At 71.0% G+C, this 103,509-nt stretch carries 83 protein-coding genes; 35 read left to right on the forward strand and 48 right to left on the reverse strand.

Going from position 1 to position 103,509, the window contains the following annotated elements:
• Nucleotides 1-387: 387 nt before the first annotated feature.
• Nucleotides 388-1,371 (reverse strand): UDP-glucose 4-epimerase GalE, encoded by a 984-nt coding sequence (galE, locus tag ACIBEJ_RS16760; protein ID WP_397183621.1) that lies wholly within the window; start codon nucleotides 1,369-1,371, stop codon nucleotides 388-390.
• Nucleotides 1,372-1,511: 140 nt separating this feature from the next.
• Here galE and ACIBEJ_RS16765 point away from each other — a divergent pair, with 140 nt between their 5' ends.
• Nucleotides 1,512-2,396 carry a L,D-transpeptidase gene (locus ACIBEJ_RS16765; protein ID WP_397183622.1) on the forward strand — a complete coding sequence of 295 codons (885 nt, stop codon included), beginning with the start codon at nucleotides 1,512-1,514 and terminating at the stop codon, nucleotides 2,394-2,396.
• A 260-nt stretch (nucleotides 2,397-2,656) separates the two neighbouring features.
• Here the strand turns inward: ACIBEJ_RS16765 and ACIBEJ_RS16770 are convergent, their stop codons facing one another.
• Nucleotides 2,657-3,034: a DUF4267 domain-containing protein gene (locus tag ACIBEJ_RS16770; protein ID WP_397183623.1), complete on the reverse strand. Its 378-nt coding sequence runs from the start codon at nucleotides 3,032-3,034 to the stop codon at nucleotides 2,657-2,659.
• Nucleotides 3,035-3,137: 103 nt separating this feature from the next.
• On the opposite strand from ACIBEJ_RS16770, the gene ACIBEJ_RS16775 reads away from it, so the two are divergent.
• Nucleotides 3,138-3,704, forward strand: a complete 567-nt coding sequence (locus ACIBEJ_RS16775; RefSeq protein WP_397183624.1) for a TetR/AcrR family transcriptional regulator — start codon at nucleotides 3,138-3,140, stop codon at nucleotides 3,702-3,704.
• 19 nt (nucleotides 3,705-3,723) lie between these two features.
• Here ACIBEJ_RS16775 and ACIBEJ_RS16780 read toward each other — a convergent pair whose 3' ends face one another.
• Complete coding sequence (locus tag ACIBEJ_RS16780; RefSeq protein WP_397183625.1) at nucleotides 3,724-4,224, reverse strand: hypothetical protein; 501 nt, start codon at nucleotides 4,222-4,224, stop codon at nucleotides 3,724-3,726.
• Nucleotides 4,225-4,473: 249 nt separating this feature from the next.
• Between ACIBEJ_RS16780 and ACIBEJ_RS16785 the strand changes: the two genes are divergently transcribed.
• Nucleotides 4,474-5,046, forward strand: coding sequence for a DUF6461 domain-containing protein (locus tag ACIBEJ_RS16785; protein WP_397183626.1), 573 nt, complete (start codon nucleotides 4,474-4,476; stop codon nucleotides 5,044-5,046).
• A gap of 300 nt (nucleotides 5,047-5,346) precedes the next feature.
• On the opposite strand, the gene pcrA is transcribed toward ACIBEJ_RS16785, so the two are convergent.
• Nucleotides 5,347-7,563 (reverse strand): DNA helicase PcrA, encoded by a 2,217-nt coding sequence (pcrA, locus tag ACIBEJ_RS16790; RefSeq protein WP_397184317.1) that lies wholly within the window; start codon nucleotides 7,561-7,563, stop codon nucleotides 5,347-5,349.
• 125 nt (nucleotides 7,564-7,688) lie between these two features.
• Here pcrA and ACIBEJ_RS16795 point away from each other — a divergent pair, with 125 nt between their 5' ends.
• Complete coding sequence (locus ACIBEJ_RS16795) at nucleotides 7,689-8,408, forward strand: PIG-L deacetylase family protein (protein ID WP_397183627.1); 720 nt, start codon at nucleotides 7,689-7,691, stop codon at nucleotides 8,406-8,408.
• A gap of 385 nt (nucleotides 8,409-8,793) precedes the next feature.
• Here ACIBEJ_RS16795 and ACIBEJ_RS16800 read toward each other — a convergent pair whose 3' ends face one another.
• From ACIBEJ_RS16800 to ACIBEJ_RS16815, 4 genes are read right to left on the reverse strand one after another with little or no spacing between them, the layout of a single operon-like run.
• A complete protein-coding gene (locus ACIBEJ_RS16800; RefSeq protein ID WP_397183628.1) occupies nucleotides 8,794-9,507 on the reverse strand; it encodes a lysostaphin resistance A-like protein in 714 nt (237 codons plus the stop codon).
• Between the two features lie 9 nt (nucleotides 9,508-9,516).
• A complete protein-coding gene (locus ACIBEJ_RS16805) occupies nucleotides 9,517-9,774 on the reverse strand; it encodes a WhiB family transcriptional regulator (RefSeq protein ID WP_397183629.1) in 258 nt (85 codons plus the stop codon).
• 56 nt (nucleotides 9,775-9,830) lie between these two features.
• The gene (locus ACIBEJ_RS16810; RefSeq protein ID WP_397183630.1) at nucleotides 9,831-10,469 is read right to left on the reverse strand and encodes a neutral zinc metallopeptidase; all 639 of its coding nucleotides are present in this window, start codon (nucleotides 10,467-10,469) and stop codon (nucleotides 9,831-9,833) included.
• Between the two features lie 5 nt (nucleotides 10,470-10,474).
• Nucleotides 10,475-12,934 carry a BTAD domain-containing putative transcriptional regulator gene (locus ACIBEJ_RS16815; RefSeq protein ID WP_397183631.1) on the reverse strand — a complete coding sequence of 820 codons (2,460 nt, stop codon included), beginning with the start codon at nucleotides 12,932-12,934 and terminating at the stop codon, nucleotides 10,475-10,477.
• 134 nt (nucleotides 12,935-13,068) lie between these two features.
• On the opposite strand from ACIBEJ_RS16815, the gene ACIBEJ_RS16820 reads away from it, so the two are divergent.
• Nucleotides 13,069-14,019, forward strand: coding sequence for a helix-turn-helix domain-containing protein (locus ACIBEJ_RS16820; protein WP_397183632.1), 951 nt, complete (start codon nucleotides 13,069-13,071; stop codon nucleotides 14,017-14,019).
• Here the strand turns inward: ACIBEJ_RS16820 and ACIBEJ_RS16825 are convergent.
• Nucleotides 14,016-15,386, reverse strand: coding sequence for a glutamate--cysteine ligase (locus tag ACIBEJ_RS16825; RefSeq protein ID WP_397183633.1), 1,371 nt, complete (start codon nucleotides 15,384-15,386; stop codon nucleotides 14,016-14,018). The genes ACIBEJ_RS16820 and ACIBEJ_RS16825 overlap by 4 nt on opposite strands.
• Nucleotides 15,387-15,600: 214 nt before the next feature.
• Here ACIBEJ_RS16825 and ACIBEJ_RS16830 point away from each other — a divergent pair, with 214 nt between their 5' ends.
• Nucleotides 15,601-16,602, forward strand: coding sequence for a phosphotransferase (locus ACIBEJ_RS16830; protein ID WP_397183634.1), 1,002 nt, complete (start codon nucleotides 15,601-15,603; stop codon nucleotides 16,600-16,602).
• Nucleotides 16,603-16,720: 118 nt separating this feature from the next.
• Here ACIBEJ_RS16830 and ACIBEJ_RS16835 read toward each other — a convergent pair whose 3' ends face one another.
• Nucleotides 16,721-17,353, reverse strand: coding sequence for a response regulator (locus ACIBEJ_RS16835; protein ID WP_397183635.1), 633 nt, complete (start codon nucleotides 17,351-17,353; stop codon nucleotides 16,721-16,723).
• Entirely contained in the window at nucleotides 17,346-18,560 is a 1,215-nt protein-coding gene (locus tag ACIBEJ_RS16840; RefSeq protein WP_397183636.1) for a PspC domain-containing protein, read from the reverse strand. The genes ACIBEJ_RS16835 and ACIBEJ_RS16840 overlap by 8 nt, the downstream gene beginning before the upstream one ends.
• 114 nt (nucleotides 18,561-18,674) lie before the next feature.
• Between ACIBEJ_RS16840 and ACIBEJ_RS16845 the strand changes: the two genes are divergently transcribed.
• The 8 genes from ACIBEJ_RS16845 (at nucleotide 18,675) to ACIBEJ_RS16880 (ending at nucleotide 28,894) form a co-directional block, all read left to right on the forward strand.
• On the forward strand, nucleotides 18,675-20,390 hold the full coding sequence (locus tag ACIBEJ_RS16845) for a PspC domain-containing protein (protein ID WP_397183637.1): 1,716 nt from the start codon (nucleotides 18,675-18,677) through the stop codon (nucleotides 20,388-20,390).
• A complete protein-coding gene (locus ACIBEJ_RS16850) occupies nucleotides 20,380-20,583 on the forward strand; it encodes a hypothetical protein (protein WP_397183638.1) in 204 nt (67 codons plus the stop codon). The genes ACIBEJ_RS16845 and ACIBEJ_RS16850 overlap by 11 nt, the downstream gene beginning before the upstream one ends.
• Nucleotides 20,584-20,652: 69 nt before the next feature.
• Entirely contained in the window at nucleotides 20,653-21,129 is a 477-nt protein-coding gene (locus ACIBEJ_RS16855) for a (2Fe-2S)-binding protein (RefSeq protein ID WP_397183639.1), read from the forward strand.
• Nucleotides 21,126-23,441, forward strand: coding sequence for a xanthine dehydrogenase family protein molybdopterin-binding subunit (locus ACIBEJ_RS16860; protein ID WP_397183640.1), 2,316 nt, complete (start codon nucleotides 21,126-21,128; stop codon nucleotides 23,439-23,441). The genes ACIBEJ_RS16855 and ACIBEJ_RS16860 overlap by 4 nt, the downstream gene beginning before the upstream one ends.
• On the forward strand, nucleotides 23,438-24,292 hold the full coding sequence (locus ACIBEJ_RS16865; protein ID WP_397183641.1) for an FAD binding domain-containing protein: 855 nt from the start codon (nucleotides 23,438-23,440) through the stop codon (nucleotides 24,290-24,292). Before ACIBEJ_RS16860 ends, ACIBEJ_RS16865 begins: the two co-directional genes overlap by 4 nt.
• A 67-nt stretch (nucleotides 24,293-24,359) precedes the next feature.
• A complete protein-coding gene (locus ACIBEJ_RS16870; RefSeq protein ID WP_397183642.1) occupies nucleotides 24,360-25,064 on the forward strand; it encodes an SRPBCC family protein in 705 nt (234 codons plus the stop codon).
• A gap of 102 nt (nucleotides 25,065-25,166) precedes the next feature.
• Nucleotides 25,167-27,836: a CDP-glycerol glycerophosphotransferase family protein gene (locus ACIBEJ_RS16875; protein WP_397183643.1), complete on the forward strand. Its 2,670-nt coding sequence runs from the start codon at nucleotides 25,167-25,169 to the stop codon at nucleotides 27,834-27,836.
• A complete protein-coding gene (locus tag ACIBEJ_RS16880; protein WP_397183644.1) occupies nucleotides 27,833-28,894 on the forward strand; it encodes a glycosyltransferase in 1,062 nt (353 codons plus the stop codon). Before ACIBEJ_RS16875 ends, ACIBEJ_RS16880 begins: the two co-directional genes overlap by 4 nt.
• A gap of 262 nt (nucleotides 28,895-29,156) precedes the next feature.
• Here ACIBEJ_RS16880 and ACIBEJ_RS16885 read toward each other — a convergent pair whose 3' ends face one another.
• The 10 genes from ACIBEJ_RS16885 to ACIBEJ_RS16930 all read right to left on the reverse strand — a co-directional run bounded on the left by ACIBEJ_RS16885 (nucleotide 29,157) and on the right by ACIBEJ_RS16930 (nucleotide 46,498).
• Complete coding sequence (locus ACIBEJ_RS16885) at nucleotides 29,157-30,200, reverse strand: sulfotransferase family protein (protein WP_397183645.1); 1,044 nt, start codon at nucleotides 30,198-30,200, stop codon at nucleotides 29,157-29,159.
• A gap of 21 nt (nucleotides 30,201-30,221) precedes the next feature.
• Nucleotides 30,222-31,031: a CDP-alcohol phosphatidyltransferase family protein gene (locus ACIBEJ_RS16890; protein ID WP_397183646.1), complete on the reverse strand. Its 810-nt coding sequence runs from the start codon at nucleotides 31,029-31,031 to the stop codon at nucleotides 30,222-30,224.
• A 35-nt stretch (nucleotides 31,032-31,066) separates the two neighbouring features.
• Complete coding sequence (locus ACIBEJ_RS16895; RefSeq protein ID WP_397183647.1) at nucleotides 31,067-34,525, reverse strand: CDP-glycerol glycerophosphotransferase family protein; 3,459 nt, start codon at nucleotides 34,523-34,525, stop codon at nucleotides 31,067-31,069.
• A 72-nt stretch (nucleotides 34,526-34,597) separates the two neighbouring features.
• Nucleotides 34,598-38,044 carry a CDP-glycerol glycerophosphotransferase family protein gene (locus ACIBEJ_RS16900; RefSeq protein ID WP_397183648.1) on the reverse strand — a complete coding sequence of 1,149 codons (3,447 nt, stop codon included), beginning with the start codon at nucleotides 38,042-38,044 and terminating at the stop codon, nucleotides 34,598-34,600.
• Between the two features lie 81 nt (nucleotides 38,045-38,125).
• Entirely contained in the window at nucleotides 38,126-41,497 is a 3,372-nt protein-coding gene (locus ACIBEJ_RS16905) for a CDP-glycerol glycerophosphotransferase family protein (RefSeq protein ID WP_397183649.1), read from the reverse strand.
• Nucleotides 41,498-41,597: 100 nt separating this feature from the next.
• Entirely contained in the window at nucleotides 41,598-43,058 is a 1,461-nt protein-coding gene (locus ACIBEJ_RS16910) for a hypothetical protein (RefSeq protein ID WP_397183650.1), read from the reverse strand.
• Complete coding sequence (locus ACIBEJ_RS16915) at nucleotides 43,021-43,446, reverse strand: GtrA family protein (protein WP_397183651.1); 426 nt, start codon at nucleotides 43,444-43,446, stop codon at nucleotides 43,021-43,023. Before ACIBEJ_RS16915 ends, ACIBEJ_RS16910 begins: the two co-directional genes overlap by 38 nt.
• Nucleotides 43,447-43,448: 2 nt before the next feature.
• Nucleotides 43,449-43,787, reverse strand: a complete 339-nt coding sequence (locus tag ACIBEJ_RS16920) for a DUF2304 domain-containing protein (protein ID WP_397183652.1) — start codon at nucleotides 43,785-43,787, stop codon at nucleotides 43,449-43,451.
• Nucleotides 43,784-44,521, reverse strand: a complete 738-nt coding sequence (locus ACIBEJ_RS16925) for a glycosyltransferase family 2 protein (protein ID WP_397183653.1) — start codon at nucleotides 44,519-44,521, stop codon at nucleotides 43,784-43,786. Before ACIBEJ_RS16925 ends, ACIBEJ_RS16920 begins: the two co-directional genes overlap by 4 nt.
• Nucleotides 44,522-44,536: 15 nt before the next feature.
• Nucleotides 44,537-46,498 (reverse strand): arabinofuranosyltransferase, encoded by a 1,962-nt coding sequence (locus tag ACIBEJ_RS16930; RefSeq protein ID WP_397183654.1) that lies wholly within the window; start codon nucleotides 46,496-46,498, stop codon nucleotides 44,537-44,539.
• A 168-nt stretch (nucleotides 46,499-46,666) separates the two neighbouring features.
• Here ACIBEJ_RS16930 and ACIBEJ_RS16935 point away from each other — a divergent pair, with 168 nt between their 5' ends.
• On the forward strand, nucleotides 46,667-47,353 hold the full coding sequence (locus ACIBEJ_RS16935; protein ID WP_397183655.1) for a polysaccharide deacetylase family protein: 687 nt from the start codon (nucleotides 46,667-46,669) through the stop codon (nucleotides 47,351-47,353).
• A 50-nt stretch (nucleotides 47,354-47,403) separates the two neighbouring features.
• On the forward strand, nucleotides 47,404-48,771 hold the full coding sequence (locus ACIBEJ_RS16940) for a hypothetical protein (protein ID WP_397183656.1): 1,368 nt from the start codon (nucleotides 47,404-47,406) through the stop codon (nucleotides 48,769-48,771).
• On the opposite strand, the gene ACIBEJ_RS16945 is transcribed toward ACIBEJ_RS16940, so the two are convergent.
• Nucleotides 48,696-49,166, reverse strand: a complete 471-nt coding sequence (locus tag ACIBEJ_RS16945) for a winged helix-turn-helix transcriptional regulator (protein WP_397183657.1) — start codon at nucleotides 49,164-49,166, stop codon at nucleotides 48,696-48,698. The two genes, ACIBEJ_RS16940 and ACIBEJ_RS16945, sit on opposite strands and share 76 nt — an antisense overlap.
• 78 nt (nucleotides 49,167-49,244) lie before the next feature.
• Between ACIBEJ_RS16945 and ACIBEJ_RS16950 the strand changes: the two genes are divergently transcribed.
• Nucleotides 49,245-50,627, forward strand: coding sequence for an MFS transporter (locus ACIBEJ_RS16950; RefSeq protein WP_397183658.1), 1,383 nt, complete (start codon nucleotides 49,245-49,247; stop codon nucleotides 50,625-50,627).
• Here ACIBEJ_RS16950 and ACIBEJ_RS16955 read toward each other — a convergent pair.
• A complete protein-coding gene (locus ACIBEJ_RS16955) occupies nucleotides 50,599-51,036 on the reverse strand; it encodes a MarR family winged helix-turn-helix transcriptional regulator (protein WP_397183659.1) in 438 nt (145 codons plus the stop codon). The two genes, ACIBEJ_RS16950 and ACIBEJ_RS16955, sit on opposite strands and share 29 nt — an antisense overlap.
• Nucleotides 51,037-51,118: 82 nt before the next feature.
• Between ACIBEJ_RS16955 and ACIBEJ_RS16960 the strand changes: the two genes are divergently transcribed.
• Nucleotides 51,119-51,973 carry a haloalkane dehalogenase gene (locus ACIBEJ_RS16960; RefSeq protein WP_397183660.1) on the forward strand — a complete coding sequence of 285 codons (855 nt, stop codon included), beginning with the start codon at nucleotides 51,119-51,121 and terminating at the stop codon, nucleotides 51,971-51,973.
• Nucleotides 51,974-52,137: 164 nt separating this feature from the next.
• Here the strand turns inward: ACIBEJ_RS16960 and ACIBEJ_RS16965 are convergent, their stop codons facing one another.
• The 4 genes from ACIBEJ_RS16965 to ACIBEJ_RS16980 all read right to left on the reverse strand — a co-directional run bounded on the left by ACIBEJ_RS16965 (nucleotide 52,138) and on the right by ACIBEJ_RS16980 (nucleotide 55,971).
• On the reverse strand, nucleotides 52,138-53,373 hold the full coding sequence (locus tag ACIBEJ_RS16965; protein WP_397183661.1) for an SGNH/GDSL hydrolase family protein: 1,236 nt from the start codon (nucleotides 53,371-53,373) through the stop codon (nucleotides 52,138-52,140).
• Nucleotides 53,374-53,650: 277 nt separating this feature from the next.
• Entirely contained in the window at nucleotides 53,651-54,316 is a 666-nt protein-coding gene (locus ACIBEJ_RS16970) for a response regulator (protein WP_397183662.1), read from the reverse strand.
• A complete protein-coding gene (locus ACIBEJ_RS16975; RefSeq protein WP_397183663.1) occupies nucleotides 54,313-55,461 on the reverse strand; it encodes a sensor histidine kinase in 1,149 nt (382 codons plus the stop codon). Before ACIBEJ_RS16975 ends, ACIBEJ_RS16970 begins: the two co-directional genes overlap by 4 nt.
• Nucleotides 55,462-55,557: 96 nt before the next feature.
• Nucleotides 55,558-55,971: a hypothetical protein gene (locus ACIBEJ_RS16980; RefSeq protein WP_397183664.1), complete on the reverse strand. Its 414-nt coding sequence runs from the start codon at nucleotides 55,969-55,971 to the stop codon at nucleotides 55,558-55,560.
• 306 nt (nucleotides 55,972-56,277) lie between these two features.
• On the opposite strand from ACIBEJ_RS16980, the gene ACIBEJ_RS16985 reads away from it, so the two are divergent.
• Nucleotides 56,278-56,808, forward strand: a complete 531-nt coding sequence (locus tag ACIBEJ_RS16985) for a DUF6879 family protein (protein ID WP_397183665.1) — start codon at nucleotides 56,278-56,280, stop codon at nucleotides 56,806-56,808.
• A gap of 352 nt (nucleotides 56,809-57,160) precedes the next feature.
• Here the strand turns inward: ACIBEJ_RS16985 and guaA are convergent, their stop codons facing one another.
• From guaA to ACIBEJ_RS17005, 4 genes are read right to left on the reverse strand one after another with little or no spacing between them, the layout of a single operon-like run.
• On the reverse strand, nucleotides 57,161-58,708 hold the full coding sequence (gene guaA / locus ACIBEJ_RS16990; RefSeq protein WP_397183666.1) for a glutamine-hydrolyzing GMP synthase: 1,548 nt from the start codon (nucleotides 58,706-58,708) through the stop codon (nucleotides 57,161-57,163).
• A 53-nt stretch (nucleotides 58,709-58,761) separates the two neighbouring features.
• Complete coding sequence (locus ACIBEJ_RS16995; RefSeq protein WP_397183667.1) at nucleotides 58,762-59,592, reverse strand: SDR family NAD(P)-dependent oxidoreductase; 831 nt, start codon at nucleotides 59,590-59,592, stop codon at nucleotides 58,762-58,764.
• A gap of 39 nt (nucleotides 59,593-59,631) precedes the next feature.
• A complete protein-coding gene (locus ACIBEJ_RS17000) occupies nucleotides 59,632-60,372 on the reverse strand; it encodes an N-acetyltransferase (RefSeq protein ID WP_397183668.1) in 741 nt (246 codons plus the stop codon).
• A gap of 11 nt (nucleotides 60,373-60,383) precedes the next feature.
• Nucleotides 60,384-60,872 (reverse strand): Lrp/AsnC family transcriptional regulator, encoded by a 489-nt coding sequence (locus tag ACIBEJ_RS17005; RefSeq protein WP_397183669.1) that lies wholly within the window; start codon nucleotides 60,870-60,872, stop codon nucleotides 60,384-60,386.
• A gap of 49 nt (nucleotides 60,873-60,921) precedes the next feature.
• On the opposite strand from ACIBEJ_RS17005, the gene ACIBEJ_RS17010 reads away from it, so the two are divergent.
• Nucleotides 60,922-62,286, forward strand: coding sequence for a pyridoxal phosphate-dependent decarboxylase family protein (locus tag ACIBEJ_RS17010; RefSeq protein WP_397183670.1), 1,365 nt, complete (start codon nucleotides 60,922-60,924; stop codon nucleotides 62,284-62,286).
• Between the two features lie 345 nt (nucleotides 62,287-62,631).
• Here ACIBEJ_RS17010 and ACIBEJ_RS17015 read toward each other — a convergent pair whose 3' ends face one another.
• Entirely contained in the window at nucleotides 62,632-63,330 is a 699-nt protein-coding gene (locus tag ACIBEJ_RS17015; RefSeq protein ID WP_397183671.1) for an alpha/beta fold hydrolase, read from the reverse strand.
• Nucleotides 63,331-63,398: 68 nt separating this feature from the next.
• On the opposite strand from ACIBEJ_RS17015, the gene ACIBEJ_RS17020 reads away from it, so the two are divergent.
• The 3 genes from ACIBEJ_RS17020 (at nucleotide 63,399) to ACIBEJ_RS17030 (ending at nucleotide 67,254) form a co-directional block, all read left to right on the forward strand.
• Nucleotides 63,399-64,388: a LacI family DNA-binding transcriptional regulator gene (locus tag ACIBEJ_RS17020; RefSeq protein WP_397183672.1), complete on the forward strand. Its 990-nt coding sequence runs from the start codon at nucleotides 63,399-63,401 to the stop codon at nucleotides 64,386-64,388.
• Nucleotides 64,389-64,486: 98 nt separating this feature from the next.
• A complete protein-coding gene (locus ACIBEJ_RS17025) occupies nucleotides 64,487-65,740 on the forward strand; it encodes an MFS transporter (RefSeq protein WP_397183673.1) in 1,254 nt (417 codons plus the stop codon).
• A 23-nt stretch (nucleotides 65,741-65,763) separates the two neighbouring features.
• The gene (locus ACIBEJ_RS17030; protein ID WP_397183674.1) at nucleotides 65,764-67,254 is read left to right on the forward strand and encodes a DUF885 family protein; all 1,491 of its coding nucleotides are present in this window, start codon (nucleotides 65,764-65,766) and stop codon (nucleotides 67,252-67,254) included.
• Here ACIBEJ_RS17030 and ACIBEJ_RS17035 read toward each other — a convergent pair.
• Nucleotides 67,238-68,929, reverse strand: coding sequence for an FAD-dependent oxidoreductase (locus ACIBEJ_RS17035; RefSeq protein ID WP_397183675.1), 1,692 nt, complete (start codon nucleotides 68,927-68,929; stop codon nucleotides 67,238-67,240). The two genes, ACIBEJ_RS17030 and ACIBEJ_RS17035, sit on opposite strands and share 17 nt — an antisense overlap.
• Nucleotides 68,926-70,416, reverse strand: coding sequence for a succinic semialdehyde dehydrogenase (locus ACIBEJ_RS17040; RefSeq protein ID WP_397183676.1), 1,491 nt, complete (start codon nucleotides 70,414-70,416; stop codon nucleotides 68,926-68,928). Before ACIBEJ_RS17040 ends, ACIBEJ_RS17035 begins: the two co-directional genes overlap by 4 nt.
• A 75-nt stretch (nucleotides 70,417-70,491) precedes the next feature.
• Here ACIBEJ_RS17040 and ACIBEJ_RS17045 point away from each other — a divergent pair, with 75 nt between their 5' ends.
• The 3 genes from ACIBEJ_RS17045 (at nucleotide 70,492) to ACIBEJ_RS17055 (ending at nucleotide 76,036) form a co-directional block, all read left to right on the forward strand.
• On the forward strand, nucleotides 70,492-72,648 hold the full coding sequence (locus ACIBEJ_RS17045) for a protein kinase (protein WP_397183677.1): 2,157 nt from the start codon (nucleotides 70,492-70,494) through the stop codon (nucleotides 72,646-72,648).
• 32 nt (nucleotides 72,649-72,680) lie between these two features.
• Nucleotides 72,681-74,786, forward strand: a complete 2,106-nt coding sequence (locus tag ACIBEJ_RS17050) for a beta-propeller domain-containing protein (protein ID WP_397183678.1) — start codon at nucleotides 72,681-72,683, stop codon at nucleotides 74,784-74,786.
• Between the two features lie 65 nt (nucleotides 74,787-74,851).
• The gene (locus ACIBEJ_RS17055) at nucleotides 74,852-76,036 is read left to right on the forward strand and encodes an AAA family ATPase (protein ID WP_397183679.1); all 1,185 of its coding nucleotides are present in this window, start codon (nucleotides 74,852-74,854) and stop codon (nucleotides 76,034-76,036) included.
• Nucleotides 76,037-76,081: 45 nt separating this feature from the next.
• On the opposite strand, the gene ACIBEJ_RS17060 is transcribed toward ACIBEJ_RS17055, so the two are convergent.
• Together ACIBEJ_RS17060 and ACIBEJ_RS17065 are read right to left on the reverse strand one after the other, a co-directional pair.
• Nucleotides 76,082-78,946 carry a M36 family metallopeptidase gene (locus tag ACIBEJ_RS17060; protein ID WP_397183680.1) on the reverse strand — a complete coding sequence of 955 codons (2,865 nt, stop codon included), beginning with the start codon at nucleotides 78,944-78,946 and terminating at the stop codon, nucleotides 76,082-76,084.
• 98 nt (nucleotides 78,947-79,044) lie between these two features.
• Nucleotides 79,045-80,766 (reverse strand): glycerol-3-phosphate dehydrogenase/oxidase, encoded by a 1,722-nt coding sequence (locus ACIBEJ_RS17065; RefSeq protein WP_397183681.1) that lies wholly within the window; start codon nucleotides 80,764-80,766, stop codon nucleotides 79,045-79,047.
• 118 nt (nucleotides 80,767-80,884) lie between these two features.
• Here ACIBEJ_RS17065 and ACIBEJ_RS17070 point away from each other — a divergent pair, with 118 nt between their 5' ends.
• Nucleotides 80,885-81,844, forward strand: a complete 960-nt coding sequence (locus ACIBEJ_RS17070; RefSeq protein WP_397183682.1) for an alpha/beta fold hydrolase — start codon at nucleotides 80,885-80,887, stop codon at nucleotides 81,842-81,844.
• Here ACIBEJ_RS17070 and ACIBEJ_RS17075 read toward each other — a convergent pair.
• The 4 genes from ACIBEJ_RS17075 to ACIBEJ_RS17090 all read right to left on the reverse strand — a co-directional run bounded on the left by ACIBEJ_RS17075 (nucleotide 81,828) and on the right by ACIBEJ_RS17090 (nucleotide 85,920).
• A complete protein-coding gene (locus ACIBEJ_RS17075; RefSeq protein WP_397183683.1) occupies nucleotides 81,828-82,658 on the reverse strand; it encodes a ketose-bisphosphate aldolase in 831 nt (276 codons plus the stop codon). The genes ACIBEJ_RS17070 and ACIBEJ_RS17075 overlap by 17 nt on opposite strands.
• A 282-nt stretch (nucleotides 82,659-82,940) precedes the next feature.
• Nucleotides 82,941-83,903 (reverse strand): 1-phosphofructokinase family hexose kinase, encoded by a 963-nt coding sequence (locus ACIBEJ_RS17080; RefSeq protein ID WP_397183684.1) that lies wholly within the window; start codon nucleotides 83,901-83,903, stop codon nucleotides 82,941-82,943.
• Complete coding sequence (gene nagA, locus ACIBEJ_RS17085; RefSeq protein WP_397183685.1) at nucleotides 83,903-85,048, reverse strand: N-acetylglucosamine-6-phosphate deacetylase; 1,146 nt, start codon at nucleotides 85,046-85,048, stop codon at nucleotides 83,903-83,905. Before nagA ends, ACIBEJ_RS17080 begins: the two co-directional genes overlap by 1 nt.
• On the reverse strand, nucleotides 85,045-85,920 hold the full coding sequence (locus ACIBEJ_RS17090) for an SIS domain-containing protein (protein ID WP_397183686.1): 876 nt from the start codon (nucleotides 85,918-85,920) through the stop codon (nucleotides 85,045-85,047). Before ACIBEJ_RS17090 ends, nagA begins: the two co-directional genes overlap by 4 nt.
• Nucleotides 85,921-86,050: 130 nt before the next feature.
• Between ACIBEJ_RS17090 and ACIBEJ_RS17095 the strand changes: the two genes are divergently transcribed.
• The gene (locus ACIBEJ_RS17095) at nucleotides 86,051-86,821 is read left to right on the forward strand and encodes a DeoR/GlpR family DNA-binding transcription regulator (RefSeq protein ID WP_397183687.1); all 771 of its coding nucleotides are present in this window, start codon (nucleotides 86,051-86,053) and stop codon (nucleotides 86,819-86,821) included.
• A 277-nt stretch (nucleotides 86,822-87,098) separates the two neighbouring features.
• On the opposite strand, the gene ACIBEJ_RS17100 is transcribed toward ACIBEJ_RS17095, so the two are convergent.
• Both ACIBEJ_RS17100 and ACIBEJ_RS17105 read right to left on the reverse strand, forming a co-directional pair.
• Nucleotides 87,099-87,482 carry a hypothetical protein gene (locus tag ACIBEJ_RS17100; protein ID WP_397183688.1) on the reverse strand — a complete coding sequence of 128 codons (384 nt, stop codon included), beginning with the start codon at nucleotides 87,480-87,482 and terminating at the stop codon, nucleotides 87,099-87,101.
• 69 nt (nucleotides 87,483-87,551) lie between these two features.
• Nucleotides 87,552-88,124, reverse strand: coding sequence for a TetR/AcrR family transcriptional regulator (locus tag ACIBEJ_RS17105; protein ID WP_397183689.1), 573 nt, complete (start codon nucleotides 88,122-88,124; stop codon nucleotides 87,552-87,554).
• Nucleotides 88,125-88,194: 70 nt separating this feature from the next.
• Here ACIBEJ_RS17105 and ACIBEJ_RS17110 point away from each other — a divergent pair, with 70 nt between their 5' ends.
• Entirely contained in the window at nucleotides 88,195-88,770 is a 576-nt protein-coding gene (locus tag ACIBEJ_RS17110) for a dihydrofolate reductase family protein (RefSeq protein WP_397183690.1), read from the forward strand.
• A 176-nt stretch (nucleotides 88,771-88,946) separates the two neighbouring features.
• Here ACIBEJ_RS17110 and ACIBEJ_RS17115 read toward each other — a convergent pair whose 3' ends face one another.
• Together ACIBEJ_RS17115 and guaB are read right to left on the reverse strand one after the other, a co-directional pair.
• Complete coding sequence (locus ACIBEJ_RS17115) at nucleotides 88,947-90,065, reverse strand: GuaB3 family IMP dehydrogenase-related protein (RefSeq protein WP_397183691.1); 1,119 nt, start codon at nucleotides 90,063-90,065, stop codon at nucleotides 88,947-88,949.
• Between the two features lie 3 nt (nucleotides 90,066-90,068).
• Nucleotides 90,069-91,550 carry an IMP dehydrogenase gene (guaB, locus tag ACIBEJ_RS17120; RefSeq protein ID WP_397183692.1) on the reverse strand — a complete coding sequence of 494 codons (1,482 nt, stop codon included), beginning with the start codon at nucleotides 91,548-91,550 and terminating at the stop codon, nucleotides 90,069-90,071.
• Between the two features lie 542 nt (nucleotides 91,551-92,092).
• Between guaB and ACIBEJ_RS17125 the strand changes: the two genes are divergently transcribed.
• Nucleotides 92,093-93,103, forward strand: a complete 1,011-nt coding sequence (locus tag ACIBEJ_RS17125) for a LuxR C-terminal-related transcriptional regulator (RefSeq protein WP_397183693.1) — start codon at nucleotides 92,093-92,095, stop codon at nucleotides 93,101-93,103.
• Nucleotides 93,104-93,643: 540 nt separating this feature from the next.
• Entirely contained in the window at nucleotides 93,644-94,021 is a 378-nt protein-coding gene (locus ACIBEJ_RS17130) for a DUF5319 domain-containing protein (protein WP_397183694.1), read from the forward strand.
• Nucleotides 94,022-94,409: 388 nt separating this feature from the next.
• On the opposite strand, the gene ACIBEJ_RS17135 is transcribed toward ACIBEJ_RS17130, so the two are convergent.
• The 4 genes from ACIBEJ_RS17135 to ACIBEJ_RS17150 form a co-directional block, all read right to left on the reverse strand.
• A complete protein-coding gene (locus ACIBEJ_RS17135) occupies nucleotides 94,410-95,045 on the reverse strand; it encodes a sigma-70 family RNA polymerase sigma factor (RefSeq protein ID WP_397183695.1) in 636 nt (211 codons plus the stop codon).
• A 712-nt stretch (nucleotides 95,046-95,757) separates the two neighbouring features.
• A complete protein-coding gene (groL, locus tag ACIBEJ_RS17140) occupies nucleotides 95,758-97,380 on the reverse strand; it encodes a chaperonin GroEL (protein ID WP_397183696.1) in 1,623 nt (540 codons plus the stop codon).
• An 81-nt stretch (nucleotides 97,381-97,461) separates the two neighbouring features.
• The gene (gene groES, locus ACIBEJ_RS17145; RefSeq protein WP_214633886.1) at nucleotides 97,462-97,776 is read right to left on the reverse strand and encodes a co-chaperone GroES; all 315 of its coding nucleotides are present in this window, start codon (nucleotides 97,774-97,776) and stop codon (nucleotides 97,462-97,464) included.
• 158 nt (nucleotides 97,777-97,934) lie between these two features.
• Nucleotides 97,935-98,885 (reverse strand): NAD-dependent epimerase/dehydratase family protein, encoded by a 951-nt coding sequence (locus ACIBEJ_RS17150; protein WP_397183697.1) that lies wholly within the window; start codon nucleotides 98,883-98,885, stop codon nucleotides 97,935-97,937.
• A gap of 103 nt (nucleotides 98,886-98,988) precedes the next feature.
• Between ACIBEJ_RS17150 and ACIBEJ_RS17155 the strand changes: the two genes are divergently transcribed.
• The 4 genes from ACIBEJ_RS17155 to ACIBEJ_RS17170 all read left to right on the forward strand — a co-directional run bounded on the left by ACIBEJ_RS17155 (nucleotide 98,989) and on the right by ACIBEJ_RS17170 (nucleotide 103,146).
• Nucleotides 98,989-99,504, forward strand: coding sequence for a MarR family winged helix-turn-helix transcriptional regulator (locus tag ACIBEJ_RS17155; RefSeq protein WP_397183698.1), 516 nt, complete (start codon nucleotides 98,989-98,991; stop codon nucleotides 99,502-99,504).
• 67 nt (nucleotides 99,505-99,571) lie between these two features.
• Nucleotides 99,572-100,174 carry a Uma2 family endonuclease gene (locus ACIBEJ_RS17160; RefSeq protein WP_397183699.1) on the forward strand — a complete coding sequence of 201 codons (603 nt, stop codon included), beginning with the start codon at nucleotides 99,572-99,574 and terminating at the stop codon, nucleotides 100,172-100,174.
• A 24-nt stretch (nucleotides 100,175-100,198) separates the two neighbouring features.
• Nucleotides 100,199-101,371 carry a methyltransferase domain-containing protein gene (locus ACIBEJ_RS17165; RefSeq protein WP_397183700.1) on the forward strand — a complete coding sequence of 391 codons (1,173 nt, stop codon included), beginning with the start codon at nucleotides 100,199-100,201 and terminating at the stop codon, nucleotides 101,369-101,371.
• 173 nt (nucleotides 101,372-101,544) lie between these two features.
• On the forward strand, nucleotides 101,545-103,146 hold the full coding sequence (locus ACIBEJ_RS17170) for a hypothetical protein (protein WP_397183701.1): 1,602 nt from the start codon (nucleotides 101,545-101,547) through the stop codon (nucleotides 103,144-103,146).
• Nucleotides 103,147-103,509: the final 363 nt, after the last annotated feature.

Below are 103,509 nucleotides of genomic sequence, written 5' to 3' on the forward strand. Positions count from 1 at the left end.
CTCCGTCACGGCCCTCTCCGTCACGGCCCTCTCCGTCACGGCCCTCTCCGTCACGGCCCTCTCCGTCACGGCCCTCTCCGTCACGGCCCTCTCCGTCACGGCCCTCTCCGTTACGGCGCTTTCTTCGTTACGGCAGGCCACGCCCACCGCGCCCCGCCGTACCGACTTGGCGGCCTCAAGCGCCGGCCGGCAGTCTGACGTGGTCCCCGCCGCAACGCCGCCCCCTTGACCAGCCGACGGCGTCCACCCCATGATCCCCGGCGGCCCCGCTGACCGGCCTCTCCCCCGCGGCTCCTTGTCCGGCCCTCACCCGGCCGCCCGGCAACTCCCTGACGGGCGCCCACCTCACGGTCGCTGACCGGCGCTCGCCCCGCGGTTCTTCGGCCGTCAGGGCAGGCGGGTGTCTCGGAGGTCTGCCCACTGCAAGGAGTGGCGGATGCCTTCGGTCAGGGTGTGTTCGGCGCGCCAGTCCAGGAGTTCGGCGGCCCGTGTGCTGCGGGTGTAGGCGCCGGCCACGTCGCCTGGCCTTGAGTCGGTTACCAGGACCTCGACGGGCCGGTCCACCACGGTGTTGAACGCGTCCACCAGTTCCAGCACCGTCGTGCCCTCGCCGGTGCCCAGGTTGATGACGTGGGCGCGGGAGATCACGCTGTCGAAGCGCTGCAGGGCGGCCACGTGGGCAGTGGCCAGGTCCCAGACGTGGATGTAGTCGCGGATGCCGGAGCCGTCGCGGGTCGGCCAGCCGGTGCCGGTGACGCGGAACGGCTCCCCCAGCTCGTACGCCTCGATCATCTTGCCCAGCGCGTGGCTCGGGCGGCGCAACTGCAGGCCGGTGCGCATCTTCGGGTCGGCGCCGATCGGGTTGAAGTAGCGCAGCGACAGCACGTCGATCGGCTGGGTGGCGGCGATGTCGGCGAACATCGCCTCGCAGTGCGCCTTGGTACGGGCGTAGGGGCTCTGCGGGTCGAGGCCGGACTCCTCGTCCACGGTGAAGTCGTCGCCCGCCTTGTAGATCGAGGCGGACGAGCTGAAGATCAGGCGGCGGCAGCCGTTCCTGATCAGGTGGTCTGTGAAGTCGAGGCTCTTGGCGACGTTCGCGCGGTAGTAGCCGACCGGGTCGGACACCGAGTCGGGCACCACGATCAGCGCGGCGCAGTGGACGACCGCCTCGATGTCCGGATGGTCGGCGAAGATCCGGTCGATGAGCGCGCCGTCGGCGATGTCGCCCTCGTAGAAGTCCCGCCCCTCGGCGAACTCCCTGCGCCCGGTCACCAGGCTGTCCAGAATGACGGGCGTGATGCCCGCGTCCTGGCACGCCGAGGCGATCGTGCTGCCGATGTATCCCGCTCCACCGCTGATGAGTACTCGCACAGTCCGCACCCTACCCATCCCGGCACAAACGGCGGATCCAAAGCCGTTGCAAGATCGTTACCCGGATCGGACGCACCAATCCCGCCGGTCACTTGTCTTACTTCTGGAACGCACCACCCTCATGTCCCGGAGTACCCCAAGTGAGATTGATTGTCGCTGTGGCGCTGGCCTGCGGCCTGCTGGCCGTACCCTCTGTCGCGCACGCGAAGCCCGCCGCGAAGAAGCTCGACATCGCCGACATCACCCCGATGGGGCAGGACAAGGAGAAGGTCGGCGTCGGCTTCCCGATCATCGTGACGTTCGACCGCGACGTCCGGGACAAGGCCGCGGTCGAGGCGCTGCTGCAGGTCCAATCGGAGCGGCCGGTGGACGGCGCGTGGCGCTGGGTGTCGGCGCGCAAGGTCATCTACCGTACGAAGTTCTACTGGAAGCCGCACCAGAAGGTCACGTTCACCGCCCAGCTCAGCAAGCTGCCCGGCAACGAGACCGTCAAGGACGTCACCCGCCGCTTCGCCGTGGGCACCGCCAACATCTCCGTCGTCGACACCCGCAAGCACGTCATGCGCGTGACCCGCGACGGCAAGCTCGCCAAGAAGATCCCGATCAGCGCGGGCAAGGGCGGCCTGGTCAAGAACGGCGTCGACGTCTACCTGACCTCCAGCGGCATCCACCTCGCCATGAACAAGAAGCCCGTCGAGACCATGACCTCGTCGTGGCTGGGCGTCACCGATCCCAAGGACCCGCGCTACTACAAGGAGGAGATCCCCTGGGCGGTCCGGATCTCCGACAGCGGCGAGTACGTCCACCAGAGTGCCGGCTACTACCAGTACCTCGGCCGCAGCAACCAGAGCCATGGCTGCGTGCGGGCCACTCCGGCGGGCGCCAAGTGGTTCTACGGCATCGCCCAGCGTGGTGACGTCATCAAGATCACTGGAACGAAGCGCAAGCTGGACTGGAACAACGGCTGGAGCTACTGGCAGCTCAACTGGACCGAATGGAAAAAAGGCAGCGCCCTGACCCGCTGACCGGCGGCGGGTTGACCGGCGGTCGGTGGCCTTACCAGGCGCTGACCAACGAGCGCCCGCCCAAGTCGTCGACCGGCGGCCACCCGGGTCGCCGACCCGCTACCACCGGCCGCACCACTCGCCTCCCCACGACCGGCGGCCACCCGAGTCGCTGACCCGCCACCACCGGCCGTACCGCTCCCATCCCCGACGACCGGCGGCCACCCGAGTCGCTGACCGGCGGCCGACGGCACGGCGGGTCGTTGACCGGCGGACGGTGGTCATGCGAGGAGGAGCAGCAGGCTGATCACCAGCATCACCGCCGCCGTGGCGGCGTGGACGCCGTAGGCGACCGCCTTGGGGCCGCCGCTGCGCAGCACGATCACCGCGTCGCCGACGGGAATGACGGTGGCGGCCAGCAGGGCCCAGCCCAGTAGGTGCGCAGTCCCTCCTGCCAGCACGGCGAGGATGACGATCCCCGCGGAGACGTCCCGCACGCTCTTGACGGCCAGCCAGGCGCGGAAGGTCGGGCTCTCGGTCGGCGTATCGGGGATGCCGAACCCGGCGGCGTCCTGCGGCGCCCAGAGGGCACGGGCGCCCATGAGGATGACGGCCGCGCCGACGAGTCCGGCGAGCACGGTGGCAATGGTGGTGAGCATGATCATGTCCTTTCACAGTGTCCACAACAGCTAGCGGCGCTAGATTTCGTGTCGACGATAGACCTACCGGCGACAGAATGTCTAGCGTTGCTAGAATGCCGTAATGACCGCCACCCAGGAGCGCCGTGAACGCGAACGCGCCCAACGCCACCAACTGATCATCACGGCCGCCCGCGAACTCGCCGAGGCCGAAGGCTGGGACGCCGTAACCACCCGAAGGCTCGCCGAACGCGTCGAGTACAGCCAGCCCGTGCTCTACAGCCACTTCCGCGGCAAGGACGCCATCGTGCGCGCCGTGGCGATCGACGGCTTCGACGAACTCGCCACCCACCTGCGCCACGCCCGCCAGTCAGCCGCGGAGCCACGCCAAGCCCTGCACGCCGTCTGCCACGCCTACCTGGACTTCGCCACCAACCGCCCCGCCCTCTACCAGGCGATGTTCGTCATGCCGATCGACGTGAAGTTCGCACACGCCGAAACCCCGCCCCCACTACGCGCCGGCTTCGCCGAATTCGTGAACTGCTTCCCCCCGGACAACACGCGTCGCGAACTGTTCGCCGAGGTCGTCTGGAGCGCGTTGCACGGCATGGCCGTCCTGTCAGACACCGGCCGCATCCCCCCAGACATCCAGGACCAGCGACTCAACCTCCTCGTCACCCGGTTCTCCTAGAGCCTCCGTTAGTGGGACTTCATTTGCGTACGCACTCCGTGCCACCGACGAAAAGGGGAACCGCCGCCGCACCCGTGCCCGCACAGGTCCATCCGCCACCAACCAGGCCGTGGATCTCGTAGGGCGGCGGAATCGCCCCATTGGCAGGGGCACCACCAGACGCGGCGCAACGCCGCACACCGCGCACTTCGGAGCCGATGGCATAGGCCGTGTCGCACAGGTAGCCGGGGACGACGGCACGGGCGTCGGCCTGAACGTCCGTGGCGGAGGCGCGGGCGGAGCCCCAAGCGGAGGCGCGGGCGGAGCCCGAGGTGGAGGCGCGGGCGGAGCCCCAAGCGGAGGCGTCAGCGGAGCCCGAGGTGGAGGCGTGAGCGTCGGCAAAGATGGCGGTGTTGTCGGCAGGGGCGGGGGCGTCGTCGGCGTAGGCGGGGGCGATTGACGCGACCACAACGAGCAGGGCGGCCGCGGCACCCAGACTTCGGCCCAGAAGTGGCGCGTGGTTGGCCTGCGGAACTCGCATGAGGTTCGTCTCCTCAACGTCGAGAGGGCAACCCTGGAGGCAAGTGGCTCCATGGCGAGCCCTCCCATCGTGACCTCCACCGAAGCCCACGTCGAGCCACTCCGGCCGTTGGCGCTCAGCGATCGTGGAAGTTTGGCCCCTCGTCAGCATGAGGTCAGTTCAGCGGCTCACTCCTGAGCGGCCCGCCTCGATCATCGCGTGAATCCGAATCAGGCCGTTCTTCCCTATGATTCACGAGGGAGTTGAGATATGTCTGTCTATTTGGCGTACCGCGAGCTCATCGGGACATTATTCGAGGTGCCTGCCTGTCTCACGTGGGTGCGCGGCAACGATGTCGACGGCGTCGTGCGCGCCTTCGGCGGGCGACCGGATCAAGTCAGCGAAGGACCTTATGAAGAGGTGTACGAGGCCTATTTGATGGCGCCGGACGAGGGAGTCGTTCTCATATCACCGGTGGAGGACTGGCTTCTTACCGTTGAACTGACGAGATACCGGGGAGCGGGGCGGGATACCCTGCGCGGCCTGTCAGCGGGTGGCGAAGCCGTGGCTCTGGCGTGGACCATCGAGCTCGACGCGATGTTCACGTATGGCATTGACGGGCGGCTCGAGGTTTCCTTCGATCCGGTTCGCCAGATGACTGAGGCTTACGAAGCCGAGTATGTGGAGTGGTCCAGCAGATATGGCATCACCCGAGCGCATTGGCGGGAGGATTGGCGGGCTGCCGCGTTCACCATCGCGGAGGCCATAACGGGCGTCCGCGTGGACCAGGCGTGGAAGGATGGGCCACACCTCGTCTTGACCGACGAAAAAGCAGAATCCTGAAGAATGGCCTCCATTACGGCCGCGTCCGGGGCAGCGAAAACTACTCTCCGGCCATCCACGGATAGCCGCTCTCTCCGGGAGCCGCGGTTCATGCGCTCCGGGCGCCCCATGGCGGTCGCCCCACCACGACGACTGGCCCAGCCCCTTTAGGCGCGTAGCGCCCCATGGGCCCCTGTCCGGCCCACGCTCGGGGGTCCGGGGGTCGGAAGACCCCCGGCAAGGGGGTGTGGGGAGCTGGGCTCCCCCACACCGACCGGCCCGGAGCGCAGCGAAGGCCCATGCCCTCAGGCCCTCAGGCTCTTAGAGCTTTTCGAGGGGGGCGTAGGCCAGCAGCAACGTCTTCTCGCCGCCGCTGCCGAAGTCGATCTTGACCTTGGTACGCTCGGCCACCCCGTCCACCGACACGACCGTGCCCAGTCCGAAGGCGTCGTGGGTCACCCGGTCGCCCGGTGTCAGGGTCGGCACGGTGCGGGACGTCTTCTTGGCCGGTGCCGGGGTCGGGTCGCGGCGGACCGCGGCGGTTCGCGCCGACTTCTCCGGGTCGGTACGCCAGTCCAGCAACGTAGCCGGAACCTCGTTCACGAAGCGGGAGGCGGGATTGAAGGAAGGGGCGCCCCATGAGCTGCGTACGGCCGCGCGCGTGATGTACAGGCGCTGCTGCGCCCGCGTGATGCCCACGTAGGCCAGGCGGCGTTCCTCCTCCAGTTCCTTGGGCTCCCCCAGGGACCTGATGTGCGGGAAGACGCCGTCCTCCATCGCCGTCAGGAACACCACGGGGAACTCCAGGCCCTTGGCCGTGTGCAGGGTCATCAGGGTGACCACGCCCTGTCCGCCGTCGGCGTCGGGGATCTGGTCGGCGTCGGCCACCAGCGACACCTGCTCCAGGAACTCCACCAGCGTGCCCTCGGGGTTGGCCTCCTCGAACTCCTGGGCCACCGAGATCAGCTCGTTGAGGTTCTCCAGGCGGGACTCGTCCTGCGGATCCTCCGACGCCTCCAGTTCGGCACGGTAGCCGGTGGCGACCAGGATCTCCTCGGCCAGCGCGGACGGCGGCATGCCCTCGCCCTTGGCGATCAGCTCCTCCAGCATGGCCACGAACTCGCGTACCGCGTTCAGGGACCGGGTGGCCATGCCGTACGCCTCGTCGGCGCGGCGCAGCGCGTCCCAGAACGTGATGTTCTCCCGCGAGGAGAGCGCCTCGACCATGGCCTCGGCGCGGTCGCCGATGCCGCGTTTGGGGACGTTGAGGATGCGCCGCAGCGACACCACGTCGGCCGGGTTGGCCAGCACGCGCAGGTACGCGAGCAGGTCCTTGACCTCCTTGCGCTCGTAGAAGCGCACACCCCCGACCACCTTGTACGGCAGGCCGGTCCTGATGAAGATCTCCTCGAACACGCGGGAGGCGGCGTTGGTCCGGTAGAAGACGGCCACGTCGCCGGGCTTGACGTCTTCCTCGTCGGAGAGCCGGTCGACCTCCTGGGCGACGAACATGGCCTCGTCGTGCTCGTTGTCGGCGACGTACCCCACGATCTTGGGACCGTCACCCTGGTCGGACCAGAGGTTCTTCGGCTTGCGGCCCTCGTTGCGGGAGATGACCGCGTTGGCGGCGGCGAGGATGTTCTGGGTGGAGCGGTAGTTCTGCTCCAGCAGGATCGTGCGCGCGTCGGGATAGTCGCGCTCGAACTCCAGGATGTTGCGGATCGTCGCGCCGCGGAAGGCGTAGATCGACTGGTCGGCGTCACCGACCACGCACAGCTCCGACATGTCGGACCCGGTGCGCACCAGCTCGCCGTCGGCCGTCTTCAGCTCGGGGTGGCCGACGAGCTCCCTGATCAGGATGTACTGGGCGTGGTTGGTGTCCTGGTACTCGTCGACCATGACGTGGCGGAAGCGCATCCGGTAGTGCTCGGCGACCTCGGGGAAGAGCTGGAAGAGCGTCACCGTGTTCATGATGATGTCGTCGAAGTCCATGGCCCCGGCCTCGGTCAGCTTGAGCTGGTAGGCCTTGTACGCCTGGGCGAGGGTCTTCTCCAGGTGGTTGTTCGCCCGGTCGATGGCGGTTTCGTAGTCGATGAGCTCGTTCTTGTAGTTGCTCACCTGGGCCGAGAAGCCGCGCGGCGGGTAGCGCTTCGGGTCGAGGTCCATCTCGCGGCAGACCATCGCCATCAGCCGCTGGGAGTCGGCCTGGTCGTAGATCGAGAAGCTCGACGGGAACCCCAGCCGCTTGGCCTCCTTGCGCAGGATGCGCATGCAGGCGCTGTGGAAGGTCATGACCCACATGACCTTGGAGCGGGGGCCGATGAGCTTGTCGATGCGCTCCTTCATCTCCCTGGCGGCCTTGTTGGTGAAGGTGATCGCCAGGATCTCGCCCGGATGGACCTTCCGCTCGGCCAGCAGGTAGGCGATGCGGTGCGTCAGCACCCTCGTCTTCCCCGACCCCGCCCCCGCGACGATGAGCAGCGGGCTGCCATGGTGGATCACGGCCTCGCGCTGCTGCGGGTTGAGGCCGTCGAGCAGTGGGTGGTCTAGAGAGACTTGGGTCGGCACGCCCCTAGGTTAGGACGCCCCACCGACAATCGTGACTCGGAATGCCGACCCGGGACCTCTGGTTGTGCCCAAGGAGAGATCGGAAAGGGGCTGTCATGCTGGCGGAGAACGAGGTCAACAGGGTACTGGTGGTCACCGCGCACCCGGATGACGCGGATTTCGGCGCGGCCGGAACCGTGGCGCTCATGGTCGATCGGGGCGTCGAGGTCACCTACCTGCTCGTCACCGACGGCGACGCGGGGGGCAACGAGCGCGCACAGGACAACGCGGGCATGGCGGAACTGCGCCGCGCCGAGCAGACGGCCGCCGCGAAGGCGGTGGGCGTGAGCGACCTGCGCTTCCTCGGCTACTCCGACGGCACCGTCGTGCCGTCCCTGGAGCTGCGGCGGGACATCGCCCGGGTGATCCGGCAAGTCCGCCCGGACCTGGTCATCACACACCATCCGGACCGCAACTACCAGTTCGTCGCGCCCAGCCATCCCGACCACCGCGCGGTCGGCGGGGCGACGCTGGACGCGGTCTACCCGGACGCGCGCAACCCGTACGCCTTCCCCGAACTGCTGCGGGACGAGGGCCTGACGGAGTGGACAGTGCGCGAGGTGTGGCTCAACGGCGGCAGCACCCCGAACCACTGGGTGGACATCACCGCCTCACTCGACCGCAAGGTGGCGGCACTGCTGTCCCACGTGAGCCAGGTGTCGCACCGGGAGGGCTTTGAGGCGTTTGTCCGCGAGCGCTTCCTCCAAAACGGCGCCACCGCCGGCCTTCCCGCCGGCCACGCCGCCGAACCCTTCCAAATCGTCCCCACCGCCTAGATCCCCAAGATCAAAACCATCACCTTCCCTTACGGCGAAGCCGCCCCCACCCGCCACCCGCCGCACATGGCTGAGGGCCTCCAGGGAGACGCCTCTGACCCCGCACGGGGCGCACCACCGCAACGACGCCCCCTTACCCACCCAACCGGGACAACCCCACCCCACCCACCCCAACTACCCGACAGCCCAGGCAGCACAGACCCCGATGGCCAAGGGGGAAAGGCGGACGAGGGTGGAAGGCGGAAGGCGTGGCGGAGCGCCCGAGGGTGGAACGGCCTCAGAGGTGGAACGGCCCCAGGGGTGGAACGGCCCGCGGGTGGACACGGCCCGCGAGGTGGACACGGCCCGCAGGGTGGAAACGGCTCGCGGGCGGAGGGCGGAAAGCCTAGGCCGAGGGGGTGGGCTTCTTGGGGTGGGTTGGGAGGCGGGTGGAGAGGCGGGCGAACAAGTAGCCCAGGGAGTTGGTCGCCAGGTGGAGGAGGACGGGGGCGGCCAGGCCGGCGTGGCGGCGGAGTTCGCAGAACGCCGCCCCTGCCACCCCCGTGGAGACCACGCTGCCGGCCACCACCCGTGCCGTGTCCAGGTGGTTGGGCGACTCGGCGGCGGTCAGGGCGCCGAGGGCCGGGTTGGCCTTGGCCATGTCGATCGACGGCAGGATGTGCCACAGGCCGAACACCGCCGACGATCCGGCCGTCGCCATGGCGGTGCCGTAGCGGCGGCGCAGGTCGGCGTACAGGACGCCGCGGAAGCCGACCTCCTCCAGCAGCACGGTGCCGAACGGGACCTGCACCAGCGCCTCCTCCAGGGCTCTGGCGGGGGTCAACGACAGGGCTCGCTCGTCGTGGAAGAGGGGGCGGGTTCTCGGGTGGGAGATTCCGGCGGTGTAGACGACGGCCACGGCGGCGAACAGGGCGCCTCCGGCCACCGCTCCCCTGCGGCCGTGCTGGAAGCCGAGCTCCTCCCAGGTCAGGCCGGACCTGCGGGCCATCGCGACCAGCGCCGCGGTCGCCGCGGCGGAGGTGAGGGGGCCCAGGCGGGGGGCGATCCGGTTGTTGAGGATGTTGGCCGCGGTGAGTACGGCGAGGGAACGTAGCAGCACCTCTGCAGGCTAACTGGCGGCCGGACTGTGCCAGCCCGCGGGGAAGCGGGCGCGACGGCGCTCCTCCGGCGTCATCCCGCCCCAGATCCCCTCGGACTCTCCGGCGCTCAGCGCGTAGTCACGGCACCGGTCGAGCACCTGGCACCCGGCGCAGACGGCCTTGGCCCGCGCCTCCTGTGCGGGGCTCGGCGCGAGCGGGAAGAACAGCTCAGGATCGCTGGTACGGCAGGCCCCCCTGCGCAGCCAGCTGATCTCTCCCAACGGCATGAGGCCAACGCTAGACCGGGGCGGTGGCGGCGCGCATCATCCCGTGGTCGTACTTCTCAGCAGCCGCCTACTCCGTCGCGGTATCCGACGGCGAAGGAGGCCTGGCGCTGCTCGGCCGTACCGTGGGCTTGGGGGTTGAACCAGTCCTCCTCGGGGTCGCCGGCGGCGGCCAGGTTGAGCAGGAGCTCCTCCTCGTCGCCGGGTTCCGCCCGGAGCGCGCCGGACTGCACCAGCGCGGCGAGCGTGCCGCCCGCGTAGCAGTCCGCCTGGAGCTCCTGCTGCACGTTGAGCTGGAACGACGTCTCAAGCTGCGCCTGTACGGCATGCCCGAACTCATGCGGGATGATCAGGTAGACGGAACCGTCCCCCATCTCCTCCCAGAGGCCGCGCATCCAGCGGGCGTCGTAGGCGATGAAGTGGCCGGCCGGGCAGTAGAAGGCGTTGTTCGGCACGGACGGCTGCCCGCCGCAGCTCGGCCCGGCCTCGCCCTGGTAGGCCACGAAGTCCGTGACGGGCCGGTAGGTACGGCCCAGCGCGGCGAACTGCTGCTTCCAGTACTCCTCGCTCAGCACCCTGGCCGAGTTCACGTCGTCCTCGAAGGTGTCCTTGCCCGTGGAGTCCATGGACTGGGGGCGGACGACGCCGCACGCGGTCAGCAGCGCCAGCAGGAGAGCGAGCGCGAGGGGACGCTTCACGTGGTTCACAATGCCCAAGTGTGCCCGGCTTCACTCTGCGGATTGGCGGCCAGTGCCAGCCTCAGGCATTCGGCCAGGTCGTCGAGGTGACCGGCGCCCTCCAGGAAGCGGGCCAGGGCCACGGCCAGTCGGCAACAGTGTTCGGTACGGCCCTCCGCGGCGGCCTGCCGTACGGCGGAGACCAGACCGGGGCGCTCGCTCTCGAACCAGTCGGCAGGATCCCCCACGGCCACGCCGTGCGGCGTCCAGCGCCCTTCCGGCGGACCACTGCCACCCCCGAACCGCAACCCGTTGGCCTGATCGGCAAGCACAAGCCACCCGTCAAGCAACCGCCCCAACGCCTCGGCCCGCTCACCGGAGACGGCGAGCCCAGAGGCCGCGAGCCCGGAGGCGGAGGGCCCGGAGGCGGCGGGCCCAGAGGCGGCGGGCCCAGAGGCGGCGGGCCCAGAGGCGGCGGGCCCAGAGGCGGCGGGCCCGGAGGCGGCGGGCCCGGAGACAGCCCCGGAGACTTGCCCGGAGGGCCCCGCGACCTGCCCTTCGGCAAGCTCCGAGGCGAATGCGCGGACGACCTCGTGGAGGCGGTAGCGGGCAGGTGAGGTGCGTTCCAGGAGTTGGGCCTCCACCAGGCGTTCCGCCAGTTCCTCCGCCTCGGCCAGGTCGGCGTCCAGGAGCGCGGCGCAGACCCAGGGCGCGAAGTCGGGCGCCTCGACCAGGGCGGCCAGGCGCAGCAGCCGCTGGGCGCCCTCGGGCAGCCCGGCACATCCCAGCCGGAGCACCTCGGCAACCGGCCAGCCCACAGCAGCGACGCCACCGGACTGGTGGTCGCCCGGGGGAATGGACAGGCGTTCCGCCAGCCAGCTCACCGGCAACCGGGGCTCGGCGGCCAGGCGGGCCGCCGCCACGCGGACGGCCAACGGTGAGCCGCCGCAGTGCCGTACCAGGTCGCGAGCCGCCGCCGCCTCGGCCGCCACCCGTCCGGCCCCCGCGATCTTGGCAAGCAGCGTCATGGCGGGCCCGCTGTCCAAGGGCGTGAGCCGTACGAGCGAGAGGCCGGCGCGCGGCGCGCTCAGGCGGCTGCGGCGAGCCCAGAACCCGGACATTCCCGTCGAGGCGATCCAGGAGGGGAGGGGCCCGGGCCCGGGTGGTCCCGCGGTGACGTCACCCAGACCGGAACGGAAGGCCCCCTCCGCCATTCCTCCCGGTTCCGGGCGGAACGCCTCATCCGCCAGACCTCCGAGCCCGGGCAGAACGGAGCCCGCCGACATCCCTCCCAGTCCCGGCAGCCGGGAGCCGCCGGTCAGCTCGTCGAGTCCGGAGCGGCTGGTGATGAGCACGGCGCAGCGCGGGGCCTCGGGCAGCAGCGGGCGGGCCTGGGCGGCGTCGGCCACGTCGTCGAGCACGATGAGCGCGCGCCGTCCCGCGAGCTTGTTGCGGTAGAGCTCGGCACGCTCCTCCAGCGTGTCGGGCACCGCGTGGCCGGGCACGCCGAGCCGCCGCAGGAACCCGGACAGCACCTCCGCGGGCCCGCTGCCGCGCAGGCTGGCGTAGAGCTGGCCGTCGGGGTAGCGGCCGTTGACGCGGTGGGCCACGTGCACGGCGAGCGCGGTCTTGCCGATGCCCGCCTCGCCGGACACCACGGCGCCGGCCTCGCGGCTCAGGAGGGCGGCCAGCGCGGCGGTCTCGTCCTCGCGCCCGGTGAAGTCGGGCAGGTCCGCGGGCAGCCGGCCGGGACGTTCCGGGACGCCGGCCTCGCCGCGCAGGATCGCCGCCTCGATCGCCAGCAGCCGCTCGCCCGGCTCGAAGCGGGCGCGGGCGCGTTCCAAGGCGATCAGCGCCTCGTCCTCGCGCCCGCAGCGGAACAGCGCGAGCACCATCTGTCCCCACATGCGCTGGCGCAGCGGGTGCTGCGTGACGAGCACGGACAGCTCGTCGGCGACGGCCGCGTGCTTGCCGAGCCGCAGTTCGAGATCCAGGCAGTCCTCGAGTACGGCGAGGCGCCGCTCGTCGAGCCGTTCGACCTCTCCGGCCAGCGGCCCGAGCTCGATCCCCTGGAACGCCGGCCCGCGCCACAACGCCAGCGCCGAACGGTAGCGCCGACTGGCCTTCCAGACGTGCCCTGCCCCCGCGAGGGCACGTCCTTCGTCGGCCAGCGCGAGGAAGGCCAGCATGTCGAGCTGGTCGTCGGCCACTTTGAGCAGGTAGCCGCCGGGTGTCGTCACGATCGTCCTCGGTGACAGCCCGACGTCGGTCATGAGCCTGCGCAGCCGTCCCACGCAGTTCTGGGCCTGCCGCCGCGCGGTGGGCGGCGGCCGCTCGCCCCAGGCCAGCCTGACGATGGTGCCGATGGAGACCACCTGGTTGGCGCGCAGCAGCAGCAGAGCGAGGAGCTCGCGCTGGCGCGGTCCGGGGGGCTGCGCCGGCCGTTCACCCACCGTGATCTCGAGCGGGCCGAGAACGCGGAACATGGCGCTCAGCCTCACCCATCGCGCCCGCCCCGGTCACCCTCTTTCGACCACAACCGAAAGACCCTGCTTATGACACCGATATGACGAAATTTCTGGTCATAATGGCGGCACGATCCACCGAAGAGGCCGGTCGCATGTTACGCATTCACTTCACCGGGGACGACCTCGCGCGCACCCGCCTGGCGTCCTCCGCCGATCCGCTCTGGGAGACGGTCTTCAGTCTCCATCGACTGTACGGCCGGCGCGGCCGTACCTTCTTCGCCGACTGGCTCACCCAGGTGGCCCCGAGGCTGTCGGCCGAACCGCTGGGCGGGCTGCGCTCGCTGGCGCCGCCCCGGCCCTACTTCCCCGACTTCCTCACGCCGGGCAACGGCGGCACGCTCGACGACGGCCTCGACACCCTGCTGTCCACGCCGGGCGCCAGGGTCAGGGACGAGCTTTCCCGGCTGCCGGGCCGTACCGGCTGGGCCAGGGACCTCTCGCGCGCCGACGCGCAGGCGATGGACGAGGTCGCCGGCGCGCTGCGCTCCCTGCACCGGATCGCCGTCGCCCCTTACTGGGGCCAGGTCCGCAACCAGGTCGCCGCCGACCACGCGCGGCGGCTGCGCGCCTTCCACTCCGGCGGCGTCGAGGCGGTCCTGCACAGCCTGCGGCCGATCATGCGCTGGCACCCGCCGGTGCTGCACGTGGAGTACCCGGTCGACCGGGACCTCTACCTGGGCGGGCGCGGGCTGGTGCTGATCCCGTCGTGGTTCTGCTGGGGCACGCCGGTCAGCCTGGCCGACCCCGGCCTGCCGCCGGTGCTCGTCTACCCGGTGGAACACCGCGGCGCGTGGCTGCTGCCCACGGGCGACGAGGCGGCCGACGCGGTCTCCGGGCTGCTCGGCCCCACCCGGGCGGCGGTGCTGCGCGCCACCAGGAGCGCGCGCTCCACGACCCAGCTCGCCCGGCTGCTGCACATCTCCCCCTCCTCGGCCAGCCAGCACGCGTCGGTGCTGCGCGCGGCGGGCCTGATCACCAGCAGCCGCGAGGAGAACTCCGTCATGCACACGATCACCGAACTGGGCGAGAGCCTGCTGACCTAGACGGGCCAGGTGTGGACGGGCTCGTTGCTGTGCATGCGCTCGATGTACTCCATCGTCATCGCGCGCAGCGCCTCGTGCCGGTCGCCGCCGATCGCGTTGACCTTGTCCACCTGCCACGTGGCGCCCGTACGCCCGCTGAGGCAGCGTCCCTCGATCACGCCCAGCAGGCGCTCGGCGACCGCCTTGTCGACGCCCCAGCGTTCGAGGCCCTCGTGGGCCATCGGCAGCAGGCGGCGCAGGATCAGCTCGACCGCGGGGACCTCCCCCGCGCCCGGCCAGTACAGGCGGGCGTCGATGCCGTGCCTGGCGGCGGTGTTGAGGTTGTCCTCGGCGGCGGCGAACGACATCTGGCTCCAGATCGGCCGCTCCGCATAGGGCAGGACCGCCATCAGGCCGTAGTAGAAGGCTGCGTTGGCGGCGATGTCGAGGACCGTCGGGCCCGCCGGGAGCACCCTGTTCTCCACGCGCAGGTGGGGCGCGCCGTCGACGACGGCGTAGACGGGGCGGTTCCAGCGGTAGATGGTGCCGTTGTGCAGGGTCAGCTCGGGCAGGTGCGGGATGAGGCCGCGTTCCAGCAGCTCCCGCGGGTCCTCGTGCTCGACGAGCGGCAGCAGGGCGGGAAAGTAGCGGACGTTCTCCTCGAACAGGTCGAACACGCTGGTGATCCACCGCTCCCCGAACCACACCCGCGGGCGCACCCCCTGCTCCTTCAGCTCGGCCGGGCGCGTGTCCGTGGCCTGCTCGAAGAGGCTGATCCTGGTCTCGCGGTGCAGCTCCTTCCCGAAGAGGTACGGCGAGTTCGCCGCGACGGCGACCTGTGCACCGGCGATGGCCTGGGCGGCGTTCCAGTGGGCGGCGAACGCCTCCGGGCTGACCTGGAGATGGAGCTGGACGCTGGTGCACGCGGCCTCGGGCGCCACGCTGTCGGCATGCGTGTCCAGGCGTTCCACGCCCTCGATGAGCAGGTGCAGGTCCTCGCCCCTGGCCGCGAAGATCTGCTCGTTGAGCAGGCGGAAGCGGGGGTTGGCCGACAGGGTGCCCTCGCCGATGTCCTGCTCGCGCAGGGTCGGCAGGATGCCGATCAGGACCAGGTGCCCGCCTTCCGATCTGGCTCTGGACTCGGCGTGGTTGAGCCTTGTGCGTACGTCGTTCTCCAGGGCCAGGGCGCCGTCGCCGTCGAGGCCCTGGGGTTCGATGTTGATCTCGATGTTGAACTGGCCCAGTTCGGTGGCCCAGTCGGGCTGGGCGATGGCGGCCAGGACCTGCGCGTTGCGCATGGCGGCCTCGCCGCGTTCGTCGACGATGTTGAGCTCGATCTCCAGCCCGGCCAGGGGGCGTTCAAGCTCGAAGCGGGATTCCCGCAGCATCTGGGCGAAAACATCCAGACACCGTCGTACCTTTTCCCGATAGGTCCTGCGGTCTTCTCGGCTGAACACGACGACTGGCACGTCCCTGCCCATACCTCGAAATGTCGCACGATCCACAACCAAACACCAGCCCACCCCTTTGGACGGCCCCTCCCCACGGGTGCACAGACCCTCGCCCTGCGGGTCGCACCGCCTCGGCTGCGAGACTGGGCCGATGAGGTCCGGAGAGATACGCCGCGTCGCCGCCGCGCTTGGCCGTACCGTGGTGGAGACGTCGACGCTGGCGGGCGGCTTCTCCCACGAGACGTGCCTGCTCACGCTCACCGACGGCCAGGTCGTCGCGCGGTTCGGCGGAGGGGATCCGGCCATCGAGGCCGCCGTCATGACGGCGGCCGGCGGGCAGGTTCCGGTCCCGCGGGTCTTGACGGTCCTGCCGTCCGGGCCGGCGGCGGAGAACGGCCGGCCGGGCATGGTCCTGGAGTATGTGGCGGGGACGCCGCTCAGCCGGGTACTGGCCGACGGAAGCATCACCGCGACGTCCATGGGGGATCTCGGCGCCGAAGTGGGACGAGTCGTCGCGGGAATCGGCGCGGTGAGGTTCGGCCACCCGGGATTCTTCATCGACGAGCACCTGTCCGTCGGCCCGGAACGTCCGTGGTCGCAGCAGCTCGGCGAGGTTGCCGAGACCTGCATGGCCGCCACCGCCGAGGCCCGCCTGGATCAGGCCACGCGGCGCGCCTGGGTGAGCCTCTGCGCGTCCCACGCCCCGGCACTGGCCCGCATCGACGAGCAGGCCCGGCTGGTTCATGCCGACATCAACCCCAAGAACATCCTGGTCACACGTACGCGCGGCGGCTGGCGCGTGGATGCCGTCCTGGACTGGGAGTTCGGCTACTCGGGATGCCCCTATGGCGACGCGGCCAACATGGTCAGGTTCGGCACCGGCTATCCCGCCGGGTTCGTCGACGGCTTCTGCCGCGCGTTCGCCGAGCATCAGCCCGCCGACCTGCCCCTGGCGGAGGAGTGGAGCTACCTGGGGCGCGTGCTCGACATGTTCGCGCTCAGCGACCTCGTCACCCGCCCGGCCGGGCATCCCGTCGCCGAGCAGGCGGCCGAGCAGATCAGGCTCTGGGTCGGGCAGGGCGTGCCCTCGGCCGGCCCCGGCCGTCACGCTGGGAGCACCACAGCACCTCGGCCCCGCCGCCGATCACCTTGACGATGGGGTAGGCGTTGACCCCCACGGCCTGAACCCCTGAAAGGTCACAACCCTGTGGGCCCTCGGGGTTCCCGCCTCGGGGCGGTTGCGGGAGTCTGGGCCGGAGACGCGGGCGGGGTCAGACCAGGCGGCGGGCGGTGGCCCAGCGGGACAGTTCGTGGCGGTTGGACAACTGCAGCTTGCGCAGCACCGACGACACGTGCGTCTCCACCGTCTTCACCGAGATGAACAGCTCCTTGGCGATCTCCTTGTACGCGTACCCGCGCGCGATCAGCCGGAGCACCTCCCGCTCCCGCTGGGTCAGCGAGTCCAGCTCGGGGTCGATGGGCGGCGCCTCGGAGGAGGCGAAGGCGTCCAGGACGAACCCGGCCAGCCGGGGCGAGAAGACGGCGTCGCCCTCCGACACGCGGCGGATGGCGTCGGTCAGCTCCTTGCCGCTGATGTTCTTGGTGACGTAGCCGCGGGCGCCGCCCCTGATGACCCCGATCACGTCCTCGGCGGCGTCGGAGACCGACAGCGCCAGGAAGCGCACCTGCGCCCCCGAGCCGAGCACCCGGCGCAGGACCTCCTGGCCGCCGCCGCCCGGCATGTGCACGTCGAGCAGCACCACGTCCGGCTCCATCTCGGCGATCGCCCGGACGGCCGAGTCGACGTCCTCCGCCTCGCCGATGACCTGGATCGAGTCGCCCAGCTCGGCGCGTACCCCGGAGCGGAACAGCCGGTGGTCGTCGACGATCAAGACCTTAATCACGCTTCGCCACCTTCATCGTCAACATCACCTCTGTGCCCTCACCCGGCTCGGTGCGTACTCTGGCGCTGCCACCGTGCCGTTCCATTCTGCCGATGATGGACTCCCTGATGCCCATCCGGTCCAGCGGCACCTCGTCCAGATCGAAGCCCTTGCCCCGATCCTTCACGAAAACGGTGACTTCTTCACCCTCCACTTCCGCGTAAACGGAGATGGACTGGCTCTCAGAGTATTTGGCCGCGTTGACCATCGCCTGCCTGGAGGCCTTCAGCAGCGCGACGAGCTTGCCCTCGGCGTCGATGTCGATGTCGCCGACGCAGACCACCTCGATCGGGACGCCGTGGGCGTCCTCCTCCTCGGCCGCGATCCTGCGTACGGCGGCGGCCAGCGTGGCATCGGCGTCCTGTTTGGGCTGGTAGAGCCAGTTGCGCAGCTCGCGTTCCTGCGAACGGGCGAGCCTCGCGACCTCACGCGGATCGTGGGCGACGCGCTGGATGAGCGTGAGCGTGTGGAGCACCGAGTCGTGGACCATCGCCGCCATCTCGGCCCGTTCCTCCTGCCGGATGCGCTCCCGCCGTTCAAGCTGGAGCTCCTTCCACAGGCCCGCCAGCCAGGGCGCGACGATTACCACGAGCCCGACGACCACCACGACGGTGAACAGCAGGCCGGGCGTCGCGTCCTGCAGCTCGTCCTGGGCGATGAGGAAGCCGAAGCCGCCCGCGACCACGAGCACGATGCCGATCAGCGTGCGGGCCCGGTTCTTGCGGATGCTCTTGGTGCCGCCCGCGACCCAGTCCCGGCGCCGGTCGGGGTCGGCCTGCTGCCAGAGGATCAGCGCGCCGATGCCGCCGATCGCGAACGGGATCATCCCGATGCCGCCCTGCGAGGCGCCGCTGATCCAGCCGAAGGCGAACAGCGCCACCCCGATCGCGACGAACGCCGCGAGCTGGCTCCAGTCCCGCGAGGGAGGCTGTCCCTCGTACGGCTCCCGCGGCGTCACCATCCACAGGACGGCGTAGGCCACCGCGCCGACGCCGTCCACGACGGACAGCAGCACGAACGCCAGCCGGATCACCACCGGATCCAGCCTCAACTGGTCGGCCAGCGCGTGGGCGACGCCGCCGACGAGGCGGCCGTCCATGCGCCGGCGCATGCGGCGATAGGGCGCCTCGGCGGTGCCGGGCTCTGCGAGAGTCTTCTGGTCAGCCATAACACCGTCATAGTCACATGTCGGCGGGGGTGCGGGCATCAGGGAACAACCCCCAGGGTCGGCTCAGGGGTGTCCCGGATGCGGGCACGCGCGGGTGCCGTCACGATGGAGTACATGACGGAAGCTCCATCGAACCAGGCCCGGGTCCTGCGCCGCAGCAGCGAAGGGCGCATCCTGACCGGGGTGTGCGCCGGCCTGGGCAGGTACACGGGAATCGATCCGGTGGTGTACCGGGTCGGGTTCGCGATCCTGCTGTTCGGCTCCGGTGTCGGGTTCTTCCTCTACATCGCGGCGTTCATGCTCATGAAGGACACGCGGGGCATGCCCGGCATGATCGAGCAGTGGACCCGGCGCGACTTCGACGCCGAGGCCGTGATGGCGCTGATGACCGCGGTGCTGGCCTTCGGGCTCGGCATCAACCTGACCACGGTCTGGCTGGCGACCGGCACGCTGGTGGTCGGCCTGATGCTGGTCATCTCCCTGCTAACCGCGCACGCCAACGGGGTGGACCTGCTGGCGCTGGCGCGTTCGATGCCGGAACGGCTGAGCCGCAGGCAGACCGTCTCGCCGCAGCCCGCTCCCGGGGTGCCGCCTGCCTACGGCCGCCCCGAGCCCGGCCGGACGATGGTGGACGTGGCGTTCGCGGCCGAGGCGGCGGCTCCGCCGTACCCAGGACAAAGGCCGACGCCCCGCGAAGAGCCGATGACCCGCGAAGAGCCGCACCCCCGCGAGGAGCCGCACACCCGCCAAGAGCCGCACCTCCGCGAAGAGCCGGTCACGCGCGAGGAGGGCCTGACGCGCGAGGAGCCGATGCCCCGCGAGGAGCCGATGACGCGCGAGCAGCCGCACACCCGTGCGGAGCCGGTCGTCCGTGCGGAGCCCGCGGCCCGCGAGGAGTCCGTCCCCTACGGCCAGCCGCTGCCTGACGAGCGCCGTCCCCCGCGCGTCCACGGCGCGCAGGACAGGCCGCCCACCCGCGAGGAGGCCATGCTCCGCGTCGAGGCGCTCATGCGCGAGAAGCGCGCCGCCCGCGCGGCCGGCAGGCCCGAGCCGCAGAGCCCGCGGCCGGCCGAGGGCGTCCCGCGCATCAGGCACGAGGAGCCGTTCGCCCCCCACGGCCCCTACCAGCCACTGGACCCGGCCAAGCGCGCCGGCTACTCCCCCTACGACCCCGCCCTGTACGGCAAGCCGGTCCCGCCGCCGGCGAAGAAGAAGCGGCCACGCTCCTTCATCGGCGTGATCACCGTGCTCATGGCACTCATCACTGGAGGGATCCTCGTGGCTGTCCAATCCGGGTCGGCCCAAGGCGTGAACCCGACCACGGTAGGCGCGGCGGTGCTCATCACGATCGGCGCCGGCCTGCTGGTCGCCGCCTGGTGGGGTCGCGGCGCCGGCCTGGTGGCCCTGGGCACGCTGGTGGCGGTCGTCATCGCCAGCGGCCTGATCGTCGGCGGCCTGCCGAAGCGGGTCGGGGACTACGACTGGACCCCGATGACCATGGCCGAGGCCAGTAGAAGCTACGACGTGGGCGTGGGCGAGGGCCGCCTCGACCTGTCGGAGCTGAAGCTGGAGCCGGGCGCGACGGCGGAGTTCAACGCCTCGGTGTCGGTCGGCGAGCTGATGGTGATCGTGCCGCCCTCCGCACGGGTGGAGGTGCACGCGACGGCGAAGGTCGGCGACATCACGATCGACCAGTCGTTGCGCGGCGGAGTGGACGTGGAGTTCGACAAAGTGCTGACCCCGGAGACGCCGCCCAAGGGCGCGGTCTCGACGATCGTGCTGAACCTGCGCGGCGGCATGGGCGACGTGGAGGTGCGGCGTGCAGCGTGATGTGGACAAGCCGCGCCAGTTGCACAGGACCGACTGGATGGCGCTGCTCAGCGGCATGCTCTTCGTGGTCCTGGGCATTCTCCTGGCAACGAATTCGATCACGGACGCGGCGGTGCTGGTTGCGCTGACGGTGGTCGGGCTAGGTTTTGCGGGGCTGGTGGCGGTCGTCGCGAGGATCACTCGCCGTAAGTGACCCTTGACCGGGACAAACACCGGCGTACGTTGGCGAGTGTCCGCCTTGCCCCCCTGAGAGGGAGGACGTATGCCCCGAATCGCCATCACCGTCGACGGAATCGCGTACGAGGAGGAAGTGGAGCCGCGGCTCCTCCTCGTCCATCTGCTGAGAGACCGGCTAGGCAAGACCGGAACCCCGATCGGCTGCGACACCAGCAACTGCGGCGCCTGCACGGTGCTGCTGGACGGCAAGTCCGTCAAGAGCTGCTCCGTGCTCGCGGTCCAGGCGGACGGCAGCGCCGTCACCACCATCGAGGGCCTGGCCGCCAACGGCACGCTGCACCCCATGCAGCGCGCCTTCCACGAGGAGCACGCCCTGCAGTGCGGCTACTGCACGCCCGGCATGGTCATGGCCGCCATCGACCTGCTGCGCGAGGATCCGGAACCGTCCGAGGAGTCCATCAGGCACAGCCTTGAGGGCAACCTCTGCCGGTGCACCGGCTACTGCAACATCGTCAAGGCGATCCGGCGGGGCGCGCAGGAGATGGCGGTGAAGACGCCATGACCGAGGTCGGCACGGCCAGACTGCGCAAGGAGGACGCGCGCCTGCTCACCGGCCGCACGCAGTGGACCGACAACATGCAACTGCCCGGGATGGCCTACGTGGCGTTCCTGCGCAGCCCGATGGCGCACGCCCGCATCACCAGGGTCGACGTGTCCGCGGCCCGCGACCTGCCCGGCGTGATCGCCGCCTACGCGGGCGCGGACTTCGCGCAGGAGCAGGGCAGCCTGCCGTGCGCGTGGCCGGTCAGCGAGGACACCGTCATCCCCGACCATCCGCCGATGGCGATCGACGAGGTGCGCTACGTGGGTGAGGCGGTCGCCTGCGTGGTGGCGACCGACCGCTACAAGGCGGCCGACGCCCTGGACGCGATCGAGGTGGACTACGAGCCGCTGCCGCCCGTGCTCGACATGAACGACGCGCTCACCGAGGGCAGCCCGAAGGTGCACGAGGCGGGCAACCAGGCGTTCACCTGGCGGCTCACCCAGGGCGACGTGGACGCGGCGCTGCGGGACGCGCCCGTCCTGATCGACCGCACCTACATCCAGCAGCGGCTCATCCCGACCGCGATGGAGCCGCGGGCGGTCATGGCCACCACGGACGGCGACAGCTTCACGCTGTGGAGCGCGACCCAGATCCCGCACATCCTGCGGCTGATGCTGGCGCTGACCACCGGCATCCCCGAGCACAAGCTGCGCGTGGTCGCCCCCGACGTGGGCGGCGGGTTCGGCTCGAAGCTCCAGGTCACCGCGGAAGAGGTGCTCTGCCTGCTGCTGACGAGGAAGACCGGCAGGCCGGTCAAGTGGACGGAGTCGCGCTCGGAGGGCAACCTCACCGCCCACCACGGCCGCGACCAGATCCAGCACGTGACGCTGGCGGCCGAGTCCGACGGGCGCATCCGCGGGCTGCGGGTGGAGCTCCTGGCCGACATGGGCGCGTACCTGATGCTGGTGACGCCGGGCGTGCCGATCCTGGGCGCGTTCATGTTCAACGGCATCTACAAGATGGCCGCGTACGACTTCAACTGCACCGGCGTCTTCACCACGAAGATGCCGACCGACGCCTACCGCGGCGCCGGGCGGCCGGAGGCGACGTACGCCATCGAGCGGGTCATGGACGAACTGGCCGCCGAGCTCAACCTGGACCCGATCGAGGTGCGCAGGCGCAACTGGATCAGGCACGAGGAGTTCCCGTTCACGACGGTGGCCGGGCTGACCTACGACTCGGGCAACTACGAGGCGGCCACGGACAAGGCGCTGGCGCTGTTCGGCTACGACAAGCTGCGGGCCGAACAGGGCGACCGGCGTGACCGGGGCGATCCGGTCCAGTTGGGGATCGGCGTCTCGACGTACACGGAGATGTGCGGGCTGGCGCCCAGCCGGGTGCTCGGGAGCCTGTCCTACGGGGCGGGCGGCTGGGAGCACGGCTCGGTGCGCATGCTGCCGACGGGCAAGGTCGAGGTGGTCACGGGCTCGTCGCCGCACGGTCAGGGCCACGAGACCGCGTGGAGCCAGATCGTGGCCGACGCGCTCGGCGTGCCGTTCGAGGACGTCTCGGTCATCCACGGCGACACCGCGATCTCCCACAAGGGCATGGACACCTACGGCTCGCGCTCGCTGGTCGTCGGCGGCATGGCGGTGCTCGCGGCCTGCGAGAAGGTCAAGGAGAAGGCCAGGAAGATCGCGGCGCACGTGCTGGAGTGCGCGCCCGACGACGTCGAGTTCAGCGAGGGCACGTTCAGGGTGCGCGGCACCGACAGCGGCAAGACCATCCAGGAGCTGTCGCTGGCCACGTTCGCCGCCCACGACCTGCCCGACGGGGTGGAGCCGAGGCTGGACGCGGACGCGACCGTCGACCCGGACAACTTCTCCTTCCCGCACGGCACCCACCTGTGCGCGGTCGAGGTGGACACCGAGACGGGCATGACGAAGATCCGCTCCTACGTGGCCGTGGACGACGTGGGCAAGGTCGTCAACCCGCTGATCGTCGAGGGCCAGGTGCACGGCGGCATCGCGCAGGGCGTGGCGCAGGCGTTGTTCGAGGAGGCCGTCTACGACGCCGAGGGCAACCTGCTCACCTCGACGATGGCCGACTACCTGGTGCCGTCGGCGGCGGACCTGCCGGCGTTCGTCACCGACCGCACCGAGACCCCGGCCACATCGAACCCGCTCGGCGTCAAGGGCGTCGGCGAGGCCGGCACGATCGCCTCCACCCCGGCCGTGGTCAACGCCATCGTGGACGCGCTGCGCCCGCGTGGCGTCCACGACGTCCAGATGCCATGCACGCCCGAGCGGATCTGGAGGGCCCTTTCATGATCCCCGCACAGTTCGACTACGTGCGCCCGGCGACGGTGGAGGAGGCCTGCGAGGCGCTCGCCGCGGACGACGAGGCGAAGGCGCTGGCGGGCGGGCAGTCGCTGCTGCCGCTGCTGCGCCTGCGCCTGTCCTACCCGACCACGCTCGTGGACATCGGCCGCCTGCCCGGCCTGTCGGGCGTGCACGACCGCGGCGACCACGTCTTCATCGGCGCGCTCACGACGCACGACGAGGTCCTGCGCTCGCCGGTGGTCGCGGCGGACTGCCCGCTGGTGGCGCTGGCCGCCGCCACGGTCGCCGACCCCGCGGTACGGCACCGCGGCACGTTCGGCGGCTCGCTGGCCCACGCCGACCCCGCGGCGGACCTGCCCGCGGTGATCCTGGCGCTGGACGGCGTCCTGGTGGCCAGGTCGGCGCGGGGCGAGCGGGAGATCCCGGCCGCCGACTTCTTCGCCGACTACCTGGAGACGACGCTGGAGGCCGGCGAGATCCTGGTCGGGGCCAAGATCCCCAAGCTGGGCGGCGAGTGGGGCTTCCACTACGAGAAGTTCCGCCGCACGGTGCAGGCGTGGGCGATCGTGGGAGTTGCCGTGGCCGTGCGGCGCTCCAACGGCTCGATCCAGGAGGCGAGGATCGGGCTGAGCAACATGGGCACGACCCCGGTGCGCGCGCGTGCCGCGGAGAGCGCGCTGCAGGGTGTGGAGCTCGGCGAGGCCGTCCGGCAGGCCTGCGAGGAGGCGGCGGCCGACACCGCGCCGCCCGCCGACCTGCACGCCCAGCCGGACTACCGGCGGCACCTGGCCAGGGTCCTGACCCATCGCGCGGTCAGGACGGCGGCCGGAACTCCTTAGGGCACGATGGGGGCGCCCCTTCCGGGGTGCCCCCTTTCCGGCGTAATGTCGCAAAAAGGAGGCGTCAATGGCGATGCGGTTCGAGCACGAGTTCACGGTTCCGGTTCCGGTGGAGCAGGCTTGGGCGGTGCTGCTCGACGTCGAGCGGGTGGCGCCCTGCCTGCCCGGCGCGGCGCTCGACCTGGTCGAGGGGGACGAGTTCACCGGCCGGATGAAGGTGAAGGTCGGGCCGATCACCGTGACCTACCGGGGCTCGGCCCGCTTCGAGGACGTGGACAAGGACGCCCACACGCTCACGCTCAAGGCGTCGGGCAAGGAGGCGAGGGGTTCCGGCACCGCCTCGGCCACCGTCGTCGCCAAGCTGACCCCGGCTGGACCGTCGAGCGTGGTGAGCGTGGAGACGACGTTCAACGTGACGGGGCGGCCCGCGCAGTTCGGCAAGGGCGTGATGGCCGAGGTCGGGGCCAAGCTGATCGACAAATTCGCGGCCAACCTGGCTGAGTTGCTGGCCGAGCCGGGGGGCGGGGAGGCGGCAGCCGTACCGGAGCGGCAGGAGGACGAGGAGCGGCACCTGAGCGCGGTCCCCGAGCCGGCGGCGGTCGCGGACGCGCACCCGAGCGGGACGCTGCGGACCTCGCGCACGGCCGACGAGGAGGCGCTGGACCTTCTGGAGGTGGCCGGCGCGCCGTTGCTGAAGCGGGTGGCGCCGCTCGTCGGCGGGGTCGCGCTGGTGGCGCTGATCATCTGGCTGATCAGGCGTTTTTTGCGGTAGTTAAGGCGAGATCAGCAGTAAAAACACCATCAAGTCCGGACACATCACCCGAAGAGGGGGAATGCCTGAACCCGAGCGTTCGACTTCTCGGGGGAGATGGGCATGCCGGACTGCACCGTTGTCATCATCACCTTCAACGATGCCGAGCGAGTGCCCAGAGCCCTGCGCTCCGTGCTGCGACAGACCCTGCGCGACCTCGAAGTGATCGTCGTCGACGACGCCAGCACCGACGGGACCGAACGGGCCGTGAGCGCCTTCACCAGAGCCGACCCGCGCGTGCGCTACCTGCGGCGCGAGGAGAACAGCGGCGGCTGCGGCGCCCCGCGCAACGACGGCATCGACGCCGCCTCCTCCCCCTACATCATGTTCCTGGACAGCGACGACGAGCTGCCCCGGCACGCCTGCAAGAGCCTCCTGACCGAGATCGAACGCACCGGCGCCGACTTCGTCTCCGGCCAGATCTCCCGCCTCTACGAGCCCAGCGGCCGCCTGGAGCGCTACTACCCGAGCCTGTTCGCCCGCCGCAGGATCGTGCACGGCATCGCCGAGGACCCCGAGCTGTTCATCGACTCCTTCAGCACCAACAAGCTCTACGACGTGTCCTTCCTGCGCCGCCACGCCCTGCGCTTCCCCGAGGACATCCACTACGAGGACCACGTCTTCGCCACCGAGCTCTACGCGATCTCCCGGCGCTTCGCCGTCGTGCCCTGGGTCGTCTACCACTGGCACCGCGCCGCCGAGCACACCTCCATCTCGCTGAGCATCAAGGAGATGGACAACGTACGGCACCGCATGATCGCCGCCCAGCGCAGCGACAAGATCCTGAGCGACTACGGGCGCGAGGACCTGCTCCCCGAGCGCCAGCACCGCTTCCTGCGCCAGGACCTGCGCGTCTACCTCAACCCGCTGCCCGCCCGCGACCTGGTGTGGGTCAAGGAGTTCGCCGCGGTCGTGCGCCCCTACCTGTCGACGATCCCGCACGAGGTCATCGACAGGATCGAGCCCATGGCCAGGGTCTGCTGCCACCTGATCCTCGACGACCGCGTCGACGACCTGCGGGTGGCGGTCCGCTCCCTCACCGGCGCCGCCGCGCCGCCGCGCGCCGCGATCAGGCACGAGGGCCGCACCTACTGGGGCACCACGCTCACTCCCGGCATGGACATCACCCGACTGCGCCTGGCCGAGCTGCCCTTCAGCGCCGCCCGGCTGCGCCACGAGGTCACCGAGATCGCCGCGGAGGGCGGCAGGGTCGCGATGACCGTCCACACCTACGACCCCTTCGGCGTGCTGCCCACCGACTGGACCGCCTTCATGACCTACGGCGGGCACCGCTTCCCCATCCACCCGCATCCCAGCGGCGACGGCTACCTCAGCGAGATCGTCTTCACCCCCGCGGGCAAGGGCGACCCGCGCATCGGCTTCACCCGCGACAGCGACGGCCACACGACGACCGACCGGCTGCTGGTCGACCCGAACCTGGAGCCGATCCCGCTCAACGGCTACACCGTCCAGGCCGCGGGCGCCTCGGCGTTCCTGCGCGTCACGGCCCCGACGGTCCGGCGCAGGCTGGTGGGCAAGCTCAAACGCGAGTTCTTCTCCCGGGTCAGCACCCCGGCCATGAAGCTGCGCGTCTACAAAGCGCTGATCAGGGTCGTGCCGCGGCGCAAGGACCTGGCGCTGTTCGAGGCCGACTGCGGCAAGGGCTACACGGGCTCCCCCCGCGCCATCTACGAGGAGCTGCGCCGGCGCGAGCTGCCGATCGGGGTGATCTGGTCGGTCGCCCGCGGCAGGAGGAACTTCCCCGGCGACGCCGGGCTGGTCCGGCGGATGAGCTGGCGTTACATCTGGATCATGGCCCGCGCCGGCATCTGGGTGGACAGCCACGGCTTCCCCCTCGACTACCCCAAACCGCCCGGCACCCGCTACCTGCAGACCTGGCACGGCCAGGGCATCAAGTCGATCGGCTTCGACGCGCCCGACCTGCGCGCCGACTTCGCCGGCCCGCGCGAGCAGTGGCGCCGCGCCGTCGCCCGCTGGGACGCGCTGGTCGCGCCGAGCGAGGAGTTCACGCGGGTCTTCGTCCCGTCCAACGGCTACACCGGCCCGCTCCTGCGGTACGGCACGCCACGCTGCGACGCCCTCGTCCGCGGCGAACCGGTGCCCAAGGTCTGGGAGGACCTCGAACTGCCCCCGGGCAAGAAGGTCCTGCTCTACGCCCCCACCTACCGCGACACCGCCAAGAGCAGTGGCATGTCGGTCCGCGTCGACCTGGAGGCGATGGCCGAGGAACTGGCCGACGAGTGGGTGATGATCCTGCGCACCCATCCCGTGGAACGTTACAACGTCCCCCAGCACGTACGGCACTTCGTCCGCCCGGCCGGCTCCTACCCCGAGGTCAACGACCTGATGCTGGCCTCCGACGCGCTGCTGACCGACTACTCCTCCGTCATGTGCGACTACGCGGTCACCGGCCGGCCCATGCTGTTCTACATCGACGACTGGGACAGCTACCGCCTGGCCGAGCGCGGCGTCTACCACGACCTGCCGTCGATCGCCCCCGGCCCCTGCCTGACCACCACCGAGGACGTGGTCACCTGCCTTCGGGCGCTGCCGGCTGTACACACCTCCTTCTCGGAGAAGTACGCGGCCTTCCGCGAGATGTGGTGCGCCGACGAAAGAGGCAACGCCGCGGCCCGGGTCGTCCAGGACTTCTTCGCGGTGCCGCTCGAACAACCCGTCACCAACGGCTCGGTGCTCTGGGGGACACGATGAGCATCGTCTTCGCGTGCATGGACGCCGACACGCTCGGCGGCATCCAGCAGGTCACGCACACGCTGGCGCAGGGGCTGGCCGTGCGCGGCCACGACGTGCACGTCGTCGGGCTGCACCGGGCCAAGACGCCCTTCCGGTACGTGGCCGAGCCCCGCTACCGACGGCACGTCGTCGGCCGCGGCCCCATGGGCCCCGAGGGCCGCCTGGCCAGGAAGGCGGCCGACCGCCGGCTGCGTGCCGTCTTCGAGTCGGTGACGCCCGGCTTCGCCGTGCTGACCTCGCCCGGGGTGGTCACCCGCGTGGCTCCGATGCTGCCGCGCCGCCTGCGCCCGATCGGCCAGTACCACGGGTCGTACGAGCACGCCCGAGGCTCCTGGCACCTGGGCTCCATCCGGCGGCACTACCCGGGGCTCGACCAGGCCGTGTTCCTGAGTGAGGACGACGCGTGGCTGTTCTCCGAGCACGCGCTGCTGCCCAACACGTGGTCGCTGCCCAACCCGCTGGCCGCCTGGCCCGAGCAGACCTCCCCGCTGACCACGCCCAGGGTCCTGGGTGTGGGCCGCCTGGAGGGGGTCAAGCGCTTCGACCGCCTGATCAGCGCCTTCGCCAGGGCCGCGGTGCCGCCGTGGGAGCTGCACCTGCTCGGCGACGGCGCCGAGGAGTCCCGCCTGCGCGCCCACGCCGAACGCGAGGGCGTGGCCGACCGCGTCGTCTTCCGCGGCAGGGTCCCCGCGGAGCGGATGCCCGCCGAGTACATGAACGCGGCCGTGCTGGCGCTGACCAGCGAACACGAGGGCCTGCCCGTGGTCCTCCTGGAGGCCGCCGCCCACGGAGTCCCGTCGGTGGCCTTCGACGTCTCCGGCGGCGTCCGCTCCACAGGCCCCGAACTCGTCCCCGCCGGAGACGTGAAGAAGTTCGCCTCGGCCCTGTCGGACCTGATGTCGTCCCTGGACGAACGCCGCCGCCTGGGCGCCGCCGCCCGCACCCACGCCGCCGGCTTCCACCTCGACCACGTCCTGGACCGCTGGGAATCCCTCTTCACCCACATGACCCGCTGACCCTAGGCTTCCGCCATGCCTTGACGAGCGGAGCCGCCGATGAGCGTGGGACCAAGCCGCGCAGCACGGCCTCCGTCCCGTGACCGTGCCCCGCGTGGAGGTGAACACGGAGGTCGAGGTCATCCTCCGGAACGTCCCGCTCCACCTCAGAACCCCCGACGTCGTGGTGCACGCGTGCCTGGACCCTGGCGAGCGACATCGCGCCCGTCGGATGACACGGGAACGGCGGGGCCCGGGGGCCCCGCCGTACCGGAGAAGAGGGTCAGACGCGTTCGGTCAGGGGCGTCTCGGCGCGCTGCTGCGGGATGCCGGCCAGGGCGCGCTGGCCCGTGGTGAGCAGGGCGGCGACCGGGCTGGGCTCGCGCAGGCGGTTGATGCGGTCGCGCATGCCCTTGCGCATCCGCGACGCCCTGCGCTTCTGCATGGTCTTCTGGAAGGCCAGCACGTGCTCCTTGGCCGCCTTCTCGGCGCCGGTGAGCTCGTAGCCCATGGCCTCCAGGCGCTCGCCGAGCACCTGCTCGCACAGCGAGATCTCCCAGTCCTCCAGGCGCGTGGCCCAGCTTCCGACGCGGGACTTGGTGACCTCGCCGTGCGTGTTGCTGTGCCACACCTTGTGGACGGGAACCGCGACCTGGGCGGCCTCGCGCGGCGAGAGCATCGCCGGGTCGAAGTCCTCCTCCAGGAAGTGGCAGAGCTTCTTCATCTCGGTGGCCGGGTCGTCGGTGAGGTCCTCGTAGCGCAGCTCGTAGTAGCTGTCCTCGGGCATCGTCTTGCGCAGCTTGGCTCCGGCGTCGATGGCCTCGGCCCAGGTGGAGACGGCGTGGAAGGAGTCCAGCGTGTACCAGGGCATCTCCTTCAGCGACGACACGCAGTCGCGGCCGTCCCTGATGAGGTGGATGAACTGGGCGTCGGGGAACAGGCGCAGCAGCAGGTCGACCTGCTTGACGTAGCTGGGCCGCTTGTCGCCCCAGCGGGCCTTGCCGAACCGGTCGGCGTACATGCGGAAGGCGGTGCCGATGACCGAGCCGAGCGAGCCGGGCCCCTCGGCGGACTCGCGGACGTAGTCGTCCTTGTCGATCTTCAGCTCGCGGAACTTGGTGTTCTTGTCGGTCGCGATCCACTGCGCGAGCGCCTGCCGCGCCGAGGCGACCCGCAGGTCCCCGAACACGCGGCGCCGGTAGTAGGCCGGCACCAGGAAGCGGGTCTCCGGCGGCACCGCGACGCGCGGGTGCGAGTGCAGCATGAGCTGCAGCATCGTGGTCCCTGAACGTGGACACCCGATGACGAATATCGGCCGATCCGACATAGCTTCGTTACCCCCGAAAACTTAGACGAGAACGTGCTCTCGGCTCTCCTGGGAGGAGGACACGACGGCGAAGCGCCGCGCGAAGAGCCACATGCGATACACCAGGAAGATCTCGTTGGCCAGCAGCAGCACGCTGGCGGCTGCCGAGATCGGGATGAGCGCCGCCGCTCCGATGAGGGGCGCGACCACGAACACGGCGGCGTGGAACTCGATTCCGCTGATGAGATGGGAGCGCACCCGCCGGCGCGCCAGATATTTGTTGAGCCTGCGCATGAACGACGGGTTGCGCGCGGGCCGGACGACGACCTCCTCGGAAACCTCGACCGCGGGCGCGGGCTTGGGCGGCATGCCCTCCCTGACCACCTCGCGGACGCGCTTCATCTGCGGCGCGTTCACGTACCGGAACAGGTCCAGCACGGCCACCGCCGCCCCCAGCACGATGAACTCGACGTTGTGCGTGAGCAGGTACTGCCCGATGGCCAGGCCGGCGGCGCAGCACACCACCCGGACCCGGTCCCCCACGTAGTCGAGCCACAGGCCGAACGGCGTCCCCGTGCCCTTGAGCCGGGCGATCTTCCCGTCGACGCAGTCGATCATGAAGCTGAGGTAGAACACGACCGCCCCCGCGGCCAGTTCGTCAACCGCGAAGCAGGCCGCCGACACCAGGCCGAGGACCAGCGAGAAGACCGTGAGCGCGTTGGGTGTGACGCTCGTGCGGTTGGCGACGGTCAGCGCGACCCGGCAGGCGACCGGGTCCACGAAGTACACGGTCCACCAGGAGTCTCTCCGCTTGCGTGTCGCGTAGACGTCATCGAGCGAATAGGTCCTCATGGATTCCAGCATGGCCACTCACGGTTGGGAACCGATTACTCTCTGGAACTACTGGAGGATGTCCATGCCGCTTCTTGACCATCCCGGAAGACTCGGCCGACGACCCGGGCGGCCGCGTGGCCGTCGTCGAGGGGGCAGAACGTCCTGGCGAAGTCGGCGTACAGCCCGGCGTACTTCTCCTTGACCTCGTCGAGGTCGGCCACGGCGGCGATGACCTCGCCGGTCTCGCGCAGCAGCGGGCCCGGCGCCTCGGCCTCGAAGTCGAAGTAGAAGCCGCGCAGCGTGTCGCGGTAGTGCTCCAGGTCGTAGGTGTGGAAGAGCATGGGCCGGCCGGTGACCGCGAAGTCGAACATGGCCGAGGAGTAGTCGGTGACGAGGACGTCGGCCACCAGGAACAGTTCCTGGATGTCGGGGTAGGCCGACACGTCGATCACCCGCTCGCCGGACACCTCGGGCCGCTCGGTGACGTTCGGGTGGACACGCAGCAGGAAGACGTACTCGTCCCCGAGCTCCCTGGCCATCCTGGCGAGGTCGAGCCGGGGCTCGCACCGGTAGCGGCCGTTCGCGTGCTCGTCGTCGCGCCAGGTCGGCGCGTAGAGCACCACCTTCTTCCCGTACGGCAGGCCGAGCCGCCGCCGCACCCCCTCGGCCGCCTCGGGCCGCCGGAGCACGTCGTTGCGCGGGTAGCCCGCCTCGACCACCTCCCCCTCGAACCTGAACGCCCCCCGCAGCACCGGCGTGGCCCACGGGCTGGGCGAGAGCAGGTGCGTCCACTGCCCCACCTCGGTGCGCAGCCGGTCCTTGTAGCCGGTGCGGGGGAACCTGACGGTCTCGATGTCGAAGCCGATGCGCTTGAGCGCGGTCCCGTGCCAGGTCTGCACCACCACCTGCCCCTCCCGGCGGCGGAACCACGGCGGCAGGTGCGTGTTGGTGATCACGTAGCGGCTGCGCGCCAGCGCCTCGTAGTAGGCGGCGCTGCCGGTCCGCACGGGCACCAGCCCCGGCGGCAGCTCCACCTGCCCGTCGCGCACGTTCCACAGCAGGTCCAGCTCGGTGCCGCGGCGCGCGAGCTCCTCGCAGATCGCCCTGGGGCTGTCGGCGAACCGCCTGCCGGTGTAGGAGTCGAAGAAGACCGTGTCCCGCAGCTCGTCGGCGCGCAGGCGCGGGTAGCGCACCTCGCGCAGGCGGCGCTGCCTGCGCTCGCCGCGCTCCTCCTTGGCCAGGTCGGAGCCGACCTTCAGCCCGGCCTCCCCGCCTGCCGCCGCCAGCTCCAGCTCGCGGCCACCCGCCCGCACCGCGCACGCGGGCGCGCGCAGCTCCAGCTTGAGCGGCCGCCCGTCCATGCGCACGCTCAGCGTGTACGCCCCCGCCGGCACCGGCACCGCCCCGCCGAACCTGGGCACGCGCAGCACCGGAAGCTCGGCCCGCAGCCGCCCGCCCGCGATCGTCACCGGGAAGCGCACGTCGGCGCCGTGGCCGGTGTGCCTGGCCACCAGCTCGGCCGGGCCGTCGCCGCCGCGCACGAGGGAGCCGCCGAGGGTCAGCGTGCCGTCGTGGTCCCAGGAGGCCCTGTCGAGGTGGAGCGTCTCCGGCTGCTCGCGCAGGCGGAGATGGCCGGTGGGCGCGCGTTCGACGATCAGGTCGCGGCCGCCGACGGCGTGGCGGGCTCCCGGCGCGGCCAGGCGGATCGGGCCCGCGCCCGGCATCTCGGCCAGCCAGCTCGCGGTCTCGTCGAGCCTCGGGTCGGCCAGGCCGAGGGCGGGCAGCAGGTCGCGTACGTCCACGGCGAACTCGATCGTGCCGCCGCGCACGACGGCCGGGCAGCGCCGTACGACGTCGCCGGGCGTCCTGACGAGCGTGACCTGAGGAGCCTCAGCCGGGATGGGCCCGGCCTCGGCCGAGATGTGCCCGGCCTCAGCCGGGATGGGCCCGGCCTCGGCCGCGGTGGGCCCGGCCGAGGCCGGCAGCCGGCCCTGGAAGATCAGCCCGTTGCCGTCGAGCCGGTACGCGGTGACCTCGGCGGCCACCCTGCCCGCCTGGACGCGCAGCCCGCCGGCCTCCGTCCACGAGAACCAGACGCTGCCCTGAGCGGTCTCGAAGGCTCCGCCGCGGACCGGCTGCGTGCCGGGCGACTCGGCCAGCCTGGCGCTCCTGCGCCGGCCCCGGTGGGCCGCCGTCAGCAGGACGTGCCAGTCGCCGCCACGGCCAGGCAGCGCCGCCGGGTCGACGACCAGGCGGAACCCGCTCCAGTCCTGGGCCAGCGCGGGGAACGTCGTCACGGGCAGCTTGATCCGCTCGCCGGTGGCGTCCTCGACCAGGTGGGCCGAGAGGCGCCTGGCCGGGCCGAGGTGGCGCAGGGTGGCCTGGCCCTCGACGACCAGCAGGCCGTCCCCGGCGGTCACGGCGTCGACCTTGTGGACCAGCTCCAGCTCGCTGTGGTGCAGCCGGGTGGCCGAGGACGGCAGCGGGACCGGCGGGTCGAGGTGGTAGCCGTGCGGGCGCCTGCGCACCCGGGCGGCACCCCTGGCGGCCGACTCCCACTCCAGGAACTCCAGCAGGTCGCCCATCCTGCGGGCGCGCACCAGCTCCCACGTCGCCCTGCGGTCGGCGGGCAGGGCGGACAGGACGCGGGGCCGTACCGAGGAGAGGTAGTCGCCCGCGAGGTCGAGGAAGCGCTCGCGGTAGTCGTCGCCGCCGTGCCGCAGCGAGCCGAGGAAGGCGGGCAGGTCGGCGCGCAGCACGATGCGGTCCCAGCCGTCGATCCTGTCGCCCCAGCCGTTGTCGGCCAGGAACGCGCGCACGCAGCGGGCCGAGCCGACCAGGTCCTCGATCGCCCTGACGCTCGCGTGGTCAGGGGCGGCGCGGTCCTCCGGCTCGCGCCGCAGGTAGACGGGCACCGAGGTCATGTCCACGGAGCCCGCCCTGAAGTGGCCGCGCAGGGCGACGAAGGTGTCGTCGTGCGGGACGCCCTCCGGCATGGTCAGGCCGTGATGGTCCCAGAAGGCGCGCCGCCACATCTTGTTGGTCACCTGCCGGTCCTTGAGCAGGACGTCGTGGCGGGTGACGTGGGTGCGCAGGCGCGGGTTGAGGAAGATCGGCTGGTGCGGTCGCGAGGGGTGGACCGAGCGCGAGGTGAAGCACCGCACGTTCCCCGTCACCAGGTCGGAGCCGGTCGAGTCCAGGGTGGCGGCCATGGTCTCAAGCGCGTGGCGCGGCAGCAGGTCCGCGCCGTCCAGGAAGACGAGATACTCGCCATCGGCCTTCCCGACACCGTGGTTACGGGCCGCCCCGACACCTGTGCCCTCCCGCGCGAACAGCCGGAAGCGGCGGTCCTCCTCAGCGAAGCGGGCGGCCACGGCGGCGGCGTCGCCGTCGCCGTCGCCGTCGCCGTCCACCATGACGACCTCGAAGTCCCGCCACGTCTGGGCCCGCAGCGACTCCAGGCAGGCGGCCAGGTAGGGCGCCACGTCGTGGATCGGGACGACGATGCTCACTCGGGCCAAGATGTACCTCCAGCTCAGACACGTCCCGGAGCCGAAGCGGCCCCGGGACCCCCTCGACGGCCTTCAGCGCCGGCGGCCGAAGACCCGGCTCACCACCCGCGCCGCCGCGCCGCCGTCGTCCAGCTCGCAGAACCGCTCGCGGAAGCTCCGGTACGCCCCCGCGTACCCGGCCGCGACCGCGTCCAGATCGGCCAGCGCCCCGATCAGCGCCTCGGAGTCGCGCACCAGCGGCCCCGGCGCCCCGGCCTCCAGGTCGAAGTAGAACCCGCGGAGCTCGTCCCGGTAACGCTCCAGGTCGTAGGTGAAGAAGACCATGGGCTTGCCGGTGACCGCGAAGTCGAACATGACCGAGGAGTAGTCGGTGACCAGCGCGTCGGCGGCCAGGTAGAGCTCGGTGACGTCGGGGTGGCGGGTCACGTCGACCACGAACCCGTCGCTCTCCGGGATCCCGGCGGTGACGTTGCTGTGGCCGCGCACCAGCAGCATCGTGTCCCCGCCCAGCTCCGCCCTGGCCCGGTCGAGGTCGATGCGCAGGTCGAAGCGGTAGCGGCCGTGCGCGTGCTCGTCGTCACGCCAGGTCGGCGCGTAGAGCACGGCCCGCCTGCCGTCGGGGACGCCGAGGGCCCGCCGTACGGCCCGGCCGCGCTCGTCGGCACCGGGCGCGAGCAGCGCGTCGTTGCGCGGGTAGCCGCACTCGACGACCTCGCCCTCGAAACGGAAGGCCCGGCGCATGATGGGCGTGCTGAAGGCGTTGGGCGAGATGAGCAGGTCCCACTGCCGCACGTCGGCGGCGAAGCGCTCCAGGTAGGCGGCGCCTTCGGCGCTGTGCACGGTGTCCATGTCGAACCCGATGCGCTTGAGCGGCGTGCCGTGCCAGGTCTGCACGTAGACCTGTCCCGGCCGCTTGCGGAACCACGCGGGCAGCGTGCTGTTGGACACGATGTAGCGGGCCGTGGCCAGCGCCTCGACGTGTTCCCTGCTGTCGCGCACGACCGAGCGCGCCCCCACCGGTACGGCGAAGCGCCCCTCCCTGCGCACCCAGACGAGGTCGAGCCCACTCCCGGCCAGCGCCTCGAAGACGGCCCGCGGGCTGTCGGAGCACTGCTTGCCCTCCCAGCTCTCGAACACGACGCACTCGCGCACCGGCTCCCTGCGCAGCGCCGGGTAGACCTCCTGCTCCAGGACGCGGCGGGCGTACCGGCCGCGTTCGTCGTCGGCCAGCGCCTGCCTGACGTTGAGCAGGAGCGCGCCGCTCTCGGTGGCGCGCGGCGCGTACTCCATGTCGTCGTGGACCCGGGCGGCGGGCAGGGGCGCGGCGCCGTCGGTGACGACCGGGCCGCCTGCCGCGTCGAGCAGCTCCCAGGCGCCGGGCAGCAGGCCGGACGGGTCCAGCACGGCGCGGAAGCGGTCGTCGTCCCAGGTGACCTCGAACGCGCGGGCGTCGCCCTCGATCCGCCTGCCCGCGCGCAGCCCGGTGGGGCCGCCGAGGTGGTGTCCGGTGACGACGAGTTCGCCCGCCGCGCTCCAGTGGGCTTCGGCCAGGACGGGGCGGCGGGGGCGGAGCACGAGGTCGGCGGAGCCGTACCAGGTCTGGGTGAGGACCGCCTCCTGGTCGGCGGCGGGGACGCGGACGGGCGGCAGGTCGTCGGCGGCGAGCGGGAGCTGTTCCTCGCCCGCCTCGAAGGACAGGCTCCACCGGCTGTCCTCGCCCTCCCACAGCATGGGGTCGGCGAGCGGGCCGCGCGGCGGGTCGGCGAAGTCGGCGGCGGGGATCGTCACGGTGAAACTCTGGTGCCGCTCGTCCTCGGGGGTGAAGACGGCCGGGCGGCGCACCTCCGCGCCGTCGCGCCTTCTGGTGGCCACCAGGACCGGCGGCTCGGCGCTGGCCAGGCGCCTGATCCAGCCTTCGACGAGGAGCCCGTCCTCGCTGGGGCGGCAGGAGGTGACGACGGCCTTCGGCTTGCGCACCCGGATCTGGAAGCGGCCCGCCTCGGTGAACAGGGGGCGGATCCAGCAGCGCTCGCCCACCGGGCGGGCGGCCGGGCGGCGCTCGGCGACGTCCGGCGACAGGCCGGCCAGGCCCTCCCTGGCCTGCCCGCCCGCGGTGACGGCGACGCGCAGCTCCCAGGTGCCCGGGGCCCAGCGCTCGCCGGTCTTCAGCACGCTCGCGGGCACCTCGGCGGTGAAGCCCGCCCAGTCGAGGCAGACGTGCGACTGGCCGGAGGCGGCGGTGACGTCGGGCCGCCGCTCGCGGGTGAGCTTGAGCGTGACCCGGGCGCCGGAGCGGGTGTCCTGCAACCACGCGCGCAGGCCGTCGCGCTCGGCCATCTCCAGCCGCTCGATGTAGGCGTGGCCACGCAGGCGCAGGGTCTCGCCGTGCCAGGCCGCCGAGTCGACCTTGGCGCGCAGGGACAGGTCGCGCTCGGCGCGCAGGAGCGGCTCGGGCACCCGCCCGGCGGCCTCGGGCAGGTCGTGCAGCAGCCGGCGGCGCAGCAGGCCACGCCGCACGATCGCGGCGGGCTCGTGCGCGCGGCGCTCGGCCTCCAGCGCCCTGAGCAGCGCGTCCAGGTCACCGGCCGCGGCCAGCGAGAACTTCAGCCGGTGGGCGGGCGCCACCTCGGCGAGGACGGCCGGGTCCACCCCGCGCAGGTAGCCGGCGGCCAGGTCCAGCAGCGTGCGGCGGTCCTCGTCGCAGGCCGAGGGCAGCGCCTCGACCACCCGCCGGACGTCGCCGATGAGGACGGTCCGGTCGAAGGCGTTCTTCAGCTCCGGCGCCTCGGCCGCGAAGAAGGCGGCCACGCCGTGCAGCCCGCCGATGCGGCTGCTCAGGTTGACCAGGTCGCCGTCGCGCTGGGTGATGGACGGCGCGCCCGCCCCGTCGCGCTGGCGGTAGTAGTAGACGACGTCCCTGACCACGTCGGCGGTCTCGGCGGCCACGTGGGCGCGCATGGTGACCGGTACGTCCTCGTACAGGCCGGGCGGGAAGGCGAAGCCGCCGGCGTCCCAGAAGGACCGGCGGAAGACCTTGTTCCACGCCGAGCGGTCCCACAGCAGGCGGTTGTCCCTGCGGACGTGGGTACGCGGCCGGTCGGCGTGGAAGAGCCCGCGCGGCAGCCAGGAGCGTCGCACCCCGGCCGTGCCGAACGTGCGCACGTCGCCGGAGGCCAGGTCGGAGCCGGTGCTCTCCAGGGAGCTCACCAGCAGGTCGTAGGTCTGCGGCGGCAGGAGGTCGTCGCTGTCGGCGAAGGCGAGGTAGCGGCCGCCCGCGTGGCCCGCCCCGGTGTTGCGCGCCGGCCCGAGCCCCTGGTTCTCCTGCTGGACCAGGCGGAAGCGGGGGTCTCGGGCGGCGAACTCCTTGGCGATGACGGCGCCGCCGTCGGGCGAGCCGTCGTCGACCATGACGACCTCCAGGTCGGTCAGCGTCTGCCGGGCGAGCGACTCCAGGCAGGGCCGGAGGTAGCGCTCCACGTTGTAGAAGGGGACGACAATACTGATCTTCGGGCAACCCATGGGTCCAGCATCCTGAGGACGTACCGGGCGTGGCGTCGGCATCGCGATCAGCCGGGGTTCCCGTTGCCGAGATTTGGCGTCTCAGCCGAGAATCCGGTCCACCGCCCTGGCTGCGGCCTGGCCGTCGTCCAGGGGGCAGTACTTCTCCAGGAAGGCGGCGCCGTAGCCGACCTCAGCCGCCCTGACCGCCGCGACCAGCTCCGCGGTCGAGGCCGTCACGGGCCCCGGCGTCTGCGTGGCGTAGTCGAGGTAGAGGCCGCGCACGTGGTCGCGGTAGCCCTCCAGGTCGGGGGCGAAGAAGACCATCGGCCTGCCGGTCACCGCGAAGTCGAACAGGGCGGCGGAGTAGTCGGTCACGAACACGTCGGCCAGGCTCAGCAGGTGGGCCATCTCCGGGTAGGCGCTCACGTCGATCGCGAAGCCGGGCTCGCCGAGCGGCCGCATGGCGAGCGCCGCCTTGGAGTGGGCGCGGACCAGCAGCACGTGGTCCTCGCCCAGGCCCTCGCGCAGCTCTGCCAGGTCGACCATGAGGTTCATCCGGTAGAGGTCGCCTCTGCCGATCTCGTCGTCACGCCAGGTGGGCGCGTACAGGACGGTCTTCTTGCCCGGCGGGATGCCGAGCAGCTCCCTCAGCCCCTCGGCGGGCGGGCGGCGCAGCAGGTCGTTGCGGGGCTGGCCGACCTCGGCGATCTCGCCGCGGTAGCCGAAGGCGCGGCGGAAGACCTCGCTGCAGTACGGGCTGGGCGACAGCAGCAGGTCCCACCGGGCGACGTCGTCGGCCAGGCGCCTGGCGTAGTCGACGGCGGCGGGGAAGGCGTGCCGCCTGGCGTCGTACCCGATCGTCTTCAGCGGGGTCCCGTGCCAGGTCTGGACGTAGCGCTGGCCCTCGCGGGCGACGAACCACTCGGGCGCGCAGTCGTTGGAGACGATGAGCGAGGCCCTGGCCAGCGCCTCGACGTGCGCGGCGCTGCCGCTGACCACCGTGCGGGCGCCCGGGGGCGGCTCGAAGCGGCCGTCGGCGCTCACCCAGACGCACTCGCGCGCCGCGTCCCTGCGGCGCAGTTCCTCGAAGATCGCGCGCGGGTTGTCGGAGTACTGGCGGCCCTCCCACGACTCGAAGACGGCCAGGTCGAGGGTGGGCAGGGCGCGCAGGCGCGGGTAGTCCCGCTCCAGCGCGCGCTGCAGCGCCGCCTTGCCCGTGGCCGCGACGGGGCGCACCCGCAGCTCGGCCGTGTCGTCCGGGTCGGACTGCAGGCGCAGGTCGTGCGCGCCCACGGTGATCTCGCCGCCCGCCTCGCGCAGCGCGCTGTTGGTGATGAGGACCGCGGCCCTGCCGTCGTCGGCCACCGCGGTGAGCTGCCAGGTTCCCGCCGCCAGCGGCAGGCGCTGCCCGAAGACCGGCAGCGCGGCCGGGTCGAGCTCCACGGTGAAGCTCTGGCCCTCCCACGTCGCCGGCAGCTCGTGAACGCCTCCGCCGCCCTCGCGCTCCAGCCGGAAGCGGGCGGGCCTGGCCGTCCCCCGGTGGTGGCCGCGCAGCGTGAGCGTGCGCGCCCGCGTCCACTCCGCCGTCAGTACGGCCGGCCGCCGCTCCCTGCTCGTCGCGGTGAGCACGCCGGCCCGGGTGGCGCTCAGCCAGCGCTCCCCGCCGGGGGTGGCGCCGGAGCCGTCGGCCCAGTGCTCGGCGGTGAAGACCTTGAAGCGCTCCTTGCCGCTCTCCAGCCACACCGCGCCGGAGAAGCCCGCGTCGTCCGGGACGAGGACGCTGAAGGCGGTGCCGTCCTTGCCGCGCTGGAAATCGACCGGCAGCCGCGTTCCGCTGTCGGTCGCGGTCAGCTCGCCGGCGCCGACTGCGGTGAAGACGCGGCCCCGCAGTTCGAGCCCGCCCGGCCGTTCCACGCACGACTCGGCCACGACCCGGACGGTCCTGGCGCGCACCACCAGGTTGCCCTTGTTCCTGACGGCCTCGATCTTGGCCGAGCGCGACAGCCAGCGGTTGAGCGACTGCGCGGGCAGCACGCGGGCCGGCAGCGGCAGCGGCATCTCGGCCTGGGCGCGGCCGTTGCGCACCTCCACCCTGACCTCCCAGGTGGTGGCGGGGCCTGACGGCGTCCAGAGCCCGGTCACGTCGAGGTCGGCCTCGAAGCCCGAGTGGTCGTAGCAGGCGGGCTCGGGGCCATGGGCCTCGCTGACGTCCGGCCTGCTCACCCTGCGGACCGGCACCTCCACGCGGCGGCCGTCACCGGGGTGCAGCCACAGTTTGATCGTGGATCTGGCGGCGTCGAGCCCCTCGAAGTACGCGTGCCCGCCGACCCGGAACCCCGCGCCCGCCTCGCTGACCCGGTCGGCCTGGGCGACCAGCGCCACCTCGGCGGGCCGCAGCCGGAACAGCCGCGCCGGCACGCCGCCCTTGGCGCGCAGCGGATGGTCGACGTAGAAGTCGAAGAAGCGCCGCCGGACCGCGAACGCCCGGCCGGTGCGCCGGTCGGCCAGCAGACCGGTCAGCGCGTCCGTCGCGCGGGTGCGTACCAGGTGGTAGGCGAGCCGCTCCAGCCACGGCACGGACTGGGCGACCTTGCCGGGGATCGCGGCCAGCAGCGGCTCCAGCCGGTCGAAGAAGCGCTCGCGGTAGTCGCAGCGGCCGTCGGCGAACTCGAACGCCTTCAGGAACGGGATGAGGTCGCTGCGCAGCACGTGCTCGTCGTAGAGCGGCAGCAGCGCCGGATGGTCGCGGCGCAGGAAGGCGCGCATGGTCTCGATCGTGGAGACCCGGTCCTCCAGGTGGCCGCGTTCACGCCGGCTCTGCGTGATCGAGCGGGTGCCGGAGTCGCGCTGGCGCCAGTGGTAGACCACGGTGCTGAGGACGTCGACGCTCTCGGCCAGTACGTGCGCGGGGATCGCGACCGGCGTGTCCTCGTAGTAGCCGGCCGGGAAGGCCAGCTCGGCGGCGTCCCAGAACGCGCGCCGGTAGACCTTGTTCCAGACGGTCCTGTCGGTCATGAGCACCGGCATCCGGCTGACGTGCGTGCGCTCGACGGTGTTGGCGAACATGTCGGCGTGCATCGGCGAGCGCCACGTGGTCACCGAGTCGAAGCAGCACACGTTGCCGCAGGCCAGGTCGGATCCCGTGCGCTCCAGGCTCTCGATCAGCGTGGCGTACGCCTCCGGCGGCACGTAGTCGTCGCCGTCGGCGAAGGCCAGCAGGCGGCCGGAGGCCAGCGCGATCCCGGCGTTGCGGGCCGGCCCCGGGCCGCTGTGCTGCTGCTGGAGCAGCGTGAAGCGGCGGTCGCGGCCGGCGAAGTCCTTGGCGATCACCGGGCTGAGGTCGCTCGACCCGTCGTCGACGCAGATCACCTCAAGATCCGGGAACTCCTGGGCCGCCAGCGACGCCAGGCAGTGCTCCAGGTAGGGCTCGACGTTGTGGAACGGTACGACGACGCTGAGCGCAGGCGTCACGAATCTTTCCTCCCGATCGACGTGCAACCGCCTGTCAGCATGGCCATTGGCGACACGATCACCGGGTCGCTTGGCAGGGAGCAGGGGAAGACCAGGCGATCTATTGACCTTCTCCGGTGGGTCGGCGCAGCTTCTTGGCGAGCACCGCGACCAGCACGGGCAGCAGCATGATGCCGATCATGATGGGCGCCGCCATGTACCTGAACAGCTGCGCCGGGATGGCCGCCATGACCGCGAGCTGGTGCCCGGCCACGACCGCGGCCAGCACGAGCGCCGCCGGCCGGCGTCCCGCCCAGGCCAGCGCGGCGGCCGCGGCGTAGACCAGGTAGCACCAGGTCGCGCCGCGCCACAGCAGCCACTCGAACTGCTCGGTCAGCGACAGGCCCCTGACGAAGACCGCGGCGTCGTGCAGCGGCTGCGAGAGCGGGCGCGTGGCCAGGATCGGACGGTACGGACTGGCGTCCATCGTCTGGCCCGAGGCGCGCCAGCCGTACAGGTCGGCGGGGACGTTGGGCAGGCCGACGAGCACGCGTTCGCCCGGCTGGGCGGGGAAGGCGACCCAGGCGACCGAGCCGCGGCAGAGCCGGGCGGCGGTGACCACGTCCGGGGCGCGCTTGATCAGCCGCACCCACAGGGAGACGAGCTTCTCGTAGAGCCGGTCGGCGCGGCCGACGTCGAAGCCGGGGCGCAGCGTGGTGTCGGCGTTGAGGCAGTTGGCGTTGGACTTCCAGTGCTCCAGCGGGGCGATCCGGGCCATCAGCGCCAGGTCGCGTTCCTGGAAGGCGGCGGGACGGCGTGCGTAGGTGACCGCGATGTCGGAGTAGGCCGTGGCGTAGCTCAGCCAGGGGCGCACCGGGTCCACGCTCATGGCCGGGTACGCGTAGGCGGTGACCAGGTAGACGGCGGCCAGGGGGACGGCTGCGGCGGTGGCCAGCCGTACCCTGGCGCGGGGCAGCAGGACGACGGCGAGGGCGATCGCGATGGCGGCGAACAGGAAGCCGTTGTTGCGCAGCAGGCACAGCACCAGCACTTCCACGCCCAGCGCGGCGATCAGCGGCCAGGAGCGGCGGCGCGTCACCAGGCGGCCGAGCGTCGCGGTCATGAGCACCAGCACCAGCGCGAACGGCACGTCCTTCCACACCGTCACCACGAACGTGCCGGTGGCGGGCAGCGCGGCCACGGCGAGCGCGGCGGCCAGGCACCACGCCCACGGGACGCCGAAGTCGCGCACCACGCGGGCGAGCACGGCCAGCGTGAGCGCGGCGGCGGCGGCCTGGACGAGCGTGAGCGCGGCCAGGTCGCCGGTCGCGGCCAGCGACAGCCACACCAGCGCGTCGTAGAGCACCGAGTGGTCGGCGCGCCAGTTGCCGGTCGTCACCTGCCAGACGTAGGTGATGGAGTCCCAGCTCATCAGGCCGGGGTAGAAGGCGGCCCACCACAGCAGGTAGACGGCCAGGCAGCCGGTGAAGACGAGGACGGGCAGCCGGTCGGTCCCGGACGGCCGCGCCGTGGTCGCGGTCCGCTCAGACGGGGACGCTTGGATGGTAGTCAGGTCGCTCACTCCGATGGCTCACCGCGGGGAAGACCCAGTAGCGGCAGAGGACGAAATTGACGGCGACCCCCACACCGACCATGACGGTCTTCGCGACCAGGTAGTGCGTGCCGAGCTCGACCAGCCCGAGCACGCCGAGCAGGGTGAGGCCGTAGTTGACGGCGCAGAGGGCGCAGTAGCGCAGGAACTGGCGGCGCACCCGGCCGGGCGCGGCGGCGAAGGACAACGACCGGTTGAGGGTGAAGTTGACGACGAGCGCCAGCAGGAAGGCCAGCAGCGTGGCCGGGGCCAGCCCGAGGGACAGCCTGCCGTGCAGCAGGTAGAGGGCGCCGAGGTCGACGGCGTAGCTGAGCCCGCCGACCAGCAGGAAGCGCAGCAGGCTCCTGAGCGTGCTCATGCTCAGCGGTGCTCGCGACCGGACAGCCGCAGCAGCGCGACCTCCTCCGCCAGCGTCCTCGTACGCTCCTCCAGGCGGCCGAGCTCCGAGCTGAGCTGCACGTTCACTCCCAGCAGCACGAGGCTGCCGAGGAAGAACAGCAGGTTGGCCGGCACCTGCACGCCGAGCAGCGCGGCGGCGCCCGCCAGCACGTCCGGGAACAGGGCGATCACCACGATCACCGCGGCGAGCAGCACCCAGAACGTGGCGTACTTCTCGCGCAGCTTCCTGCGGCGCAGCATCTCGAAGACGATCGAGACCGTGACGAGGGCGCCGACCAGGCCCAGCATGTAGACGCTCATACTCCGGCTCTCTCGGGAAGCTCGGCGGCGCGCACCGGCTCCCAGCGCCTGATCAGCGCCAGGCCCAGTGCCACGCCGGCCCTGACCAGGTAGACGAGCGCGCGCAGCGTGGACTGGCTGGCGGTGCCGTACTCGCGGGGCCGCATCTTGACTGGGATCTGCCTGACCACGCACCCGCTGCGCACCGCGATGACCAGCGACTCCACGGTGTCGCCCAGGTACTCCACCGGGTAGTGCACGGCGAAGATCGCCATCGCCTTCCGGTTGGCGGCCCTGAAGCCGCTGGTCACGTCGGTCAGCCTGGTCCTGGCCAGGCCGGAGACGACCATCGCCAGCAGCCGCATGGCCAGCCGCCTGCCGAACTTCGCGCTCGTGTACGTGCCCGCCCCCGCGAAGCGCGATCCGATCACGATGTCCGCCGACTCCACGGCGGCGACCAGCTTGCCGATGTAGCGCGTGTCGTGCTGGCCGTCGGCGTCGACCTGGAGTGCCACGTCGTAGCCGCCCTCCAGCGCGTAGCGGTAGCCCGCGCGCATGGCGCCGCCGACACCGAGGTTGTAGGGAAGCCTGAGCACGGCCACACCCGCCGCCTCCGCCAGCGCCGCGGTGGAGTCCGCGGACCCGTCGTCCACGACCAGGATGTCGGCGTAGCCGCAGGCGCGCTCCAGCTCGCCGATGACCAGCCGGATCGACTGCTCCTCGTTGTACGCAGGAATGATGATCAGTACCCGCATCGCTTCCCCTCCCTGTCAGGAAGCATGGGCGTACAGGGCCGCACACGCTGCGCCTCGGCACGGTCCTGGTTCACTCCTTGCCGAGACTTGACGTTCGGGCAGCCTGATCGCGACGACGATCCCGCCGGGCAGGTCCCGCACGATCGCGAAGTGCCGGGGCGCGAACTGGGCCGGGGAGAACTGCGCCGTGCTGCCGTCGGCCAGCACCGGCCGCCACGTCCAGGCGCCCTTGCGGGCCCAGAGCACGAAGACGTCGATCCCGCCGAACCGGCTCGCCCGCGTGGCCTCGGCGAAGCGGTCCGGGTCGGAGATGGCGGCCAGCCGCCTGAGCTCGGCGTATCGGTCGTCCCAGCGCACGACGCTGAGCGCGGCGGTCCTGACCACGGGCAGGTAGCCGGGCCAGGGCAGGTAGGCGTAGAGGCGCTCGTCGACGGCCAGCGTGCGCGGGCGCGCGTGCGGGCCGTAGTGCTCGCGGACGGCGCGGCGGATCTCGGCGACGGGGAAGGCCGAGGGCGGCGTCGCGCCCATCTCGCGCAGTTCCTGCTGCCCGGCCGCGCCGCTGACGGGCATCCTGCCGTCGGGCAGCGGCTCGGCGTGCGCCCTTGCGGCGTGTACGCCCTGCGCGTGCGAGGCGGCGGCCGAGCCCACCGGCACCGGGGACCAGGACCGCCACAGGTAGCTGCCCGACCAGACGACGCAGACGGCCAGCGCCACCTGCGCCCACGGCTTGACCGGCAGCTTCGGCACGAGCCAGGTCAGTGAGAGCACGCCGGAGGCCAGCAGCAGGCCGTGCAGCAGGTGCATGGAGTGGTGGGCCATCCCGGTGTGCCCGGTCAGGACGAAGCCGACGGCGTAGGCGCCCTGGTAGGCGTACGTGCCCGCGATGAGCAGCGCCATCGGCAGGCCCCACCACGTCCTGTTGCGCAGCACGACGGCCCCGACCAGGCCCGCGGCCTCGATCGCGCCCAGGAAGGACGGCTCCATGAACGGGAAGGAGGAGGCGGCGACGGCCGGCGTGGCGTAGAGGTCGGCGACGTTCTGGCCGCCCGTCGTCGCCAGCGTGACCAGGTACGGCGCCACGTACCAGGCCGAGACGGCCAGGCCGACGGCCACGACCCTGGTGAAGTACCACAGCAGGCCCCACCGGTCGGCGCTCTGGGTGAAGGCGTAGACGACTAGGGCCACGAGGCCGGCGATGCCGTACAGGAAGAAGCCGAGGTAGAGCTGGACGATGAGGCCGAGCAGCAGTCCCGAGCCGAGCCAGTGCATGCGCCCGCCTGGGCGGGCGGCGAGCGTGCCGAGCGCCCACGGGATGAAGACCGCGAGCGCGAAGACCTCGTACGCCTTCCAGGGGTAGGAGAACGCGACCAGGCTGAAGACCGCCAGGGCCAGCGCGACCGGGGCGGTGGTGGTCCTGCGCCACAGAGCGTAGGCGGCGACGACGGCGGCGGAGGTCCAGACGATCTCCGCCTCGGCCAGCAGTTGCCAGGCGGGGATGCCGGTGAGCGCGGCGGCGCGGCCGATCAGCCAGGGGTAGAGCGGCGGGTACTCGGCGGCGACGCCCTCCACGATGCCGTCGCTGCTGGCCGCGACCACGCTGAACCTGGTGGCCATCGAGGCCATCCTGGCCATGTCGCCGGACAGCCCGTCGAAGCCGAACGGCGTGCCGTGCAGGGCCGCCCGCATGGCCAGCGCGGTCCACGCGGCGAACGCGGCGGCGGCCACGTCGTAGACGGCCGGGCGCCGCCACATCAGCGCCACCGCCAGCAGGGGTACGGCCAGCAGAAAGCCGACGGCCAGCGGGAACAGGGTGCCGCGCAGCGTGAACGGGTCGGCGCCGGCCAGGCCGGGGACAAGGAGGGCCGGCGGCAGGAGCACCGTGTACACGCCGAAGGCCACCAGCGCCGCCCGCCCCGCCCTGACCGCGGGCTCCGCTTCGGTCGCGACCGGCGTGAGGCGAGGTGTGAGCAGGCGCACGCCCTCGACCCTCTCGCCGATCGGCGCCGGTGCGCGGCGGATTGACCTCCCGACATCCCAATGGTGGGGCAATCAATTCCCCGGGAGGTGGTGGCGGCGCACGATAAGGAAGCCGAATATCGGGGATATGCCAGACTTGCGGGGTTCGCGAAGGGGAGGTGGTGCCCGGTGGTCGGGCGTGGAGTGGCGGTGCTGGCGGTACTCGTGGCGGGAACAGTCGTTCCCTCCCTTCCCGCTCAGGCGGCGAAGGTCGACTGCGCGAAGGCCAAGTGCCTGGCCCTGACGTTCGACGACGGACCGGGCACGACGACCTCCGAGCTGCTCAAGGTGCTCAAGAAGGCGAAGGTCAAGGCCACGTTCTTCGTCACGGGCAAGCAGGTGGAGCGGCGGCCGGCCGTACTGAGGAAGACCGTGGCGGACGGGCACGCGGTCGGCAACCACACCTACGGGCACCCGTCGCTGCCCTCGCTCATGGACGAGCAGGTCACGACCGAGCTGCGGCTCACGCAGGAGATCGTCGAGCGGGTGGCGGGGATCACGCCGAAGATGTTCCGCCCGCCGTACGGGCACACCGACGAGCGCGTGCTCGACCTGGCCGCGCAGGAGGGCCTGGCACAGGTCATGTGGACCGGCACCACCCTCGACTGGCAGTCGCGCGACGTCAGGAAGATCAAGGCGGCGGTGCTGCGGCTGGCCAGGCGGGACGGGGTCATCCTGATGCACGAGACCGTTCCGCAGACCGTGCGGGCGATGCCGGAGATCATCAAGGAGCTCAAGAAGCGCGGCTACACGCTCGTCACCGTGCCCCAGCTCGCGGGCGGCAAGAAGCTGGAACCCGGAATGGTTTATCCGTAGGAGATGGGTAGGGTTTGCACCCAGGTGCACCCTCCCCGTTCCAAGGACTCATGCGCGTTCTCCGTTCCACGTTCCTGCCCATCCAGATCGTGCTGCTCTGCTGGTGGGCGGCCTTCCACCCCGGCCTGTTCAGCCGGGACTCGGTCCTCTACCTGAGCCACACCATGGCCGGACCGTGGATCAGCGACCACTCGGTCCTCTACGACTCCGTGCTGTGGCTGAGCATGCGCCTGACCGGCGACCTCGGCGCGGTGACGCTGCTGCAGACGACCGCGACCGCCCTGACGCTGACGTTCCTGGCGCGGTCGCTGATCGCGCTCGGGGCGCCGCCGCGCTGGACCAACGCGATGGCGATCCTGCTGGCGTTCCTGCCGCCGCTGGGCGCGTTCTCCGTCGCGCTGTGGAAGGACGTGCCCTTCACGATCTGCGCCGTCGCGATCGCCGGCGTCTGCGCGCGCATCGCCGCCGACCGCGACCTCACCAACGGCCGCCTGGCCGCGCTGGCCGCCCTCTTCACGCTGCTGGGGCTCTTCCGCGCCAACGGGTTCCTGGTCGTCGCCGTCACCGTCGCCGCGCTGCTGCTCGTCGTCCCCCTCATGAGGGTACGGCTGGCGCTGCTCGGCACCGCCGCGGCCGCGCTCCCCCTGCTGCTCAGCAACCTGTTCTTCCCGCTGGTCGGGATCTCGGCGCCGAGCAAGACCTACGTCTACCACACCGCCTTCGGCGACATCGCGGTCGCCTACCACGAGCGTCCCGAGCTGTTCGACAACCGCGACCGGGCCATGCTCGCCACGGTCGCGCCGCTCCGGCGCTGGGACCGGGGCGGCACCTGCCACACCATCAACCCGCTGATCTGGCGCGGCGACTTCAGCTGGCCGCAGGCCGACGCCCACGCCACGGAACTGCTCGACCTGTGGAAACGGCTGCTGATCGAGGAACCGGCCCTGGTCATCGACGCCCGGCTGTGCAGGGGCGCGATCGCCTGGCAGCTCTGGGCCGACGACGAGGACACCGGCGGCGACACCTACCGCTTCTCCCGCCGCCCCAACGCCGACTCCTACATCGGCGCGGACCAGGTGCCCGACTACCGGGGCAGGGAGGTCTTCACCCTGCGCCCGCTCAACTCCGGCCTCAACACGGTGGCCGGCGCCTGGCTGGACGTGACGCTCGACAAGTCCGTCGACTGGATGTTGTGGCGCGGCGCCCTGTGGTCCTACCTGTCCTATCTCGCGGTGGCGCTGGCCGCCTGGTCACTGCGCAACCGCTACGCGCTGGGCGTCGCCGCCGTGGTCCTCGGCCAGCAACTGGCGATCCTGGCCAACATCTCCGCCCAGGACTTCCGCTACATGGCCACGCCCATCTTCGTCGGCGTCATGCTGCTGCCGCTGCTGGTCTCCTCCTTCAGGCGCCGGTCGTAGTTCTCGCGCGCCCGCGCCACGCAGGCGCTGTGCTTGCGCGACCAGTTGGTCACCGTCAGCAGCGCCTCGTACAGCTCAAGGGCCATCGGCGTGGTCTGGTACTCCACCTTCGGCGGCACCGTCGGATACACCGTCCGCTCCAGCATGCCGTCGCGCTCCAGGTTGCGCAGGGTCAGCGTCAGCATGCGGCGGCTGACGCCCTCGACCGTCCGCTCCAGCTCCGTGAACCTGACCGGTCCCCGTGAGGCCACCACGATGATCTGGATCGCCCACTTGCCGGCGATCCGGTCGAGGATCTCGCGCGGCGGGATCGGGCACTCGCCCATCTCGATGAGCGCCTGAGCGTCCTCCAGCGTCGTGAGCTGGCCTGGTACAGCGGTGTTCCCCTGGGACATGAAAGTGCCTTCTTCCGTGAGACCTTGATGGTCACACACGATGTCCACTGTTACAAGTCGTTCCCCTAAGGAAGCATCGTGAAGAACAAGTGGACAGCCCTCGCCCTCCTCACCACCACCCAGTTCGTCCTCATCCTTGACTCCACCATCGTCGGCATCGCGCTGCCGCTGCTCGGCCAGGACCTCGGCATGGGCCAGTCGGAGCTGTCGTGGGTGCACACCGCCTACTCCCTGGTGTTCGGCGGCCTGCTGCTGCTCGGCGGGCGTCTTTCCGACTACTTCGGGCGGCGGCGGGTGTTCGTCGCCGGGATGCTGCTCTTCGCCCTCGCCTCGCTGCTCGGCGGGCTCGCCACCACCGGGGCGCTGGTCGTGGCGATGCGGGCCGTACAGGGGATGGCCGGAGCCCTCGTCGCGCCCGCCGCGCTGTCGCTGGTGATGACCATCTTCAACGGCGACCCCGACCGCGACCGGGCCATGGGCCTGTGGGGCGCGGTGGGCGGCGTCGGGGCCTCGACCGGCGTCGTGCTCGGCGGAGTGCTCACCGACTGGCTCGGCTGGCGCTCGGTCTTCTACGTCAACGTGCCCGTCGGCGTCGTCGTCTCCGTCCTGGCCCTGAGCCTGCTCCCGCACGTGCCGCCGTCCGGCGCCCGCGGCTTCGACCTGGCCGGCGCCCTTACCTCGACCGCCGGGCTCGGCCTGCTCATGTACGCCGTCGTGGAGTCGTCCCCGCTCCTCGGCCTCCTGGCGGTCGTCCTGCTGGCGCTCTTCCTGCTCATCGAGTCCCGCTCCGCCAACCCGCTCATGCCGCTGTCGATCTTCCGCAAGCCGCTGCTGCGCGCGGGCAACACCATCATGTTCCTGGTCGCCGCCTCCGCCCAGCCGCTGTTCGTCATCCTCACCCTCTACACCCAGTACGTCCTCGGCTACTCCGCCACGCAGGCGGGCCTTTCCGTCGTGGCCATCTCCGTCGCGATCGCCCTGACCGCCTCCACGCTCGGCGGCCGGTTCGTCAGCCGGTACGGCCTGCGCGCCACGGCCGTCACCGGCATGAGTCTGGTCACCGCGGGGGCCGTCGCCTACCTGCGCATCACCCCGGCCAGCACCTTCCTCGGCACGCTCCTCGTCCCGGAACTGCTCACCGGCATCGGCTTCGGGCTGCTCGTGGTGGCCGTCACCATCGCCGCGACGGCCGAGGCGACGCCGGAGGAGGCGGGGCTGGCGTCCGGGCTGTTCAACGTGACGCCGCAGGTGGGCATCTCGATCGGCGTGGCCGCCCTGGTCTCCCTCGCCACGTCCGTCAGCGGTCCCGCCCCCACGCCGGAGGCGCTGACGCTCGGCTACCAGGCGGCGGTGACGGCTTCGGCGGTGATCGCGGCGGCGGGGCTGGTCGCGGCGATCGTGATGCTGCCCGCCGGGAAGCGGCGGGCCGCCGTCATGGCCGCTTCGGAAGGACGAGCTTGAGCAGCAGGTCGACGAGCTGCTCCCGCTCGGCCGCGGTCAGCGGGGACATGAGCTCGTCCTGCATGGCGGCCAGGGCCTCGTCCAGCCGGACGAACCGCTCCCGCCCCGCCTCCGTCAGCGAGATGACGTTGCGGCGGCGGTCCTCCGGATCGGGCGTCCTCGCCACCAGGCCGCGCTCGGCCAGTTCGTTGATGACGGTGACGAGGTCGCTGCGGTAGATCCCGGTCCGGTCGCTCAGCTCGGCCTGGCTGGCAGGGCCGGACTCGTGCAGGGCGACCAGGGCGCTGTAGTGCCACTTGCGGGCGTCCAGCTCGGCCAGCCCCGAGCTCACCACCCGGTCGGCTTGGGCGGCGGCGAGAGCCAGCAGCCTGCTGGGCACCCTTCTGAGGCGGGCCGGAGTCTTCTCCATGGGGCAAGGGTATTGCGTTAGTGCGACTAACGATGTAACTTCGTTCGTGGCACTAACGTTCATCTGACTAACGGAGTTTGCGATGCCTTCCATCGAGGTTCTCGACTCGACCATCCACTACGAGGAGATCGGCGCCGGCGCCCCGATCGTCTTCCTCCACGGCAACCCCGCCTCGTCCCACATGTGGCGCAAGGTGCTCCCCCTGGTCGGCGAGGGCCGCCTGCTGGCGCCCGACCTGATCGGCATGGGCCGCTCCGGCAAGCCCGGCATCGACTACACCTTCGCCGACCACGCCCGCTACCTGGACGCCTGGTTCGACGCCATGGGTCTGGAGGACGTGGTGCTCGTCGGCCACGACTGGGGCGGCGCCCTGGCCCTCGACCGGGCCGCCCGCCACCCCGGCAGCGTGCGCGGCGTGGCGGTCTTCGAGACGTTCCTGCGCCCCCTGTCGTGGGCCGACCTGGGCGAGGGCCCGCGCGCCCGCTCCGAGGCCATCCGCTCGCCCAAGGGCGAAGAACTGGTCCTGGGCAGCGACTTCTTCATCCAGACCGCCTACACCGGCGGCGTCCTCACCCCGGTGAGCGAGGAGGAGATGGCCGCCTACCTCGCCCCGTTCCCCACCCCCGAGAGCCGCCGGCCGGTCCTGGCGTGGGCCCGCTCGTTCCCGCTGGACGGCGAGCCGGCCGACGTGCACGAACGCGTCGCCCACTACGAGAAGTGGCTCAGGACCAGCGACGAGGTCCCCAAGCTGCTGATCACGTTCGACGGCTCGCCCACGCTGCTCATCACGCCCGAGGTGGCCTCGTGGAGCCAGGCTTCCGTCGCGGGGCTGGAGATCGCTTACGGCGGTGCCGCCGGGCACCACGCGGCCGAGGACCAGCCGGAGAGGATCGCGGCCGCGATCAGCACCTGGGCCGACCACAACCGGCTCCGCTGACCGGCTGGACGAACCCATGTCCCGAAGGGCCGCGGCGGCTCCCAGCCGTCGTCCGGATCGCCGACACCCGGTGTGCTCGACAAGACAGTCGTCCCGCGAACCGACAGGGTCAGACCCGGCGCGTCCACGGATCAACGCCGGCTCGGCAGCGCCGATCGGGCAGGTCAGCGGAGGTCGGCGAGATCGATCGTCCGGGCCATCGCGCGGTACCCGGCGTCGTTGAGGTGCAGGTGGTCACCGGCGTCGTAGGCGGGGTTGAGCTGGTCTTCGTCGGACGACGCCGCCAAGGCTCGGTCGAAGTCGGCCACCGCGTCATACTCACCCGACGTACGGATCCAGGCGTTGACCTCGTCCCGCTTCGCCTCGGTGGCCGAGGTGTAGTACCGCGAGCCCTTGATCGGCGGCAGGGTGCCGCCGATGACCCGTAGCCCCTTGGCCCGAGCCTGCCGGATCAGCTCGCGGTGCCCGGCGATGACCTGGGCCGCGGAGACCTCGGTGGGCGGCGTGCCGATCGGTCCTGGTGGCTGGTTCATGCCGATGTCGTTGGTGCCCTCCAGGATGATCACCGTCCCCACGCCGGGCTGGCCCAGCACGTCCCGCCGGAACCGGGCCGTGCCCTTGTCGCCGAGCTGCATGGAGTCGACCGTCACCCGGTTCCCGCCGATGCCCTGGTTGAGCACGGCCCTCGGCCGTCCCGAGGCGGCCAGTCGCTCGGCCAGTTCGTCGGGATAGCGGTTGTCGGCGCCGGGCGTGGAGCCGTACCCGTCGGTCAGCGAATCACCGAACGCGACCACGCCCCGGCGATGCGTACCCCCGAGGACGTCGACCCCGCTGAGGTAGTACCAGGACACGGTCTTCTCGGTGAACGCGGCTCCGCCCACGTCGGCCCGATGGTCACCCTCGGCACGGTAGGTGGGCGCCATGGCCTGCGCGTGATAGGTCACCGGCCCCGTCGGGTCGGCCAGGTAGAGCGTGACCGTCACCGAACTCAGCGCCCCCACCGGCATCGGCACCAGATCGCTGGCCAGTTCCGCCCCGGCCGGGATGGTGAAGCTCCGCGCCCGGTTGACGGTCAGATGCCGCACCGAACCAGGCCGTACGGCGGCGCCCTCCGCGGTCCGCGCGATGGTGGCCCCGGCGACCTTCACCGGAGCGGCCCCGTAGACGTTGGACAGCCGTACCCGAGCCGCCACCCCACCCGCGCTGACCCGCACCACCTGGCGGACCGTCTGCCGGGCGAACCCCTGCTCCGACCAGTTCGGCGTGTAGTTGATGCCGGGTCGCTGCGGGGAGGCGGACCAGGTTGCGGTCCAGCCCCGGGTGTCGGCGGCAGCCGTACCCGGGAACGCTGTCAGTGTGGCGAGGGCGACGGCCAGGATGGGGGCGAGTCGTCGGGGCATGCGGGTCTCCTCACGAAAGCCGCGCGGGGCGCGGGCATCGGCTTCCCGTCCTGGTCAGCCGGGTTCGTGAGACATCCTCGTTGCGAGGGGCGGTGGTGATCGTCGGCCTGAGGGCGCTCGTCCGGATACGACGTCCAGCGCAGATTCCGCCCCGCCCCTACCACCCGGGAAGCAGCCCACCCTGCACCATCAGGAACGGCAGGCGACGTGCGAAGCCTGGCATGACAGTGGCGTGTTCGAGTGTGGGCGCCTTGCTGCCTGGATGCCGGAAGGTCCTTCACGCGCCGGGCCGGATCAGGCCGCTCTCGTAGGCCAGGATGACCAACTGGACCCTGTCGCGCACGTCCAGCTTGGCGATGGCCCTGGTGATGTGGGTCTTGGCGGTGAGCGGGCTGATGACGAGGCGTTCGGCGATCTCGTTGTTGGAGAGTCCGAGCGCCACGAGCTTGACCGTCTCCAGTTCCCGGGAGGTGAGGGCGGCCAGCCGCTGACCGGCGCTGGGCGTGAGGTCCTGCCGGTGGGCGAACTGCTCGATGACGCGCCGGGTCACGCCTGGCGACAGCAACGCGTCTCCTCCGGCGACGGCGGCTACCGCCCGGCGGAGTTCGGCCGGTTCGACCTCTTTGGTGAGGAAGCCGCTGGCTCCGGCGCGCAGGGCGGCGAAGACGTGTTCGTCGGTGTCGAACGTGGTGAGGATGATGACGCGACAGTCCGGAGTGGCCGGATCGGTGACGATGCGGCGGGTGGCGGTGATCCCGTCGGTGCCCGGCATGCGGATGTCCATGAGGATCACGTCGGGGCGGGTGCTCGCGGCCAGCCGTACCGCATCGTCGCCGTCCTGTGCTTCGCCGACGATCGTGATGTCCCGCGAGCGGGCCAGCAGGCTGCGGAAGCCCGCCCGCACGAGTGCCTGGTCGTCGGCGAGGAGCACCTTGATCGTCATGCCGTCGAGCCTGCCACAGGGATGTCGGCCCGCACCGCGAAGCCGCCGCCAGGCCGGAGTCCCGCGGTGAGCGCGCCCCCGAGTGCGCTCACCCGCTCGCGCATTCCGGTCAGACCATGGCCTTCGGTGACGTCGGCGCCGCCCGGGACGCCGCGACCGTCGTCCGTGATCTCGACGGTGATCGAGCGCGGCTGGTAGCCGATCGTCACCTCCGCCTTGCTCGCCGCCGCGTGCTTGAGCGTGTTGGCGAGGGACTCCTGTACGACGCGGTAAACGGCGATGGCGGTGATGGCGGGGACGGCGGCCCGGTCGCCACGCTCGTCGAGGGTCACGTCGAGCCCGGCGGTCCGGGCGTCGGCGATGAGGGTGTCCAGGGAGGCCAGATCCGCCTGGGGCGCGGTGCCGCCGGGATCGTCACGCAGGATCGTGATGAGGGAGCGGAGGTCGGCCATCGCCCGGTTCCTGATCTCCTTCGCCAGGCGTAGCGCGGCGGCGGCCTCTTCCGGGTCATCCTCCAGGGCGTCGGCCGCGACATTGAGCTGGACACCGACGACGGCCAGCGTGTGCGCGACGACGTCGTGGACCTCGTGCGAGACGCGCAGCCGCTCCTCCGCGGCGCGAGCGCGGTCGTCGGTTTCGCGCAGCCGTTCCCGCCAGCGCGTCGTGGCGGCGTACGTCAGGCCAGCGGCGATGAGCAACGCCAGGATCACTCCCTCCCCCGCGACGTGGAGCACGTATCGGGTCGGGTTCCAGTCGAGGATCCTGTGGGCGTCGAGCGCGGAGTACAGCAGTACGGCCAGGCCGATGGCGCCCACCCAGCGCACGCGGGGTGTGGTGGCGGCGGTGAAGTAGGCGACAGCGGTGGGCCAGACCCAACCGGCGGGAGACCAATGTCCGGTGAGGTGATAGAGGAAGATCCCGCCGATCGACAGGAGCAGCACGGTCATCGGCCAGCGGCGTCTGACCAGCAGGAGGGCTCCGAGAAGGAGACCTAGGGGGATGGCGCCCTCCCAGGGGCCGCGCACTCCGGTGGCGAGGGCTACGGCGACGAAGAAGACCAGGGTGAGGACGGCGAGCGTGAGGTCGGTGATCCGGGCGAAGTGCCGGACAGGAGCGGGTTCGCGCCGTGGGGGCGGCTCGGCCATGCATGGGGCCTTTCTTGAGCGGGTGGGGCGCGGCGTTACGTGGGCGAGGCCGTTGACATGTTCGGCTCCCGTTGTCGCGTGGCTCCCGGCCTCGGGTCAGACGTGGGTGACCAGGAGGGTCACGCCCGCCTCGCCGCCACAGTCGACGAAGACGGGGCCGACGCCGTTGCCGATCTTGGGGGCCAGGGTCGCCTTGGCCACGAATCCCTTCGGGCTGTCCTCGACGATGCGGATGTTCTGGAGCACCGGGTGCTCTCTGTCCAGCCCGGCGAACACGGTCTTGAGTCCCTTGCCGCCGCCGCAGTGACCGGTGATCGTCACCTCCTGGGCTCGCTTGGTGGTGGGGTTGGGGCTGACCTGTACCACCGCTCTGGCGCCCTTCGGGGGCTTCGGAGCCGCGGCGGCTTCGTTGACCTGGCCTGCCTGGGCGCCTGCGGGGGCGCCGGCCCAACCCAGCAGACCGGCCGTCAAGCTCAGCCCGGCTATCGCGGTGATCAGTCGCTTGCTCATGACTTCTCCAGTTCTCGTCGGCTATCTCGACGAGAAACGCTAGGCGGGGCCGTAGTGGGAGCGCGTCGTCCGTTGATCGTCACTTGGCCTTGCACCGTTTGCTGTATTCGGTACATCAAAGGAAGTAGTCATCTGGCCTCAACCGGGCGTGCCTGTCAGGCTGTGCGCTGACGACAGATGTGCTTGCCTGCGCGCAAGCTCGGCAGGTGATCCCGAAAAGACCAGCGAGCCTCAGGCGGGAGAGGGCACTCTGATCTTCCTAGCGAAGACGACCAGTCCCTCACTCTGTTCAGCTGGAGGAGCAGCATGCGGCGGCTGACGGATGACGAGCGAAAGGCGCAGTTTCGTCAATTCACACGGTCCGCTCTGCACCTGGAGTTGCGTGACCGGTACGCGGTCAGCGAAGAAGACGAACGGTTCTCCAGATTCCTGGCCACCGGCAGAAGGGATCTGGAGGCGGACTCGCGCCAGCGGCAGTGGTGGTTGACCCTTGTCCGGGACGCGACAGAGGCTGGCAAGGTCATCAGGCGCGCACGAGTCATTTCTGAGCCCGTGACCGACTACATCAGGTTCGAGTGGGCGGGGAGTGGCCTCACGGTTCAGGCGGGCGAAGAGATTCGGTGGCTTGCCCGGCATCGGGCTTCGACCATCGCCTTCCCGGGCAACGACTTCTGGCTGTTCGACGACAGCACCGCCATGTTCCATCTCTTCACCGGCGATGGCGAATGGATTGCGGCTGAGCTGACTCAAGACCCTTCGGTTGTTCAGCTCTGTAGGTCCGCGTTCGAGAACGTATGGCGGGTGGCTGTTCCCCATCACGAGTACCAGCCGGTCTAAGGGCGCCCTCCTGGCCGTGCTGGGCTCGCGCATGCTTCAGGATTTGCTTGTTTGGTCAGTGGGTTCCACATGCCCGACTGCGTAGCCGGGCAACGGGCGCGGCTGCAAGGGCGCGCGAGCGTAGCGAGCACCTTTGTCGTGGGTTGGATCCAACTGCCCAACCACCTAGCCGGGCAACGGGCGGGCCCGAGGAAGAACGCGCGAGCGTAGCGAGCACCTTTGTCCTGGGTGGGATCCAACCGCCTAACCACCTAGCCGGGCAACGGGTGGGACCCCAGAAAGACGCGCGAGCGCAGCGAGCACCTTGCCCTTACCCTTGGAAAACGCGCGAGCGAAGCGAGCTCCTAGCCTTTCACTCCCACTCAATGGTGCCCGGAGGCTTGCTGGTTACGTCGACCACCACCCGGTTGACCTCGCGGACCTCGTTGGTGATCCGGGTGGAGATGCGCGACAGCACGTCGTAAGGCACCTTCGCCCAGTCCGCCGTCATCGCGTCCTCGGAGGTGACCGGCCGCAGCACCACCGGGTGCCCGTAGGTACGCCCGTCACCCTGCACCCCCACCGAACGGACGTCGGCCAGCAGCACCACCGGGCACTGCCAGATCTCCCGATCCAGCCCAGCCCGTGAAAGCTCTTCCCTGGCGATCGCGTCAGCCTCGCGCAGCAGGTCCAGCCGTTCCCTGGTGACCGCGCCGATGATCCGGATCCCCAGCCCAGGCCCCGGGAACGGCTGCCGCCACACCATCGCCGACGGCAGTCCGAGCTCTTCCCCGGCCCGCCGTACCTCGTCCTTGAACAGGGTCCGCAGCGGCTCCACGAGCTGGAACTGCAGGTCGTCGGGGAGCCCGCCCACGTTGTGGTGGGACTTGATGTTGGCGGTGCCGGTGCCGCCGCCGGACTCGACCACGTCCGGGTACAGCGTCCCCTGCACGAGGAAGTCGACGGGCCCGTCGGCCATGATGGCGCGCTGCTCGTCCTCGAAGACGCGGATGAACTCGCGGCCGATGATCTTCCGCTTCTCCTCGGGGTCGGTCACCCCGTCCAGGGCCTTGAGGAAGCGGTCGGCGGCGTCGACCACGCGGAGCTTGACCCCGGTGGCGGCCACGAAGTCGCGTTCGACCTGCTCGGCCTCGCCCTTGCGCAGCAGTCCGTGGTCGACGAAGACGCAGGTCAGCCGGTCGCCGATGGCCCGCTGCACGATGGCGGCGGCCACCGCGGAGTCGACGCCGCCGGACAGCGCGCAGATGGCGCGGCCCTCGCCGACCTGCTGGCGTACCGCCTCCACGGCGTCCTCGACGATGTTGAGCATGGTCCAGCTCGGACGGCATCCGGCCGCGTCTAGGAAGTGCTTGAGCACCGCCTGCCCGTGCTCGGAGTGGAGGACCTCGGGGTGGAACTGCACGCCGTACAGACCGCGGAGGGTGTCCTCGAACGCGGCCACGGGGGTCTCCGACGTCGCGGCGGTCACCACGAACCCGGCGGGCGCGGCGGCCACGCTGTCGCCGTGGGACATCCAGACCTTCTGCTTGTCGGGCAGACCGGCGAAGAGCACGCCTTCGCTGAGCACGTCGAGCGCGGTGCCGCCGTATTCGGCGACGCCGGTGCGGGCGACCTCGCCGCCGAGGGAACGTGCCATCGCCTGGAAGCCGTAGCAGATGCCGAACGTGGGCACACCCGTCTCGAACAGCCCATCCGGTACGGCAGGCGCCCCCTCGGCATAGACCGACGAAGGCCCGCCGGACAGGATGATCGCCTTGGGCTTCTTGGCCAGCATCTCCTCGACCGGCATCGTCGAGGGAACGATTTCCGAGTAGACGTGGCATTCGCGCACGCGGCGGGCGATGAGCTGCGCATACTGCGCACCGAAGTCGACCACGAGCACAGTGTCGAACTCAGACACGAGACAGACCCTCCAACAGCGAATGCGGTGCACCCAGTGTATCGGCCCGCCGGTCACTCGTAGCTGGGCAGCGGCGGGAGGGCGCCGTCGAGCAGGGCTTCGAGCTGGTCGCGCAGCCCCTTCGCGTACTCGGGGTGGGTGAGCAGGAGGAATCGCTCGTCCCTGATGGCCTCGACGACCTGGCGGGCCACGTCCGCGGGGTCGATGCCGCGCTCCAGGACGGAGTCGATGAGGCCCTGGGCGGCGTAGTCGTCGCGGGTGCGGCCGACGAGGAGGTCGGCGGGCCGTACCCGCTCGGAGGTGTTGATCTGGGTGCGCACCGCGCCGGGGCACAGCGCGGTGACCTTGAGCTTGGAGCCGGTCAGCGCGAGGTCCTGGGCGAGGGTCTGCGACGCGGCGAACGCCGCGTACTTGCTGACGGCATAGCCCGCCGTGTACGGCGCCGCGAACAACCCGGCCACCGACACGGTGTTGACGATGTGTCCTTCGGTGTCCTGTTCGATCATGCGGGGGACGAAGGCCTTGATGCCGTGGAGCACGCCCCACAGGTTGACGCCCAGGAGCCAGGCGAAGTCCTCGGTGGTGCGGTTCCAGATGTGGCCGCCCTGGAAGACCCCGGCGTTGTTGCACAGCACGTGGACGGCGCCGAGTTCGCCGAAGGTGCGGGCGGCCAGGTGCTGGACGGCGGCGTCGTCGGAGACGTCGGTGATCTGCGTGAGCACGCGGCCCCGCCCGGCCAGCGCCGCGGTCTCGGCCAGCCCGCCCGGGTCGACGTCGGCGAGCATCAGGGTCATGCCCTCCTCGGCCAGGCGGACGGCGAGCGCGCGGCCGATGCCGCTCGCCGCTCCGGTGACCACCGCGACCTTGCCGGAGAGTTCCCGCACGCCAGCCTCCCGAGCGCTCGCTTGGCACCAAGAACGTTATCAGAGCGGATGACGCACCCAGATGTTCGGTTCGACGTAAACCGCGTGATCGTGGGTGACATCCACGTGTACCGGGACGAGCGCCCCCGGCACCTCGACCGCCCCGTCCACGTCGAACGGCAGCCCGGTCCAGCCCCGCCACTCGCCGAGGGTGCCGGAGATCGTCATCGAGCGCTGGGCGACCTTCTCCACCCTCCCTCCCGCACGCACGTGCACGCGCAGCCAGGCATCGTACGGCAGGCCGTCCCCCCTGGTGCGGAAGGCGTACTCGCTGGTCGGGGTGTGTGGTTCCAGGTGCTTCTGGCTGGGCCTGACCGGCGCGACCAGCTCCGCGAAGCCCAGCCGCGCGGCCCGCGCCCGCATCGCGGCGACCATGTGCGCGGACAGCCCGCCGCCGAGCAGGTCCTTCCTGATCGTGATCTCCAGCGCGGACACGGCGTCCGGCGTCCTGCCGCCCTCCCTGGCCAGCCAGCCGCGCCTGATGACCGCGTCCCAGCCGTCGTCGGGCAGGTCGCCGTCACGCGCGGTGAACGGGATCATGCAGGCGCGCGCCGCCAGCCTGCCGGGTTCCGCGGGGTCGTCGGCGACCAGCACGTAGTCGGCGTAGTGGCTGGTGGCGACCGCGTAGAAGAGGTCCGCGATCGGGTCGTTGAGCATGAACTCCGGCCAGGCGGTGTCCATGTCCCACAACGACTCGGCGAACTCGGGACGCTCGGCCAGCGTGGTGATCCGGAGGGACATGGCGGACATTCTCACAGTTCGGACGGCCGCTGCACCGCCTGTTTTTCCGTCTTGAAGATCAGGGTGGTCTGCAGATGGACGATCTCCGGCCGGACCAGGAACTTCTCCAGGACGAGCCGGTGCAGGCTGGTGGCGTCGGCGACGGCCACGTGGACCAGGAAGTCCTCGGGACCGGCGACGTTGAACAGCGTGATCGTCTCCGGCAGGCTCAGGACGAACCGGCGCAGCGGGTCGGAGAGCTGGGCGGTGTGCGGGCGTACGCGCAGCGCGAGCAGGGCTTCCAGCGGGCGGCCGAGGCAGGCGATGTCGACGTCGGCGCGGAAGGCGGTGATCACGCCGCGGCGGCGCAGCGCGCGTACCCGCTCCAGGGCGGTGGAGGGCGCGACGCCGAGCTTCTCCGCGAGGTCCTTGTTGGGCAGCCGAGCGTCGTTCTGCAACTCGGCCAGAATGGCCAGGTCGATCGAATCGAGTTCGGCCACTCGCCCCGATTTCTCACTCATATTCGGTGAATCTAGCCACACGACCCACTGAGCGCGGATATTTCGGGGCATGTGGGATGTTGAGGCTTTTACCAAGGCCGCCGCCGTCACCGTCAGCGAGCTAGCCGCCTACGTCGAGGAGAGCCAGCGCGGCGAGGCGCCCGTCGTGCGGCGGCGACCGCCGGGGGAACTCGCCGAGAAGCTCCGCCTGGCCGAGCTCATCCGCGAGGGCGGGCTGAACACCGAGACCTACCAGGACTTCCTCCACGCCTTCCTCGGCGAGGGCACCCGGCTCCACCATCCCGCCTATCTCGCCCATCAGGTCGCCTCTCCCGACTTTCCCGCCGCGCTGGCCGACTTCATCCACGGCGCCACGAACAACCCGATGGCCATCTACGAGATGGGCGCGGCGGCGGCCACGGTGGAGTTCGAGGTGATCCGGTGGATGCTGGAGAAGGCGGGCTTTCCGGGCGGCGCGGGCGTGCTGACCCACGGGGGTTCGCTGGCCAACCTGACCGCGCTGCTGGCCGCCCGTGCGCGGGCCGTACCCGAGGCGTGGTCGGACGGCTCGCCCGGTGACCTGGTGATCCTGGCGCCGCCGTCGGCGCACTACTCGGTCTCGCGGGCCGCCTCGATCATGGGACTGGGCCAGAAGGCGGTCGTGGAGCTGCCCACGGACGAGCTGGGCCGTCTGGACGTCACCCGATTCCCCGAAATCTCCGGCATGAGGCCCATCGCGCTGGTCGCCTCCGCCTGCGCCACCGGCACCGGCCTCCACGACGACCTGCGCGCGGTCGGCCAGTGGTGCCGCGAGCGCGGCGTCTGGTTCCACGTGGACGGCGCCCACGGCGCCTCCGCCCTCCTCAGCCCCGCCCACCGCCACCTGCTCGACGGCGTTGAACTGGCCGACTCCCTCATCTGGGACGCCCACAAGATGCTCCGCACGTCCTCGCTGGCCGCCGCCGTCCTGGTCCGCCGGCAAGGCGACCTGGACGCCGCCTTCCAGCAGGACGCCAGCTACATCTTCTACGGCGACCAGGGCTTCGACCTGATCGGACGGACCGTGGAGTGCACCAAGGCCGAGCTCGGGCTGAAGATCTTCCTGAACCTCGCGTGGCGGGGCGAGCGGGGGCTCGGCGCCTTCGTCTCCGGCCGCTACGCCGCGGCCCACCGCTTCTGGGAACTGGCCAGAACCCGGGAGGGGTTCGCGCTGCCGTACGAGCCGGAGAGCAACATCGTCTGCTTCCGGTACGGCGAGGCCGACCCCACCCGGATCCGCGAGCGCCTGATGGCCGACGGCAGTTTCTACCTGACCTCAACCGTCCTGAACGGCGTCCGCCACCTCCGCGTCACCGTCATGAACCCGGCGACCGACGAGAGCCACCTGCAACACCTCCTCGACGAGATCCCCCGCCTCGCCAACCTGAACCCGTGACACGACAACCACAACGGAAGAACGCCTGAAAAGAGAGCCGCGAGGTCGGAAGGGGCCGGGTGTGAGGGCACCAAGCGGAAGACCGTGCAGCGAAGGGCGTGAAGGGGCCGCAACGGGAGACGGACGGCGCAAGAAGCGGAGCCGCGGAAACGCGGGCTCGGAGGGAGAGAGACGGGCTGCGGGCGCGCGGGCGCCGAGGAAGGCGGGCCGCGCGAGTAGACGGGAGGGGGAAGGCGGGCCGCGCGGGAAGGCGGGTGTGGGGGAAGGCGGGTGTGGGGGAAGGCGGGGTGCGGGGAGGGGTGGGCCCGGCAGCGCGGGCTCCGGGTTCCGCGCTGCCGGGAGTCCTCAGATCCAGCCGTCCAACCCGGCGAGGAAGTCCTCGAACAGGTGCCGGTGGATCGTGTGCTCGGCCCCCTTGACCACCCTCACCTCGAATCCCTTCCCCACGAGTTCCTCCTGGAACTCCGGTGACACCAAAAACGACGGATCCGCCACCTGCACCAGCGACGGCACCACGGCGGCGGGCGTGAGGTCGGCCCCCGCGATCCCGCTCAGGGACAGCGCCGTCTCCCGATCCCACTCCTTCAGCATCTCGACCTCGGCCGCCACCTCCTCGGCCGAGAACCCCGGATGCACCGCCGCGATCTCCTCCGCCGTGGCGTTGGCCGCCTGCGCCATCAGGTCGGTCATCGGTACGCCGCCCTCCAGCACGGGCAGCCGGAACGCCGGATCGGAGTAGACCGCCCGGCCAGGCATGAGCCGTTCGACCGCGACCCCCAGCGTGAGGCCGCCGAGCGAGTGCCCGATGGCGAGCGCGGGCCGGGCGGGCACGGACTCCAGGACGGAGGCGGCCAGCAACTCGGGCGTGTAGTGAACGGCGCGCGGGCTGGCGCCGTGGCCGGGCAGGTCGACGGCGACGACCCGGTACCCGCGCCCGGCCAGCTCGGGCCCGACCCGCCACCAGCACCGGGAGTCGGCCATGATGCCGTGGATGAGCAGGGCGACCCGGTCGCCGGTGCCCCATTCGCGCGTGTGCAGCCTCATACTCGCCTAACCTCGGAGTTATACGTATAAGCGCTTGATAGCATCCCACGGATGGACGGGACAAGACTGTGACCGCGAACCGACCGCCGACCAGCGTTGACGTGGCCAGGGCCGCCGGAGTCTCGCAGGCCACGGTCTCCTACGTGCTCAACGACAACCCCAACGCCCGGGTGAGCGAGGAGACCAGGCAGCGCGTGCGCGACGCCGCCGCGCGGCTCGGGTACGTGCCCGACGCCAGCGCCCGCACCCTGCGCACCGGCCGCAGCGGCATCGTGCTGGTCCCGCTGTCCCCCGCCCGCACGGGCGGTCTCTTCCGCGATCTGCTCGACGAGCTCGGCGAGGAGCTCCGGCCGCGCGGCTACACCCTCGTCCAGTACGGCGAGCGCCGCCTCAAGGGCGTGCCCGCCGCCAAGGTGTGGGCGGCGATGCGCCCGAGCGCGGTCATCGTCGACGCCGACCGGCTCACCAGGGCCTCGGTGGACCTGCTGCGCGCCTCGGGCGCCAAGGCCGTGATCGGTTTCGCCGACGGCCCGTCCCCGCTGGTGCCCGCGATGGTCATGGACCACGAGTCGGTGGGCGCCTGCGCCGCCCGCCACCTCGTGGAACGCGGTCGCGCGCGGCTGGCCGCGATCGTCCCCCGCGAGGAGGGCGTGGACCTCATGGGCCTGGGCCGGCTGCGCGGCGTGCGCCAGGTGGCGCCCGACGCCGAGCGCATCGACCTGGCCTTCACCGAGGAGGCCGCCCGCGAGGTGGCCACCAGGCACGACCTGCCCGACGGCATCTTCGGCTACAACGACGAGTACGCGCTGCTGCTGATGAGCGCGCTGCAGGACGCCGGCGTGCGGGTCCCGGAGGACGTGGCGATCGTCGGCGCCGACGATCTGCTGCTCGCCTCCCTGGTACGGCCCCGCCTGACGAGCATCCACTTCGACCCGACGGCCACGCCGTCCAGGATGGCCGCCTACATCGACGAGCTGGTGCGCGGCGAGCGCACGGCCCACCCGGGCACGGTCCTCAGCCTCTACGGCCCGCGCCTGGTCGCCAGGTCCAGCTCGTAACAACTTGGCCGCGTGTCTTGTCACGCGGGGATCGGCGACCTACAGTCCAGAGCAATCGTCGGTGATACGTATCACCACTGCTGGAAAGGTCCTGGTCGATGACCCATGTTCAGGGCAAAGCCCCCACGGCAGCAGAGGATCGCGGATTCCGTCTCGGACCCCTGTATCTCACGCTCCCCCTCGCCAACGTCGCGGTCATGTTCCTCTGGGTCGGAGTGGGCGCGTTCGTGCTGCCCCGCCACGTTCAGCTGATCACCGGGACCAACGACGTGGCCGCGCTCGGCCTGGCCAACTCGATCGGCCCGCTCATGGCGACCATCGCCAACCCCATCTTCGGCCAGATCTCCGACCGGACCCGCTCGCGCTTCGGCCGCCGCTCCCCCTGGATCCTCGGCTGCGTCGCGGTCGGCGTCCTGGCGCTGCTGCTGCAGGTCAACGCGGCCAGCGTGCTCATGCTCGGCATCAGCTGGGCGGGCGTGCAGCTCATCATGAACGGCTACCAGGCCGCCATCACCGCGATCCTGCCCGACCGGGTCCCGGCCCGCCGCTACGGCACCTTCTCCGCGCTGTTCGGACTCGGCACGCCGGTGGCCACGATCGCCGCCTCCCTGATGTTCGTGAGCATGCCGCAGCTCGCCGACGGCGGCGCGTACTACGTGGTCATGGGGGTTCTGGTCGTCGCCGCCCTGCTCATCGTCGTGGCCAGTCCCGACCGGTCGTCCACGGACCTGCCGCGCACGCCGTTCGACCTGGGCGCGTTCGTGGCGGCGTTCGTCCGGCCGCTGCGTCACCGCGACTTCCTGTGGGCCTTCATCGGCCGCTTCGGCCTGATGCTCGGCTACATGATGATCTTCACCTTCAACCTCTTCCTTCTTGAGGACTTCATCAAGATCCCGAAGGCCGAGGTCGTCTCCAAGATGGGCGTGCTGATGCTCGTCGGCCAGGCCGCGACCTTCCTCGCGGTGGTGCTGATCGGCCCGCTGTCGGACAAGGTGGCGCGGTTCCGGATGTTCGCGCTGATCGCCGGGCTGGCCTCGGCGGTCACGCTGGGCATCCCGCTGTTCATGCCGACGTTCGAGGGCATGCTCGTCTACAACGTCCTGCACGGCGTGGCCTTCGGCATCTTCATGGCCGTGGACATGGCCCTGGTGACCAAGGTGCTGCCGGACAAGGACGAGGTCGGCAAGGACATGGGCGTGCTCAACATCGCCAACGCCGGTCCGCAGATCGCCGCCCCGGCGCTGGCCGCCTTCCTGGTGACCATGGGCGGCTACCCGACCCTGTTCATGGTCGGGATCGGGGTCTCGCTGGTGGCTTCGCTGGCCGTACTGAAGATCAAGGGTGTGCGGTAGCGGGAGGAGATAGCGTCGGGCCCATGACCGAACTCGATTCCAGGCTCCGCGCCGTCACCGATCTGACCATCGCCGAGGCCCGCGAGATGGGCGGCAGGCACGAGTACGACGGCCAGGTCCAGGACCTCTCCCCCGAGGGCGTCCGGTCCGGCCTCGCTCGCCTGGGCGAGGGCACGCTGCCCGACGACCCCTACGACGCCGAGCACCTCACGGTCTTCGAGGCGGGGCTGCGCGTGCAGCTCGGTGAGCTGGAGCTGCACCGCCGCAACCCGCTGCCGCATCTGTCCAATCTCGACCTGGCCTGTTACGACCGCGACTACGCGCCCGAGGCCGAGCGCGCCGCCGCCAAGGCCGCCCACCTGGCGGCGTGGCCGGCCGCCGTCCAGGGCGCGATCGCCGCGCTCGACCAGGTCAGCGCGCCTGTCGCCACCGCGCTCGCGCCCGCGGTCAGGGGCCTGGCCGCGGGCGTGACCGACGCCGACGCCCTCGACGCCCACCGGCTGCTCGTCGCGCACGTCGAGCGCGCCGCCGCGGTCGGCGACCCCGACGCCGCGCTGGGCGCACCCGCGCTGGCCCGGCTGATGGGCAGCGCCGAGGGCCTGGAGGTCGATCTGGGCCGGCTGGCCGAGCGTGCCGACGCCGAGCGCGACCGCCTGCACGCGCTGCTGGCCGAGGCCGTCGCCAAGCTGGGGAGGAGCGGCGACCCGCTGGAGGTGGCCCGCGAGCTGGTCAGGGACCACCCCGGCGCCGACGGCGTCGTCGAGGCCGCCAGGATCGGCACCGAGAAGGCCATCGCGTTCACCCGCGAGAAGGACCTGGTGCCCTACCACGACGGCGAGTGCCTGGTCGGCCTCGCGCCCGAGTCGCGCCGCTGGGCGATGGCGATGATGTGCTGGAACGCCCCCGGCGAGCCCGACGGCCCGAGCTGGTACTACATCACCCCGCCCGACGCCTCCTGGCCGGTCGGGGAGCAGGAGGAGTGGCTGGAGGTGTTCAGCCAGACCACGCTGCCCGCGATCAACGTGCACGAGGTCGCGCCCGGCCACTTCTCCCACGGCAGGGCGCTGCGCCACGCGAAGGGCGACGTGCGCAGGCTGCTGCAGTCGATGGCGTTCGCCGAGGGCTGGGCCCACTACGTCGAGGAGGTGTGCGTCGAGGAGGGCTTCGAGGCCGGTGACCCGCGCTTCGAGATCGGCGTCTGGCTGGAGGCGCTGGTGCGCGTGACCCGGCTGGCCTGCGCGATCGGCGTGCACACCGGGCAGATGACGGTGGAGGAGGGCGCCCGCCGCTTCGCCGCCGACACCCACCTGTCCGGGCCCGCCGCGCTGTCGGAGGCCCGCCGCGCCACCTTCGACCCCACCTACGGCCGCTACACCTGGGGCAAGCTGCTCATCCTCGACCTGCGCGAGCAGGCGCGGGAGCGGTGGGGCGCCGCCTTCACGCTGCAGCGCTTCCACAAGGCCATGCTCGACCTCGGCTCGCCGCCGCTGGGACTGCTCAAGACGATCCTGTGACGCCGGGCCGCCGCGCGATGCCGTAAAGGCGCAGCGCGGCGGGTGCGGCGGCGGGGACCGCGGGGCTGCGCGGCGCGACGGGGTCCAGCCGCGCGTACGGCGCGCCCAACGCCGGCCGGGCGTCCGGCTCACCCGCGTTGGGCCAGAGCGAGATCGCCCGCTCGGCCTGCGCGGCGATGGTCAGCGACGGGTTGACGCCCGGGTTCGCCGAGATCGCCGAGCCGTCGATGACGTGCAGCCCCTCGTGGCCGTAGACGCGGTGGTAGGCGTCGATCACGCCGTCCTCGGGCGAGGCGCCGATCGCGCAGCCGCCGAGGAAGTGCGCGGTCGCCGGAATGTCGAACAGGTCCAGCCACGAGCCGCCGGGCAGGCCGCCGATCTCCTCGGCCGCGTGGCGCACCGCTTCGTGGCCCGCCGGGATCCAGGTCGGGTTCGGGGCGCCGTGTCCGGGCGCTGCGCGCAGCCCCCAGCGGGTGCGGGTCACCGTGATCGAGTTGTCCTTGGCCTGCATGACCAGGGCGATGATCGTCCGCTCCGACCAGTGCCGCAGGTTGAGCAGGCGAAGGGCCTGGAGCGGGCGCGCGGCCAGCTCCTTGGCGAAGGCCCGCCACCGGTTCTGGCCGCCGTCGATCAGCAGAGTGCGCAGCAGGCCCATGGCGTTGGAGCCGTTGCCGTAGCGCACCGGCTCGATGTGGGTCTCGCCGTCGGGATGGATCGAGGAGGTGATGGCCACGCCGCCGTTGAGCTTCTCGCCGTGGACGGCCAGGCGCTCGAAGCCGAGCAGCGCCTCTGAGTTCGTCCTGGTCAGAACGCCGAGCCGGGCGGAGATCCGGGGGAGCGCGCCGTTGCCGCGCAGCTTGTGGAGCAACCGCTGGGTGCCGTAGGTTCCGGCCGCGAAGATCACCTGCCGGGCGGTGAAGGTACGGCGGCGCCGTACCGAACCCGTCTTGCGGACCTCCACCACGTAGCCGCCGGAAGGGCGCGGACGGACGGCGGCGACCGTGCACTCCGGGTAGACCCGGGCGCCCGCCTTCTCGGCCAGGTAGAGGTAGTTCTCGGTGAGCGTGTTCTTGGCTCCGTGGCGGCAGCCGGTCATGCACTCGCCGCACTCCACGCAGCCGTTGCGGGCGGGTCCGGCGCCGCCGAAGTAGGGGTCGACGCCGTCCTCGCCGAAGTAGACGCCGACGGGGGCCAGGCGGTAGGTGCCGCCGACGCCCATGCGGTCCGCGACCTTCTTCATGATCTCGTCGGCGCGCGTGGTGGTCGGGTTGACGACGACGCCGAGCATCCTTCTGGCCTGGTCGTAGTGGGGCGCGAGCTCGGACTTCCAGTCGGTGATGCCGGCCCACTGCGCGTCGGCGAAGAAGGGATCGAGCGGCTCGTAGAGGGTGTTAGCGTAGACCAGCGAGCCCCCGCCGACCCCCGCCCCGGCCAGGACCATCACGCGGTCGCCGCGCTCGCCGCCGAGCACGTGGATGCGCTGGATGCCCTTGAGCCCGAGCCACGGCGCCCACAGGAAGTCGCGGGCCCGCCAGGAGGTCTTGGGCAGCGTCTCCGCGGTGAAGCGGCGGCCCGCCTCCAGCACGCCGACCGTGTAGCCCTTCTCGGTCAGCCGCAGCGCCGAGACGCTGCCGCCGAAACCGGAGCCGATGACCAGGACGTCGAAGTCGCTCACTTGATCCGCAGCCTCCGCATGGTCTTGAGCGCGGTGGACAGAACCTCGGCCCAGGTGTCGTTGCCCAGGCCGAAGGGCGCCTCGAAGCCCAGCAGCGTGCTCTGGGAGGCCACGGTCTGCGCCTCGGTGTAGCGCAGCAGCCCCTCGGCGCCGTGCCTGCGGCCCAGGCCAGAGGACTTCATACCGCCCATGGGGGCGTCGTAGGAGGCGTACGCAGAGGCGTAGCCCTCGTTGATGTTGACCGTCCCGGCCTTCAGCCGGGTCGCGACGGAACGGCCCCTGGCCAGGTCGCGGGTCCAGACCGAGGCGTTGAGTCCGTACGCGGTGTCGTTGGCCAGGGCCACGGCGTGCTCGTCGCTCGTGAACGGGTAGAGGGCGACGACGGGCCCGAAGGTCTCGTCGGCGCACAGCTCCATCTTCTCGGTGACGCCGGTCAGGATCGTCGGCTCGTAGAAGAACGGGCCCAGCTCTGGCCGGGCCCTGCCGCCGGCCAGGAGCGTCGCGCCCTTGACGATCGCGTCGTCCACGTGCGCGCTGACCGTGTCGAGCTGGCGGCGGGAGGTGAGCGAGCCCATCTGGACCGACCAGTCGAAGCCCGCACCCAGCTTGAGGTTCTTGGTCAGCTTGGTGAAGCGCGCGGCGAAGTCGTCGAAGCGCGACTCGTGGACGTAGAGCCGCTCGATCGACAGGCAGAGCTGGCCGGCGTTGGTGAAGCAGGCGCGGACCGCGCCGTGCGCGGCCACGTCCAGGTCGGCGCCGTCGAGCACGATCATGGGGTTCTTGCCGCCGAGCTCCAGCGAGCAGCCGATGAGCCGCTTGGCCGCCTCCTCGGCGATCTTCCGTCCGGCGCGGGTGGAGCCGGTGAACGCCACGTAGTCGGCGCCGTCGAGCAGCGCGTCCCCGATGTCGGCGGGCTCACCGAGCACGACCTGCCAGATCTCGCGCGGCATGCCGAGCTCGGCCAGCAGGTCGACGGTCCACAGGGTGGACAGCGCGGTCTGGGTGTCGGGCTTGTGGACGAGCGCGTTCCCGGCCAGCAGCGCGGGCACGGCGTCGGTCACGCCGAGCGAGAGCGGGTAGTTCCACGGGGTGATCAGGGCGACCACCCCCTTGGGCTGGCGCAGCTCGGTGACCTGGGTGGCCACGGGGAAGATGCCCTTGCGGCTCCTGGGCGCCAGCAGGCGGGCGGCGCGGCGGGCGTAGTGCAGCGCGCAGCCCGCCACGTCGAGCACCTCCTCGAACGCGTGCTTCCTGGCCTTGCCCGTCTCGTTCTGGACGATGTCGAGGATCTCGTCGCGCCGGTTGAGGATCTCGTCGTGCAGGCGCAGGAACGGGCGGGCGCGCTCGGCGACCGGCATGGCTGCCCACGCGGTCTGAGCCTGCCTCGCCTTCTCGTAGGCGGCGCGTACGTGGTCGCCGTCGGAGATGGGGAGTTCGGCGATCGGCTCGCCGGTGAAGGGGGCGGTGATCTGCCGGGTCACATGCATGACCGAATGATATTCCGGATAGCTACTCGCCGGTAGTTTTGTCGTCCATCCCCATATGAGTCCAGAATTCCAAACATGCCGTCTTTCTCGCCGCTCAGACCAGGAGATCCGGAAGGGTTGGGACCGTACCGGTTGCTGGGCCGGTTGGGCGAAGGCGGGCAGGGCGTCGTCTACCTCGCCACCGACCAGAGTGGCGGGCAGGTGGCCGTCAAGTGGTTACGCTCCGAACTGGCCGGCGACTCCGTCAGCATCGAGCGGTTCGTGCGCGAGGTACGGGTCGCCGAGCAGGTCGCGCCCTTCTGCACCGCCGCCGTGCTGGCCCAGGGCGTCGAGCACGAGCGGCCCTACATCGTCAGCGAGTTCATCGACGGTCCCTCGCTGCACCGGGTGGTCCAGGAGCAGGGACCCCGCACCGGTACGGCGCTGCACCGCCTGGCCATCGGCACCGCCACCGCGCTGGCCGCCATCCACCAGGCCGGGATCGTCCACCGCGACTTCAAGCCGGCCAATGTGATCATCGGCTCCGACGGGCCGCGGGTGATCGACTTCGGCATCGCCAGGGCGCTCAACGCCACCTCGACCCTGACCAGCATGGCGGTGGGGACGCCGTCGTACATGCCGCCCGAGCAGTTCATGGGGCAGGCCGTCGGGCCCTCGGCCGACATGTTCTCGTGGGGCGCGACGATGGTCTACGCCGCCACGACGCGGCCGCCGTTCGGCAGCGACACGATGCCCGCGGTCATCAACCGGGTGCTCAACCAGCCGCCCGACCTCGGGGCGCTGGACGGGGCGCTGCGCGAGGTGGTGGCGGCCTGCCTGCAGAAGGACCCGGCGCTACGGCCGAGCGCCGAGCAGGTCATGATGCGGCTGCTGCAGCATCCGGTGCCCTCGGCGGGCGGCATGCTGGCCCAGGGCGCGGCGGCGGCGGGCATCCCGGCGCCACCCGCCCCGAACGGGCCGATCCATCCAGGACAGAGCTGGTCAACACCGGGCGCGGGCACGCCGAGCATGAGCGGGCCCGGCATGAGCGGGCCGAACCCAAGCGGGCCTAACCCAAGCGGGCCTAACCCAAGCGGGCCTGGCATGAGCGGGGCGCACCTAAGCGGGCCTGGCATGGGTGGGCCGCCGCATTGGGGGACGGCGCCGACGCATCAGTCCGGGCGCAGGCGGCGGGCGCCGCTGCTCATCGGGATCTCGGTGGGCGTGGCGCTCCTGCTGCTGGGGGGCGTGGCGCTGGCCGTACCGTGGACTCAGGGCGGGAACACCACCGCGTCCTCGCCGTCGCCGAAGCCGACCGCCACGAAGCGCACGAGCACGCCGCCCGCCCAGATCAAGCGGACGAAACTCCCCGGCGCCAGCATCTACCTGCACGAGAGCACCACAGACCCGATCACACTGACCGGCTACGAAATTTACGACAAGGGCGACAAGAACTGGGTCGACTACGCCAGAGACGGCCTCGACGGCGGGTTCCAGCGCTACGGCGACAACGAGGAGACCCTGCTGTCGCCCGACGGCACGATGACGGCCAGCCGGGGCCAGAACTACACCTCCGACGGCCACGACTACATCGTGATCACCGACAGGAACGGCGGCGGCGGCAGGACCACGGTCAAGACCGTGCGCCGCCCCGAGATCAGCAGCATCGCGAGCTGGTCGAAGGACAGCCGGCGGATCCTGCTCAACCTGGAGAGGAAGATCAACGGCGACTGGACGTACATCGGCTTCGCGATCGTCGACGCCGAGACCGGCAAGGTCCGCCTGAGCCGGGTCAGCGACCCGCAGGTACGCGAGTCCGGCTACGGATGGGACGCCCAGGAGAAGGGCGTGATCGCCGTCTACGGCAAGGACGCCGGGCTGCGCTTCTTCGGCCCGTCGGGCAAGGCCGTGCGTGACGCCGCCGAGGTGGGCGAGTTGCCCTCGGGCACGCAGGACGTCTTCTCCCCCGACGGCAGCACGTTCGTCACCAACTGCCCGGGCGGCGACGACGGCGACCACTGCCTGTGGAACGCCGAGACCGGCAAGCAGGTGCGCAGGTTCACCTCCGCCTGCGACAAGGTGCTCGGCTGGTACGACAACACGCACCTGTTCTGCTGGGAGCAGGACGACGCCCCGCGCGACGAGGTCCAGGTCGTCGGCTTCGACGGCAAGCTGAGCCGCAAGCTGCTGGACGTCTCCGACGAGGTGGAGTTCAGCCCGGGGTTCACGGTCAATCCGACCCGGGGCTCCTGAACCGCTTCGCCCGGCCATCCGTCATGGAGGACATGAAGACGCTGATCCGCGCACTGACCGTCGCCGCCCTGGCGACGGCCACCGCCGCCTGCACCTCCACCGCCGGGCCGCCGCAGCCGGCGGCGCCGCTGGACCTGAGCAAGGACGTGCGCCTGGTCTCCTACACCAGTTGCGACGACATGCTCGCCGGGCTGCGCCAGAAGGCGGCGGAGAACGTCGGCCCGTGGGGCTTCGGTCCCGGGATCCAGCCGTTCGGCGCGCGCGAGATGGTGCAGTCGGACACCGCCATGACGGCGAAGGCCACCCCCGAGCACTCCACGACCAACGTGCACGAGGCGGGCGTGGACGAGCCCGACCTGGTCAAGACCGACGGCAACCGCGTCTTCACGGTCACCAACGGCAAGCTGCGCGTGATCGACACCGCCACCAAGAAGGTGACCGCCGAGCTCGAACTGGTCAAGCAGGACCAGCCCGGCGGCTTCATGAGCGGCGACCTGCTCATCTCCGGAGACCGCGTGCTGGTGATCTACCGCGGCGGCATGGCCATGCTGGAGAAGCGGGTCGCCGGCCCCCAGATGCAGACCGCCTACTTCCTGGTCGACCTGTCCGGCGAGCCCAAGCTGCTCAGCACGGTACGCCCCCAGGGCGAGCACGTGGACGCCCGCATGGTCGGCTCGACGGTCCGTATCGTCACCCGCAGCCAGCCGGACATCACGTTCCCCCAGCCGAAGGATCGCATCGGCGAGGAGCAGCTCAAGAAGATCAACCAAGAGGTGGTACGGCAGGCCCCCGTCGACGCCTGGCTGCCCAAGATCGAGATCACCGACGAGAACGGCACGGTCAGGAAGGACTCGGTGGCCTGCGAGCGCGTCAGCCACCCGGCCGACTACACCGGCACCTCGCTGCTGACCGTGCACAGCCTCGACCTGGCCCAGGGCGTGGGCGCCGCGGGCACCGACCCGATCAGCCTGGCCGCCGACGGCGACACCGTCTACGGCACCGGCGGGTCGATGTACGTGGCGAGCAACCCGCGCTGGTGGTGGCCGGGCGGCCCGGTGATCCTGGAGGAGGCCCCGGTGGACCCGCCGGCCACCCCCGACGCCACCTCCACCGCCCAGGCCCCGGCGGAGGAGCCCACCCCGGCCGAACCCACTCCAGGAGTCACCTCCCCCACCGACCCCGCGGTCACCTCCCCGGCCAACCCCACGGCCACGCCCTCGGCAAGCCCCTCGGCAAGCCCTTCGGGCAGCCCCTCGACGACACCGTCGGCGAGCCCGAGCGCGGAGCGCACTCCCAAGATCCCGTCCGAGGAGACCGAGATCCACCGCTTCGACATCGGCTCCCCGGGCGCGCCCAGGTACGTCGCCTCCGGCAAGGTGCCCGGCCGCCTGCTGAACCAGTACTCCCTGTCGGAGTTCGACGGCAACCTGCGCGTGGCCACTACGCGCACCGACATGAGGACCAGCGCCAGCAGCGTGTACGTGCTCAAGGCCGACACCCTGGACAAGGTCGGCGAGGTCGGCGGCCTGGGCAAGGGTGAGCGGATCTACTCGGTGCGCTTCATCGGCCCCGTCGGCTACGTGGTCACCTTCCGCCAGGTCGACCCCCTCTACACCCTGGACCTGCGCGACCCGGCCGCCCCGCGCGTCACCGGCGAGCTGAAGATCACCGGCTACTCCGCCTACCTGCACCCGGCGGGCGACGGCCGGCTCATCGGCGTCGGCCAGGAGGCCAGCGACAAGGGCCGCACGCTGGGCACCCAGTTGTCGCTGTTCGACGTCAGCGACCCGGCCGCCCCGCGCCGCCTGTCGCAGATGTTCCAGAAGGACTCAGGCTCCGAGGCCGAGTGGGACCCGCACGCGTTCCTGTACTGGCCCAAGACGGGCCTGACCGTGATCCCGCTGTCGGGCTACAAGGACAACACCACCGGCGCGATGGTGATGAAGGTGGACCAGAACGGCGTCACCAAGGTCGGCATGGTCAAGCACCCGAAGCAGACCCAGAAGGACTTCTCCTACCAGCCCGGCATCCAGCGGGCCATGGTGATCGGCGACGAGCTCTGGACGGTCTCCTACGAGGGCGTCCAGGTCAACGACGCCACTTCGCTGGCCGAGAAGGCGTGGATCCCGGTGACGTAAACGGATCTGGACAGTCCCCGACTAATGGTGAAAAATCCACTGACACCGTGATGTTGGGGGTGCGGATGCCTTTTGTGGGACGAGTGCGCGAACTCGACCATGTGACGGCCGCCCTCGCCCGCCCACCCGCCGTCGTCCTGATCGACGGCGAGGCGGGCGTGGGCAAGACGCGCCTGCTCCGCGAGCTGCCCGGCCCCCTGCTGGCCGGCAACTGTCACCCGATGCGCTTCCCGTTCGGCCCGATCGTGGAGGCCCTGCGCGGCGCCGACCTCCCGCCCGGCCTCAACCCGGTCACCGGTGCGTTACGCCCCCTGTTACCGGAGTTCTCCCACCTCCTGCCGCTCGACCCGCCTCCTGTCCAGGACCCGCAGGTCGAGCGGCATCGTTTGTTCAGGGCCGTGCTGTCGCTGATCGAGGCCCTCCAGCCGATCACGCTGGTCGTCGAGGACGTGCACTGGATCGATCCCGACAGCCGCGAGCTGCTCGCCTTCCTCACCCGCTGCCTGCCCGACGCCGCCAACCTCCTGCTCACCTACCGGCCGGAGGACGCCTGCCACCCCGTCGCCGTGCTCCGCTCGCACCTGCCGCCGCACATCCGCCACTCCCAGCTCTCCCTCGCGCCGCTCGACGCGGAGGAGACCGCGCTGCTGGCCAAGCACCTGCTGCCCGACCCGCCCGACCTGTGGCCGCTGACGCTCGGGGTGCCGTTCGCGATCGAGGAACTGGCCAGGATGCTGGCCGAGGGCCGCGGCTCCGGGACTCCGCCGGCGGTGCGCGACGCCGTACTGATGAAACTTGAGGCGCTGCCGGTGGCGGCGCGGCGCATCGTGCAGGCGGCCGCGGTGCTCGACGAGCCCGCGGGCGAGCGCTCGCTGGCCGCCGTCGCCGGCCTCCCGCCCGAGCAGGGCGAGCGCGGCCTGGCGGAGGCGGTACGGCGCGGCCTGCTCCACCAGCCCGACCCCGGCCGGTACGGCCTGCGCCAGCCCCTGGCCAGGCAGGCGGTCTACGACTCGATCACGCCCGGTGTGCGCCGCAGGCTGCACCGCAGGGTGGAGACCCCGGCCGAGCCGAGGGGCGCCGTGTCGCCGCGCGAGGAGCAGGTGATCGGGCTGGCCGCCCAGGGACTGACCAACCGGGAGATCGCCGAGAGCCTCTTCCTGTCGCCCAGGACGGTCGAGGTGCACGTGGCCAATGCGCTGCGCAAGCTCGGCCTGACCTCGCGCAGGCAGCTTCCGAGGGGCACCGCGTAGCGAAGCCCCGCCGCATGGGGTGCGGCGGGGCTCCGTCATCCGTGCCTAGTGCGTGAACGCCTGCAGCTCGGCGGCCCTGATCTGGCCCGCCACCGGACTGGCGGTGGTGCAGTCGGTGGCCGAGTTCGGGTCCTGGTCCTGCTCACCGGCGTAGACCGGGTTGCCGGTGCACTGGCTGGTCACCGTACGCAGGATGAGGTGGGTGGCCTTCGACGGCTTCACCCGGAACGACTCGATCAGCAGGTCGGCGCCGCGCGGGCGGGGCCTGGCCGTCTGGAACGCGTCGGACCGGCTGGTGTAGACCTTGCTGAAGCTCGCCGGGTTGGCGCAGTCGGCACCGGTGGAGGCGTCGCAGGCCAGGATCTCGAACGAGCGCAGCGCCGAGAAGCGGTTCTGCGTGCCCGGGTCCGCCGCGTCGGCGATCGCCGGCCGGAGCATGGCGCTGACCTGGACCCTGCTCACCCGCACCGGCTCGGTGCCGGCCAGGTCGACGATGACGTTCTTGCCGGCCACGGGGCCGGTCCGCGAGGCCCAGTTCGTGGCCTCCGTCTCGTCGATGAGCTTGTCGTGGTTGACGCCGTCGCCCGAGGCCGTCGCGCCCGCCGCGGCGGAGGCGTGGTTACGGCTCAGCGGCAACGGCAGCGGCAGCTTCAGGCCGGGCAGCACCGGCAGCGAGAAGCGCTTGTGGCCGAAGCCCGGCGCGACCGCCACGAAGTCGTACTTGCCGGGCACGATGTCGAAGGTCTCGTCGATCGCGGTGGCGGGGTCGGTGTCGGCCACCGGGACCACGCGGCCCTCGTAGTCGCCCACGTACAGGCGGACCGCCGCGTCCTTCGCCTCGCCGACCGGCTTCAGCGTGAACGTGGCGTTCTTGGCGTGCGGGGAGGCGAAGCTGGGCACCGGGTCGGGGTCGGCGGTGCCGTTGCTGGTCGCGCCCTCTCCGAGGCCGTGCTCGGCGAAGGCGTTCCACATGATGTCCTGGTTCTTGCCGCCGAAGCGCAGCCGGTCTGCGGCCAGCATCGCGTCGCGCATGTCGACGTAGCTGAGCGTGCCGACGGCCGTGAGCAGGAACGCGTCGAAGTGGAGCTGGATCCAGCGGCGGTTGCCCGGACACTTGTCGATGGCCCTGCGGCCCTCGGCGCAGTCGCGCTGGACCCGGACGGAGGCGTCGCCGTACCGCTTGAGGAAGGCCTTGCGGACGTCGAACTGGGTCGAGGACCAGATCTCGCCGTCGGCGTGGACCTGCTGGCCGACCAGGTCGTAGGCGATGTTGCTGTAGTTCAGGTCCGACTTGGACATGTCGTAGTTGCGGATGCCGCGCTCGGCGTCGCCGGTGGCGTAACCGCCGGTGACGTACGGGGTGTCGCCGCGCGGGCGGAAGCCGTTCTCGTAGAGGTACTCCATCGCGAACAGGTCGGACATGCTCTCGCCCATCGCGCCGGCCTGCGCGCCGCTGAGGCCGGCGGTGGGGCCGGCGACCATGCGGTTGGAGATGGCGTGCGTGTATTCGTGGCCGATGACCGACATGTCGTAGTCACCGTCGACGCACGGCGAGTAGAAGGAGCCGGCGATCGGCTGCCACATGTACATGTTCGTGATCGGGGCGACGCCGTCGGGGCCGGTGATCTGGTTGGCGTTGTCGCGTACGCTCAGGACCTTCGCGCCCGCCTGGGCGTTGCCCTGCTCGGGGTCGCCGCCGAGGCCGCCGCGGTCGCCGTTGCTGACCTGCATGTTCCACGCGGTCTCGGTGAAGCCGAGCCGGTAGGACCAGTCGTGCATGCGGTTGTGCATCACGTGCAGGTTCGAGATCGCCGCCTCGAGGTCGGCCTCGCCCGGCTGGTCGAGCACGGCCGGGTTGCACGACGCCTTGTACCAGGCGTTCGTCCACGGGTAGACGTACTTGCGGCTCGGCGTCAGCACGTTGCTGCGGGTGCCGACGGTGAACGGGTCGCCGCTGGCGCGGTTCTCGAACGTGCGGGCCGCGTTGCCGAGGCTCGTGTTCGTGGGCGTGTCCGTCGCGTGGTCCACGTCCCACGCCTTGCCGGTGGGCGGGTCGCCGCCGACCACGAGCTGGCAGCCGGGACCGGCGGTGTAGCACCAGCGCTGGCGGTTGTCGGTCGAGGAGTAGTCCGACGGCGGGTTTGCGGGGAACACCGACCACTCCGGGTCGAACTGGTCGGCCAGGTTCTCGCGCAGCAGGATCGCGCCGCTCACCGCGTCGACGTGGGTCGTGTAACCGACGTCCTTGCCTATGAGCACCACCTGGAACGCCCGGTGGACGCTCTCCCCCGCGGGCACCGCCACCGCGGTGACCTGCTTGGTCGTCGCCGTCGCCAGGTCGATCCCGGCGTCCTGGGCGGCGACCTCCAGCGCCCGCTGCTCGGTGATCGCGGCCGCGGGCGGCGTGGCCGTGGAGCGTGACAGCGAGGAGGACGCGTAGACGGCCTTGCCGCCCTGGACGCCGACCACGACCATCCCGTCCGCTCCCGCGGGCAGGTCGCCGAACTTCTGCCGCAGCAGTACGGCGAAGCCGGTGCCGATCGGGTTGACCGCCACCTTCTCCAGCGAGCCGAGAGCCTCGCCGAACAGGTGCGTGTTGGCCGCCAGATAGGCGCGGGCCGCCTGCTCCGGATCGGCGGGCAGCCCCTCGGCCAGCGGCGTGTCCGCCGTGACCACGGCCGCGGTGCCGAGAGCGTTCCAGCGGACGGTCTCCTTGCCGCTCCTCCTGGCCTGTGCGGGCGGGCTGACCGCGCCCGTCCTGTTGTCGATGTCCGGCTTGCCGTGATCGTCGCCGTGTACGGCGGGCGTCGTCGGCGGGGCCTTCTCGGCCTGTTCACCGGAGGCGACGCCCGCGCCGGATAAGGCGAGGGCGCCCGCGAGTAAGGCGAGTACCGGGATGCGTCGTCGCATGAAGGTCCTCCAGATCGGGATCAACAGCCAACATCGATCACGATCAGGGGCGACGCCTATACGTAGGTGCCACGTAATGCGAATACGTAGCGGCTCGCTCAGGACCGCTCGGGGACCGGGACGATCTCCGGCGCCCCCAGCCGGATCGCGTCGGCGGCCTGGTCGGAGTCCTGTTCCTGCGACAGGCGTTCGGCCTCGACCCGCTTGGTGTAGTACTCCACCTCGCGCTTGACCTGCTCGTCGTCCCAGCCGAGCGGCCCGGCCAGCAGTTCGGCCGCCTCGTGCGCGACGGCCAGGCCGCGGTGGAAGGTCTCGATCGAGATGTGGGTGCGCCGGGTCAGCACGTCGTTGAGGTGCCTGGCGCCCTCGTGGGTGGCGGCGTAGACGATCTCGGCGCGCAGGTAGTCGTCGGCGCCGTTGAGCGGGGCGCCCAGCGACGGGTCGGCCTCGATCAGGGCCAGGACCTCGTCGATGAGCGAGCCGTACCGCTGGAGCAGGTGCTCAATCCTGGCCACGTGCAGGCCGGACTCGGCGGCCAGGCGCTGGCGGGCGTTCCAGAGCGCCTGGTAGCCCTCGGCGCCCACGAGCGGGATGCGGTCGGTGCACGAGCGCGGCACCCGCTGGTCGAGGCCGTGCGCCACGGCGTCGACGGCGTCCTTGGCCATCACCCGGTAGGTCGTGTACTTGCCGCCGGCGATCATCACCAGCCCCGGCACCGGGTGGGCCACGACGTGCTCGCGCGACAGCTTGGAGGTCTCCTCCGACTCGCCGGACAGCAGCGGGCGCAGCCCCGCGTACACGCCCTCCACGTCGTCGCGCGTCAGCGGCACCGACAGCACCGCGTTGACGTGGTCGAGCAGGTAGTCGATGTCCACGCGGGAGGCGGCCGGGTGCGCCTTGTCGAGCGTCCACTCGGTGTCGGTGGTGCCGAGGATCCAGTGGCGGCCCCACGGGATGACGAAGAGCACCGACTTCTCCGTGCGCAGGATGATCCCGGTGCGCGAGTGGATGCGGTCCCTGGGGACCACCAGGTGGATGCCCTTGGAGGCGCGTACGTGGATCTGGCCGCGCCCGCCGACGAGCTCCTGGATGTCGTCGGTCCAGACGCCGGTGGCGTTGACCACCTGCTGGGCGCGTACGTCCAGCTCCGCGCCGGTCTCCAGGTCGCGTACCCGGACGCCGGTGACGCGCTCGCCCTCGCGCAGGAACCCGACCACCTGCGCGCGCTGGGCCACGTGCGCGCCGTAGGAGGCGGCCGTGCGCAGCAGCGTCATCACGTAGCGGGCGTCGTCGACCTGCGCGTCCCAGTACTGCACGGCGCCGGTGAACGCGGTCTTCTTCAGCGCGGGGGCCAGGCGCAGCGCGCGGCTGCGCGAAAGGTGCCGGTGGCCCGGCACGCCCCTGTTCTGGCCGGAGGCGAGGCCGAGCGTGTCGTACAGCGCCACCCCCGCGCCCACGTAGGGCCGCTCCCACCCGAAGTGCGTCATCGGGAACAGGAACGGCACCGGCCGCACCAGGTGCGGCGCGATCCGCTGCAGCAGCAGCGCCCGTTCCTGCAGCGCCTCCCTGACCAGGTCGAAGTTGAGCTGCTCCAGGTAACGCAGGCCGCCGTGGATCAGCTTCGACGAGCGCGAGGAGGTGCCGGAGGCGAAGTCCCTGGCCTCCACCACGCCGACCCGCAGCCCGCGCGTGACGGCGTCGAGCGCCACGCCCGCGCCCACGACCCCGCCGCCGACCACGACGAGGTCCAGCTCCCGCTCCCCCATGGCCGCAAGCGCCGCCGTCCGGTCATCCGGTCCGAGTGCGCCCTTACCCGACATCTGTCCCCCTGCCGCTCGTCCTGGCCGTCGGCTGTCCCTCTCCGACCCTATTCCCCCACATCGGCTCCTTTACGGCGCCGCCTCGTTTCGTGACCTGGTTCATGCACGCTTGTCGGCCATGACCCCCACCACGCCCTCCCCCGCCGACCCTTCCCCCGCCGAACCCACCTCCGGCGAGCGCTCCTCTGCCGGACCTTCCCCCGCCGAGCCCTCCCCCGGCGAGTCTTCCTCCGGCGAGTCCCACCCCGCCGAGTTCTTCCCCGCCGACGACGGCACTCTGCTGGCCTGCCACGAACTCGGTGACGGCGAGCCCCTCGTCTGCCTGCCCGGCGGACCCATGTCGGCCTCCAGCTACCTGGGTGACCTGGGCGGACTGTCCGGGCAGCGGCGGCTGATCATGCTCGACCTGCGCGGCACCGGCGACTCGGCCGTCCCCGCGGACCCGGCCACCTACCGCTGCGACCGCCTCGTCCCCGACGTCGAGGCCCTGCGCCGCCACCTCGGCATGGAGAGCCTGGACCTGCTCGCGCACTCCGCCGGCGCCAACCTCGCCCTCCTCTACACCGCCCGCCACCCCGAGCGCGTGCGCTCGCTGACACTGGTCACGCCCAGCGTGTTCGCCGTCGGCCTCATGCCATCGGGGTCGCGGCGCCGCGAGTTCGCGATGCTGAGGAAGGACGAGCCGTGGTTCGACGCCGCGTACGCCGCCCTGGTGAACGTCACGGAAGGCCGCGGCGGACCCGACGACTGGGCGGCCATCGCGCCGTTCTCCTGGGGCCGCTGGGACGAGGCCGCCCGCGCCCGCCACGCCGCCGAGGACGCGCTGCGCAACGACGAGGCGGCCCGCCTCTACGGCCAGGACGCCTACGACCCGTCCGCCACGCGGGCCGCGCTGTCCCGCTATGACGGGCCGGTGCGCCTCCTGGCCGGCGAGTACGACATGGGAGCCATGCCCGAGGTCGTCGGCGAACTGACCCAGATGTTCCCGCGCGGCGCCCTGGCCGTCCAGCGCGGCGCCGGACACTTCCCCTGGCTGGACGACCCTCAGGAGTTCCTCCGGATCATGCGGGAGTGGTGAGCACCTTCAGCAGGTGCGTCACCTCGCGGGCCACCGCGTCCCGCCCGGCCTTGAGGTACTTGCGCGAGTCGACCACCTTCTCGTCGCGGGCCAGGTAGTCGCGGACCGCGCCGGTGAACGCCTTGTTGAGGTGGGTGGCTATGTTGATCTTCTTCATGCCCTGCCGTACCGCCGCGCTCAGGGTCTCGTCGGGCACGCCCGACGAGCCGTGCAGCACCAGCGGGACCGGCACCGCCGCGTGCAGTTCGGCGATCAGGCCAAGGTCCAGGACGGCGTCCTTGGTGGTCATGGCGTGCGAGCTGCCGACCGCGACCGCCAGGGCGTCCACGCCGGTGCGGGCCACGTAGTCGACGGCCTCGTGCGGCTTGGTGCGCGCGCCGGGGGCGTGCACGCCGTCCTTCCCGCCGACCTCGCCCAGCTCCGCCTCGACCCAGACACCCCTCTCATGGCAGTACGCCGCCACCTCGGCCGTGACCCGGACGTTCTCCTCGTCGGGCAGGGCCGAGGCGTCGAACATCACCGACCCGATCCCCAGCGCCACCGCCTCCTCCACCAGGTCACGGCGCGTGGCGTGATCCAGGTGCACGGCCACCGGCACCGCCGCCGCCTCGGCCACGGCCATCGAGGCACGGGCGATGGGGGCGAGGGCGCCGTGGTAGCGGACGCAGTTCTCGCTGATCTGCAGAACCACCGGCAGGCCGAGAGCCTCGGCGCCGGCCACGATGGCGGTGGCGTGCTCCAGTTGGATCACGTTGAACGCGCCGACGCCGGCGGGGGAACTGGCGATGATGTCACCGATTCCGGCGAGGGGCATGACGGGCTCCTTCAGATCATGGTGTCCCGGCACGGAACCGGGACGTTGCTTGGGTCGTGCCACGGCCGGAGCCGCCTCTCTGATGACCGGCCACAGGGCTTGTGTCCGGTCACCGGGCGAGCCGGTCGTGTGGGTCGGGCGGTCTGGTCGCCCTGCCGGGCCTGATCAGGCCGATCGGCCGTCCGCCCACGCGGATCGAGCGGTCACCCTGGTCGGCAGGTCGGGCAGGTCGGGCGGTTGGGGTGGGTGGGGTGGGTGGGTGGGGTGGGTGAGTGGGGTGGGTTAGGAGATGTGGATTTTGGGGTGGATGTCGGTGTAGATGTGGTGGTCGAAGTCGCCTGCCACCGGGGCGGCGACCGCGGCGGCGCCCAGGGCGGCGGCTCTGCGCAGCCGGTCCGGCCACTGCACCGCCTCCACCAGCCCCAGCGCCAGCCCGGCCACGAGCGCGTCGCCGGCGCCCGTCGGGTTCCCCGCCACCGTGTACGGCATGCGGGCCCGGAAGGAGCCATCAGGCGTGACGGCCAGCAGGCCGTCCTTGCCCATGGACACCACCACCGACTCGGCCCCCCGGTCACGCAGAGCCTGGGCGCCCTGGGCCGGAGTACCGCCGGGAACCGCCCTGGCCAGCTCCTCATGGTTGGGCTTGACGATCGCGGGCCGCCCGGTCGGGGCATGGCGCAGCGGCTCACCGTCGGCGTCGACGATGGCGGGCACCCCGTGGCGGGCCGCCACCTGGGCCAGCGTGGCGTAGAAGTCGGCCGGAACGCCCCTGGGCAGGCTCCCCGAGATCACGACCGCATCGGCCGCCTTGACCCGCGTCTCGAACGTCGCCACGAAACTTCGCAGCTCTCCGGAGGTCACCTCGGGCCCGGGCTCGTTGAACAGCGCCGTCCGGCCGTCGTCGGGCACCGCCGTACCCGGAAACGCGCCCGCCGGAAGGGCAGCGGCGGGCGGCGGGGTGGTGGAGATGACCAGGGTTGTGCGGGACTCGCCCGCGATGGGGGTGAAGGCGTGCGCGAGGCCCGCCGCATCCAGGTCGGACAGCACCGCCTGGCCGGTGGGGCCGCCCGCGAAGCCGACGGCCAGCACGTCGTGCCCCAGGGCGGCCAGCACGCGCGCCACGTTCACGCCCTTGCCACCCGCCCGCCGGTGAACCGCCGAGACGCGGTTGACGCCGTCCCAGTCCACGGCCCCGACCCGGTAGGTGGTGTCCAGGGCGGCGTTGAGGGTGACAGTGACGATCATCAGGGCTCCGTGGTCCAGATTCCGCGCCGCATCACGCCCTCCACCTCCAGGTCGGAGGAGAGCACCACCAGGTCGGCGAACTTGCCCGCGGCGATCGTGCCGATCCGGTCGGACAGGCCGAGCACGCGCGCCGGGGTGGCCGAGGTCACGCTCACGGCCTCGGGCAACGTCAGCCCGGCCACCTGCACCGCCCGCCGGAAGGCGACGTCCATGGTGAGCGTGCTGCCCGCGATCGAACCGCCCTCGACCAGCCGGGCCACGCCGCCGACCACGTTGGCCTCCATGCTGCCGAGGTTGTAGACGCCGTCGGACAGGCCGGTGGCCAGCATCGCGTCGGTGATGAACGCGGTGCGACCGGGCCCGGCAACGTCGAAGGCGAGTTTGATCATCGCCGGATGCACGTGCACCCCGTCGTTGATCAGCTCGACGGTCACCCGCTCGTCCTCCAGCAGCGCGGCGATCGGCCCGGGGGCGCGGTGGCCCAGCGCGGGCATCGCGTTGTACAGGTGGGTGGCGACGCTGCCGCCCGCCTCGATCCCGGCCTGCGTCTGCTCGAACGTCGCGTCGCTGTGCCCGATGGCGGCGATCACGCCGGAGCCGACGGCCTCGCGGATGGTGTCGAGCGCGCCGGGCAGTTCGGCGGCGATCGTCACCATGCGCACGTGTCCGCGCCCGGCCTTGACCAGTCCGGCGAACTCCTCCGGCGACGGGTCGCGCAGCGCGGTCGGGTCGTGCGCGCCGCAGCGGTCCTTGGAGATGTAGGGGCCCTCGAAATGGAGCCCGGCCAGCAGCCCGTCCTCGCACAGGTCGGCCAGCGCGGCGGCCGCGGCGGCCAGACCGGCCACCGGCGCGCTGACCAGGCTCGCGACCATGGTCGTGGTCCCGTGCTTCTCGTGCAGGGCGATCGCGTCGCGAGCGGTCTCCTGGTCACCGGCCGGGAAGGAGCCGCCGGCGCCGCCGTGGTTGTGGATGTCCACGAACCCGGGCACGACGTGGCGTCCGCCCAGGCTGTGGCCGTCACGGGGCGCCGGGCCCTGCCCGACGTGCGTGATCCGGCCGTCCTCGATGGTCAGCCATCCGTCGTGAACCCCCTCGGGGCTCACGATGCGGGCGTCGGAGAGCGTGACGGATGCAGTGATGCTCATGAAGAAAGGATCACAGATCGCGTGAGGTGCAGGGGCTCGTCCGGGTTGAGACCGCGGGCGAAGGCGCGCGCGACGGCCACGCGCTGGGCGCGGACCAGTTCGGCCATCGGGTCGAGCGCCGACTCGAAGAACGCGCCGCCGGTGGCCTCGACCTGCTCGCGCAGCCCTTCGGGGGCGGTGCCGAGCATCCAGGTGACCCGGCCGGGCCCGGCGATGCTGATCGGGCCGTGCCGGTACTCCATGGCGGGGTACGCCTCCGTCCACGACCGGGACGCCTCGCGCATCTTCAGCGCCGCCTCCTGGGCCAGGCCCACCGACCAGCCGGCGCCGAGGAAGCTGAACTGCTCGGCCTCGACGAGTTGCTCGGGCAGCGGCGCGGCGAGCGCCTCCTCCACGTCGGCGACGGCCTTGGTGAGGTCCTCGCCGAGGCTCGCGCGGAGCATGGCGAGCTGGGTGGTGGCGAAGCGGGTCTGCACGACGGACTTCTCGTCGGCGTAGTCGAGCACGACCACCTGCTCGGCGGCGCTCATGATCGGGGTGTTCGGGTCGGCGGTAATCGCCGTGGTCCTGGTGTCGCCGAGCTTGCCGAGCAGTTCGAGCACCTCGGTGGTGGTGCCCGAGCGGGTGAGGGCGAGCACGCGGTCGTAGCGGCGTCCGGTGGGCGCCTCGGAGGCGGCGAACGCGTCCGTCTCGCCCAGTCCGGCCCGCTCGCGCAGCGTGGCGTAGGCCATGGCGATGAACCAGGAGGTCCCGCAGCCGACGACGGCGACACGCTCGCCCGGTCGCGGGAGCGCGTCGACGGGCACGTTCTCGACGGCACGGCGCCAGCAGTCGGGCTGAGAGGCGATCTCTGCCTCGGTGTGGGTGGTCACCTGTTACCTCCGGCGGGGATGATTGTTTCTGCGTTTTTTATACCAGAATGGAGCATGAAACTGCACTGTTCGCTCTGACCTCCTGGGTTGTGCCACGCTTGCTTCCAACGGATCTCCGAGGAGGCAAATCGTGTCCAGGTATGACAGATGGAACGCGATTCTTGAGCTGCTCGCCCAGGAGGGCCGCCTCTCCGTAGAGGAAGCTGCCCAGGCGCTCGACGTCTCCACCGCCACGATCCGCCGCGACTTCGACCAGCTCGCCCAGCAGCAGATGCTGATGCGCACGCGGGGTGGCGCCGTGGCCCAGAGCGTCAGCTACGACCTGCCGCTGCGCTACAAGACCGCCCGGCACGCCGACGAGAAACACCGCATCGCCGCGGCCGCCGCCGAACTCGTGAACCCCGGAGCCGTCATCGGACTCAACGGCGGCACCACCACCTCGGAACTGGCCAGGACGCTGGCCACGCGGTCGACCTTGGAGTCGGGATTCACCATCGTCACCAACGCCCTGAACATCGCCTCAGAGCTGACCGTCCGCCAGCACGTCAAGATCGTGGTGACCGGCGGAGTGGCCCGCCAGCAGTCCTACGAGCTCATCGGCCCGCTGGCCGGGGGCGTGCTTGAGCAGGTCACCCTGGACGCCGCGTTCCTAGGCGTGGACGCGCTCGACGTCGAACTCGGCGCCTCCGCCCACCACGAGGGCGAGGCCAGCGTCAACCACCTGCTGGTCAGCCGCGCGGCCCAGGTGGTGGTGGTCGCCGACTCCTCCAAGATCGGCAAGCGCGCCTTCGCCCGCATCTGCCCCCTCAACGAGATCGACACCCTGGTCACCGACGAGCAACTCTCCGACGCCCTGTTCGACCAGATCTCCGAATCCGGCGTCAAGGTCATCCGCGCCTAGCTCCGCGCCTGCCGCCGTCCCGCTTCCCCTCGCCGTCACACCCTTTCCGTTACGGCTCCGCCACCCCCACCCCACCCGCCGTTGCGCGCGGGCGCCGATCGTGGGGGTCGCTTCTCACGTCGGACAAACGCGCCACCGCAACGGCCCACCCAGACCCCCTGGACCGGAAACCCCTCCCGAGACCCGATTCCAGCACCACACCCGCTCGCCCCAGGCCCCGCGACACCTCCTTGCCCAGGTCCCGAGACCCCCGACCCGGTTTCCGAGCACCCGCGCGTCAGCCCGTCACCGTGTCCTTGAGCCGGTCATGGGCCTCGGCCCAATCGGCCGGGGCGGGAGCCGTCCAGTACTCGAACGTCGAGGCCGCCATCGCCTCCCGGTAGGCCCGCACGATCCCCCGATGCGGCTGGGCCGCGGCGAACGCGCCCAGCGCCTCGCGGTCCGTCCACGCCGACAACGTCCAGAACGTCCTCTTGAGCGGCGCCGCCTTCAACGTGGCCCCCACCGCCCCCGCACTACGCCGGGCCTGCAGCAGGATCCGCATCGCCTGAACCAGGAACCCGGGCACCTGGGCCAGGCTCTTCAGCTCGAACCGGGAAGCCATCACGTACACGTCGGCCGCGTGGCCGGCGGCGGGCCCCGGGACCCAGGGAGTCGTCATCGCCATGTCGCACCTCATCTCGTCTCTGATTAGATAGTAGCACTATCCAATCTAGAACGGGGTGCGGCGTCAACGGCCGATGAGGCGCTCCACGAGCACGTCGACCAGTTCGTGCGCCTCCTGGTCGGAGAAGAGGTCGGGCAGCGTCAGCCGTTCCATGATCAGCCAGTTGAGCGCGAGCATCAGCGTCACCACCGTGGTGGAGTCGCCGGGCAGGCCGGAGGCGGTGTGGTTGGCGATGTTCTGATCCACGTCGGCACGGATGCGCTTGGTGACCACCTCACGCAGTTCGGGGCGGCGCGTGGACTCCAGGCGCAGTTCGAGCAGCGCCAGGAAGCCGGTGTTGAAGGCGGTGACCCGGTCGACCAGTTCGTGCATGAGCCGGGCGAAGTGGGCCTGGTCCTGGCCGCCCTCGTCGAGCCTGGCCATCGTCTCCTCGTCGGGCAGCAGCCGTTCATAGATGCGCCCGCCCGCCTGGGTCAGCAGGTCGTCGCGGCTGGTGAAGTAGTTGGACGCGGTCCCCGTCGGCACCCCGGCCGCCGCGTCCACCGCACGGAACGTCAGCCCGCGCGCCCCCTCCGTGGCCAGCACCTCGATCGCCGCGTCGACCAACGCCTGCCGCCGCTCCGGATTTTTCCTCACTTGACACCACTCCACTTGTAGTACTACGTTGAGACCACTTCAAGCAGAGTACTACATACGGAGTTTAAAAATGCGAAAGCTTGTCTACTACGTCGGCGTCTCCATCGACGGCTACATCGCCGGCCCCGGCAACCAGTGGGACTTCTACCCGCTCTCCGACCAGATGTCGGCCTGGATCAACGCCCGCTACCCCGAGACCCTCCCCACCCACGTACGCTCCCACGTCGGCCTCGAAGGCACGCCCAACCAGCGCTTCGACACCCTCGTCATGGGCCGCGGCACCTACGACCCCGCCCTGGAGATCAATGTCACCAGCCCGTACGCCCACCTGCGCCAGTACGTCGTCTCGACCACCCTGGGAAAGATCGACGACCCCACGGTCGACCTGGTCACCGAGGACCCCGCCGGGCTGGTCAGGCGCCTCAAGACCGAGGACACCGGGATGGACGTCTGGCTGGCCGGCGGCGGCAAGCTGGCCGCCAGCGTGCTCCCGGAGATCGACGAGCTGATCATCAAGAGCTACCCGGTCGTGGCCGGCGACGGCGTCCCGGCCTTCTCCGGCGGCTTCAACCCGACCCTGTTCACGCCCACCCACCGCGAGACCTTCGACAACGGAGCCCAGGTCACCTGGTACACCCGTGGCTAGCCGTACAAGAAAAAGGGACCCGCGCCCCAAGGGGAGCGGGTCCTTTCCGTCGCGAACCTCACCCAACGGTGGCGGTCCTGTTTGCCGCGGACGTCAGCCCGAGACGATCTCGGACGTCAGCCCCGAGGGGGCGGGTTTCTCTGATCGCGGACGTCAGCCCGAGACGATCGCGGAGGTCAGCGCTGCACCGGCGCGACCACGACCTCCACGCGCTGGAACTCCTTGATGTCGGAGTAGCCGGTGGAGGCCATCGTGCGCTTCAGCGCGCCCATGAGGTTCATCGAGCCGTCGGCCACGCTGGAGGGGCCGTGGAGGATCTGCTCCAGCGTGCCCACCGTGCCGAACTCCACCCGGCGCCCGCGCGGCAGGTCGGGGTGGTGCGCCTCCGAGCCCCAGTGGAACCCGTGGCCCGGCGCCTCGGCGGCCCTGGCCAGCGGCGAACCGACCATCACCGCGTCGGCGCCGCACGCGATCGCCTTGGCGATGTCGCCGGAGGTGCCCATGCCGCCGTCGGCGATGACGTGGACGTAGCGGCCGCCGGACTCGTCCATGTAGTCGCGGCGGGCGGCGGCCACGTCGGAGATGGCCGTGGCCATCGGCACCGCCACGCCCAGCACGTTGCGGGTGGTGTGGGAGGCGCCGCCGCCGAAACCGACCAGCACGCCGGCCGCGCCGGTGCGCATGAGGTGCAGCGCCGCGGTGTGGGTGGCGCAGCCGCCGACGATCACCGGGACGTCGAGCTCGTAGATGAACTGCTTGAGGTTGAGCGGCTCCGCCTTGCCCGAGACGTGCTCGGCCGAGACGGTGGTGCCACGGATGACGAAGATGTCGACACCCGCGTCGATGACCGCCTTGTGGTACTGCACGGTGCGCTGCGGCGACAGGCGCACGGCGGCGGTGACGCCGGAGGCGCGGATCTCCTCGATGCGCCGGCCGATCAGCTCTTCCTTGATCGGGGCCGCGTAGATCTCCTGCAGCCGCTTGGTGGCCGCCGCCGCGTCGAGCGTGGCGCACTCCTCAAGCAGGGGCGACGGGTCCTCGTAACGCGTCCAGAGCCCTTCGAGGTCGAGCGGCGCCAGGCCGCCGAGGCGGCCGATCTCGATCGCGGTCGCCGGCGAGACGACGCTGTCCATGGGCGCGACCACGACAGGCAGCTCGAACCGGTAAGCGTCGATCTGCCAGGCGATCGAGACCTCTTCCGGGTCACGGGTACGCCGCGAGGGCACGAGGCCGATCTCGTCGAGCGCGTACGCCCGGCGGCCCGTCTTGCCCCGGCCGATCTCCACCTGAGTCATGTTTTACCTTCTGTGGTAGTTGGGAGCCTCAACGGTCATCTGGATGTCGTGCGGGTGGCTCTCCTTGAGGCCCGCCGCGGTGATCGGCATGAGCTCGCAGTCGGAGTGCATCTGCGCGATCGTGCGGCATCCTGAGTACCACATACCCTGGCGCAAACCGCCCACGAGCTGGTGGGCCACCGCCGAGACCGGGCCGCGGTAGGGCACCTGGCCCTCGATGCCCTCGGGGATGTACTTGTCCTCGCCGCCGACGTCCGCCTGCGCGTAGCGGTCCTTGCTGAAGGACGTGCCACCGCGCTCGCGGTTGCGCACCGCGCCGAGCGAGCCCATGCCCCGGTAGGACTTGAACTGCTTGCCGTTGATGAAGATCAGCTCACCGGGGGACTCCTCACACCCGGCGAGCAACGAGCCCAGCATGACCGTGTCCGCGCCGGCCGCGATGGCCTTGGCGATGTCTCCCGAGTACTGCAGGCCGCCGTCGCCGATCACCGGCACCCCCGCGGGCCCGCAGGCCAGCGACGCCTGGTGGATGGCGGTGACCTGCGGCGCGCCCACGCCGGCCACGACCCGGGTGGTGCAGATCGAGCCGGGGCCCACGCCCACCTTGACGGCGTCCGCGCCCGCGTCGACGAGCATCTGCGCGCCCGCCTTGGTGGCGATGTTGCCACCGATCACGTCGACCTTGCTGTTGGCCTTGACCGAGGCGATCATGTCGGCCAGGCCCTTGGAGTGTCCGTGGGCCACGTCCACCACGACGACGTCGACCCCGGCCTCGATCAGCGCCTTGGCCCGCAGCTCCGCGTCGGGACCCACGCCCACCGCCGCGCCCACGACCAGGCGGCCGCCGGCGTCCTTGGTGGCCAGCGGGTACTGCTCGCTCTTGGTGAAGTCCTTGACCGTGATGAGGCCGCGCAGCCGTCCGTCGGAGTCGATCAGCGGCAGCTTCTCGATCTTGTTGCTGCGCAGCAGGGAGAACGCGTCGTCACGCGAGACGCCCACCGGTGCCGTCACCAGCGGCATCGGCGTCATGACCTCGCGCACCGGGCGGCTGTGGTCGGTCTCGAAGCGCATGTCGCGGTTGGTGACGATGCCGACGAGGATGCCGTCGCGGTCGGTGACGGGCACGCCCGAGATCCGGTACGTCGCGCACAGCTTCTCGACCTCGGCCAGCGTGTCGTCGGGAGTGCAGGTGACCGGATTCGTCACCATCCCCGCCTCCGACCGCTTGACCAGGTCGACCTGCTGGGCCTGCTCCTCGATCGAGAGGTTGCGGTGCAGGATGCCGATGCCGCCCTGGCGGGCCATGGCCACCGCCATGCGCGCCTCGGTCACCGTGTCCATGGCCGCCGAGACCAGCGGGATGGCGAGCGTGATGTTGCGCGACAGGCGCGAGACGGTCTCCGCCTCGCCCGGTTGGAGGTCCGAATACCCCGGCACGAGCAGCACGTCATCGAAGGTCAAACCCGTTTGGGTGAATTTGGACATGCTGCGGCCCCCTCCTGCCGATGCGCTGATGCGACAAGTTTAGGGCCTGGCTGCAAACGGCATGGCGCGGGTCCGCGAGATGGGACGAGATCGGTGGGACGAGACCCGGTGCGGCGAGACCCAGGGGAGGACGAGACCTGGGGGAGGACGAGACCTGGGGAGACGAGACCCGGGGGGGACGAGAATGCGCCGGGGGGACGATGACCCCCACGGACCGCCGTCTCCCCGGCGCCCCCGGAGTGGCACAAAAGTGCCGGAGGAACCGGCCGGTCGGTGATCCGTCCGGTTCCTCCGGCCACCGGCACCTGGTCGGGCGCGCTCAGCGCCACCGAACCCCCCTCCGCGTCCTGATGGCCGCGTCGCCCGACCCTTGATGCCGACGCTGGGTTAAGCCTGCGTTACTCATGGGCACACCGCAATGTGAAAACGTGCAATTGCACGAAGTTGCACCCCCGTCGAAAGAGTCGGAGCAACACCCGGACAGAGGTCCGATGCCGGGTTATCCTCGCCGCACGCCGTGTCCCCCCTACGGAGCCCCCCACATGCGTAACGAGCCCGCCACCGCGTTCGACCCACTCGAGACGCTGGGCCTCGACCCGGCACAGACAGCGCTGTACACCGCGGTCCTTCGCCTGCACCGCGCCACGCTGGCCGAGCTGGCCGAGGCCATGGACGGCCCGGCCGACAAGGTCGGCAGGCAGCTTGCGGACCTCGTCAGACTGGGCGTGGTGGACGAGCAGTCCGGCGAGTACCTGGCCAGGCACCCCGCCGCCGCGCTCGGCCGGCTGATCGCCGAGCGGCTGGACCGGCTGGCCGAGGAGAGCCGGCGCATCGACACCGCGCTCGGCTCGATCCGCGGCCTCATCCGCGACTACGACGCCGGCCGCCACTACCAGAGCGGCCCGTTCCCGGTCGAACCGGTCAGCGGGGCCGACGTGCTCTACGAGAGCGTGGTCGGCATGGCCGTACAGGCTCCTCCGCTGGAGTTGCTGATCGCCATCCCCGACGAACGCACCATGACCGACTTCGTACGCAAGTTCGCCGACCCCTGGATCGACGCCCAAAGCCGCCGCCTGCTCAGCATGCGCGCCGTCATCCCGGTCGCCACGCTGGCGCTGCCGGGCGTACGCGACCAGCTCACGCGCCTGCTGGAGTCCGGCGGGAGGGTCCGCACGCTGGACCGGGTGCCGAGCTGGTTCATGACCGCCGGGCCCGAGGCGGCGGGCCTGCCCGCGCTGTGGGGCGGCAGCCTGCCCGACCACGCCTACAACTTCTACCTCGTCCGCGCGCCCATCGTGGTCGGCGTCCTGCGGTCGCTGTTCGAGGAGCTGTGGAACCGCTCCGTGCCTCTGCCGTGGGGGCGGCGGGGCGACGGCGTGGTCCAGGTGCTGCGGCTGGCGGCGCAGGGGATGTGCGACGACTCGATCGCCCGCCAGCTCGGCGTCTCGGTCCGCACCGTCCGCGCCCGCTTCGCCGACGCGATGGCGGAGCTGGGGGCACAGTCCCGCTTCCACGCCGGCGTCGAAGCCTCCCGCCGCGGCTGGCTCGGCTAACCCCCATCCGGTACGCCCGCCCCGCACCCCACCTCCAACCCGCCCCAACCCGCCCCCGGAACCCAGCGCCCAACCCACACCCCCCGCCCAGTGGCCCTGCTCCCCCGATCTCCCCCTGCCCTTGCCCTGCCGATTTCCCCTGCCAGTCCCCCTGGCAGCCCTTGCCTCCGCCCATGGATCCCCACCGCTGGCCACGCCCGGCAGACCCCTTGACGCCCGCGCGGGCGACGCCGCTGGCTCCGGGTCCGCCCGTGACCTGGCCGCTGGCTCCGGGCCCGCCCGTGACCAGGCCCCCGAGCACAGTTCCCCCAGCGGCACGCCCAGAGCCGCGCACCAGCGCGTGGCACCGGCGGCGCGCCCAGAGCAGCGCTCGGCCGAGTCCGGCCCACACCCCGAGGGCAGCCTTGGCGGCCAGTTGGGCAGTGCTTTGGGAGGAGTTTTCCGGTATTTCGGGAGGCGGGGCCCGGGTGGAAACCGGCACAAGGGGTCGGTGCGGTGCTTATTAGTGCCCAGGCTGCGTTAGGTCACTATGGTGGAAAGGTGCTGGAAGACGTCCCCCGCGACCCGTTCGCGGACGATCCGAACGATCCTTCCTCGGCCATGGGCGAGTTCGACGACCCGGAGCCGCTGACCGCGGCTGAGCGCGACGAGGCCATCACCGACCTGGCCGACGTGGAAGTCTTCCGTTCCCTGCTGGAGCCGCAGGGCGTACTGGGACTTGTCCTGGATTGCCCAGAATGCGGCGAACAGCACTTCTTCGACTGGGACCTGCTCCGCGGCAACCTCCGCCAGATGATCGACAAGGGCCGCCCGCAGGTCCACGAACCCGCCTTCCACCCCGACCCCGCCGACTACGTGACGTGGGAGTACGCCAGAGGCTACGTGGATGGCGTCATGGACACGGAAGAGCGCCGCTGATCGTCGACGTCATGCCGCAACGCCGCCAGCAGCCGTAGCGCCGGGTCGGTCGCGTCAGGCTGATGCCCAAGCGCCAAGGCGTCCAGAAACGCGTCCGTCTGCTCCTCGGCCGTCAACCCGGCAAGCCCCTCAACCCCGGAACCCTCCCCCGCAACCCCATCCGAGACCGCGGGAGAGAAACCGTCAGAGCCACCAGCCAACAGCCCGGACGAACCAACAGACCGCAGCTCAAACGAACCGCTGAACGACAGCCCGGACGAACCAACAGACGGCGGCTCAAACGAACCGCTGGACGTCAGCCCGGGCGGGCCGTGGGGCGATGGGTCGGTTGAGCCTGGGGGCGTTCGGTCGCCGTGTGCGGCCGGGCCCTCCGTGTGTTCCTCCGGCGTCAAGCCGACTCCAGCTCGGCCATCTGCCGCAACCTCGCCAGCGCCCGATGCTGGGCGACGCGGACCGCTCCTGGTGACATGCCCAGTACATTACCGGTCTCTTCGGCCGACAGTCCTGACACCACCCGGAGCAGGAGGAGTTCGCGCTGGTTGGCGGGCAGCCGCGCCAGCAGCCGCCGCGCGTGCTCGACCTCGATGTAGCGGACCACGGTCTCCTCCGGTCCGGGCCCTTCGTCGGGCCCGTCGGGAAGATCCTGCGTGGGTACGGCGCAGCGCACCGAACTCCGCAAGGCGTCGGCCACCTTGTGCGAGGCGATGCCGAAGACGAAGGAGGCGAAGGGCCGGCCCATGTCCCGGTAGCGCGGCAGCGCGGACAGCACCGCGATGCACACCTCCTGGGCCACGTCATCCGCAATGTGATATTGCCCGGAAACCCGGCCCAGCCGGGCGCGGCAATAGCGCACCACCATCGGCCGCAACTCGCCGAGCAGGGATTCGATCGCAGAACGATCGCCCGCAACGGCGAGGCTCGTCAGTTCTCTTAGGTCGGAGTCATCCGTCCGTGCCGGAAGTCTCGACGCGAGCCTTACCCCAATTTTGGCGTCGGCGACGCTTCCCTCGCTCACGTTAGGCATGATGCCCGCCCTGGTCCGGCCTGTCGTCATGGCGAACGGCTACGGATTGGTCACATTGAAGAGACGATAACTACCCGTAATCAACCGACCACACTAAGCCTTTATATGGAGTCGGAATATTTCACCCGATTCCCCGAAAAGCACGGAAATTGTCATGGCCGCCAGACGCTTTACTCCATAGGTTGGTTTACCGCAATAACCCAACTTTCCACATCTGGACATCCTCCGGCCGCCACCCCTACGCATAAGATCGCCCACCGGACCTCACGCGCTACATCCGCCTCATGACCACAAGAACCCACCTACCACCCCAAACCACCCAGCCGGGCACGATACGCGCGTAACGGCGCCCAGCCCCGCGTCACCGGAGGAGCGTCTCCCTGGACGGGGCCCGGCCATGTGCGGCGGGTGGGGGTGGGGCGGCTGTGCCGTAGGGGAAGGGGCGTCAGAACGCCCTGGAGCCCCGCCAGGGGCGCCCCCCGCACAGACCCCGGCCCCCGGCAACCGACCTTCAGCCGGCGAGCCCCCACGACCACCAGAGCGACACCACGGAAGCGGCCTCAGCCAAGAGCGACCGCACACAGAAACGGGCCCCAGCCCAACAGCGGGCCCCGAGCGGGCGAGCGGGAGCGCAGCAGGTGGACGGGGGCCGGAGAACGCAGCACGGCCCGCACCGGGCGGTGCGGGCCGTGCTGGGGTTGAGGAACGCGGGTCAGTGGCCGTGGCCGTGACCGTGGCCGTGACCGCCTGCGGCGGGGGCCTCCTCCTCGGGCTTCTCGACCACAAGGGCCTCCGTCGTGAGCAGCATGCCCGCGATCGACGCGGCATTCTGCACAGCGGAACGGGTGACCTTGACCGGGTCGATGACGCCCTGGTCGATCAGGTTGCCGTACTCGCCGGTCGCGGCGTTGAGGCCGTGGCCGACGGGCAGTTCGGCCACCTTGTGGGTGACGACGTAGCCCTCGAGGCCGGCGTTCTCGGCGATCCAGCGGGCCGGCTCGACCAGCGCGCGGCGGACGACGCCCACGCCAGTGGCCTCGTCACCGGTGAGGCCGAGGTCGTCCAGCTCCTTGCCGACGTGGATCAGCGCGGTGCCGCCGCCGGAGACGATGCCCTCCTCGATCGCGGCGCGCGTCGCGGAGATCGCGTCCTCGAGACGGTGCTTCTTCTCCTTGAGCTCGACCTCGGTGGCGGCGCCGACACGCAGCACGCACACACCGCCGGCCAGCTTGGCCAGGCGCTCCTGCAGCTTCTCGCGGTCCCAGTCGGAGTCGGACTGCTCGATGGCGAGCTTGATCTCCTTGACCCGGTCCTCGATCGCCTGCGCGTCGCCGGCGCCGTCCACGATGGTGGTGGCGTCCTTGGTGACGACGATACGGCGGGCCGTGCCGAGCACCTCGAGACCGACGTGCTCCAGCTTGAGGCCGACCTCCTCGGCGACGACCTGTCCGCCGGTCAGGATGGCCATGTCCTGCAGCATCGCCTTGCGGCGGTCACCGAAGCCCGGGGCCTTGACGGCCACGGAGGTGAAGGTGCCGCGGATCTTGTTGGTGACCAGGACGGCCAGGGCCTCGCCCTCGACGTCCTCGGCCACCACGAACAGCGGCTTCTTGGTCTGGGCGACCTTCTCCAGCAGCGGCAGGAAGTCCGCGATGGAGGCGATCTTGCTCTGGGTGAGCAGCACGTAGGCGTCCTCCAGGACGGCCTCCATGCGCTCGGGGTCGGTCACCATGTACTGCGACAGGTAGCCCTTGTCGAACTGCATGCCCTCGGTGAACTCGAGCTCCATGCCCATGGCGTTGGACTCTTCGACCGTGAGGACGCCGTCCTTGCCCACCTTGTCGAACGCCTCGGCGATGAGCTCGCCGATCTTGGCGTCCTGGGCGGAGATCGTCGCGACGTTGGCGATCTCCTTCTTGTCGCCGACCTCGCGGGCGCTGGCGATCAGCTTGTCGCTGATGGCCTTGGCGGCCTTGTCGATCCCGCGCTTGAGCGACAGCGGGGAGGCGCCGGCGGCGACGTTGCGCAGACCCTCGCGGACCATGGCCTGGGCCAGGACGGTCGCGGTGGTGGTGCCGTCACCCGCGATGTCGTTGGTCTTGGTGGCCACTTCCTTGGCGAGCTGGGCGCCGAGGTTCTCGTAACGCTCTTCCAGCTCGATCTCGCGGGCGATGGTCACGCCGTCGTTCGTGATCGTCGGAGCACCGAACTTCTTGTCGATGACGACGTTTCGGCCACGCGGGCCGAGGGTTACCTTCACGGCGTCCGCGAGGGCGTTGACGCCGCGCTCAAGAGCGCGCCGCGCGTCCTCGTCGAACTCCAGGATCTTCGCCATTTGGTTGAAAGTCCTCTCCTAGCGTCGAAAGCCCCGGTCGCCTCTGCTGAGAGCTGCGCCCGGGGCCCGACACGTACCGGCTTACTTCTCGATGATCGCGAGAACGTCGCGGGCGGAGAGCACGAGGTACTCCTCGCCGCCGTACTTGACCTCGGTGCCGCCGTACTTGCTGTAGAGGACGATGTCGCCCTCGGCAACGTCGAGCGGAATCCGCTTGTCGCCGTCCTCGTCCCAGTTGCCCGGGCCCACCGCGAGGACCTTGCCCTCCTGCGGCTTCTCCTTGGCGGTGTCTGGGATGACCAGGCCGGAAGCGGTGGTCTGCTCGGCCTCAAGCGGCTGGACCACGATGCGGTCGCCGAGCGGCTTAACGGGAACCTTAGTGGCGGTCGTCACGATCGGACCTCCCCTTCAGATTTGAATGATCTAGAAGAGGCGACCAGCGGGGCCTGCCGTCGCGGGTGGTAGACCTGCCTCGTCGCACGTTGGCACTCTCAAGGGGAGAGTGCCAACAGGAAACATATGCAAGAGGGGCTTGACAGTCAACACGAACCGGCTCAGCGCGTGTAAGAGCCTTCCAGCAGCTCGGAGACGATGCCGGGCCTGCTGGGGGCCCATCCGAGCGCCGCACGGGTTCGCGCAGAGCTGACACGCTGGCTGAGCGCGAGCGCTTCGGCGAACGGCAGGCCCAGGACCTGCGCCGCCTCCGCCACCGGCCAAATCCGCACGCCACCCCCCTCACCCGCACCCGCCTCACCCGCACCCGCCTCACCCGCACCGAGCGAACCCGCACCCGCCGAACCCGCACCCCCCGAACCCGCGCCCAGCGAACCCGCGCCCACCGACCGCGCCGCGGCCGAGGCCACCACCGCCAGCGGCACGTGCTCCTCGGCGACCGCGTGGTAGACGGCACCCGGCCGCCCCTTCTCCACGGCCGTCGCGATCAGCTCGGCCACGTCGTCCACGTGCACGAACGCCGCTCCCTCCCCGCCCGCACCCACGTGCACCCCGTTCCCGCGCTCGGCCGCCCATGCGCGCAGCATCACCGGGATCCCCCCGCCGCGCCCGTGCACCAGTCCGGGGCGCACCACCACGCCGCCCGCGCCGAGGACCAGATCCTCCACCTTGGGCCGGTACCCCACGATCGGGATCGGGTCGGTCGCGCTCTCCTCGTGCCCGTCCTCGGTCGCGCCGAGGACCCACACGCCGCTCACGTACACGACCGGCCTACCCGCGCCGGCCAGCGCCCCGATCACCTGGAGGTCGGTCGCCTCGTCGCCGGTGAGCTGCGCCGCGTGCACGACCGCGTCGATGTCCGGCGTCACGGCCGCGGTGATCGAGTCCGCGTCGGACAGGTCGCCGTGCCTCTCCTCCTGTACGGCAGGCAGCCGCCTGCCCCCGTCGGCGGACGGCCGTACCAGGGCCACGACCTCGTGCCCGCGCCCGGCGAGCTCCTCGACGAGCGCGCCCCCGACGTACCCCGTCGCACCCAGCACCAGAATCCGCATCGCTCTTCCACCCCAAACACTTCGACATCAAAGCTTCCGAGGACGGACAGTAGCCGCACGTTCCGAACATTTCAACCTCGAAATTTTTGATAGTGTGCGAACCATGCAGGACGCTGTGGACGCGATCACGATGCAGTGGGCCGCCGCCCGCCCCGACGTGGACGTGAGCCCGCTGGGCGTGGCTGGCCGCCTGTCACGGGCCGTACGCCTGCTGGAGCGGAGCACCAAGGAGTTCTTCGCCGAGCACGGGCTGGAGCCGTGGGAGTTCGACATGCTCGCCACGCTGCTGCGCGACCCCGAGCACACCATGTGCATGAAGGACCTGGCCGCCACCGCCCTGGTCAGCCCCGGCGCCCTGACCAACCGCATGGACCGCCTGGTGGAACGCGGCCTGGTGCGGCGCTGGCCACTGGAGAGCAACCGCCGCATGGTGCTGGTCGCCCTGACCGAGCAGGGCGAACGCCTGGCCGCCGACCTCCTCACCCTCCACGTCGCCCACGAGGCCGACCTCCTGTCCGCCCTGTCCCCCACCGACCAGGAGGCACTGACGGAGACCCTCCGCAAACTCCTGGTCTCCCTGGGCGACACACCGTTCCGGATGGGAGAACATCTCCCCTAGAGGGATGCGCAGCAGAATGTGGTTCGATGACCACAAACGGCGACGACACCGACGTTACGGTGAGGATGTGACCGCCACGAGAGACGTGCTCGCGAACTGGCCCTACCCGCCGGCCGGTGGCTGGACGTCCGACGATCTCGATCTCCTGCCCCAGGACGGGCCCAACGGGGAGCTGGACCTCTTCAAGCGCGTCGAAGTCATCGACGGAGCCCTCATCCTCAGGTCCCCCCAGCGTCGCTTCGACGAAAGCGTCATCTCGAACCTGTGCTCCGTTCTTGACGCACAGGTACCCGAATCCCTGGCTGTGGCCACACACATGGACATCAAGATCGGCAAGCGGCAGCGCCCCTGCCCCGACGTCCTGGTGATCGACGCCGCGGCCGACGACCACAACGCCACCTCCTACCCCCCGGAGGCGGTCCACCTCGTCGTCGAGGTGGTCTCCTCCGAGTCCGAGTACCGGGACCGGAAGGTCAAGCCCCGGATCTACGCCGGCGCCGGCATCAAGCACTTCTGGCTGGTCGAGGAAGAAGAAGGCAAGCCAGTCATCCACACCTACCTGCTCGACGAGGTCACGCACTTCTACCGCGCCGACGCCACCCACCACGGCAGGCTGAGCGCCAAGTCCCCGTTTCCCGTCGAGGTCGACTTCGCCGCGCTCCTGAGCTGAGCACGTGCACTAACGTCGTATGACGTGGACCTGGACGCCTTTCGAGAACTGCTGACGCCGCGTGGCCAGAAGGCCCTGGACGAGGCGGTCGAGCTGGGCGGGGGCGATCCGGTCAAGGCGACCACGCGGCTCAGGAAGACCTACGACGGCGCGCTCACCTCGGCCGCGCTCACCCAGGCCGGGCTCAGGGAGCGGGCCGTGGCGAAGTTCGGGGACGACGCCAGGCTCATGTACTTCACGCCCCACGGCCTGGAGCAGTCCACGCGGGCCGAGGTGGCGGCGCATCGGGCGCGGCGGCTGAGCGCGATGACGCGGGGGCCGGTCCGGGTCGTGGACGTCTGTTGCGGGATCGGCGGTGACGCCCTCGCGCTCGCCCTGGCCGGGCATCGGGTGGACGCGCTGGAGCTCGATCCGCTGACCGCCGCCGTGGCGCGGGCCAACGCGGAGGCGCTGGGCGTCGGGGATCGGGTACGCGTGCGGGTGGGGGACGCGGCGGAGGCGCCGGTCGAGGAGTACGAGGCGTTGTTCGCCGATCCGGCCCGGCGTACCGCGAGGGGGAGGACGTTCGATCCGCAGTCCTACTCGCCGCCCTGGCCGGTGGTCATGGATCTGGTGGGGCGGGCGCGGTGGTCGTGCCTGAAGGTGGCGCCGGGGATTCCGTACGAGTACATACCGGAGGCGGCCGAGGCGGAGTGGGTCTCGTACAAGGGAGAGGTCAAGGAGGCGGCGCTCTGGACGCCGGGGCGCGAGGGGCGGCGGGCGACGCTGCTGCCGGGCGGGCAGACGCTGACGCCCACGGGGGTTCAGGCGGAGGTGGGCGAGCTCGGGCGCTACGTCTACGAGCCCGACGGGGCGGCGATCCGGGCCCATCTGGTGGGCGAGGTGGCCGAGATGGTGGGCGGGCGGCTGCCGGATCCAATGATCGCCTACATCACCGGCGACGAGCCCGTGGACACGCCCTGGGCGGCCAGGTACGAGGTGGACGAGGCGCTGCCGTTCTCGCTGAAGCGGCTGCGGGCGGCACTCCGAGCCCGCGAAATAGGAAATGTCACCATCAAGAAGCGCGGCTCCGCCGTGGACATCGAACGGTTGCGGCGAGACCTGAGACTTTCCGGTGACAAGTCCGGAGTAATCATCCTCACCCGGATTATGAACCAACCTTTTGTGCTCATCTGCCTGGGGCTCCCACCTGCATAAATGACAAAACAGGATCTTTTCCAGTCACCCCGACGGACCTTGATCCAAAGGCTAAGGTGGACGCGCGGGAGTTCTCCCCCCTTTAGCGGATTACCGCGTTCTCCTTCAGTCATTGCAAACCGGACCTATCCCACCGCTGCGCGGCACTCCGTCGGCGAGTGAAGGAGCTTTCGGTGGATTATTCCAACCACACCACCCTCTTGCAGGCAGACGGCCAGTCCGCCGTGTCCGACAGGATGCGGGAACTACTCGCGCGCGCCGCCCAGGACCACGTCTACGAGCAGCGCACCCAGGGGGCCGTCCTCGACGAGATCCGCCAGCGCCTCGAAGGCATGGAGTGGCTGCTGCGCGAGGTACGCGAGCGCGAGCTGGGCGGCCTCAGCGGCACGCTGGAGTCCGTGAGCGGCCGCCTCGACGATATCTCCGCCAAGCCGCCGATCTGGGCCGAGGGGCTCGCCCAGCACGTGGAGGCGGTACGCGACCACGTCGACGCCGTCGGCGAGCAGATCGGCAACGTCGACGCCAGGGTCGAGAACGTCAGCCAGCGCGTCAGCCCCGTCATCGAGCTGCCCAGCCTGTGGGCCGACGTCGGCACGGTCGGCGAGAGCGTCGAGGAAGCGCTCAAGCGGCTGCAGACGGTGCTCGACGGCACCGAGGGCATCGCCAAGCGGCTGGGCGACTTCGCCGGCAAGCTCGGGCAGCTCAACTCCAGCATGGAGGCCGCGGCCAGCCGCTTCACCAGGCTCGACAAGTCCATCGGCGAGCTCACCGCGCGTACCGAACGGATCGAGGGCGGCATGGCCGACCTGACCGAGCGCGTCGGCGAGGAGCTCAAGAGCACCGTCGAGCAGGTCGGCGCGCGGGTCGAGGCGGCGGAGGAGCGCCTGTCCGGCCGCCTCGACGGCCTCGACAGCAGGGTCGACCGGGTCGACGGCCGCCTGATCGCCGTGGACGGCAGGCTCACCAGCGTCGACGGCCGCATCGAGACCGCCGACGAGTGCCTGGCCGACATCGACACCAGGCTCGACGGCCTCGACAGCACGCTCGGCCGCTTCGACAACCGCCTCGGCGGCCTCGACAAGCACGTCACCGACCTCGGCAGGAACGTCGGCGACCTCGGCACCCAGACGGCCAAGCGCATCGGCGACCTCGACGCCCATGTGGGCAAGCGCATCGGTGACCTCGGGGCCCAGACGGGTCAGCGCATCAGCGAGCTCGACGGCAGGGTCGAGACCCGCTTCGAGGCGCTCGACGGCAGGGTCGCCGTGGTCGACGAGTGGCTGGCCGCCGCCGACCAGTTCCGCTCCGACGCCGCCACGCGCAACGAGGGCCGCTTCAACAAGCTCGACAACGCCCTCGAATCCCTGGACGAGCGCCTCGGCGAGGTCGAGGAGCACGTGGTCAGCCGCTTCGACGGCGTGGACACCCAGCTCACCCGCGGCACCGAGCAGTTGGAGGGCGTCGACGACCGGGTCGAGGCGGTCAACCAGCGCGTCGGCCAGTTGCCCGCGACGCTGGCGATCGCCGAGCGGGTGGGCGAGCTGCTCGACGCGCAGACGAGCGAGCAGACCAAGCGCTTCGACTGCATCGACGAACGCCTGGCCGCCGCCTCGGCCGAGCTCGCGGCCACGATCGAGGCCCGCCCGGACCGCGACGAGCTGACGCAGTCCGTCACCGACGCCTCCACCGACCTCACCAAGCGCCTCGGCGCGCTGGAGGAGACCATGCTGGCCCTCGCCGAGGCGCTGCTGCGTCCGACGCGCGCCAAGGACTGAAGCGTTACGGCGAAGCCACCCTCCCCGCCCCGCCGTCATCCCCGACCGCCCGTCGAGCGATGGTCGTGAGGGCCAACGGGGTGCTCGCCGTGACAACTCCGCCCTTGACCGGGTGCCGTTGAGCCTGGTCCCGTGCGATCGCGCCGGCCGCCGTCCGGCGCGATCGCATGATTCTCCCCCGCGATCTCGTCACTACCGGTAATATGTTCATCACGCACTATCCCTTGACCGGGCCGTGGGGGGGGGGGGGGGGGGGGGGGGGGGGGGGGGCCCGCCCCCCCCCCCCCCGGCGCCCCCCGGGGGGGGCCCCCCCCCCCCCGGGGCGGGGGGGCGCACCGAGCCCAAACCCCCGCCCCCCCAGCC

Source organism: Nonomuraea sp. NPDC050790, from assembly GCF_044456745.1.
Classification (GTDB): Bacteria; Actinomycetota; Actinomycetes; order Streptosporangiales; family Streptosporangiaceae; genus Nonomuraea.

Coding starts and splice junctions, on each gene's coding strand:
- ACIBEJ_RS16845 (WP_397183637.1), top strand. CDS start 18,675: ATGACGGAAGCTCCATCGAACCAGGCCCGGGTCCTGCGCCGCAGCAGC.
- ACIBEJ_RS16860 (WP_397183640.1), top strand. CDS start 21,126: ATGACCGAGGTCGGCACGGCCAGACTGCGCAAGGAGGACGCGCGCCTG.
- ACIBEJ_RS16820 (WP_397183632.1), top strand. CDS start 13,069: ATGTTACGCATTCACTTCACCGGGGACGACCTCGCGCGCACCCGCCTG.
- ACIBEJ_RS17115 (WP_397183691.1), bottom strand. CDS start 90,065: ATGACTCAGGTGGAGATCGGCCGGGGCAAGACGGGCCGCCGGGCGTAC.
- ACIBEJ_RS17005 (WP_397183669.1), bottom strand. CDS start 60,872: ATGAGTGAGAAATCGGGGCGAGTGGCCGAACTCGATTCGATCGACCTG.
- ACIBEJ_RS17135 (WP_397183695.1), bottom strand. CDS start 95,045: ATGCCTAACGTGAGCGAGGGAAGCGTCGCCGACGCCAAAATTGGGGTA.
- ACIBEJ_RS17155 (WP_397183698.1), top strand. CDS start 98,989: ATGCAGGACGCTGTGGACGCGATCACGATGCAGTGGGCCGCCGCCCGC.
- ACIBEJ_RS16980 (WP_397183664.1), bottom strand. CDS start 55,971: ATGAGCAAGCGACTGATCACCGCGATAGCCGGGCTGAGCTTGACGGCC.
- ACIBEJ_RS16875 (WP_397183643.1), top strand. CDS start 25,167: ATGCCGGACTGCACCGTTGTCATCATCACCTTCAACGATGCCGAGCGA.
- ACIBEJ_RS17010 (WP_397183670.1), top strand. CDS start 60,922: ATGTGGGATGTTGAGGCTTTTACCAAGGCCGCCGCCGTCACCGTCAGC.
- ACIBEJ_RS17070 (WP_397183682.1), top strand. CDS start 80,885: ATGACCCCCACCACGCCCTCCCCCGCCGACCCTTCCCCCGCCGAACCC.
- ACIBEJ_RS16915 (WP_397183651.1), bottom strand. CDS start 43,446: ATGAGCACGCTCAGGAGCCTGCTGCGCTTCCTGCTGGTCGGCGGGCTC.
- ACIBEJ_RS17065 (WP_397183681.1), bottom strand. CDS start 80,766: ATGTCGGGTAAGGGCGCACTCGGACCGGATGACCGGACGGCGGCGCTT.
- ACIBEJ_RS17075 (WP_397183683.1), bottom strand. CDS start 82,658: ATGCCCCTCGCCGGAATCGGTGACATCATCGCCAGTTCCCCCGCCGGC.
- ACIBEJ_RS16805 (WP_397183629.1), bottom strand. CDS start 9,774: ATGCCGTTGGGAGAGATCAGCTGGCTGCGCAGGGGGGCCTGCCGTACC.
- ACIBEJ_RS16770 (WP_397183623.1), bottom strand. CDS start 3,034: ATGCTCACCACCATTGCCACCGTGCTCGCCGGACTCGTCGGCGCGGCC.
- ACIBEJ_RS16855 (WP_397183639.1), top strand. CDS start 20,653: ATGCCCCGAATCGCCATCACCGTCGACGGAATCGCGTACGAGGAGGAA.
- ACIBEJ_RS16785 (WP_397183626.1), top strand. CDS start 4,474: ATGTCTGTCTATTTGGCGTACCGCGAGCTCATCGGGACATTATTCGAG.
- guaB (WP_397183692.1), bottom strand. CDS start 91,550: ATGTCCAAATTCACCCAAACGGGTTTGACCTTCGATGACGTGCTGCTC.
- ACIBEJ_RS16825 (WP_397183633.1), bottom strand. CDS start 15,386: ATGCTGCGGGAATCCCGCTTCGAGCTTGAACGCCCCCTGGCCGGGCTG.
- ACIBEJ_RS16775 (WP_397183624.1), top strand. CDS start 3,138: ATGACCGCCACCCAGGAGCGCCGTGAACGCGAACGCGCCCAACGCCAC.
- ACIBEJ_RS16780 (WP_397183625.1), bottom strand. CDS start 4,224: ATGCGAGTTCCGCAGGCCAACCACGCGCCACTTCTGGGCCGAAGTCTG.
- ACIBEJ_RS17080 (WP_397183684.1), bottom strand. CDS start 83,903: ATGATCGTCACTGTCACCCTCAACGCCGCCCTGGACACCACCTACCGG.
- ACIBEJ_RS17100 (WP_397183688.1), bottom strand. CDS start 87,482: ATGACGACTCCCTGGGTCCCGGGGCCCGCCGCCGGCCACGCGGCCGAC.
- ACIBEJ_RS16975 (WP_397183663.1), bottom strand. CDS start 55,461: ATGGCCGAGCCGCCCCCACGGCGCGAACCCGCTCCTGTCCGGCACTTC.
- ACIBEJ_RS16885 (WP_397183645.1), bottom strand. CDS start 30,200: ATGTCGGATCGGCCGATATTCGTCATCGGGTGTCCACGTTCAGGGACC.
- nagA (WP_397183685.1), bottom strand. CDS start 85,048: ATGAGCATCACTGCATCCGTCACGCTCTCCGACGCCCGCATCGTGAGC.
- groL (WP_397183696.1), bottom strand. CDS start 97,380: ATGGCGAAGATCCTGGAGTTCGACGAGGACGCGCGGCGCGCTCTTGAG.
- ACIBEJ_RS16945 (WP_397183657.1), bottom strand. CDS start 49,166: ATGTCCCAGGGGAACACCGCTGTACCAGGCCAGCTCACGACGCTGGAG.
- ACIBEJ_RS16795 (WP_397183627.1), top strand. CDS start 7,689: ATGCTGGCGGAGAACGAGGTCAACAGGGTACTGGTGGTCACCGCGCAC.
- ACIBEJ_RS17055 (WP_397183679.1), top strand. CDS start 74,852: ATGCCTTTTGTGGGACGAGTGCGCGAACTCGACCATGTGACGGCCGCC.
- ACIBEJ_RS17110 (WP_397183690.1), top strand. CDS start 88,195: ATGCGAAAGCTTGTCTACTACGTCGGCGTCTCCATCGACGGCTACATC.
- ACIBEJ_RS16970 (WP_397183662.1), bottom strand. CDS start 54,316: ATGACGATCAAGGTGCTCCTCGCCGACGACCAGGCACTCGTGCGGGCG.
- ACIBEJ_RS16985 (WP_397183665.1), top strand. CDS start 56,278: ATGCGGCGGCTGACGGATGACGAGCGAAAGGCGCAGTTTCGTCAATTC.
- ACIBEJ_RS16870 (WP_397183642.1), top strand. CDS start 24,360: ATGGCGATGCGGTTCGAGCACGAGTTCACGGTTCCGGTTCCGGTGGAG.
- ACIBEJ_RS16960 (WP_397183660.1), top strand. CDS start 51,119: ATGCCTTCCATCGAGGTTCTCGACTCGACCATCCACTACGAGGAGATC.
- ACIBEJ_RS16955 (WP_397183659.1), bottom strand. CDS start 51,036: ATGGAGAAGACTCCGGCCCGCCTCAGAAGGGTGCCCAGCAGGCTGCTG.
- ACIBEJ_RS17150 (WP_397183697.1), bottom strand. CDS start 98,885: ATGCGGATTCTGGTGCTGGGTGCGACGGGGTACGTCGGGGGCGCGCTC.
- ACIBEJ_RS16965 (WP_397183661.1), bottom strand. CDS start 53,373: ATGCCCCGACGACTCGCCCCCATCCTGGCCGTCGCCCTCGCCACACTG.
- ACIBEJ_RS17050 (WP_397183678.1), top strand. CDS start 72,681: ATGAAGACGCTGATCCGCGCACTGACCGTCGCCGCCCTGGCGACGGCC.
- ACIBEJ_RS17125 (WP_397183693.1), top strand. CDS start 92,093: ATGCGTAACGAGCCCGCCACCGCGTTCGACCCACTCGAGACGCTGGGC.
- ACIBEJ_RS17030 (WP_397183674.1), top strand. CDS start 65,764: ATGACCGAACTCGATTCCAGGCTCCGCGCCGTCACCGATCTGACCATC.
- ACIBEJ_RS16920 (WP_397183652.1), bottom strand. CDS start 43,787: ATGAGCGTCTACATGCTGGGCCTGGTCGGCGCCCTCGTCACGGTCTCG.
- ACIBEJ_RS16890 (WP_397183646.1), bottom strand. CDS start 31,031: ATGAGGACCTATTCGCTCGATGACGTCTACGCGACACGCAAGCGGAGA.
- ACIBEJ_RS16900 (WP_397183648.1), bottom strand. CDS start 38,044: ATGGGTTGCCCGAAGATCAGTATTGTCGTCCCCTTCTACAACGTGGAG.
- ACIBEJ_RS17040 (WP_397183676.1), bottom strand. CDS start 70,416: ATGCATGTGACCCGGCAGATCACCGCCCCCTTCACCGGCGAGCCGATC.
- ACIBEJ_RS17015 (WP_397183671.1), bottom strand. CDS start 63,330: ATGAGGCTGCACACGCGCGAATGGGGCACCGGCGACCGGGTCGCCCTG.
- ACIBEJ_RS16840 (WP_397183636.1), bottom strand. CDS start 18,560: ATGGCTGACCAGAAGACTCTCGCAGAGCCCGGCACCGCCGAGGCGCCC.
- ACIBEJ_RS16815 (WP_397183631.1), bottom strand. CDS start 12,934: ATGTTCCGCGTTCTCGGCCCGCTCGAGATCACGGTGGGTGAACGGCCG.
- ACIBEJ_RS16830 (WP_397183634.1), top strand. CDS start 15,601: ATGAGGTCCGGAGAGATACGCCGCGTCGCCGCCGCGCTTGGCCGTACC.
- ACIBEJ_RS16940 (WP_397183656.1), top strand. CDS start 47,404: ATGCGCGTTCTCCGTTCCACGTTCCTGCCCATCCAGATCGTGCTGCTC.
- ACIBEJ_RS16865 (WP_397183641.1), top strand. CDS start 23,438: ATGATCCCCGCACAGTTCGACTACGTGCGCCCGGCGACGGTGGAGGAG.
- ACIBEJ_RS17045 (WP_397183677.1), top strand. CDS start 70,492: ATGCCGTCTTTCTCGCCGCTCAGACCAGGAGATCCGGAAGGGTTGGGA.
- ACIBEJ_RS16925 (WP_397183653.1), bottom strand. CDS start 44,521: ATGCGGGTACTGATCATCATTCCTGCGTACAACGAGGAGCAGTCGATC.
- ACIBEJ_RS17025 (WP_397183673.1), top strand. CDS start 64,487: ATGACCCATGTTCAGGGCAAAGCCCCCACGGCAGCAGAGGATCGCGGA.
- ACIBEJ_RS17000 (WP_397183668.1), bottom strand. CDS start 60,372: ATGTCCCTCCGGATCACCACGCTGGCCGAGCGTCCCGAGTTCGCCGAG.
- ACIBEJ_RS16880 (WP_397183644.1), top strand. CDS start 27,833: ATGAGCATCGTCTTCGCGTGCATGGACGCCGACACGCTCGGCGGCATC.
- ACIBEJ_RS17060 (WP_397183680.1), bottom strand. CDS start 78,946: ATGCGACGACGCATCCCGGTACTCGCCTTACTCGCGGGCGCCCTCGCC.